General features: G+C 45.5%; 98 protein-coding genes and 9 tRNA genes (2 of these 107 cut by a window edge). 65 read left to right on the forward strand and 42 right to left on the reverse strand.

All coding sequences use genetic code 11. From position 1 onward, the window contains the following. A protein-coding gene (locus tag L5L98_RS08565; RefSeq protein WP_263140058.1) for a TonB-dependent siderophore receptor crosses the window boundary here: on the forward strand, nucleotides 1-2,110 show its 3' portion. Its footprint begins 62 nt before the window's first position; only the last 2,110 of its 2,172 coding nucleotides appear in the window; its start codon lies off the left edge, out of view; the stop codon is at nucleotides 2,108-2,110. Further along, nucleotides 2,100-3,356, forward strand: coding sequence for a DUF1624 domain-containing protein (locus L5L98_RS08570; protein WP_263140060.1), 1,257 nt, complete (start codon nucleotides 2,100-2,102; stop codon nucleotides 3,354-3,356). Before L5L98_RS08565 ends, L5L98_RS08570 begins: the two co-directional genes overlap by 11 nt. Nucleotides 3,357-3,450: 94 nt before the next feature. Here L5L98_RS08570 and dpsA read toward each other — a convergent pair whose 3' ends face one another. Then, on the reverse strand, nucleotides 3,451-3,918 hold the full coding sequence (gene dpsA / locus L5L98_RS08575; protein ID WP_028761488.1) for a DNA starvation/stationary phase protection protein DpsA: 468 nt from the start codon (nucleotides 3,916-3,918) through the stop codon (nucleotides 3,451-3,453). Between the two features lie 243 nt (nucleotides 3,919-4,161). Between dpsA and L5L98_RS08580 the strand changes: the two genes are divergently transcribed. Then, nucleotides 4,162-4,527, forward strand: a complete 366-nt coding sequence (locus L5L98_RS08580) for a hypothetical protein (RefSeq protein WP_028761487.1) — start codon at nucleotides 4,162-4,164, stop codon at nucleotides 4,525-4,527. 47 nt (nucleotides 4,528-4,574) lie between these two features. Continuing rightward, nucleotides 4,575-5,162 carry a ribosomal protein S18-alanine N-acetyltransferase gene (rimI, locus tag L5L98_RS08585; protein WP_411569208.1) on the forward strand — a complete coding sequence of 196 codons (588 nt, stop codon included), beginning with the start codon at nucleotides 4,575-4,577 and terminating at the stop codon, nucleotides 5,160-5,162. Nucleotides 5,163-5,363: 201 nt separating this feature from the next. On the opposite strand, the gene lipA is transcribed toward rimI, so the two are convergent. The 14 genes from lipA to leuS form a co-directional block, all read right to left on the reverse strand. Beyond that, the gene (gene lipA, locus L5L98_RS08590) at nucleotides 5,364-6,329 is read right to left on the reverse strand and encodes a lipoyl synthase (RefSeq protein WP_028761485.1); all 966 of its coding nucleotides are present in this window, start codon (nucleotides 6,327-6,329) and stop codon (nucleotides 5,364-5,366) included. Then, complete coding sequence (lipB, locus tag L5L98_RS08595) at nucleotides 6,326-6,979, reverse strand: lipoyl(octanoyl) transferase LipB (protein WP_263140066.1); 654 nt, start codon at nucleotides 6,977-6,979, stop codon at nucleotides 6,326-6,328. The genes lipA and lipB overlap by 4 nt, the downstream gene beginning before the upstream one ends. Before the next feature lie 93 nt (nucleotides 6,980-7,072). Further along, entirely contained in the window at nucleotides 7,073-7,339 is a 267-nt protein-coding gene (gene ybeD / locus L5L98_RS08600) for a DUF493 family protein YbeD (RefSeq protein ID WP_006082758.1), read from the reverse strand. Between the two features lie 121 nt (nucleotides 7,340-7,460). Beyond that, nucleotides 7,461-8,636, reverse strand: coding sequence for a serine hydrolase (locus L5L98_RS08605; RefSeq protein WP_028761483.1), 1,176 nt, complete (start codon nucleotides 8,634-8,636; stop codon nucleotides 7,461-7,463). A gap of 141 nt (nucleotides 8,637-8,777) precedes the next feature. Next, the gene (locus L5L98_RS08610) at nucleotides 8,778-9,623 is read right to left on the reverse strand and encodes a septal ring lytic transglycosylase RlpA family protein (RefSeq protein WP_263140069.1); all 846 of its coding nucleotides are present in this window, start codon (nucleotides 9,621-9,623) and stop codon (nucleotides 8,778-8,780) included. Continuing rightward, nucleotides 9,607-10,683, reverse strand: coding sequence for a lytic murein transglycosylase B (gene mltB, locus L5L98_RS08615; protein WP_263140070.1), 1,077 nt, complete (start codon nucleotides 10,681-10,683; stop codon nucleotides 9,607-9,609). Before mltB ends, L5L98_RS08610 begins: the two co-directional genes overlap by 17 nt. A 16-nt stretch (nucleotides 10,684-10,699) precedes the next feature. Beyond that, a complete protein-coding gene (gene rodA / locus L5L98_RS08620; RefSeq protein WP_028761480.1) occupies nucleotides 10,700-11,806 on the reverse strand; it encodes a rod shape-determining protein RodA in 1,107 nt (368 codons plus the stop codon). Beyond that, on the reverse strand, nucleotides 11,803-13,659 hold the full coding sequence (mrdA, locus tag L5L98_RS08625) for a penicillin-binding protein 2 (RefSeq protein ID WP_168822786.1): 1,857 nt from the start codon (nucleotides 13,657-13,659) through the stop codon (nucleotides 11,803-11,805). Before mrdA ends, rodA begins: the two co-directional genes overlap by 4 nt. 61 nt (nucleotides 13,660-13,720) lie before the next feature. Beyond that, the gene (rlmH, locus tag L5L98_RS08630) at nucleotides 13,721-14,191 is read right to left on the reverse strand and encodes a 23S rRNA (pseudouridine(1915)-N(3))-methyltransferase RlmH (RefSeq protein WP_006082752.1); all 471 of its coding nucleotides are present in this window, start codon (nucleotides 14,189-14,191) and stop codon (nucleotides 13,721-13,723) included. Beyond that, nucleotides 14,191-14,520 carry a ribosome silencing factor gene (rsfS, locus tag L5L98_RS08635; protein ID WP_006082751.1) on the reverse strand — a complete coding sequence of 110 codons (330 nt, stop codon included), beginning with the start codon at nucleotides 14,518-14,520 and terminating at the stop codon, nucleotides 14,191-14,193. The genes rlmH and rsfS overlap by 1 nt, the downstream gene beginning before the upstream one ends. 107 nt (nucleotides 14,521-14,627) lie before the next feature. Further along, nucleotides 14,628-15,278 carry a nicotinate-nucleotide adenylyltransferase gene (nadD, locus tag L5L98_RS08640; RefSeq protein WP_263140075.1) on the reverse strand — a complete coding sequence of 217 codons (651 nt, stop codon included), beginning with the start codon at nucleotides 15,276-15,278 and terminating at the stop codon, nucleotides 14,628-14,630. A gap of 24 nt (nucleotides 15,279-15,302) precedes the next feature. Beyond that, complete coding sequence (gene holA / locus L5L98_RS08645; protein WP_212599337.1) at nucleotides 15,303-16,334, reverse strand: DNA polymerase III subunit delta; 1,032 nt, start codon at nucleotides 16,332-16,334, stop codon at nucleotides 15,303-15,305. 17 nt (nucleotides 16,335-16,351) lie between these two features. Continuing rightward, a complete protein-coding gene (gene lptE / locus L5L98_RS08650) occupies nucleotides 16,352-16,846 on the reverse strand; it encodes an LPS assembly lipoprotein LptE (protein WP_028761476.1) in 495 nt (164 codons plus the stop codon). A gap of 100 nt (nucleotides 16,847-16,946) precedes the next feature. Beyond that, nucleotides 16,947-19,526 (reverse strand): leucine--tRNA ligase, encoded by a 2,580-nt coding sequence (gene leuS / locus L5L98_RS08655; RefSeq protein ID WP_263140080.1) that lies wholly within the window; start codon nucleotides 19,524-19,526, stop codon nucleotides 16,947-16,949. Nucleotides 19,527-19,647: 121 nt separating this feature from the next. On the opposite strand from leuS, the gene L5L98_RS08660 reads away from it, so the two are divergent. Then, nucleotides 19,648-20,148, forward strand: coding sequence for a zinc ribbon-containing protein (locus L5L98_RS08660; protein WP_028761474.1), 501 nt, complete (start codon nucleotides 19,648-19,650; stop codon nucleotides 20,146-20,148). Between the two features lie 101 nt (nucleotides 20,149-20,249). Here L5L98_RS08660 and L5L98_RS08665 read toward each other — a convergent pair whose 3' ends face one another. The 7 genes from L5L98_RS08665 to miaB all read right to left on the reverse strand — a co-directional run bounded on the left by L5L98_RS08665 (nucleotide 20,250) and on the right by miaB (nucleotide 27,242). Next, nucleotides 20,250-20,909, reverse strand: coding sequence for a class I SAM-dependent methyltransferase (locus tag L5L98_RS08665; protein WP_173243240.1), 660 nt, complete (start codon nucleotides 20,907-20,909; stop codon nucleotides 20,250-20,252). A 188-nt stretch (nucleotides 20,910-21,097) separates the two neighbouring features. After that, nucleotides 21,098-21,601 carry a Tfp pilus assembly protein FimT/FimU gene (locus tag L5L98_RS08670; RefSeq protein WP_263140085.1) on the reverse strand — a complete coding sequence of 168 codons (504 nt, stop codon included), beginning with the start codon at nucleotides 21,599-21,601 and terminating at the stop codon, nucleotides 21,098-21,100. A 10-nt stretch (nucleotides 21,602-21,611) separates the two neighbouring features. Then, complete coding sequence (gene lnt, locus L5L98_RS08675) at nucleotides 21,612-23,186, reverse strand: apolipoprotein N-acyltransferase (protein ID WP_263140088.1); 1,575 nt, start codon at nucleotides 23,184-23,186, stop codon at nucleotides 21,612-21,614. A gap of 6 nt (nucleotides 23,187-23,192) precedes the next feature. After that, nucleotides 23,193-24,068: a CNNM family magnesium/cobalt transport protein CorC gene (corC, locus tag L5L98_RS08680; protein ID WP_006082742.1), complete on the reverse strand. Its 876-nt coding sequence runs from the start codon at nucleotides 24,066-24,068 to the stop codon at nucleotides 23,193-23,195. A 40-nt stretch (nucleotides 24,069-24,108) separates the two neighbouring features. Then, nucleotides 24,109-24,570, reverse strand: coding sequence for an rRNA maturation RNase YbeY (gene ybeY / locus L5L98_RS08685; protein WP_105251690.1), 462 nt, complete (start codon nucleotides 24,568-24,570; stop codon nucleotides 24,109-24,111). After that, entirely contained in the window at nucleotides 24,560-25,609 is a 1,050-nt protein-coding gene (locus L5L98_RS08690; protein WP_028761469.1) for a PhoH family protein, read from the reverse strand. The genes ybeY and L5L98_RS08690 overlap by 11 nt, the downstream gene beginning before the upstream one ends. Before the next feature lie 208 nt (nucleotides 25,610-25,817). Beyond that, nucleotides 25,818-27,242: a tRNA (N6-isopentenyl adenosine(37)-C2)-methylthiotransferase MiaB gene (gene miaB / locus L5L98_RS08695; RefSeq protein ID WP_006082739.1), complete on the reverse strand. Its 1,425-nt coding sequence runs from the start codon at nucleotides 27,240-27,242 to the stop codon at nucleotides 25,818-25,820. Nucleotides 27,243-27,619: 377 nt separating this feature from the next. Between miaB and L5L98_RS08700 the strand changes: the two genes are divergently transcribed. The 10 genes from L5L98_RS08700 to L5L98_RS08745 all read left to right on the forward strand — a co-directional run bounded on the left by L5L98_RS08700 (nucleotide 27,620) and on the right by L5L98_RS08745 (nucleotide 31,896). Further along, a complete protein-coding gene (locus L5L98_RS08700) occupies nucleotides 27,620-28,867 on the forward strand; it encodes an FAD-dependent monooxygenase (protein WP_263140092.1) in 1,248 nt (415 codons plus the stop codon). A 165-nt stretch (nucleotides 28,868-29,032) separates the two neighbouring features. Continuing rightward, a complete protein-coding gene (pth, locus tag L5L98_RS08705; RefSeq protein WP_028761467.1) occupies nucleotides 29,033-29,620 on the forward strand; it encodes an aminoacyl-tRNA hydrolase in 588 nt (195 codons plus the stop codon). A 132-nt stretch (nucleotides 29,621-29,752) separates the two neighbouring features. After that, on the forward strand, nucleotides 29,753-30,844 hold the full coding sequence (ychF, locus tag L5L98_RS08710) for a redox-regulated ATPase YchF (RefSeq protein WP_028761466.1): 1,092 nt from the start codon (nucleotides 29,753-29,755) through the stop codon (nucleotides 30,842-30,844). A gap of 208 nt (nucleotides 30,845-31,052) precedes the next feature. Further along, nucleotides 31,053-31,129, forward strand: a tRNA-Met gene (locus L5L98_RS08715). Between the two features lie 94 nt (nucleotides 31,130-31,223). After that, nucleotides 31,224-31,308, forward strand: a tRNA-Leu gene (locus L5L98_RS08720). A gap of 60 nt (nucleotides 31,309-31,368) precedes the next feature. After that, nucleotides 31,369-31,443: transfer RNA gene (locus tag L5L98_RS08725), tRNA-Gln, on the forward strand. Nucleotides 31,444-31,467: 24 nt separating this feature from the next. Beyond that, nucleotides 31,468-31,542, forward strand: a tRNA-Gln gene (locus tag L5L98_RS08730). A gap of 2 nt (nucleotides 31,543-31,544) precedes the next feature. Further along, nucleotides 31,545-31,621: transfer RNA gene (locus tag L5L98_RS08735), tRNA-Met, on the forward strand. Between the two features lie 75 nt (nucleotides 31,622-31,696). Next, nucleotides 31,697-31,781, forward strand: a tRNA-Leu gene (locus L5L98_RS08740). 40 nt (nucleotides 31,782-31,821) lie between these two features. Further along, nucleotides 31,822-31,896: transfer RNA gene (locus L5L98_RS08745), tRNA-Gln, on the forward strand. Between the two features lie 206 nt (nucleotides 31,897-32,102). Here the strand turns inward: L5L98_RS08745 and L5L98_RS08750 are convergent. Continuing rightward, a complete protein-coding gene (locus L5L98_RS08750) occupies nucleotides 32,103-32,819 on the reverse strand; it encodes a hypothetical protein (protein WP_263140299.1) in 717 nt (238 codons plus the stop codon). Between the two features lie 470 nt (nucleotides 32,820-33,289). On the opposite strand from L5L98_RS08750, the gene L5L98_RS08755 reads away from it, so the two are divergent. From L5L98_RS08755 to secF, 7 genes are all read left to right on the forward strand, one after another. Then, on the forward strand, nucleotides 33,290-33,886 hold the full coding sequence (locus tag L5L98_RS08755; protein ID WP_212599331.1) for a PepSY-associated TM helix domain-containing protein: 597 nt from the start codon (nucleotides 33,290-33,292) through the stop codon (nucleotides 33,884-33,886). A gap of 16 nt (nucleotides 33,887-33,902) precedes the next feature. After that, on the forward strand, nucleotides 33,903-34,415 hold the full coding sequence (locus L5L98_RS08760; protein WP_263140095.1) for a DUF2271 domain-containing protein: 513 nt from the start codon (nucleotides 33,903-33,905) through the stop codon (nucleotides 34,413-34,415). 55 nt (nucleotides 34,416-34,470) lie between these two features. Beyond that, nucleotides 34,471-35,289 (forward strand): DUF4198 domain-containing protein, encoded by an 819-nt coding sequence (locus L5L98_RS08765; protein WP_263140096.1) that lies wholly within the window; start codon nucleotides 34,471-34,473, stop codon nucleotides 35,287-35,289. 298 nt (nucleotides 35,290-35,587) lie between these two features. Further along, entirely contained in the window at nucleotides 35,588-36,064 is a 477-nt protein-coding gene (gene greA / locus L5L98_RS08770; protein WP_028761461.1) for a transcription elongation factor GreA, read from the forward strand. Between the two features lie 386 nt (nucleotides 36,065-36,450). Beyond that, nucleotides 36,451-37,044: a hypothetical protein gene (locus L5L98_RS08775; protein ID WP_263140302.1), complete on the forward strand. Its 594-nt coding sequence runs from the start codon at nucleotides 36,451-36,453 to the stop codon at nucleotides 37,042-37,044. Between the two features lie 226 nt (nucleotides 37,045-37,270). Further along, nucleotides 37,271-39,085 carry a protein translocase subunit SecD gene (gene secD / locus L5L98_RS08780; RefSeq protein ID WP_105251696.1) on the forward strand — a complete coding sequence of 605 codons (1,815 nt, stop codon included), beginning with the start codon at nucleotides 37,271-37,273 and terminating at the stop codon, nucleotides 39,083-39,085. A 2-nt stretch (nucleotides 39,086-39,087) separates the two neighbouring features. Further along, complete coding sequence (gene secF / locus L5L98_RS08785) at nucleotides 39,088-39,990, forward strand: protein translocase subunit SecF (protein WP_263140100.1); 903 nt, start codon at nucleotides 39,088-39,090, stop codon at nucleotides 39,988-39,990. 89 nt (nucleotides 39,991-40,079) lie between these two features. Here the strand turns inward: secF and yhbY are convergent, their stop codons facing one another. Then, complete coding sequence (gene yhbY, locus L5L98_RS08790) at nucleotides 40,080-40,379, reverse strand: ribosome assembly RNA-binding protein YhbY (protein WP_006082725.1); 300 nt, start codon at nucleotides 40,377-40,379, stop codon at nucleotides 40,080-40,082. Between the two features lie 90 nt (nucleotides 40,380-40,469). On the opposite strand from yhbY, the gene rlmE reads away from it, so the two are divergent. The 14 genes from rlmE to rpsO all read left to right on the forward strand — a co-directional run bounded on the left by rlmE (nucleotide 40,470) and on the right by rpsO (nucleotide 53,859). Next, nucleotides 40,470-41,099, forward strand: coding sequence for a 23S rRNA (uridine(2552)-2'-O)-methyltransferase RlmE (gene rlmE / locus L5L98_RS08795; RefSeq protein WP_006082724.1), 630 nt, complete (start codon nucleotides 40,470-40,472; stop codon nucleotides 41,097-41,099). Between the two features lie 29 nt (nucleotides 41,100-41,128). Further along, a complete protein-coding gene (ftsH, locus tag L5L98_RS08800; RefSeq protein WP_168822810.1) occupies nucleotides 41,129-43,099 on the forward strand; it encodes an ATP-dependent zinc metalloprotease FtsH in 1,971 nt (656 codons plus the stop codon). Between the two features lie 212 nt (nucleotides 43,100-43,311). Then, nucleotides 43,312-44,145: a dihydropteroate synthase gene (gene folP, locus L5L98_RS08805; protein ID WP_028761455.1), complete on the forward strand. Its 834-nt coding sequence runs from the start codon at nucleotides 43,312-43,314 to the stop codon at nucleotides 44,143-44,145. Nucleotides 44,146-44,225: 80 nt separating this feature from the next. Continuing rightward, complete coding sequence (glmM, locus tag L5L98_RS08810) at nucleotides 44,226-45,563, forward strand: phosphoglucosamine mutase (protein ID WP_263140103.1); 1,338 nt, start codon at nucleotides 44,226-44,228, stop codon at nucleotides 45,561-45,563. A gap of 194 nt (nucleotides 45,564-45,757) precedes the next feature. Beyond that, nucleotides 45,758-46,540, forward strand: coding sequence for a triose-phosphate isomerase (gene tpiA, locus L5L98_RS08815; protein WP_006082720.1), 783 nt, complete (start codon nucleotides 45,758-45,760; stop codon nucleotides 46,538-46,540). Nucleotide 46,541: 1 nt separating this feature from the next. After that, nucleotides 46,542-46,877 (forward strand): preprotein translocase subunit SecG, encoded by a 336-nt coding sequence (secG, locus tag L5L98_RS08820; protein ID WP_028761453.1) that lies wholly within the window; start codon nucleotides 46,542-46,544, stop codon nucleotides 46,875-46,877. A gap of 11 nt (nucleotides 46,878-46,888) precedes the next feature. Then, nucleotides 46,889-46,975, forward strand: a tRNA-Leu gene (locus L5L98_RS08825). A gap of 82 nt (nucleotides 46,976-47,057) precedes the next feature. Next, a tRNA-Met gene (locus L5L98_RS08830) sits at nucleotides 47,058-47,134 on the forward strand. A 173-nt stretch (nucleotides 47,135-47,307) separates the two neighbouring features. Further along, nucleotides 47,308-47,763 carry a ribosome maturation factor RimP gene (gene rimP / locus L5L98_RS08835; RefSeq protein ID WP_006082718.1) on the forward strand — a complete coding sequence of 152 codons (456 nt, stop codon included), beginning with the start codon at nucleotides 47,308-47,310 and terminating at the stop codon, nucleotides 47,761-47,763. A gap of 29 nt (nucleotides 47,764-47,792) precedes the next feature. Then, on the forward strand, nucleotides 47,793-49,292 hold the full coding sequence (gene nusA / locus L5L98_RS08840; RefSeq protein WP_028761452.1) for a transcription termination factor NusA: 1,500 nt from the start codon (nucleotides 47,793-47,795) through the stop codon (nucleotides 49,290-49,292). Nucleotides 49,293-49,317: 25 nt separating this feature from the next. Then, nucleotides 49,318-51,960 carry a translation initiation factor IF-2 gene (infB, locus tag L5L98_RS08845; RefSeq protein ID WP_105251699.1) on the forward strand — a complete coding sequence of 881 codons (2,643 nt, stop codon included), beginning with the start codon at nucleotides 49,318-49,320 and terminating at the stop codon, nucleotides 51,958-51,960. Nucleotides 51,961-52,017: 57 nt separating this feature from the next. After that, nucleotides 52,018-52,476: a 30S ribosome-binding factor RbfA gene (gene rbfA / locus L5L98_RS08850; protein ID WP_105251700.1), complete on the forward strand. Its 459-nt coding sequence runs from the start codon at nucleotides 52,018-52,020 to the stop codon at nucleotides 52,474-52,476. Continuing rightward, nucleotides 52,476-53,441: a tRNA pseudouridine(55) synthase TruB gene (gene truB, locus L5L98_RS08855; protein WP_263140107.1), complete on the forward strand. Its 966-nt coding sequence runs from the start codon at nucleotides 52,476-52,478 to the stop codon at nucleotides 53,439-53,441. The genes rbfA and truB overlap by 1 nt, the downstream gene beginning before the upstream one ends. A gap of 148 nt (nucleotides 53,442-53,589) precedes the next feature. Next, a complete protein-coding gene (rpsO, locus tag L5L98_RS08860) occupies nucleotides 53,590-53,859 on the forward strand; it encodes a 30S ribosomal protein S15 (protein WP_028761447.1) in 270 nt (89 codons plus the stop codon). Nucleotides 53,860-54,047: 188 nt separating this feature from the next. On the opposite strand, the gene L5L98_RS08865 is transcribed toward rpsO, so the two are convergent. Continuing rightward, complete coding sequence (locus L5L98_RS08865) at nucleotides 54,048-56,102, reverse strand: putative bifunctional diguanylate cyclase/phosphodiesterase (RefSeq protein ID WP_105251701.1); 2,055 nt, start codon at nucleotides 56,100-56,102, stop codon at nucleotides 54,048-54,050. A gap of 195 nt (nucleotides 56,103-56,297) precedes the next feature. On the opposite strand from L5L98_RS08865, the gene pnp reads away from it, so the two are divergent. From pnp to deoD, 11 genes are all read left to right on the forward strand, one after another. Further along, nucleotides 56,298-58,397: a polyribonucleotide nucleotidyltransferase gene (pnp, locus tag L5L98_RS08870; protein WP_105251702.1), complete on the forward strand. Its 2,100-nt coding sequence runs from the start codon at nucleotides 56,298-56,300 to the stop codon at nucleotides 58,395-58,397. A 193-nt stretch (nucleotides 58,398-58,590) separates the two neighbouring features. Next, the gene (gene nlpI / locus L5L98_RS08875; RefSeq protein WP_263140114.1) at nucleotides 58,591-59,493 is read left to right on the forward strand and encodes a lipoprotein NlpI; all 903 of its coding nucleotides are present in this window, start codon (nucleotides 58,591-58,593) and stop codon (nucleotides 59,491-59,493) included. Between the two features lie 99 nt (nucleotides 59,494-59,592). After that, nucleotides 59,593-61,173: a peptide chain release factor 3 gene (prfC, locus tag L5L98_RS08880; RefSeq protein WP_105251704.1), complete on the forward strand. Its 1,581-nt coding sequence runs from the start codon at nucleotides 59,593-59,595 to the stop codon at nucleotides 61,171-61,173. A gap of 91 nt (nucleotides 61,174-61,264) precedes the next feature. Beyond that, nucleotides 61,265-61,468 (forward strand): hypothetical protein, encoded by a 204-nt coding sequence (locus tag L5L98_RS08885; RefSeq protein WP_263140117.1) that lies wholly within the window; start codon nucleotides 61,265-61,267, stop codon nucleotides 61,466-61,468. Between the two features lie 10 nt (nucleotides 61,469-61,478). Continuing rightward, nucleotides 61,479-62,243, forward strand: a complete 765-nt coding sequence (locus tag L5L98_RS08890; RefSeq protein WP_113939305.1) for a TatD family hydrolase — start codon at nucleotides 61,479-61,481, stop codon at nucleotides 62,241-62,243. Between the two features lie 176 nt (nucleotides 62,244-62,419). After that, nucleotides 62,420-63,715, forward strand: coding sequence for a NupC/NupG family nucleoside CNT transporter (locus tag L5L98_RS08895; protein ID WP_263140119.1), 1,296 nt, complete (start codon nucleotides 62,420-62,422; stop codon nucleotides 63,713-63,715). A gap of 347 nt (nucleotides 63,716-64,062) precedes the next feature. After that, the gene (locus L5L98_RS08900; RefSeq protein ID WP_263140120.1) at nucleotides 64,063-64,932 is read left to right on the forward strand and encodes an outer membrane protein OmpK; all 870 of its coding nucleotides are present in this window, start codon (nucleotides 64,063-64,065) and stop codon (nucleotides 64,930-64,932) included. 424 nt (nucleotides 64,933-65,356) lie between these two features. Continuing rightward, on the forward strand, nucleotides 65,357-66,127 hold the full coding sequence (gene deoC, locus L5L98_RS08905) for a deoxyribose-phosphate aldolase (RefSeq protein ID WP_219234627.1): 771 nt from the start codon (nucleotides 65,357-65,359) through the stop codon (nucleotides 66,125-66,127). 184 nt (nucleotides 66,128-66,311) lie between these two features. Continuing rightward, entirely contained in the window at nucleotides 66,312-67,643 is a 1,332-nt protein-coding gene (gene deoA, locus L5L98_RS08910) for a thymidine phosphorylase (RefSeq protein WP_263140122.1), read from the forward strand. 9 nt (nucleotides 67,644-67,652) lie between these two features. After that, nucleotides 67,653-68,867 (forward strand): phosphopentomutase, encoded by a 1,215-nt coding sequence (locus tag L5L98_RS08915; RefSeq protein WP_105251710.1) that lies wholly within the window; start codon nucleotides 67,653-67,655, stop codon nucleotides 68,865-68,867. A 91-nt stretch (nucleotides 68,868-68,958) separates the two neighbouring features. Continuing rightward, nucleotides 68,959-69,669: a purine-nucleoside phosphorylase gene (gene deoD / locus L5L98_RS08920; protein ID WP_006086929.1), complete on the forward strand. Its 711-nt coding sequence runs from the start codon at nucleotides 68,959-68,961 to the stop codon at nucleotides 69,667-69,669. Between the two features lie 189 nt (nucleotides 69,670-69,858). On the opposite strand, the gene L5L98_RS08925 is transcribed toward deoD, so the two are convergent. Continuing rightward, complete coding sequence (locus L5L98_RS08925) at nucleotides 69,859-70,893, reverse strand: YtjB family periplasmic protein (protein ID WP_263140127.1); 1,035 nt, start codon at nucleotides 70,891-70,893, stop codon at nucleotides 69,859-69,861. A gap of 79 nt (nucleotides 70,894-70,972) precedes the next feature. Between L5L98_RS08925 and serB the strand changes: the two genes are divergently transcribed. Next, nucleotides 70,973-71,953, forward strand: a complete 981-nt coding sequence (gene serB, locus L5L98_RS08930; protein WP_173497509.1) for a phosphoserine phosphatase SerB — start codon at nucleotides 70,973-70,975, stop codon at nucleotides 71,951-71,953. A gap of 115 nt (nucleotides 71,954-72,068) precedes the next feature. Further along, nucleotides 72,069-73,055, forward strand: a complete 987-nt coding sequence (locus L5L98_RS08935) for an alpha/beta fold hydrolase (protein ID WP_263140129.1) — start codon at nucleotides 72,069-72,071, stop codon at nucleotides 73,053-73,055. Here L5L98_RS08935 and L5L98_RS08940 read toward each other — a convergent pair. After that, nucleotides 73,052-75,433, reverse strand: coding sequence for a PilZ domain-containing protein (locus L5L98_RS08940; protein ID WP_263140130.1), 2,382 nt, complete (start codon nucleotides 75,431-75,433; stop codon nucleotides 73,052-73,054). The genes L5L98_RS08935 and L5L98_RS08940 overlap by 4 nt on opposite strands. 100 nt (nucleotides 75,434-75,533) lie before the next feature. On the opposite strand from L5L98_RS08940, the gene radA reads away from it, so the two are divergent. Continuing rightward, nucleotides 75,534-76,898, forward strand: coding sequence for a DNA repair protein RadA (gene radA, locus L5L98_RS08945; RefSeq protein WP_006082696.1), 1,365 nt, complete (start codon nucleotides 75,534-75,536; stop codon nucleotides 76,896-76,898). Nucleotides 76,899-76,978: 80 nt separating this feature from the next. Here the strand turns inward: radA and L5L98_RS08950 are convergent, their stop codons facing one another. After that, complete coding sequence (locus L5L98_RS08950; protein WP_263140133.1) at nucleotides 76,979-77,350, reverse strand: PilZ domain-containing protein; 372 nt, start codon at nucleotides 77,348-77,350, stop codon at nucleotides 76,979-76,981. A gap of 692 nt (nucleotides 77,351-78,042) precedes the next feature. Here L5L98_RS08950 and L5L98_RS08955 point away from each other — a divergent pair. After that, entirely contained in the window at nucleotides 78,043-79,395 is a 1,353-nt protein-coding gene (locus L5L98_RS08955; RefSeq protein WP_105251716.1) for an NCS2 family permease, read from the forward strand. 62 nt (nucleotides 79,396-79,457) lie between these two features. Here the strand turns inward: L5L98_RS08955 and L5L98_RS08960 are convergent, their stop codons facing one another. The 3 genes from L5L98_RS08960 to L5L98_RS08970 all read right to left on the reverse strand — a co-directional run bounded on the left by L5L98_RS08960 (nucleotide 79,458) and on the right by L5L98_RS08970 (nucleotide 82,978). Continuing rightward, nucleotides 79,458-79,889, reverse strand: a complete 432-nt coding sequence (locus L5L98_RS08960; protein ID WP_263140136.1) for a CBS domain-containing protein — start codon at nucleotides 79,887-79,889, stop codon at nucleotides 79,458-79,460. Between the two features lie 115 nt (nucleotides 79,890-80,004). Continuing rightward, nucleotides 80,005-81,891, reverse strand: a complete 1,887-nt coding sequence (locus tag L5L98_RS08965) for a lysophospholipid acyltransferase family protein (protein WP_263140138.1) — start codon at nucleotides 81,889-81,891, stop codon at nucleotides 80,005-80,007. Beyond that, nucleotides 81,881-82,978 carry a UDP-2,3-diacylglucosamine diphosphatase gene (locus L5L98_RS08970; protein ID WP_219251213.1) on the reverse strand — a complete coding sequence of 366 codons (1,098 nt, stop codon included), beginning with the start codon at nucleotides 82,976-82,978 and terminating at the stop codon, nucleotides 81,881-81,883. The genes L5L98_RS08965 and L5L98_RS08970 overlap by 11 nt, the downstream gene beginning before the upstream one ends. A gap of 776 nt (nucleotides 82,979-83,754) precedes the next feature. On the opposite strand from L5L98_RS08970, the gene L5L98_RS08975 reads away from it, so the two are divergent. Then, entirely contained in the window at nucleotides 83,755-84,837 is a 1,083-nt protein-coding gene (locus L5L98_RS08975) for a hypothetical protein (protein ID WP_226058377.1), read from the forward strand. A gap of 524 nt (nucleotides 84,838-85,361) precedes the next feature. On the opposite strand, the gene L5L98_RS08980 is transcribed toward L5L98_RS08975, so the two are convergent. Then, the gene (locus L5L98_RS08980; RefSeq protein ID WP_131523258.1) at nucleotides 85,362-86,720 is read right to left on the reverse strand and encodes a YjiH family protein; all 1,359 of its coding nucleotides are present in this window, start codon (nucleotides 86,718-86,720) and stop codon (nucleotides 85,362-85,364) included. A 706-nt stretch (nucleotides 86,721-87,426) separates the two neighbouring features. Here L5L98_RS08980 and L5L98_RS08985 point away from each other — a divergent pair. Further along, nucleotides 87,427-88,140, forward strand: coding sequence for a hypothetical protein (locus tag L5L98_RS08985; RefSeq protein WP_028761881.1), 714 nt, complete (start codon nucleotides 87,427-87,429; stop codon nucleotides 88,138-88,140). Between the two features lie 36 nt (nucleotides 88,141-88,176). Here L5L98_RS08985 and L5L98_RS08990 read toward each other — a convergent pair whose 3' ends face one another. Beyond that, nucleotides 88,177-89,064 carry a U32 family peptidase gene (locus L5L98_RS08990; protein ID WP_259523928.1) on the reverse strand — a complete coding sequence of 296 codons (888 nt, stop codon included), beginning with the start codon at nucleotides 89,062-89,064 and terminating at the stop codon, nucleotides 88,177-88,179. A gap of 37 nt (nucleotides 89,065-89,101) precedes the next feature. Next, a complete protein-coding gene (locus L5L98_RS08995; RefSeq protein ID WP_113939322.1) occupies nucleotides 89,102-90,112 on the reverse strand; it encodes a peptidase U32 family protein in 1,011 nt (336 codons plus the stop codon). 138 nt (nucleotides 90,113-90,250) lie between these two features. On the opposite strand from L5L98_RS08995, the gene L5L98_RS09000 reads away from it, so the two are divergent. After that, on the forward strand, nucleotides 90,251-90,784 hold the full coding sequence (locus L5L98_RS09000) for an SCP2 domain-containing protein (protein ID WP_219234640.1): 534 nt from the start codon (nucleotides 90,251-90,253) through the stop codon (nucleotides 90,782-90,784). Nucleotides 90,785-90,893: 109 nt separating this feature from the next. On the opposite strand, the gene L5L98_RS09005 is transcribed toward L5L98_RS09000, so the two are convergent. From L5L98_RS09005 to yegQ, 3 genes are all read right to left on the reverse strand, one after another. Beyond that, nucleotides 90,894-92,783, reverse strand: coding sequence for a S8 family peptidase (locus L5L98_RS09005; protein ID WP_263140148.1), 1,890 nt, complete (start codon nucleotides 92,781-92,783; stop codon nucleotides 90,894-90,896). Nucleotides 92,784-93,304: 521 nt separating this feature from the next. Further along, nucleotides 93,305-93,556 carry a YfhL family 4Fe-4S dicluster ferredoxin gene (locus L5L98_RS09010; RefSeq protein WP_006082676.1) on the reverse strand — a complete coding sequence of 84 codons (252 nt, stop codon included), beginning with the start codon at nucleotides 93,554-93,556 and terminating at the stop codon, nucleotides 93,305-93,307. Nucleotides 93,557-93,560: 4 nt separating this feature from the next. Further along, entirely contained in the window at nucleotides 93,561-94,928 is a 1,368-nt protein-coding gene (yegQ, locus tag L5L98_RS09015; RefSeq protein ID WP_263140153.1) for a tRNA 5-hydroxyuridine modification protein YegQ, read from the reverse strand. Between the two features lie 328 nt (nucleotides 94,929-95,256). Between yegQ and L5L98_RS09020 the strand changes: the two genes are divergently transcribed. Both L5L98_RS09020 and L5L98_RS09025 read left to right on the forward strand, forming a co-directional pair. After that, nucleotides 95,257-96,099: an HDOD domain-containing protein gene (locus L5L98_RS09020; protein ID WP_028761421.1), complete on the forward strand. Its 843-nt coding sequence runs from the start codon at nucleotides 95,257-95,259 to the stop codon at nucleotides 96,097-96,099. A 90-nt stretch (nucleotides 96,100-96,189) separates the two neighbouring features. Beyond that, nucleotides 96,190-97,683: a putative bifunctional diguanylate cyclase/phosphodiesterase gene (locus tag L5L98_RS09025; protein WP_263140303.1), complete on the forward strand. Its 1,494-nt coding sequence runs from the start codon at nucleotides 96,190-96,192 to the stop codon at nucleotides 97,681-97,683. Between the two features lie 208 nt (nucleotides 97,684-97,891). Here L5L98_RS09025 and L5L98_RS09030 read toward each other — a convergent pair whose 3' ends face one another. Continuing rightward, entirely contained in the window at nucleotides 97,892-98,323 is a 432-nt protein-coding gene (locus tag L5L98_RS09030; RefSeq protein WP_105251729.1) for a thioesterase family protein, read from the reverse strand. Nucleotides 98,324-98,674: 351 nt separating this feature from the next. Here L5L98_RS09030 and L5L98_RS09035 point away from each other — a divergent pair, with 351 nt between their 5' ends. Then, a complete protein-coding gene (locus tag L5L98_RS09035; protein WP_105251730.1) occupies nucleotides 98,675-99,655 on the forward strand; it encodes a chemotaxis protein in 981 nt (326 codons plus the stop codon). Between the two features lie 152 nt (nucleotides 99,656-99,807). Here L5L98_RS09035 and L5L98_RS09040 read toward each other — a convergent pair whose 3' ends face one another. Continuing rightward, nucleotides 99,808-101,064: an adenylosuccinate synthase gene (locus tag L5L98_RS09040; protein ID WP_263140156.1), complete on the reverse strand. Its 1,257-nt coding sequence runs from the start codon at nucleotides 101,062-101,064 to the stop codon at nucleotides 99,808-99,810. A 140-nt stretch (nucleotides 101,065-101,204) separates the two neighbouring features. On the opposite strand from L5L98_RS09040, the gene L5L98_RS09045 reads away from it, so the two are divergent. Continuing rightward, nucleotides 101,205-102,095: a LysR family transcriptional regulator gene (locus tag L5L98_RS09045; protein WP_028761417.1), complete on the forward strand. Its 891-nt coding sequence runs from the start codon at nucleotides 101,205-101,207 to the stop codon at nucleotides 102,093-102,095. 28 nt (nucleotides 102,096-102,123) lie between these two features. On the opposite strand, the gene L5L98_RS09050 is transcribed toward L5L98_RS09045, so the two are convergent. Beyond that, nucleotides 102,124-102,948, reverse strand: coding sequence for a substrate-binding periplasmic protein (locus tag L5L98_RS09050; protein ID WP_263140160.1), 825 nt, complete (start codon nucleotides 102,946-102,948; stop codon nucleotides 102,124-102,126). A gap of 593 nt (nucleotides 102,949-103,541) precedes the next feature. Further along, complete coding sequence (locus L5L98_RS09055; RefSeq protein WP_263140161.1) at nucleotides 103,542-103,976, reverse strand: PACE efflux transporter; 435 nt, start codon at nucleotides 103,974-103,976, stop codon at nucleotides 103,542-103,544. A gap of 90 nt (nucleotides 103,977-104,066) precedes the next feature. On the opposite strand from L5L98_RS09055, the gene L5L98_RS09060 reads away from it, so the two are divergent. Beyond that, complete coding sequence (locus L5L98_RS09060; protein WP_263140162.1) at nucleotides 104,067-104,954, forward strand: LysR family transcriptional regulator; 888 nt, start codon at nucleotides 104,067-104,069, stop codon at nucleotides 104,952-104,954. 99 nt (nucleotides 104,955-105,053) lie between these two features. On the opposite strand, the gene L5L98_RS09065 is transcribed toward L5L98_RS09060, so the two are convergent. After that, the gene (locus tag L5L98_RS09065) at nucleotides 105,054-105,671 is read right to left on the reverse strand and encodes a TetR/AcrR family transcriptional regulator (RefSeq protein ID WP_198572928.1); all 618 of its coding nucleotides are present in this window, start codon (nucleotides 105,669-105,671) and stop codon (nucleotides 105,054-105,056) included. Between the two features lie 418 nt (nucleotides 105,672-106,089). Here L5L98_RS09065 and L5L98_RS09070 point away from each other — a divergent pair, with 418 nt between their 5' ends. The 6 genes from L5L98_RS09070 to L5L98_RS09095 form a co-directional block, all read left to right on the forward strand. Next, entirely contained in the window at nucleotides 106,090-107,328 is a 1,239-nt protein-coding gene (locus L5L98_RS09070; RefSeq protein WP_263140165.1) for an efflux RND transporter periplasmic adaptor subunit, read from the forward strand. A gap of 13 nt (nucleotides 107,329-107,341) precedes the next feature. Continuing rightward, nucleotides 107,342-110,500 carry an efflux RND transporter permease subunit gene (locus tag L5L98_RS09075; protein WP_263140166.1) on the forward strand — a complete coding sequence of 1,053 codons (3,159 nt, stop codon included), beginning with the start codon at nucleotides 107,342-107,344 and terminating at the stop codon, nucleotides 110,498-110,500. 443 nt (nucleotides 110,501-110,943) lie between these two features. Next, nucleotides 110,944-111,621, forward strand: a complete 678-nt coding sequence (locus L5L98_RS09080) for a methylamine utilization protein (RefSeq protein WP_263140168.1) — start codon at nucleotides 110,944-110,946, stop codon at nucleotides 111,619-111,621. Further along, the gene (locus L5L98_RS09085) at nucleotides 111,611-113,917 is read left to right on the forward strand and encodes a GGDEF domain-containing phosphodiesterase (protein WP_173497527.1); all 2,307 of its coding nucleotides are present in this window, start codon (nucleotides 111,611-111,613) and stop codon (nucleotides 113,915-113,917) included. Before L5L98_RS09080 ends, L5L98_RS09085 begins: the two co-directional genes overlap by 11 nt. 76 nt (nucleotides 113,918-113,993) lie before the next feature. Next, complete coding sequence (locus tag L5L98_RS09090) at nucleotides 113,994-114,875, forward strand: DUF3034 family protein (protein ID WP_263140172.1); 882 nt, start codon at nucleotides 113,994-113,996, stop codon at nucleotides 114,873-114,875. Then, a protein-coding gene (locus L5L98_RS09095; RefSeq protein ID WP_263140175.1) for a group I truncated hemoglobin crosses the window boundary here: on the forward strand, nucleotides 114,872-115,343 show its 5' portion. 5 nt of this gene lie beyond the right edge of the window; only the first 472 of its 477 coding nucleotides appear in the window; the start codon lies at nucleotides 114,872-114,874; the stop codon falls past the right edge of the window. The genes L5L98_RS09090 and L5L98_RS09095 overlap by 4 nt, the downstream gene beginning before the upstream one ends.

Genomic DNA, 115,343 nt, shown 5'->3' on the forward strand with positions numbered 1-115,343 from the left:
TCCTATTTCAATGTTGTTGGCCGCAGAAAGCAGTCAATCGAGTTCACAAGCTATTGATACTGTGAGTGACGCAGTGCTTGACACTGACATTGAACGTTTAAGTATCCACTATCGCCAAGCCTATCGTGGCAATGTGTCCTCAACTGAACTTCCCCAAGCGATCAGTGTGTTAGACGAGCAATTGATAAAAGATGCGGGGCTGACGCGGTTTCAAGATGTACTGGACTATTCCGCGAGTGTGGCGCGGCAAAACAATGGCGGCGGTTTATGGGATAGTTTTTCCCTACGCGGCTTTCCGGGCAACGAAAACATGCCATCGGGGTATTTAATCAATGGCTTTAATGGTGGCCGAGGTTTTAGTGGTCATAGAGATTTATCAAACGTTGCCTATGTCGAGATTTTAAAAGGCCCAGGTTCGGCACTTTATGGCCGCTCGGAGCCCGGTGGTACGGTCAATATAGTGACGAAGAAACCTCAGTATGAAACCAGTGGCTACTTAAAGGCGTCGGCAGGAAGTTTCGATCAATATCGGTTAGAAGGTGATGTGACCTCAGGTTTAACCGATAACTTGGCATTTCGGATTAATGGCGCTTGGCAGGAACACGATAGTTTTCGTGATTATGTGTTTAGCGATAAAAAAATCGTTACGCCGTCTGTGCGTTGGCAGATTTCCGAAAAAGCTTCCTTGCTGTATGAAATGGAATACCTCAAGCAGGAACAGCTATTCGATCGCGGCATTATTGTGCTCAATAACGATATTAATACCGTACCCCGCTCGCGTTATTTAGGTGAGCCTAATGATGGCGCAACTAAGGTGAATGCCACAGGACATCAGCTGACCTATGACTATGAATTAAATGATGATTGGTCATTAACTGCTGGCTATAACTACCGAGACTCTAGCTTGAAGGGGTATTCGTCTGATGCCGAGTTAGCAAAGGGGCGGCAATCGCTATTTGATGATGGTCGCACGCTGACTAGGCAGCACAGATATCGTGACTACGCCTCTGAGGATAATTCGCTGCGTCTAGAGTTAAGTGGTCATGTGGATACGGGTTTTATTCGTCATAATTTGCTGCTTGGTGCCGATGCCTATCACTACAATTTGAAGACGGGACTGTATCGTTATCGGGGCAAAAAAGGTGAATACGCCATCGATATCTATACCCCTCAATACGGTGGGCCTCAGCCAGAGGTGAGTTTGTTGTATGAGAATAACGAGACTCAAAAGGCGTGGGGGACCTATCTGCAAGATCAAATGGATTTAACAGAAAAGTGGAAGTTGCACCTTGGGCTAAGGTTCGATAGTTATCAGCAAGATATCAGTGAAGTCGCGAAAGATACTCTGTCAGAGCAAACCGATAGTCGAGTCAGCCCCAAGGTGGGTCTGGTGTATTTATGGTCCGATGCCTTAAGTTTCTATAGCTCTTATTCTGAAGGCTTTTTACCGCTTTCTGGAACTGACTTTGCGGGTAAGCCCTTCGAAGCGGAAGAGAGTCAGTCGGTTGAACTGGGGATGAAGTTTAATGGTACTTGGTTAAACGATCTTCCTATAAACGGTAGTTTAGCCGTGTTCGATGCTCAAAAGAGCAATATCTTGACCTCAGATCCTATCAATGTTGGTTTTTCTGCCACCTTAGGTAAAGCTAAAAGTAGCGGGGTTGAACTCGATTTAGCCGCCGAACTGACGGAGGATTTACAAGCAAAATTATCCTATGCCTATCTTAATACCCGTACCGCCAATGACAGTTTGAATCCTGATTGGGGCGTGCTCATTCCTGCAGGCAGTCCACTGGTGAATGTGCCCAAGCATACCGCGAGTGTGATTCTGAAACAGGATTTGAATCGGCTTTCTATTGATGGTCATCTAGGGCTTAGCTGGCGTTATGTGGATTCGCGCCTCGGCGATTCTGCCGATCCTAGTTTTCAATTGCCTTCTTATCAGTTACTTGGGTTGTTTATGAGCACCCACTTAAGCGACAACTTAAGCCTTGGAGTGAATCTGGATAACTTACTGGGTGAACATTACATCGCGAGTAGCTATTCCGCTCTTTGGGCCGTGCCGGGTGAGCCACGTAGCATTAAAGTGAGTGTCAGCTATGAATTCTAATATCAGTGCTAACCCAGCGTTATCTTCAGGTTTTGCTGAGCAAGAACTGGGTCGTTCTATTGGCCGCACCCGGATTAATAGTATCGATATGATGCGCGGCGCCGTGATGCTTATCATGTTACTCGACCATGTGCGGGAGCGGTTTTTCTTTCACATGCAGGTGAGCGATCCTATGGATTTGAGTTCGACCTCTTGGGGGCTTTTTGTGAGTCGCTTTGCCGCCCATTTTTGTGCGCCGGTCTTTGTGTTCTTAACCGGGGTTTCTGCATGGCTTTATGCCAATCGTAGCCATGGCGAGCCACGTTCAGCACGTATGTTTTTGATTAAACGCGGGCTGTTTTTAATCGCGCTGGAAATTTTTGTGATTAACTTCTCTAACCTCTCTTGGATGGTCAGCTATTACACCCTTTGGTTACAGGTGATTTGGGTGATTGGTCTGAGTATGTTAGCGCTCGCTGCGCTGATAAACCTGCCTAGACCTTGGATGGCCCTTTTAGGATTTGCGATTGTTTTTGGCCATAATCTGTTGACACCAATTGGTTTTCAGCCCAGTGAGTGGGCTTACGGTCTGTGGACCATATTGCACGACCGCGGTTATCTCGTCAGCGAAGGTGCGCTTAGGGTTAAGGTGAGTTATCCCGTGCTGCCTTGGATTGGGGTGATTTTACTGGGTTATGCTGTAGGGCCACTTTTTAGTAATAAGCCGAACGGAAGCCATCTTAATGCATCGGCTCGCCAGCAAAAGCTGTTGTTTTTAGGGATCAGCTGTTGGGTACTTTTTGCGGTGCTACGTGGGTTTAACCTTTATGGCGAAACCTTGCCTTGGCAGTCGGGGGCACATTTGGGTGAAACCTTGATGTCGGTATTTAATTTAACGAAATACCCGCCATCATTAAGCTTTTTACTGGTGACCTTAGGCGGCATGTTCTTTTGCTTAGTGGCCTTTGAGCGGTATTTTGCATCAAGTGGGAAAGTGGGTGGGAGATTAGCGCGAGTGGGCCATGGGTTGTCTGTGTTTGGCTCAGTCCCTATGTTCTTCTATATCTTACATTTGTACGTGCTGTTACTGCTTTATACTTTAGCGAAATTCATCTTTGGCGCAAACCATGGTGAGTACTTTGGCGTGAGCAATATAGGATGGGTTTGGTTCATTGCGGGCGTGTTAGCCATCGCGTTGTATTATCCCGTTAAGCGATTTAGCGAGTATAAAAAACACAGCACTCAGGCTTGGATTAAGTACCTCTAATCTATTTTGCGTGATCAAGCTTTAAAGGCAAAAAGTCGCCAAGTGTTTACTTGGCGACTTTTTGTTTTGGTTAGAGCAATCATCTATTTAGCGATTATTCTGCGAGTAAGCTGCGTAGCATCCAGGCATTTTTCTCATGCAGTTGGATGCGCTGGGTGAGCAAGTCCGCAGTCGCTTCATCATTCGCTTGATTCACCAGCGGATACAAGGCTCTGGCATTGCGGATCACCAGTTCCTGATCGCTTAATAGTTCGCGGATCATGGTTTCGGCTTGAGTGACACCTTGATCTTCTTTTATCTCGGTCAGCGCGGCATAGGCTGAATATGAGCCGAGTGCTCTGGCACCTAATGCACGTACACGCTCTGCGATAAGGTCGACCGCAAGGGCAAGTTCGGTATACTGCTGTTCAAATAGCAAGTGTAAGCTAGTGAACATTGGGCCAGTAACGTTCCAGTGAAAGCTATGGGTCTTAAGGTAAAGACTGTAGCTGTCGGCCAATAGTTGGTTTAGCCCTGCGGCGATTTCTTCTCTGTGAGCTTGATTGATACCTATGTTAATCATGGCGTTTTCCTTCTATTGTCTTACTGAGTGTGTTTAGTCTAATCTTCTGATATTAAATGTAAAATGAGTAAATTAGATTCTGTAAATCTATAAATTCGATTGAACTTTCGAGTGTTAAATCTCGTAATCGATAAAGCCTGATATCATCTCCTTTCGCCGTGCTGCAGTAACAATGCCATGGCAGAACTGCTATCCTAGCGGCATATTGTGAGTCGATACTTTAATTGAATAAAACTGACCCTAATGAATAAATCAGCCTATTTAACCGCCATGAATGTGACAACTTGGCGAGTGCGCGACACTAAGGTGAAACCTTATTTAGTGATTTGGGATGAAAATGGTGAGTTACCAGAAGCAGAGCCGCTTATTGACGCTGTGCTAACGCTTATCGACATAAAACGGGACGAATGTGATTTTGACTGTGAGCCCCATACGGGTAAACAGATCGTTTGGGATCTGCGGCGTCACAAAGTCAGGCCACGTACCGCATGGTTAGTGTCTGAGCCGTTGGCTGATTTATTGGTGGGTTGGCAGGCTAAAAGCGCGCTCTGGCAGCAGATTTACCAATGGCGCGACCAAGTTAGCGGCCAAGCTCCAAGCAAGTCTTAAGCTTTACTCGTAAATACATTAATAACCAATACTTTGGAATACCGGCGTTGAACATCCCACCAGTAGATAGTCTATTCACAACACCATTCGCAGCACAATTGACAGCAGGTTTGCCTGTTGAGCTTGTGGCTCTCACGCTTGAAGATGTTCCCCAAATGGCGCAGCTTGAATCCTTGGCCCATAGCCATCCCATGAGCGAGGGGAATCTTGCCGATTGTTTTGGTCACTTGTACCGTGTCCTAGGTTTAAAGCTGAGTGCTCACTTAGAGGTAGATGCAAATACTGAGGCAAATATTGACGTCGCTTCGGATTCAGATACTTATCACATCGAAGGACTCTTAGGGTTTGCGATAGTGCAGCAAATTATCGATGAAGTGACTTTATTGGATATTTGCCTATTACCGAGTCAGCAGGGCAAAGGTTACGGTAAGTTATTACTCAAGGCTGTGATGGCATCGGCCAAAGTATCGGGCGCTGTGGTGCTTATGTTAGAAGTGCGAGAGTCTAATCTTGCCGCCCGTGCTTTATATCAACAGGCTGGCTTTATTGAATCGGGACGACGTAAAGGTTACTACCCGATAGAGGGCGGTAAAGAAGATGCTATCTTGATGGATTTAGCGATAACCCAAGAATAAGCTGAGCATTCATGTCGTAAAACGACAGCTATACGAATCACTCTTCATAAACAACAGTCATAAACAACTGTCATAAAAACAGGCAATAAAAAACAGCGCCTAAGCGCTGTTTTTCTATTTTAATAACCCTGAACTCTATATCACTAAAACTCAGCATCATCTGAAGTTTGCATCAAGGTTATCTGCATCTAAGCAAGAAGGTTATTTCACTTCTTTACCTTGGGCTTGCAGGTCCGCATGGTAGCTTGAGCGCACTAATGGGCCACAGGCTGCATGGGTAAAACCTAACTCATCGGCTAAGGCTTTAAGCTCATCAAACTCGGCTGGTGGCACATAACGTTCAACCGGCAAATGGAACTTAGATGGCTGTAGGTATTGGCCTAAGGTCAGCATTTCAACCTTATGTTCTCGCAGATCACGCAGCACTTGAGCGATCTCTTCGTTGGTTTCACCCAGTCCCATCATCAGGCCTGATTTAGTGGGCACATTTGGATGACGTTCTTTAAAGCGTTTTAGCAGATCGAGCGACCATTGGTAATTCGCACCTGGGCGCGCTTTACGATAATGCATGGGCGCCGTTTCTAAGTTGTGGTTAAACACATCAGGCGGCTCAGTCGATAAAATATCTAAGGCAGCATCGATACGACCACGGAAATCAGGCACTAAGGTTTCGATCTTGATGTCAGGATTTAGTTTGCGAATTTCGCGGATACAATCGGCAAAATGCTGGGCGCCACCATCACGTAAATCGTCACGATCTACAGAGGTAATCACCACATATTTTAGCTTCATATCGCGGATAGTTTGCGCCAATTTAACTGGCTCTTCAGCATCAGGCTTAAGCGGACGACCATGGGCCACGTCGCAGAATGGGCAACGACGAGTACAAATCGCACCCAAAATCATAAAGGTTGCTGTACCGTGGTTGAAGCATTCCGCGAGGTTAGGGCAAGAGGCTTCTTCACAGACCGAGTGCAGGCCATTTTTACGCAGCGCTTGCTTGATGTCTAAAATGCGTTGATTCGATGCCGGCAGTTTAACCCGTAACCAATCGGGTTTACGCAACATAGTGTCGCGCTCTGATGGGACGATTTTGACCGGAATACGAGACACTTTATCGGCATCTCTTAGTTTTACTCCGGGTTGTAAACGTTCAGGCCTATTCATGACGCTGCTAATCCTTGATGATGAACTAGGTGTTGATAGCCCAGTAATTGGCTAAAAGTAATAGTAAGTTGCTCGCCCGCTTCAATCACGGTTTGTGGTCCGCCAAGTGCTTTGCATTGTACCATTTCAAGACCGGCATAACCGCAAGGGTTGATGCGGCGAAATGGTGCTAAATCCATATCGACATTAAGGGCTAATCCATGGAATGAACAGCCTTTACGGATGCGTAATCCGAGGGAGGCAATTTTACGTTCATCCACATATACGCCCGGCGCATCGGCCTTGGCATAAGCGTTAATGTCGTACTTGGCGAGCATATCGACAATGCTTTGCTCTATATGAGTAACGAGTTGACGCACGCCGACTTTACTACGTTTTATGTCGAGAAGAGGATATACCACTAGTTGTCCAGGGCCGTGGTAAGTGACTTGGCCACCACGGTCCACTTGGATCACAGGAATATCGCCAGCATTCAAAATATGCTCGCTTTTACCAGCTTGGCCTTGGGTAAACACGGGTGGGTGTTCTACTATCCACAGCTCATCTGGGCTCTCATTATTACGCGTGTCAGTGTAGTGCTGCATAGCATGCCACACTGATTCGTAATCTTGTTTTCCAAGATGCCGAATGTGCAAAGTCGTGTCTTGCAAGGGCAACCTCTCCCCTTAGAATTGAGTGGCGCTATTATACGCCTCTTGACCATAAATGTAAGACAGATCACATTTCATGGCCTTGAGGAATATTTATAGTACGCGGCGTACGCCTTCGATAGCGGCAAGTTCAGTGTACAAAATTTCGATATGGTCTTTGCTGGTCACTGTCACGCGGATAGTAATGGAGTGGTAGCTACCTTTGCTCGACGTTTTTGTCGAAGGTGAATAATCACCCGGTGCATGTTTTTGTACCACAGCCACGACTTTGTCAGTTAGCGTTTCGTGGGCTTCACCGACGACCTTAAAAGGAAATGCGCAAGGGAAATCCATCAGTTCATCAAATTTAGTGTCTAACATACTCAGTACTCTTAGCGGCCATATTGGGATATATATGGTGGCGATTATACCCGATTCAAGGGCGATGCACTCCCCAAAAAAATAAAGCCACCCTAAGGTGGCTTTATTTATGGGACTTAGCTTAGCTAAACCATCCAGAAAACATCTGCTTAAAGTAATCGACTAATTTACTAAACCAGCTACCTTCGTTGACTTCTTGCAACGTCACCAGTGGGAATTGGGCAATGTCTTTACCATCAAGTTGGAAGAATAGACGGCCTACAGTTTCACCTTTTTTCAACGGTGCATCTAATGGTTTAGTCAACTCGAAGTTTGCTTTCAAGTCTTTACCGCGGCCACGGCTGATTGTAATAGGTGTATCAGTTGCGACGCCTAAATCAACAGTGCTCTTGTCACCGTACCATATTTGTTGGGTTGTGAAGCTATCACCCGCTTTGTAAGGCGTGACAGTTTCAAAGAAACGGAAGCCATAGGTCAGTAACTTTTTACTTTCAGCTTTACGGGCTGATTCACTTTGAGTACCCAGAACCACAGAAATCAAACGCATGCCGTCTTTGGTTGCAGATGCGACTAAGTTGTAACCTGCACCAGAGGTGTGGCCTGTCTTGATACCGTCTACGCTCATGCTGTTATCCCACAACAAACCATTACGGTTATATTGTTTGATACCGTTGAAGGTATAAAATTTTTCGCTATAGATGCGGTATTCTTCAGGAACGTCGCGGATTAAGGCTGCACCTAACAATGCCATATCATAGGCGGTTGTTTTGTGGTTTTCTGAGTCTAATCCATGGGAGTTTTCGAAGTAGCTATCACGCATACCCAGCTGTTTTGTCCATGAGTTCATCATGTCAACGAAGGCGCCTTCGGTGCCAGCGATATGCTCTGCCATAGCCACACACGCATCGTTACCCGATTGGATGATGATACCGCGGTTTAAATCCCCGACTTTAACGGTAGTACCGACTTCAATGAACATCTTCGAGGAGTCAGAGAAGTTTTTAGACCAGGCATTTTTACTGATAGTCACATCATCATCGACCGAGACATTGCCCGCTTTGATTTCTTGACCTATAACATAGCTGGTCATCATTTTAGTTAGGCTGGCTGGGTTAAGGCTTTCATAAGCGTTACTCTCAGCGATAATCTGGCCCGAATTATAATCCATCAAGACGAAAGCCTTGGCGGCCACTGCTGGTGCATCAGGTGTAATAATAGGCTGCGCAGCATAAACGGGGAGAGACACACTGGAAATTAGCAGCAATGTTTTAATGGGACTTTTTACAAAATTCATCATTAACTTGGCACGTCTTTTGGTTGTATTAAATGGAAAGGATTCGAGAAGATCTCCAACAGTGTACCACTTTCTGACTGTGGGTTTTAGTGAAGGTTCCTTCATCTCTATTTTTAAATCAATTCTGGTCCGAGCAAACAGTCATTACTCATGGACGATATAGCCCTCAGGAAAGCCATTTTGCTGGACGTTATTGAGCATTTTGTCTGCTAATTCAGGTTGGCCTATGGGGCCGAGCTGTAGTCTAAACATATTGTTTGCGGCTTGTACACGGGTCTTTACCTGATATTTTCGCTCCAGATTTTTCGCCATGGTATTGAGTTTGGCTTTATCTTTCGATGCGACTAACTGAATGTAATGATTACCTGTATCTTGCGCGCTGGCAATAGCCGAATTAGTGGCCGCGACACTGCCGACATACACCACATCGAGTTTGATCCGCGCGGTTCCTTTGCCGAGCATGCCGAGTTTATAGGCGGCGGCGTAGGAGACGTCGAGAATACGGTCTGAGTGGAATGGCCCGCGATCGTTGATACGAATGATCACTTGCTTATTGTTATCTAAGTTAGTGATCCGAGCATAACTTGGCAGTGGCAGCGTTTTATGAGCACCTGACATGGAATACATGTCATAGGGTTCGCCATTGGATGTCTCATAGCCATGAAATTTTTCACCGTACCATGAGGCACGGCCCGTTTCACTAAAACCTTGGCCTGTGTTCATCACAGTGTAAGACTCGCCGTAAACCGTATAGGGCTTGTTACCGCGGCGACTATAGGGCTCGTACTTAGGCGTGGCATTTGGCACATGGTCCACATTGGGTGGATTGAGTGGCAACTTGTCATTCTTTAGCGAATAGCGCCCCTTGTTGGGGTCCATATTTTTTTTGTTTGTGCTGGAGCTAGCTTGGTTTGGGCTCGAAGAACACGCAACAAGTGTGAAGCACGCAACCAAAGCTACAAGCTGTAAAAGATTATTTCTTAGCGGCATGCTGTTCCTTTAATTGTTGGCTAAATTGATAAACGGCCATTGAATACAAAGGACTGCGATTATAGCGAGTGATTACATAAAAATTGTTTAAGCCAAGCCAATAATCATCGTGATCGGCTTGTTCCAGTTTAATAAGTAAGGCTTTTTGCGAGACATCCAAGTCCCTCGCATCAGCCAAGGACAAGGTTGGCGTTAGAATATTGGCGACTTTATAATTGAGCTTTTCGCCTGCCCATACTTTCGCTTTTGGCGCTGTTTGGCTGCTATTGACCAGCGGCAAAGCAACGGGTGCATTGGCTTGCCAACCGTGTTCATGGAAATAATTGGCGACACTGCCAATCGCATCCTCTGGGCTTTGCAATAAATCGCGGTTACCACTGTTATCGAAATCGACGGCGTAATGGCGGTAACTTGAGGGAATAAACTGTCCATAACCCATGGCACCCGCATAGGAGCCTTTGAGGGTATTGATATCTAAGTGTTCTTCTTTGACTAATTTCATCAACTCACCAAATTCCTTGCGGAAAAAGGTGGCGCGAGGCGGATAGTGAAAACCTAAGGTATAGAGGGAATCAATTACAGGGTAATTACCTGTGAACTGGCCGTAGAAGGTTTCAATCCCAATAATGGCGACAATAATCTGTGGGTCGACTTGGTACTTAGCCGCGGCTTTAGCAATGGTTTTCTCGTGTTTTTTCCAAAAAGCGAGCCCAGCATCAAGACGTTTTTCTGTTAAAAAAATCGGGTAATACACATGCCAAGGTTTTGCTTCCCATGGACGGGTCATCGCATCGATAACCCCTTGGTTGTATTTTGCTTTGTCGAGAAAAGCGAGCACTTCTGTCCGAGTAAAACCTTGTTTTACTTGAGCTTGGATAAACTCTTCTTTGAGTTCAGCGGGAGTGGCGGGTACTAATACTTTATCCACTGCGGGAGCCACTGGCGTGCTTGAAGCGGGTGCCTGCGCGGGTGTCGGTTCATTTGTCGTGGTGCATGCGACTAAGCATGAACTTAAGCACAGTAAACCGAGTGGAGCCAAATAAGCTCGGAGAGTAGGCATAAAAAAGTCCCTAAAATTATCTATCTACGAAACGTCTATGGGTATGAATGCTCATAAGAATGCCAAACCCTGTCATCAATGTCAGCATGGAGGTTCCACCATAACTGACAAGGGGCAGTGGTACACCTACCACGGGCAGGATACCTGAAACCATGCCAATATTCACAAAAACATAAACGAAAAACGTCAGCGTGATACTGCCAGCCAGTAGACGAGCGAAACTGGTTTGTGCGCGAGAGGCGATGACTAACCCACGGCCTATGATGTAAAGGTACATAATTAACAGTAAGATACTGCCAATTAAACCAAATTCTTCACCGATCACCGCAAAGATAAAATCGGTATGGCGCTCGGGAATAAACTCAAGCTGTGATTGAGTGCCTTCGAGCCAACCTTTGCCCCAAAGTCCACCTGAGCCGATGGCGATTTTCGACTGGATAATGTGATAACCCGCGCCGAGGGGATCTTGCTCTGGATCGAGCAAGGTTAATACCCGCGTTCTTTGGTAATCGTGCATCAAGAAATACCAAAGGATAGGCAGGAAGGCGAGTACTGCCGCGATAAAGCTGCCAACAATGATCCAGCTCATGCCCGATAAAAACAGCACAAAAATCCCCGATGCGGCCACCAAAATTGAGGTGCCTAAGTCGGGTTGTTTAGCGATCAATAGGGTTGGTACGAGTAAAATCACTCCTGCGCCAGCGAGGTAACGTTTCTTGGGGGGAAGAGGGAACTTACTGATATACCAAGCCATTGTGATGGGGAAGGCGAGTTTAATAAGCTCAGATGGTTGGAACTCCATAAAGCCTAAGTTCAACCAGCGCTGCGCGCCTTTATTGATTTCACCGAAAAAGTGTACCCCAAGCAGCAAGACAACCCCCGCAAGATAAATGGGTAATGCCCAACGTTTAAGCGCTTCAGGATTGATTTGTGCCATGGTAAACATGATGCCTAGCGACAACACCATACGGAATAGTTGTCGTTCCATCATCTCTAAATCTGCACCGCTGGCAGAATAGATGACAAACAGGCCAAAGCCCATCACAGCTAATAGTCCTAGCAATAATGGTAAGTCTATGTGCAAGCGTTGCCAGATGTTTTGATATTGGCTATGGGTACTCATGGTATGGGTTTCCAAGTATCTCTAAGCATATATTCATCGAGCATAGCTCGAGCGACTGGGCCAGCATTTGCGCCGCCCCAGCCTGCGTTTTCCATCACGACGGCGAGGACTATTTTAGGATCCTCGAAGGGCGCATAGGCCACAACTAAGGCATTATCGCGGAAATGTTCGGCAATTTTACTGGCATCGTATTTAGTATTTTCCGCCACGCCGATGACCTGTGCAGTACCGGTTTTCATTGCGGCAGTGTAGGTGGCATCGGTAAAGCGTGACTTATTTGCGGTTTGGCGCATAGCTTCGTTGATGATGTTCCAGTTACGGGGATTTTTAAGTTCAATTGGCGGTAACTCATTAATCGGAGAGTCAATTTTGGCAGTATTGTCTTTAATGGATCTCAGCAGATGTGGCGGGAGACGGCGGCCTTTGTTGGCCATAATCCCAACGGCATTAGCGAGTTGTAATGGCGTTGCCGTCCAATAACCTTGGCCAATACCGACGGAAATGGTGTCGCCTATATACCAAGCTTGATTGTACTTTAAGCGTTTCCATTCCTTGGATGGCATGTTGCCAGCCGATTCTTCAAAGATATCAATCCCTGTATTTTGGCCAAAGCCAAATTGCTCCATAAAGCGGGCGATATGATCGACACCGACCTTATAGGCTAACTCATAGAAAAAGGTATCGCAGGATTCTACAATCGCGCTATAAACGTTGACCCAGCCATGCCCCCAGCGTTTCCAGTCGCGGTATTTACGTTCAACACCAGGTATTTGCCAAAAACCGGGATCCCACACTCGGGTACTCTCGCTAATGGCTTTCTCATCAAGGCCTAACAGTGCGAGGTGAGGTTTGATGGTAGACGCAGGTGCATATTGACCTTGAGTCGCACGGTTGATCAAAGGGCGGGATTTATCATTGAGTAACGCACTGTAATCTTTACTATTAATGCCTTGTACAAACTGGTTTGGATCATAGCTTGGGCTCGATACCATAGCTAATACTCCACCGTCACGGGGATCTATGGCAACAATAGAACCACGCAGACCTGTGAGTAGTTCCACCGCTTTTTGTTGCAGTTTGAGATCTAAGGTGAGGTAAATATCTTGCCCCGGCTCTGGCGGCACTATTTTTAAGGTGCGAATGGCGCGGCCGCGGTTGTTCACTTCTTCTTCTAAGTGTCCAGGTTTGCCATGCAGCAAAGATTCATAAAATTTTTCAATGCCTTGCTTACCAATGTCTTTGGTTGCCGCATAGTTTTTCCACAGATCGCTGCGTTCAAGTTGGGCGCGATCTCGGGTGTTAATTTTGCCTACATAGCCCAGCACATGGGTGATTTGCGCGCCGTAGGGATAGTTACGTTTAAGACCCGCTTCGACCGAAATACCCGGAAATCTGTGTTGGTTAACACTGAAAATGGCCACTTGTTCTTCGGTGAGCTGGTTTTTGAGTGTTAGCGGTTTGAAACGGCGATGAAATTTCAGGGCGTCAGTAAAGGTTTCGCGCTCGTCATCGCTGATCTCAATTAACTTGCCGAGTTCATCTAAGGTCTCTGACATGTTACTGATTTTTTCGGGCACGAGATCGAGGGAATAAAAGGGTAAATTTTCAGCTAAAAGTATACCGTTGCGATCGTAAATGAGACCACGACTAGGGGCAATTGGAACAACACGGATGCGATTATCATTTGAGCGAGTTGCATAATCTTTATAGGATTCAACCTGTAAATGATAAAGGTTGGTGACTAATACGCTAAATAGAGCGAAAACGCAAAAAAAAGTGAAAAGCGCCCTGCGCTTAAAAAGAGACGCCTCGGCGGCGTGATCATGCATTGTTATCCGCTTTTTTGGCGACACTTATGCTATCTCCGGCTGATCCCATGACGGGTGGTTGACACTCGTTAACATCAAGATCCCGCTATTCTCTATGGTAGGGGTGATTCGTGTTCACGCTCCACGCGCGGTACAAACTTTCGGCAACCACCACCCGTACGAGTGGGTGAGGTAAGGTTAATGCCGAAAGACACCAACTTTGGTTTGCCGCTTCTTTGCAAGCTGGCGCTAATCCTTCAGGTCCACCAATCAGTAAACTGACGTCGCGACCATCGAGTTGCCATTTAGTCAGCGCGGTTGCTAGCTCGGGGGTCGTCCAGTTTTTGCCGGGGAGATCTAAGCTAACAATATGATTGCCTTTGGGAATGGCCGCCAACATTTGTTCGCCTTCTTTTTGAAGTATCCGGACAATGTCGGCATTTTTCCCCCGCTTTCCAGCGGGTATTTCGATAAGCTCCAGCGCCATATCACGGGGAAAACGGCGCTGGTATTCTTCGAAACCACGGGTAACCCAATCGGGCATCCGTGTTCCTACTGCGATGAGCTGTAACTTCATCAGTCTTGCTTTTCTGACCAGAGCTTTTCAAGCTGGTAGAAATCACGGGTTTGATCTTGCATAACGTGCAGGATCACATCGCCCATGTCCACAAGAACCCATTCGCTGCTTTCGCGGCCTTCAACACCTAAAGGTGGAATACCGGCTTTTTTCGCTTCAACCACAAGGTTTTCGGCGATAGCTTTAACGTGAGTCTTTGATGTACCTGAACATATGACCATGTAGTCAGTGATGTTAGATTGCTTGCTGACATCCAGAACAACAACGTCTCTGGCTTTCAAGTCGTCGATCTTGTCGACAACAAACTGTTTTAATTCCGCGCTCTGCACGCTGGCGTACCTCATTAATTTTAAATAGCGCGGTAGTATACCAGTGTTGCTGCTGGGAATACATTGTCATTGGCAGTTGAGTTGGCGATATCTGCTTACGGTTCGAGCTAAGGTAAGTAAAGTCGTTGATTTTTTATGTAATCTAGCGTGACTGGCATGAGTAAATCGGCGGGCATTTCGCCTTTTGCCAGTTGTTCACGAATGAGCGTCGAGGAAATATCCTGTGGTGTAATCGCCACAGGGAAAATCTGCCCACAGTTTTTATGGAGACTGCTAGTACGACCTTCCACTGTCCCTTGGGGCACTTGACTGCGGGCCGTCAATATCTGCTGCATAGGATGCTTTGCATCGAGCTGCCAACCCGGGCGCTGACAGACAACGAGATGGGCAAAGTCGAATAGGCGTTGCCACTCATGCCAGCTTTTTAATTGAATGAAAGAGTCCATCCCCATGATAAAAAACAGCTCATCTTCAGGATGTAAGCTTTTCAGTTGCTCAAGCGTGACAACTGTGTACGAAGGAGTGTCGCGTTTAGCTTCGATGTCGCACAGTGCAAATCCGTCGAGTTGCTGACAGACATCGGCTACCATTTTGAGGCGCTGTGTTGTGGTTAAGTTCGGCTGCTGTTTATGGGGCGGAATATGGTTCGGCATCAGCAGGATTTTATCCAAGGCTAATGCTTGTTTCACTTCAATCGCGGGACGGATATGACCATAGTGTATCGGGTCAAAGGTGCCGCCTAAAATACCAATACGCATATCAACTCTTTGGTTAATCAATGATTAGTCTATGGCTATATGTGCTAGGTGCCGATGGGCTCTAGGATCAAATAACAGACACAGGTGGCTCAGACCAGTCCAATCCTCTTTCCCCTGTTGCTTTAAGTTGAGCTCAAGTTTCGAGGCGAGGGCGAGCATATGTTCGAGTTGTTCAAGGCTGAGTCGTTGCAGTGCCGCTTGATACAGTGGCTTACGTTTATCCCAAATTCGATGTTTACCCCAGAGTGCACTGAGCGCAACGCCTTGGGCTTGCTCGCATTTCAAATTGAATAACAAACCGAGTTCTTTAAACAAGGCCCACAGCAGGATAGGTAAGGCAGTGCCTTCGCCATTGAGCTGGGCTAGCATGTGCTGCGCGCTATCCTGTTTATTATTCAATAATGCATCCGTGAGTTGGAATACGGTGAAGCGCGACTGATCTTCAAAATAGTGGCCCAGTTCGTCAGCACTGACGGGTTTTGTTGGGCTCAGGAGTTGCAGCAACTGCATGGCTTGATCGGCAGCCAGTAAATTCCCTTCATACAAAGAATGCAGCATAGCACGGGCATCATGCTGCAGATTGAGCTTAAAGTGCTTGATGCGGCCATCGAGCCAGCGCATAAACTGCTCGCCCTCTGGCGTGGCGCAGGGCAGATACATGCCATGGGCATCTAAGGTCTTAAACCATTTACTGTTGGTTTGCTCTGTGGCGAGCTTTGGCCCTTCGATAATCAACAGCATATCGGGATTGGGCGTCTGCAATAGGGCTTGCAGTGTGCTAGAGCCTTCGGCACCGGGCTTAGCTTGGGGAAGGGTTAGCTCAATCAAGCGTTTACTGGAAAACAGACTCATGGCCTGCCATTCCTGAGTCAGATCGTTCCAATTAAAGCCCGTCTCTTGAATGAGTTGGACTTTTTCATCGAATCCCTGACGCTTGGCGAATTGGCGGATCTGATCTTTGGTGGTTTCAATCAACCAAGGATCATCCCCAAAAATCAGATAACAAGGAAATAACTGGTTAAGGTGGCGGGAGAGTTGGTCTGGATAGACTCTCATTTAATGATAGCCCCACATTAATTCACCTCAGTACTGGCCATTGCTTGCAGAATACGATCGGCAGCTTGGATGCGCATTTCCTTCGTCAGCAATTCCATTTCACGGCTCTTTGCCAATGCGGTACGTGGATCGTCTAAGTAGTCGCGGCGAATTTCAACCTTGAAAGGCTGTGCTTCTTTGCCCGGCAATGCCACAGCAAATTCGACTAAATAAATCAGCTCATACTCGGCGACGTTACCTGTTGGGTACAAAGATAATGTCGATCGCTCAAGGGAGTCGGTGATTAGCCTTAATACTGGAACGTCATCGGCGGCGTCGACAACTTGGATATTGTTCAAGCGCAGGCGTTCACGCACCAGACGAGTGAGTTCACTGTATTCATCCACGCTGCTCAAACTTAAATGATTGAGGGCATCAGGGATCTGATAACTGCGTTGAAGCTTAAAACCGCAACCAGCGCTGGTCATAATGACTAGTGCCATGATTGCGAAGCATATGCGTTTAATTAGCATAGATTTCGCGGTTTCCTATTCGTGGTATACCCTGCTGACTTGAAGTTGCAGCTATGCTGCAACTTCATTGGCTTTGAGTATAGCGAGTTATTAGCAGCCGTTAATTGGCCACTATGCTGAGCAGTTTGCCCGGCACATAGATCACTTTACGTACTGTTAGGCCGTCTAGGTATTTGATCACGTGTTCATCACTCATGCCTAAGGCTTCTACTGATTCTTTATCAGCGTCGGCGGCTACTGTGATTTTTGCGCGAACTTTACCGTTGACTTGCACAACGATGAGCTTGCTGTCTTCAACTAGCGCAGCTTCATCAACGATTGGCCATTGGCTGTCTTCGATGTTGCTTGCATTACCTAACTCGTTCCACAGGTTAAAGCTCACATGAGGAATGATAGGGTACAGCAAACGCACGATGGCGGATAAGGCTTCGCCGATAATGGCGTTGTCTTGGCCTGTCGTTTGTGGCGCCTTTTGCAGATGGTTCATCAGTTCCATCACGGCGGCAACCGCAGTGTTGAACATCTGACGGCGGCCGATATCGTCGGTCACTTTCGCGATCGTCTTGTGGACTTCACGGCGCAGCGCTTTTTGATCGGCAGTTAACTTGCTGACATCTAAGGCTTCGCTGTTATCTTGGTTCACATGCTCGTTTGCAAGCTTCCACAGACGTCTAATGAAGCGGTGTGCGCCTTCAACGCCAGACTCTTGCCATTCCAGAGTTAATTCTGGTGGTGAGGCGAACATCATAAATAGGCGAACCGTATCTGCGCCGTATTTTTCGACCATGACTTGAGGATCGATACCATTGTTTTTCGACTTAGACATCTTGCACATGCCGGTATAAACCAGCTCGTTGCCGTCTTTGTCGATAGCCTTAGTAATACGGCCCTTGTCGTCTTTTTCTGTAGTCGCTACATCTAAAGGCGAAACCCAAACACGGGCGCCTTTTTCGTTGATATAGTAGAAAGCATCGGCCAACACCATACCTTGGGTCAGCAGTTGTTTGGCTGGTTCGTTAGAGTTAACCAGACCTGCATCACGCAGCAACTTATGGAAGAAGCGGAAATATAACAAATGCATACAGGCGTGTTCGATACCGCCAATGTATTGATCCACAGGTAGCCAGTAGTTGGCTTTAGCAGGATCTAACATTTCGTCCGCATGCGGGCTGCAGTAACGGGCGTAATACCAAGAGGATTCCATAAAGGTATCGAAGGTATCGGTTTCGCGCAGCGCATCTTGACCGTTGACTTGGGTTTTCGCCCATTCTTTATCGGCCTTGATTGGGCTTTGAATACCGTCCATCACGACATCTTCTGGCAGTAATACTGGCAGTTGATCTGCTGGCGTTGGGATCACAGTGCCGTCGGCTAAGGTCACCATAGGAATAGGTGCGCCCCAGTAACGCTGACGTGAAACACCCCAATCGCGCAGACGATAGTTGACTTGGCGCTTGCCTTTACCTTCGGTGACTAACTTGTTAGCGATGGCATTAAAGCCCGCTTCAAAGTCTAAACCGTCGAACTCACCCGAGTTAAACAGTACGCCTTTTTCGGTATAAGCGGCTTCGCTAATGTCCACTTCGCCATCAACAGGCTTGATCACAGCCTCAATTGCTAGACCGTATTTTTTTGCAAATTCAAAGTCACGTTGGTCGTGCCCAGGAACTGACATTACGGCACCTGTGCCATAGTTCATCAACACAAAGTTAGCAGCCCAAATCGGGACTTGCTTACCAGTGATAGGATGAATGGCGAAAAGCCCTGTGGCCACTCCGCGTTTTTCCATGGTCGCGAGTTCAGCTTCAGATGTTGTGCTGTTTTTGCACTCATCGATAAAGGCGGCAAGCTCAGGATTGGTTTGCGCGGCGATTTCAGCTAATGGATGACCTGCGGCAATCGCCACATAGGTCACGCCCATTAAGGTATCTGGACGCGTGGTATAGATATCGAAGCTTTTATCGTGACCTGCGACGCCGAAGGTCATTTCTACACCTTCGCTGCGACCAATCCAGTTGCGCTGCATGGTCTTAACCTGTTCAGGCCAGCCATCTAAGGTATCGATATCGTTTAATAATTCTTCTGCATAGGCAGTGATCTTAATAAACCACTGTGGAATTTCTTTTTGTTCCACAGGGGTATCACAGCGCCAGCAGCAACCGTCTTGAACTTGCTCGTTCGCCAGTACGGTTTCATCGTTTGGACACCAGTTGACTGAAGCTGTCTTTTTGTAGACTAGGCCTTTCTCGTACAACTTAGTGAAGAACCATTGTTCCCAGCGATAATATTCAGGGGTACAAGTGGCGATTTCACGGCTCCAATCGTAACCAAAACCCAGCAATTTCAGCTGGTTCTTCATGTATTCTATGTTTTCATAGGTCCATGGTGCAGGCGCAGTCTTGTTGTTAATTGCGGCATTTTCTGCGGGTAGGCCAAATGAGTCCCAACCAATAGGCTGGAGCACGTTTTTGCCTTGAAGACGTTGAAAGCGTGCAACTACGTCACCTATGGTATAGTTGCGTACGTGTCCCATGTGGAGTCTGCCAGAAGGGTACGGAAACATCGAAAGGCAATAAAACTTTTCTTTGTTTGCGTCTTCAGTGACTTCGAAGGTTTTGTTGTCATGCCAGTGCTTTTGCACTAAGGCTTCAATTTCTGAGGGATTATATTGCTCTTGCATCACTCTATTTCCGGCAGTGCCGCCTATTATTGGATCTAACGCCATATCAGCGCGAGTAAGATCTGCATAGAATAAACTAGAAGCGATGCATTAAAAAGGTTCGTATGAAGGAGTATTGGTTATGAATGATAGAAGTAACGCGTTACTAGGACTGTATCAAGCCTTAATTACCGAAGTGAAATCTCAATTTGCAGAAGATAACACTATGACTGTAAAGAATTTATTCAATTCTGTCACTCAAGGTAAGGAGTATTTACGTCTTAAAGAACAGGCAGGGGAAGATGAACTCGCTTTAGTCGAACAATTCTTAAAGCGTGATATTACGAGTTTTCTCCGTGAGCAGAACGCGGATAGTTTGAGTCATAGCCCAACCGTGATTACTTTAGAGAATACGCTTTGGCATTGGCTCAGTGAAATCACCGACCGCAGCCAAGTCGAATGGCATGAGTTAACGCAAGATTTTAAGCACCAAGGCTACTACAAGAGTGGTGATATTGTGAATCAGGGCATCATGGTGTGCACTAACTGTGGCAATGAAATGAGTATTGAATTTCCAAGTCCCATCCCAGATTGTCCAGAGTGTGATCATGAAGAATTTACCCGCGAGCCGCTAACGCCTTAATCAAGGTGGTGATGTTATGCAGCTAAAACGACGCCTCAGCGTCGTTTTTTTTTGAGTTCTATTAGACCTAAATTGCTCATATTTGCATTAATTAGGCTGTATCAACTGTTGGTACGAGAGTAGTTGAGGATTTGACCGCCAAAGGGCGCCAATAAGAATTCAGTGTGAATGGGTTTATGTTGTGAGTGTTCGTAACCTAAAGTCACCATACGTTTACTGAATTTTGCATGATTACCACGGCCTGGATCGACTAAGACTACATCACAAATTGGTTTAGCATGCTGCTCAATAAATTGTGATAAGAGATCGGCATGTTCTTGTTCGTACAAGAGATCGCTGCCAATAATGAGGTCAAATAAACCTAAATTAGTTTGTGCATCTGCCCATCCTGTTCGAACAAACGGAATCGCACGACCATGATTTAAATCGACATTTTGCTTAAGGAAATTTTCCGACTCGGGGTGATAGTCGGTTGCTGTGATGTCGGCATGTCTGTGGTTTAGCACTAGACTTGCCAGCCCTATACCGCAGCCAACTTCAAGAATGCGTTTATTATCAATTTGATAATCGGCCATATGATGGGATAGCACTTGGCTAGATGGCCAAACTATGCCAAATAATGGCCAAGTTGCGGAGGAAATACCGAGCTTTTCAGCTTCGCCATCGATGTCTTCAAATTCTTGGTTATTTCTTAGGGTTCTGACATGAATGTCGAGATCCCCAAATTCGTGGGTTTGGTAGCGCACGCGAAGCTGTGCCATAGAGTTGCCTTGACTGTGTACCTTGGTTAAGGAACGAGGTAATGGTACCAATCATATTGGCTATGCAGACACAGTCACTGTGATTGGTATAAGGCCACGTCTAATCGTTCACCTTAACGTGGAACGCGCAATCAGCCTAATGTATTCGCAGACAATTGCGGGATAACACAGGTTAACTGAGTGTCAGCCTAACAACCTTGGGTGTTGATATCATATTGCGGCGCAGTGTTGGCATCGCTGGCTTGGGTGTAGCGGAAATAGCATTGGTCATCATTCACTAAGGAATTGTTGTTAAGATCGTAACCTATATAAGTGATATCAATGCCTTCATATTGAATGATAAGTTTATCATCTGAGGTGATCCATTTTTCCACATCAGTATTATCGAGGTAACCCCATTTTAAGCGTGTATCTGGAGTGCCATCACCATTGAGGTCGATATCAATAATATCATCGCGCCCAGCTACCGCTTGGCTCAGTAGGCTAGGCATTTGGGTTTTTGAGTAAGCTAGCATATTGGCTGTTTTAACGCTGGCCTGTACTTGGTTTAAGGTTTGTACCCGTGCTTCTTTACTTAAACCGACAAATCTAGGCGCGGCGATCACAGCCAAGATCCCAAGCACAATAATCACAACGACAAGTTCAATTAAGGTAAAACCTGCCACATCTTGTTTATTGACTTGGTAATGCATGGCCTAAATCCTATTGCGCTTTAAAACGTCGGGCAAGACCAAGCAGAACGATTAAACCACAGAGTATCAGTAGGGGCATTTGGCCTAATTTTGCAAACCAAGTTTGCCCTGTGACTAATGGAATGGTTGCACTTAGCACACCTATTTCAAATTGTGGCAATGACGCTGTGATATTGCCATTCTCATCGACTATGGCTGTCACGCCATTGTTGGTTGCACGTAATAGAGGCCGACCCAATTCAACCGCGCGCATTTGAGCGATCTCCATATGCTGTAATGGCCCATTTGAGCTACCAAACCATGCATCGTTAGAGACAGTTAATAGTATATCTGTCCCTTGATTAACGTTGTCGCGCAACTGTTCGGGAAAGGCTATTTCATAACAAATTGCTGGCGCGATTTTATGGCCTAGTGCGCTGAGATTAGGCTGTTTATATTCGCCTCGTGTAAAGGACGACATGGGCAAATTAAAGAAAGGTGCTATCGGGCGCAGCAGCGCTTCAAAGGGGACAAACTCGCCAATTGGCAACAGATGGTGTTTCTTAAATTGATTGCTACCATCGCCCTCATAGTCTGGGCCTGCTTGTTGTTTCTGATTATGATTACCAAGCACAATCAATGAATTATAGAACTCATTGTTTTGATGGCTAATAATGCCTGTGATAATTGAGGTATGGTTTAGATTGGCGACTTTATTGGCGTTATCTAAAAAGTCCTGCACCATAGATTCTGGCGCTGGAATTGCTGCTTCTGGCCAAATAATGATATCGGCATCCAGATGTTCGCGGGATAAATCCATGTATTTTAACAGCGTCGGCCACAGGGCATCGGGTTCCCACTTCATGCTTTGGGGAATATTGCCTTGTACCAGTGCCACTTTAACATTTTCACCCGTAGGATGAATCTCCCAAAGTTTAGGCGCAGCCCAAACGGCCAGGATACTGAGCGTCACTAAAAGCAGTAAACTCTTATAACGCTTAGTAAAACAAAGCGCTAATGCACCAGCGAGCATGGCCAATACAAAACTTATTCCCAGTGTGCCTATGATACTGGCAAGGGGTTTTAACGGCCCTTGAGTTTGCGAGTAACCCGCCCATAACCAAGGGAAGCCTGTCATTACCCAGCCACGAGCCCATTCGGTCAAGGTCCATAACGCGGGGAATAGGGCGAGATTACGCCAAAGACCAAATCGAGTTTTACCATCATGGCTCAGCGTTTTAGTTAACCAAACCAGCGCTAAACCAGTTAGAGCGGGATACAAGGCTAAATACAAGGCTAACAAGGCCATTAACCCAACGGAGGCAATGAGCGGCATACCACCAAAGGTATCCATGCTCACGTGAACCCAGCTGATCCCTACGGCAAAACAGCCAAATCCAAAGCTTAACCAATAGTAAAAGCTTGCCTTAGCGCTCAGCGTTCGGCTGTGCCAGAGGGCAATCGCCATGGCAAACGGATAGATTATCCAAATGGAATAGGGCGCAAATGAAAGCGCCGTACTGGCGCCAAGGGCAAATGCCAGTACGAGTCTCAAAGCACTAGGTTGGGACTGTTGTTGGGCAAAAGCCCGGATTTTTTTTAGCACGAGTGATTATTCTACGTCTTCGCCAGTATTAGGATCGGGGAGTTTAACTCTGAGTTGGATTAAACGCCTAGTATCAGCATTGATGACTTTAAATTCTATGCCTTCAATGATGATGCTCTCGTTACGTTCTGGCAGGTGGCCAAAGGCGTGTGAGACTAAGCCACCGACGGTATCAAACTCTTCATCGCTGAATTCAGTGTTGAATTCTTCGTTGAAATCTTCGATTGGCGTCAAAGCTTTAACCATATAAACCGTGTTACCGACTTTGCGGATCTCGGTTTCTTCAGTGCTATCGTGGTCGAATTCGTCTTCAATCTCGCCGACAATTTCTTCAAGAATATCTTCGATAGTCACAAGACCCGATACACCGCCGTACTCGTCAACCACAATCGCCATATGGTAGCGTTGAGAGCGGAATTCTTTTAGCAGAACATCGACGCGTTTGCTTTCGGGCACAACCACGGCGGGACGGATCACGCGATCCAGTGAGAAGGGCTCATCACTGTTGGAGAAACCGTAAGGGATCAAATCTTTGGCAAGCAATATGCCTTCGATATGGTCTTTATCTTCGTTAACGACGGGGAAGCGCGAGTGACCTGAACCAATCACAGTCGCAAGTAACTCTTCGACCGAGTTGTCTATCTGGAGGGCGACAATTTGAGCTCTTGGGATCATGATATCCCGAACACGCATATCAGAAACGTCTAATACACCTTTTATCATCTCGCGGGTGTCTTGGGTGATCAAATCGCGCTGCTCGGCACCATCAATCACATCGACTAGATCTTCGCGATTTTGAGGTTCGCCCTGAAATAGCTGACTTACTCTATCAAACCAACCTTTCTTGTGGGCGTTCGTACTAGGGGGGATATCGTCACTCATAGTTTTCTCATTAGCTTTTGATAGGGATTATCTTAGCTAATTATTGTTCCTTATATGGGTCAGTAAAACCTAAGCTTTCAATGAGTTGAGTCTCTAATGACTCCATCTCTTCGGCTTCTTCATCATCGATGTGATCATACCCTAGCAGATGCAAGCAACCATGTACAACCATGTGTGCCCAGTGCGCTTCTAGTGGTTTTTGTTGTTCACGGGCTTCATTTTCAACGACTGCCGCGCAAATGACAAGATCTCCGAGTAAAGGAAGTTCAATTTCTGGCGGTGCTTCAAAGGGAAATGACAGTACATTGGTCGGTTTGTCTTTACCGCGATAGGTATTGTTGAGCATTTGGCTCTCGCGGCTATCGACGATACGTATGGTTAATTCAGCTTCATCCATGCTATTGCCAATTGCGGTAGTGACCCAAAGGGCGAATTGTTCGTCCGTTGGTAGCCACTCACTGGTGCTGGCATGTTGAATATCTAAGGCTAACTCAAGACTCATGTGTTGCGGCTTCCTGCTGTTGCTTTTGGTACTGGCTTTCTTTTTTGGCTTTTAAGGTTTGCTCTTTTAACTCGAAGGCTTCATAGGCTTCAACGATACGGGCAACCACTGGGTGGCGCACTACATCTTGGGAGACAAAAAAGTTAAAGCTGATTTCTTCGACTTGGCTTAACACTTCAATCGCGTGACGTAGCCCTGACTTTTGATGTTTAGGTAAGTCGGTTTGAGTGATGTCGCCGGTGATCACCGCACGGGAATTGAAACCGATACGGGTAAGGAACATCTTCATCTGCTCGATTGTGGTGTTTTGGCTTTCATCGAGAATAATAAAGGCATCGTTCAGGGTACGACCGCGCATATAGGCAAGCGGCGCCACTTCAATCACATTTTTCTCGATGAGGCGTTCCACTTTTTCAAAGCCAAGCATTTCGAACAGGGCATCGTAGAGCGGACGCAAATAGGGGTCTACCTTTTGACTTAAGTCACCGGGTAAGAAACCGAGTTTTTCACCCGCTTCCACCGCAGGGCGAGTCAGCAGAATGCGGCGCACTTCTTGGCGCTCTAACGCATCTACTGCCGCTGCTACGGCAAGGTAGGTTTTGCCCGTTCCTGCAGGACCAATACCGAAGGTAATATCGTGACGCGTAATATTGGCCACATACAAGCTTTGATTCGGATTGCGTGGCTTAATGACACCGCGGCGGGTTTTGATATTAATACCGCTGTCGTCGTTAGCGTCTGCTTGCTCTAGGGCAATGGCCGCTTGAATAGCGATATGGACTTGCTCAGGCTCAAGATCGGGCGTGCTGCCTTTAACCGTTTGGGTCTCGATGTAGAGTTCTTTTAGTAAGTTGTTGGCGCTTAAACAATTGCGTGGCAGTCCGGTGATCTGGAAATGATTGTTCTTACGGACGATTTCAACGCCAACGCGACGTTCTATCTGCTTGATATTGTCATCGAATGGACCGCACAGTGAAGCCAAACGGCGTGTTTCTGCGGGTTCGAGATACAGATTCATGGTAGTTAATTTACTGGACAAATAGCACTCCCAATAGCGAATAAGAAAGCAAGGTACGAGGTTGGTTAACCATCGCAAGATAATTTTAGTTTACGAGCCATAGCCGATAATTGCTAACGGAAAATAACAATTGCCTCGGTAGACTTAAACAAAAGTGCGTGAAAGCAAAAGGGCGACTAAGTCGCCCTTCTTTATATAGGTACTGTTTAAGCTTAAGCCGATTTAACGCTTATGGCTTAAATTGAGTCACACCCAGTTCATCATCTTGCTTGCGCTTGGCCAGAATTTCAGCCGGGCGCAGGCTACGACGTAGATCCATTTCATCTTCGCCGCGGATAAAGACACCGCGCAGTGAGTTAGTGTAAACGTCGACGATTTCGACATCCACGAAAGTACCAATGTGTTTTGGCTGACCTTCGAAGTTCACGACTCGGTTGTTCTCAGTACGGCCGCGCAGTTCCATAGGATTTTTCACCGATGGTCCTTCAACCAGAATACGTTGCACTGTGCCCATCATGTGGCGGCTGTAGCGCATGGCTTGCTGGGTGATGCGGTCTTGCAGAATCGCCAGACGTTGTTTTTTCTCTTCCATATCGACGTTATCGGGTAAATCTGCCGCTGGCGTGCCCGGACGTGCGCTATAGATAAAGCTGAAGCTGTGGTCGAAACCTATGTCTTCAATCAACTTCATGGTATCGGCAAAGTCTTCTTTGGTTTCGCCAGGGAAGCCAATGATAAAGTCCGAGCTGATTTGAATGCCTTCACGGGCTTTACGCAGGCGGCGGATGATTGACTTATATTCAATCGCCATATGGCCGCGTTTCATCGCTGTGAGAATACGGTCAGAACCCGATTGCACTGGTAAGTGCAAGAAGCTTACAAGCTCAGGGGTATCTTCGTAAACGTCGATGATATCTTGTGTAAATTCAATCGGGTGACTGGTCGTGAAGCGGATACGGTCGATACCGTCGATGGCTGCCACGAAGCGCAGTAATTCCGCAAAAGTACAAATTGCGCCATCGTGAGTTGCGCCGCGATAGGCATTCACGTTTTGGCCGAGCAAGTTTACTTCGCGCACACCTTGCTCCGCCAATTGGGCGATTTCAAGGATAATATCGTCCGATGGACGGCTGACTTCTTCGCCGCGAGTATAAGGTACAACACAGAACGAGCAGTATTTGCTGCAACCTTCCATGATAGACACAAACGCGGTTGGGCCTTCGGCGCGTGGCTCTGGCAGACGGTCGAATTTTTCGATTTCAGGGAAGCTGATATCGATAACCGCTTTATCACCACGGCGCACTTGCTCGATCATCTCGGGCAGACGGTGCAAGGTTTGTGGTCCGAAAATAATGTCGACACATTGGGCTCTGTCTTTAATGGCTTTGCCTTCTTGTGAGGCAACGCAGCCGCCCACGCCAATAATCAAATTAGGATTTTTATCTTTAAGCGTCTTCCAGCGTCCTAGCTGATGGAACACTTTTTCTTGCGCTTTTTCGCGGATAGAACAAGTGTTGAGCAGGAGAATATCTGCCTCAGACGCTTCTTCAGTCAAGGTATAACCTTGGTATTCGCCTAACAGATCAGCCATCTTGGATGAGTCATACTCATTCATTTGACAGCCCCAAGTCTTGATATGGAGTTTCTTACTCATCAGTTGTGTCGCCCTAAGATGACCAATAAAAATAGCGCGACATTTTACCTGCTGTTACGGCTGCTGACCAGCTTTGTCCACACTTTTAGCTGTTGGCTTTTGCCAAGGGCGATACCCTCACAAATGCTAGGTTTTTATTGTTCGGCTGCATTTGGGCAAGATTAATATTGTTAACATGCTGAGCTTTCGTTATTTCCAGCAAACTATTCGGGCTTGAATGCCTATGTCTTCACGGATTTCGAATCGAAATGCGCTCAACATTTCCGTGGTATCTTGATATAAGGCATAATCGAGCGGGTTTGTGAAAAGTCGCTTGAGCAGAAATACAGAAGGGCTTAAAGGTGCTAACTAAGGTCGTAACTAAGGTGGTAAGTAGGATGAGCCAGATTGAAGATACACATGCACAGATGATATCCGACACCACAGATTCTAACGTTACTCATGCTGAAGGCACTGAGTTCGATGTCATTCTTGTCGGCGGCGGCATGGTTGGTGCGGCGACGGCAATTGGATTAGCCCAACAGGGTTTGCAAGTGGCGGTGATTGAATCTTTTGCGCCAGAGGCTTATCAAGCCGAACAGCCATTAGATGTGCGAGTCTCGGCCATCAGTGTGGCTTCTGAAACGCTGCTTGAACGTCTTGGCGCCTTGGACTCATTGCTCAAGATGCGTAATGTGCCTTATTTGGGCTTAGAAACTTGGGAGCTCGATGGCTGCATCACCCAATTCCACAGTTCGCAAATTGGTGCCAGCCATTTAGGTCATATAGTCGAAAACCGTTTAATCCAACTTGCCCTGTGGCAACAGATGGCACAATTAGCTGGCATCACCTTATATTGTCCCGATAAAGTGGTGGCATTTGCCCGCGATAGCGACGGTGTGAGCGTGCACTTACAGTCAAATAGTAAACTGACCGCTAAGTTGTTGGTTGGCGCCGATGGTGCTCACTCGCAGGTACGTCAATGGGCGGGAATTGGCATTTCGGGTTGGGATTACGCTCAATCGGCCATGTTGATTAATATCAACACCGCACAGGGGCAACAGGATGTGACTTGGCAGCAGTTTACGCCCAAAGGACCGCGTTCATTATTACCTTTACCAGGCAATAACGCTTCGCTGGTGTGGTACGACGATGCCAATCGAATTAAGCAGTTAATGCAGCTTAATAATAAACAGCTTGCAGATCAGATAAGAGTGCATTTTCCAGCGCGTTTGGACGCTGATTTTACCGTTGAGAATAAAGGCAGTTTTGGCCTCACTCGTCGCCATGCCCAGCGCTACTATAGTCATAATGTGGTGATTTTAGGTGATGCCGCTCACACCATTAATCCCCTCGCAGGCCAAGGGGTGAATCTTGGGTTTAAGGATGTCGAAGCGTTTTTAGCGGTTATCAAGGATGCATTAGCCCAAGATAATATCTGGTGGTCGAATGAAGTGCTTGCCCAATATCAGCGCAAACGTTATCGCGATAACCAACTGATGATGACGGCAATGGATTTGTTTTACGCCGGTTTTAGCAACGATATTCTGCCGCTAAAGCTGCTGCGTAATGGCGCGTTAAAGTTGGCAAACATCAATTCCCCGCTCAAAAAGACTGTCCTTAAATATGCTATGGGGCTTAATTAACGCTTTGTTGTTCTGTGTTCTGACCTTGTGTTCTGCTCCTGTGCGATGACGTGGCATTTGTTGACTTGGGGTTTGAGTGCTAAAATGCCGCGTTTTTAGCTGGTATGGTCAGTTCAGTCGGCACTTTGCGCGGCTGTCATCGACGAAATAACGATATTGAGTGTCATGAGCGAAATAAAATTAATAGTTGGTCTGGCTAATCCAGGTGCTGAATATGCACACACTCGCCATAATGCGGGGGCTTGGTACGTACTTGAGTTAGCGAGAATTTGCGGCGTGACTTTAGTGGCCGATAGTAAGTATTTTGGTTTGACCGCCAGAGCCGTATTGCACGGTAAAGATGTCCGCTTATTGATCCCGACGACTTATATGAATTTAAGCGGTAAAGCGGTTGGCGCTTTGGCGAATTTTTTTCGTATCACGCCGGAAGAGATTCTGGTCGCTCACGATGAACTCGATCTGCCGCCCGGTGTGGCTAAGTTTAAGCTCGGTGGCGGTCATGGCGGCCACAATGGTCTGAAAGATATTATTGCTAAACTGGCTAACGATAAAAACTTCTACCGTTTACGCTTAGGTATCGGTCATCCCGGTGATAAAAATCAAGTGAGTGGTTACGTACTGGGAAAAGCGCCTGCTAAAGAGCAAGAACTTATCGAGGCGGCGATAGATGAAGCCGTGCGTTCTACCGAAATTTTGTTTAAACAAGACATGGTGAAAGCCATGAACAGATTACACTCCTTTAAAGCGGAGTAGGTTTTGCCTTTGGCGAGACTTAAGTGATTCAAGTGATTTAATTATTCAGTAATGTGCTGCCATAGGGCAGGACGACTAAACCTCGCTGATGAGTGTGACTTGTCAGCCAATAATCGAGAGAAAGGTAAGCATATGGGTTTTAAATGCGGCATTGTTGGTCTTCCTAACGTAGGTAAATCAACGCTTTTTAATGCGTTAACTAAGGCTGGCATCGAAGCGGCTAACTTCCCGTTTTGTACCATTGAACCTAACACTGGTGTTGTACCTGTGCCGGATCCACGTCTGGATGCGTTAGCTGCGATTGTGAATCCACAACGTGTGTTACCTACCACCATGGAATTCGTGGATATTGCGGGTCTTGTGGCTGGCGCATCTAAAGGCGAAGGCTTAGGTAACAAGTTCCTCGCTAACATCCGTGAAACCGATGCTATTGGTCATGTAGTACGTTGTTTTGATGATGACAACATTGTTCACGTTGCTAACAAGGTTGACCCTGCTGGCGATATCGAAGTCATCAACACTGAATTAGCCTTAGCTGACTTAGACAGTTTAGAGCGTGCGGTTCAGCGTCAGCAGAAACGTGCTAAAGGTGGTGATAAAGACGCTAAGTTTGAAGTGGAAGTATTAGAAAAAATGCGCCCCATTTTAGACGAAGCTAAAATGTTGCGTTCTATGGATTTATCGAAAGAAGAGCTGGAAGCGGTGGCTTACTTGAACTTCTTAACCTTAAAACCGACCATGTATATTGCTAACGTTGCGGAAGATGGTTTTGAAAATAACCCGCACTTAGATGCCGTTCGCGCCATTGCTGCCACTGAAAACGCTATCGTTGTTGCCGTATGTGCGGCGATTGAATCTGAACTGGCCGAGATGGAAATCGAGGAGCGCGATGAGTTTATGGCGGATCTGGGTATCGAAGAACCAGGTTTAGATCGTGTGATCCGCGCAGGTTATGAATTACTGAATCTGCAAACCTATTTCACCGCAGGCGTGAAAGAAGTGCGTGCTTGGACTGTGCCAGTGGGTGCGAGTGCTCCGCAAGCGGCAGGCGTTATCCATACCGATTTTGAACGCGGTTTTATCCGTGCCCAGGTGATGGCATTTGACGACTTTATTGCCCACAAAGGTGAAGCTGGCGCGAAAGAAGCCGGTAAGTTACGCGTGGAAGGTAAAACCTATATTGTTAAAGATGGCGATGTGATGCATTTCCTGTTTAACGTATAACAAAGCTTATTCACGCTGTAAGTCTCGATAAATTAAGCTAAGTATGAGCAACAAGGTGTTATTTAGCACATCTGTTGCTCAGTTTGGTGAAGTAATAGCCGAACAGCTTAACCTAAGGGAAATAGCGAAAAAAAGCTGTTGACCTAGATACCTCGAATAAGCATAATACGCCCCGTTCCTCGCTGAGAGGGGCGCGTAATATCGATGTGGCAATGTAGCTCAGCTGGTTAGAGCACAGCACTCATAATGCTGGGGTCGCAGGTTCAAGTCCCGCCATTGCTACCATTTTATTTAAGATAAATTTCTTATATAAAATGAATCACGATTTTACTCTAGCATTGATTGCTAGCATCTCTTCACGATGTAAACATGAAGCTGTGCGGGAATGGTGAAATTGGTAGACACGCCAGATTTAGGTTCTGGTGCCGCAAGGTGTGAGAGTTCAAGTCTCTCTTCCCGTACCATTTTTTAGATATATGAATTTAGAAACATCGGCGATAGCGGATGTTTGAAACAGAGTTAGTTGGGGTATCGCCAAGTGGTAAGGCACCGGGTTTTGATCTCGGCATTCCAAGGTTCGAATCCTTGTACCCCAGCCATTTTTTCTCAGTTTCCAAGTTGATTGGGGTATCGCCAAGTGGTAAGGCACCGGGTTTTGATCTCGGCATTCCAAGGTTCGAATCCTTGTACCCCAGCCATTGGCAATGTAGCTCAGCTGGTTAGAGCACAGCACTCATAATGCTGGGGTCGCAGGTTCAAGTCCCGCCATTGCTACCATATTTAACTCTGTTAAAGTGATTTTTCAGAGAAAAATCCAAAACTGTTGAATAGACAATTTTGGTACATTTTGATGCGGGAATGGTGAAATTGGTAGACACGCCAGATTTAGGTTCTGGTGCCGCGAGGTGTGAGAGTTCAAGTCTCTCTTCCCGTACCATCAAAATGCAATCTTCGATAGAAGATTAAACACAGTTTATTGGGGTATCGCCAAGTGGTAAGGCACCGGGTTTTGATCTCGGCATCCCAAGGTTCGAATCCTTGTACCCCAGCCAAAAAGTTAAAAAGCCTGTCTTCTGACAGGCTTTTTGCTTTCTGACTTTTAACTCTTTTCAGCTTAGCGTTATTTTGCTTTCAGTTTCCCTTCAATTAGCCCGTCCAGCCTTTCCCTTGTCTCTATAATTCCCGTTGGTTGTGGCAATTCAGCTATTTTCAAAGTTAATCCACAGTGCCTTTTGAGCTGACACTGTGGTGATCCGTTTTATTGCTTTTTGACTTCAGGAGCAACGGGTGGCGATTTTATTTCTGCTGGAGCCGCTGGAACGGCGACTTTTGCAGCCGCTTCAGTGATATTGATTGGCATTTCAGCATTCTTAATGACGGCATTCTCTGTGACCGCACTATCAATAACGGCACCTTGGGCCGCTTTAACATCACCTGTTGCAACGGCTTTGACTGCATCAGGTATTGCTAACTTTTGCTGTACTTGATTTGCGCCCGCTTCTAAGGCTTTTTGTTGTAACTTCTGTGGATCAGTATAGTCGGCTAATTCCTTCGGCCAGCTTGGGACCCGTTTTTCTGCCTGATTACTGAATTGCTCAGAAATCACTAAGGGCGCGCCGCCTTTCATCAGCATGACTGCCATTTGGTTGGTGTCTGAGTTCCAAACAAGACCCGCTTTTTCGGCCATTTCGGGGACAGGGGTGTAAGTTGACACTAAGTAGATGAGTGGACCTTCCTGTTGGATCTTGTCGGCCGTTTTGAGCAGGGACAGGGTGGTATCGTAATTTTTACCCAGCAATTCCTGCATACGGTTCTTGATGAGCGGTTGTTCGAATAATCCGACATCGTTCGGGTCTAAACCGACAAGGGGTTTAAGCAAGGCCCACATGAGCTGGCCTTGAGGTGACATTAATAATAGTGGTGCAACGCAGGCGTTGAGCATTAATGCGAGCCACACAATATGCAGGCAGCGCATTTTTTTGAGCAGAGATGTACTCAAGATGATATTTCCTTGGAAGTACCAGCAAGTCGCCGGCGGCGGATTGTAGCTGATTGGCATAAGGTAAACGAGAGGGTGGCAAAGTAAATTTTAAGGAAAAAAGTTAGCCCAAATGTTGAATTTTATCCTTATGAATTTTATAGGTATTTACAGGTGATACAATAGATTATTTGCTGCTAATTTAATCGAAGGTAATGGTTTTTGAGTGCTAAAAACAGATTTACCCCTAAGTGCTTTATTTTTAGCACTTATTTTTCTTCTTACTTTTTAACTTCTTTTTCAGTATTGAATATGTAAAGTTTGTAAACTTTGTTCTGTTTGATAATAGATCTCATTTAATCTCGGCGCATTAAATTAGTTTAATGCAGCTCATTTCTCTCTTTAGCTGCATAGGGAAAGCAGACTCTGGAGGTATTTCTCTTTGGTTTGTTTTTGAGAGTGCATCATTGAAATTAAGAGTCAGTAAGTCATCTTTGTCCTTTGCCCGCATTATTCATGTTTATGTGTCTATGGCTTTATTGTTGCTGATGCTGTTTTTTGCGGTGACAGGTATAACGTTAAATCATCCTAATTGGTTTTCTCAAGCTGATCAGGAACCTAAGCGGGAACAAGTGCCAATCCCAGCCTATTTGTTACCCGTTAATGCCCAAGACTCACAATGGCGTCTGGCTGCGGGTCATTGGTTGAAAAGTGAATGGGCTATGGATATGGCGAGTGCCGATATCGATGAAGATGAAATTAGTTTAGTCAGCAAAGGACCTGGTACTTATCGGAGTCTGACTTTGGACTTACTCGACGGGCAAGCCTATGTCGAAACCTTAGATTACGGTGTCGTTGCCGTAGTGAATGATTTGCATAAGGGCCGTAACACAGGCACAGCTTGGGCTTGGATACTCGATCTCAGCGCTGTGCTTATCATTTTATTTTCGCTCACTGGGGCTTATTTGTTGCTGCCTCAAACCAAGCGCCTCAAAAAGTCATTGTTATACATGGTACTCGTCAGCAGTAGTTGCGGGCTTGTGTATGTTTATTTTGTTCCATAAGGAGTGTAGGCCGAGTATGCGTCATCTTATTCGCACCATTGCGGTGAGTGCTTTGTTTGTCAGTTCGGTGGCGTTTGCGACGCCTAAAATGACAGTCGATTTAACCTTGCCTGAAATTACCGAAGGGCAATATCACAGACCTTATGTGGCTGTATGGGTTGAGGATGCCAAGGGGCAAACGGTTAAAACCTTAAGCCTTTGGGTATGGGATGAAGGCCATAAATGGTTGAAAGATATCCGTCGTTGGTGGCGTAAAGCCGGACGTGAAGATATGAGCTTTGTTGACGGAATAGCATCTGCGACACGTCCCGCGGGTCATTACAAAATCGATTGGGATTTAAGAGATGAGGCGGGAAAAGTGCTTGAACCAGCCACTTACACTGTATTTATTGAAGTGGTGCGTGAACACGGTGGTCGCGATCTTGTACGACAAAATATCGATTTAGCTGCGGGAGATTTCTCTGTGCAGTTGCCCGCCACGACAGAAACTGGCGTTATCGACATACGCTTAAGCGGCATGGCTCGTTGAGTCAATCCATTAAATATTTAGCCCGTCTATTAATCGTTAAACTTAAGGAAAAGGCATGAAATTACGTCTTATTGCATTACTTGGCACACTTTGTATTAGCCCATTGGCAAGTAGCCACGACAGATGGATTTTACCTAGCCACTTCAACGTTTCGGCTGAAAGTGAAGAAATTGTGTGGATTACCTCAGATGTGTCTGCCAGCAATCAAGTGTTTATGATGGATAAACCTTTTAGTGCCAGTGATGTGCGTGTGCTACAGCCAAATGGAAAACCAACGTCTCCAAGCTCAAGTTACACGGGCGGACGTAAGTCGGTGTTTGATGTACAACTGATGCAAGATGGCACTTATAAGTTTGAAAAAGAAGTTTCACCTCGTTATTTTTCTCAATATAAAGTTAAAGGAAAAGAAGGGGTTGTACGCAGCCGTATGGATAAAAAAGCCACAACTGCTGCTATGCCAAAGGGAGCCTATGAACTTGAAAGTTCTTTAAATGTGTCGCGGGTTGAAACCTATGTCACACGTAATAAGCCAACTGAGGAAGTGTTAAAGCCTAAGGGGGAATATTTAGAACTAGTGCCTGTGACTCATCCTGCAGATATTGTTGAGAACGAAGCTGCTACCCTGCAATTTGTTTTCGATGGTAAGCCCGTTGAAGGCGTTAAAGTCGCCATTATGAAAGACGGTAGCTTATATCGAAACAAACCAGAGGAAATCGAATTTACCTCAGATAAAGACGGTAAAATTTCAATGATCTTACCTTCAGCAGGACGTTATCTCTTACATGCGGCAATTGAGCGCCCTAATGCAGATAAATCCCTTGCTGATAAAACGGTTAGTGAAATCTTTTTGACTTTTGAGGCTGGGCTTGAATAAATGAGTTAACCTCTATTTGAGGTTTTTGCTTTGAGTCTTAATGCCCACGGTCTAAATGGCGGGTGGGCATTTTTGTCCCCATTTCGAGCTAAAACTTGTGCGAAATTTCCTTAGGTATACAGATTTGAATTTGATTACTGGTAACTCTGCTTAAGGTTGGGTAAGCTGCGTCAATGCATTGTTCTTGGTGCATCAAAAGCGCATAACGATTAGAATAGCGCAATTCCACCCTCATTTGACTGTGTTGACCTTAGCGTTGGCACGGGTTGCTTTTGTTTTAAAGGAGACGAAAGAAGTTATGACTAAGGTTCCTATGACAGTTGTCGGTGCAGAGCAGCTGCGTAAAGAGTTAGATATTCTCAAGTTTGACCGTCGCCCTAAAATCACTGAAGCAATTGCTTCAGCGAGAGAGTTAGGTGACTTGAAAGAAAACGCGGAATACCATGCGGCTCGTGAGGAACAAGGTATTTGTGAAGCACGTATCCGTGATATTGAGGGTAAGTTATCTAACGCGCAAATTATCGACGTCACTAAGATGGTGAATAACGGTCGTATCATTTTTGGCGCCACTGTGACTATTTTAAATCTCGATACCGATGTTGAAGTGACTTATCGCATAGTCGGCGATGACGAAGCGAATATTAAAGAAAACCTGATTTCAGTGAATTCACCAATAGCCCGCGGTTTAGTCGGCAAAAATGAAGGTGATGAAGTGTCTATTACTACGCCAGGTGGTATGACAGATTACGAAATCATCTCAGTACAGTATTTATAATCTGCTTATAATACTTTGCTTGTAGTGTTGTGAGCGTGACTCATGCGATATCGCTAAAACCGTCCTAGGGCGGTTTTTTGTTATCCGCGAATTAAGTTTGTTTACGGCTTGAGTTTAGGGCTTTAGCCAAGGATATCGATCGCGCTTCAGCGTTGAATTCGGGGTAAGATGGACAAAGTTTAATTTGTCTCTTTATAGGTTTTTACCTAAGCTGCCATCCTAAGCAAAATCAACATTGGCGAAATGTGTATGTTGTGTTTTTGCGCGAGTTTCACTTTATGGACCCACAGTTAAGCATCAAAAGCGAACAGTGAATTGGTTCATCCTTAGTTTGATAACGTTTTATAAGAGGGCACGCTTTGGTCAAACATTGGCGTACAGGATTGATGTTAGTTTGCGTGGCGATCATGTTGATTGCGCACTCGGCTAGCTATGCGCCAAAACCCTCAGTACAGCGCAGTGATGCAACTCGCCATTATGCTCAGATGCATACTGTGAGTCTTGATAGCTCGACTCCCCATACAAAGCGAAGCGCTGAGCCTCAAAGCTTACCCGATGCCGATGTTATCGCCCAAGACAATGCACAGCTCAATGCCCAATTTAATACACAGTCTGATGCGCAAACTGTTGAAAGCTGCGGCTCACCGAATAGTCATGATACCGATCTAGTCAATTCAGAATTAGAATCACAGCCAGCACCTTGTCCGAGTTCTGGCTATGTGAGTCATTCAGATGACTTAGATTTTGCCCCGATAAATTCGCCGCGATTTATCAGTCTTGCCCAGCACGATGTGCGTGAGGTCAAGCCAGTATATGTACTCGCTGTAGACTTTACTGCCGAACCGACATCCAATGTCGTTGAACCCACTGATCTTGATATCACATCAGATTGGACGCTTTCTGCTGTTTCTTCCCCCGCCCGAATTTCGGGTTGGAAAGTCTCAAATCTTCAATATCGATTTAGCCAACAAGCCGCTTAGCTCGCCTATTTAGGCATGACGTTGATAGGAGCCTACTCTTATCGATTTTTCATGCTGTTGCCTTTTTGTACTCACCGAAACTTTTTATAGCTGCTTAAGTAAGCAGTGATGATTTGAGCCTTACGAGCTTAGCCGCTGGTACTCAATTACGTGTTTCGGACTGATATCAATATGTTTGCTTAGCGATTTGATTCAAATGCTGAGCGTTAAATAGCGAGTTAATCCCATGGAAAGAAAACCCAATCAACGGCTGCTAAATCACTATTCAGCTTGGAAATACTTAGTGCTTATCGTCACTATTATCGTGATGCTATTCAGTGCCTTGCCGACATTTTACGGTGAGGATGCGGCGGTGCAGGTGGGCGCGAAGGCGGGTTTAACGCTCACACCTATTGCCCTTCGAGATAAGCTGCAAGCTGAAGGCGTGACGGTCAAACGTATCGACCAAAAAAATGGTGAAACCTTAATTGTCCTCGATGCGGATAACCAACAAACCTTAGTCAAAACTTTAGTCTCTTCTATGGTCGCAGAGCCAAAAGAATTGACTTTATCCCTTGCCAGTGCGGCGCCAAGTTGGTTACAAAACTTAGGCTTTCAGCCGATTAAACTCGGGCTCGACTTGCGCGGTGGCGTACAGTTCTTACTCGATGTTGATATTGATCCTGTTTATCAAACTCAGGCCGAGACGCTTGTTGATTCGCTACGTCAATTCATCCGTGAGCAGAAAATTCGTGGTGCCAGCGTGCATTTGGACCAAAGTCATCAGTTAAACATGACGTTGCCCGATAATGATGCCCGTGCTGCCGTGCGTCAAATGATGAAAGAGTCCTATCCTAATTGGCAGCTATCCAATGCAGATGGCGCGGGTTTACTGATTAAGTTGAGCCAAGAAGAGCAAACGAAACTGCGTAATTTGACAGTGCAGCAAAACTTACAAGTGATGCGCAGCCGTATTGAAGAACTCGGTATCACTGAAGCTTTAGTGCAGCGTCAAGGGGAGCATCGAATTCGGATTGAATTGCCTGGAGTCCAAGATCCTGCCGCTGCCAAGAATGTTATCGGTGCTACGGCGAGTTTGGCCTTTTTCGAGGTTAAAGAGTCTGGCTCCGTTAATGCTATGGTACTCAATGACAAGTCTGGTAAGCCTATTTATGTGAGCCGCACACCAGTGCTGGGTGGCGATCATATTGTCGATGCGAGGGCGAGTTTAGGCGAGATGGGCATGGCGGAGGTGAACATTAACCTTGACCGTGTGGGCGGGCAGAAAATGTCTGAGTTTTCCCGTACCAATATCGGCAAACCTATGGCGACGTCTTACAGTGAATACAGCCGTGATGAGCAAGGTAAGGCAAAGCAAACACAAGAGATTATCAGTGTTGCGACTATTCAATCCCAACTTGGAGATCGTTTTCGCATTACGGGTGCAGGCTCCTATCAAGAAGCACAACAATTAGCCCTGTTACTGCGAGCGGGCTCTATGACGGCGCCAGTGACTATTGTTGAAGAGCGCACTATTGGCCCGACGCTGGGTGCTGAAAACATTGAAAACGGTTTTGCGGCCCTTGGTTTAGGGATGGGGATTACCTTGCTGTTTATGGCGCTTTGGTATCGCCGTCTCGGCTGGGTGGCGAATATAGCGCTGATCTCCAATATGGTGATCCTGTTTGGTTTACTGGCGCTTATCCCTGGCGCTGTGTTGACCTTACCTGGGATTGCGGGTTTGGTGTTAACAGTCGGTATGGCGGTTGATACCAACGTACTGATTTTCGAGCGAATAAAAGACAAGTTAAAGGAAGGTCGCAGTTTTGCGCTGGCAATTGATACGGGGTTTGATAGCGCGTTTTCTACTATTTTCGACGCCAACTTCACCACTATGATTACTGCTGTGGTGCTTTACTCCATAGGTAATGGTCCAATCCAAGGTTTTGCCTTGACCTTAGGTCTAGGTCTATTGACCAGCATGTTTACCGGTATCTTTGCTTCAAGGGCCTTGATCAACTTAGTTTATGGACGTGATGCTAGCCGTCATGTGAAGGTATAATCATGAAAAATATTAATCTAACTAAATGGCGTTATGTTTCGAGTGCTATCTCAATTTTGTTGATGCTAGTGTCATTAACCATCATCGGCGTGAAAGGTTTTAACTGGGGCTTAGATTTTACTGGCGGTGTCGTCACCGAAGTGCAGATCGATAGAAAAATTACCAGCAGTGAATTGCAACCTTTACTTAATGTCGCTTATCAGCAAGAGGTGAGTGTAGTCTCCGCCAGTGAGCCGGGACGTTGGGTGTTGCGCTATTCCGATATAAAGAATGCCGATACAGAGCAAGGTAATATCGATATTCAGCAGGTATTAGCGCCGCTTAACTCTGAAGTGCAAGTGCTTAACAGCAGTGTTGTCGGGCCGCAGATTGGTCAAGAATTGGCAGAGCAGGGCGGTTTGGCGCTGTTAGTCGCTATGCTGGCGATATTAGGTTATTTAAGTTATCGCTTCGAATGGCGACTCGCATCGGGTGCCCTATTCGCTTTAGTGCATGACGTAGTGTTCGTGCTGGCATTTTTCGCCTTGACTCAGATGGAGTTTAATTTAACGATACTTGCGGCTGTGCTGGCGATTTTAGGTTATTCCTTAAACGATTCGATCATTATCGCTGACCGTATTCGTGAATTATTGATTGCTAAGCCAAAGCTTGCTATTCAAGACATTAACAACCAAGCAATTGTGGCGACGTTTTCTCGCACTATGGTGACCTCAGGAACAACCTTAATGACGGTCGGTGCGCTGTGGATCATGGGCGGTGGGCCCCTGGAAGGATTTTCGATTGCAATGTTTATCGGTATATTAACTGGCACATTCTCTTCGATTTCGGTTGGTACCTCATTGCCTGAGTTATTAGGCTTAACGCCTGAGCATTATAAGGAACAAGTGATTTCTGAAACACCTTAGGGCTATGCTAATCGCTTAAATTAACAGCGAAAACAAAAAGGCCACTCGATTGAATGGCCTTTTTGTTAACACGATAAAATCAAGAAAAATTACTTTGCCTTTGGCAAAGCAATTTTCATTTCTGGTGATTGACGATAAATCACCAGAATATGACCAATAAGTTGCACTTTTGCGGATTGAGTTTCACGTACTATGGCATCAACGATGGCATTTTTTAGCTCTCTGTCGGCAGAGGCTACTTTCACTTTAATCAGTTCATGATAAGCGAGTGCGCTTTCAATTTCAGCGAGTACACCTTCAGTCAATCCATTGGCACCAAGCAGCACCACTGGCTTTAGCGGATGCGCTAGACCTTTTAAATGCTGTTTTTGTTTGGTTGTTAAGTTCATTTCTACCAACTTTTGCTGAGTTACTGTTGAAAAACGGCTATTCTACCCTTATATAGCCTTTGTGTAACTCTCAATTGTTGCGGATTTTAAATGTCAGGTATAAAACGTACGGCCAGTTCTAATCGCTGGATGCTAGAACACTTTGATGATCACTATGTCAAACTAGCCCAAAAAATGGGCTTGCGATCTCGCGCTGCGTTTAAGCTTGAGGAGATCCAGCAAAAGGATCAACTAATTCGCCCAGGCATGACTGTGGTTGATCTCGGTGCCGCTCCGGGAGGTTGGTCTCAAGTGGCAGTTAAATTAGCGGGAGATAGAGGTAAAGTCATCGCCTGTGACATTTTGCCTATGGATCCCATCGTCGGCGTCGATTTTTTGCAAGGGGATTTTCGTGAAGATAAAGTCCTTCAAGCATTACTTACTCGCGTCGGTGATGCTAAAGTTGACGTTGTGTTGTCTGATATGGCACCCAACATGAGTGGTTCAGATAGTGTTGATCAACCCCGTGCCATGTATTTAGTGGAATTGGCGTTAGATATGTGCCATCAAGTATTGGCTCCTAATGGCTGTTTTGCGGTAAAAGTCTTTCAGGGGGAGGGCTTTGACGAATACATGAAAGCGGTAAAAGCAGTGTTTAAAGTCGTTAAAACACGTAAACCAGACTCTTCACGGGCTCGTTCCCGCGAAGTCTATCTTGTGGCGACAGGGTACAAGTTGTAGTAACCTAGCGTTAATAATCGCAAGACTTAATGAGGTCTAGTAATTTGAGTGACATGGCAAAAAATCTAATACTCTGGGTTGTCATCGCCGTTGTGCTGATGTCAGTGTTTCAGGGTTACTCCCCCTCTTCTTCGTCATCGCAGAAGATGGATTATTCTACCTTCTTAGATAATGTCCGTGATGGACAGGTCGCAACTGTTGAAGTTAAGAGCGACCAACGTACTATTGAAGGTGCTAAACGAACTGGTGAAAAATTCACTACTATCATGCCGTTATATGACCAAGATTTAATTAATGATCTTGATCGTAAAGGCATCACTATGAAGGGCCAAGAAGCCGAAGAGTCAGGGTTCCTTACCCAAATCTTCATCTCTTGGTTCCCGATGTTATTGCTTATCGGGGTATGGATTTTCTTCATGCGCCAGATGCAAGGCGGCGGTGGCAAAGGCGCTATGTCCTTTGGTAAGAGCAAAGCCAAGCTGATGAGCGAAGATCAGATTAAAACTACTTTTGCCGATGTTGCTGGTTGTGATGAAGCAAAAGAAGAAGTGAAAGAGCTGGTTGATTACCTGCGTGACCCAACTAAATTCCAAAAATTGGGCGGCCGAATTCCAACGGGCGTACTGATGGTGGGTCCTCCAGGTACAGGTAAAACCTTGCTGGCGAAAGCCATTGCGGGTGAATCTAAAGTACCTTTCTTCACTATTTCAGGTTCTGATTTCGTGGAAATGTTTGTTGGTGTCGGTGCATCCCGTGTGCGTGACATGTTTGAACAAGCGAAAAAGTCGGCACCTTGTATTATCTTCATCGATGAAATCGATGCGGTCGGTCGTCAACGCGGCGCGGGTTTAGGTGGTGGTCATGATGAACGTGAGCAAACACTGAACCAAATGCTGGTTGAGATGGATGGCTTCGAAGGTAATGAAGGCGTTATTGTTATCGCGGCAACTAACCGTCCAGACGTACTCGATTCTGCGTTACTTCGTCCGGGTCGTTTTGACCGTCAAGTGGTCGTTGGTTTACCAGACGTTCGTGGTCGTGAGCAGATTTTGAAAGTGCATATGCGTAAAGTGCCGCTTTCTGAAGATGTGAAGGCGAGTGTGATTGCTCGTGGTACGCCAGGTTTCTCGGGTGCTGATTTAGCTAACTTAGTGAACGAAGCTGCCTTGTTTGCGGCTCGCGGAAATCGCCGAGTTGTAGGCATGGAAGAATTTGAGCGTGCAAAAGATAAAATCATGATGGGTGCTGAGCGCCGCTCTATGGTGATGTCTGAAGCAGAAAAAGAAATGACTGCTTACCATGAAGCGGGCCATGCGATTGTGGGTTGTTTAGTGCCAGAGCACGATCCTGTGCACAAGGTGACTATCATTCCTCGCGGCCGTGCGCTGGGTGTCACTTTCTTCTTACCCGAAGCTGACTCAGTGAGCCAGAGCCGTCGTAAGTTAGAAAGCCAAATTTCGGTCGCCTACGGTGGTCGTTTAGCTGAAGAGCTTATTTACGGTACTGAGAAAGTGTCGACTGGCGCATCACAGGACATCAAATACGCGACATCTATTGCGCGTAACATGGTGACTCAGTGGGGCTTCTCGGATAAGTTAGGTCCATTGCTGTATGCAGAAGAAGATGGTGAAGTCTTCTTAGGTCGCAGCATGGGTAAAGCTAAAGCGATGTCCGATGAAACTGCAACCATTATCGATGCTGAAGTAAAAGTCTTTATCGACAAAAACTACGCGAGAGCGAGACAGATATTGACGGATAACCTCGATATTCTGCACTCAATGAAAGAAGCCTTAATGAAGTATGAAACCATTGATTCACTTCAAATTGACGATTTAATGAAACGCCGTGAAGTGCGTCAGCCTGCTGATTGGCAAGTGGATGACAATGGTTCTAACGATAAAGGCAATGGTCATGGTGAACCAGCAGCGAAAGCTGAAGACAGTGTGACTGCACCTGCTGAGCCAGAACTGAAAGATCCTGATGAATCTCCAGCTAAGTAATGTGTTGTGAAACCAAAGAAAACCCCGTAAAGGGGTTTTCTTGTTTTACCTTGTTAGCAATTTGACTGCGCTGTCATTGATACTCTCTGCCACCATTGATATTTATCTTCTGACAGTTAGTCATTTCGGATAGAAAATGAAGGCTTGAAATTAATGACGCAAGTTATGCCAGTGAGTAAAATCGTAAGTGTTCGTATTACAGGAGTAAATGCGTGTTTGAACTGATTGCTGGCACTAAACGCCTCGCGTTATCTTCACCCATTGTGATGGGGATTCTTAATGTCACTCCCGATTCTTTTTCCGACGGTGGTCAATATTCTTCCTATGAGCTTGCCTGTCAGCATGCAGATGACATGGTGGCTCAAGGCGCGGGAATGATAGACATTGGCGGTGAGTCGACAAGACCTGGCGCTGCCGAGGTGAGCTTAGCCGATGAACTTGCGCGGGTGATCCCGTTAGTGAAATATGTTGCGGCGCACCATGATGTGTGGATTTCGGTTGATACCAGTAAGCCTGAAGTCATGCGTCAAGCTGTTGCTGCGGGCGCGCATTTGATTAACGATGTGCGCGCCCTGATGGAACCCGGTGCGCTTGAAGCTGCTGCAGAGTTGCAAGTCCCCATATGCTTAATGCATATGCAAGGTGAACCCAAAAGCATGCAATTTGCACCGACTTACCATAATGTTATTGAAGAAGTTTCTGCCTTTTTAACTGAGCGGATTGAAGCTTGCTTGCGAGCAGGGATCCCCCGTGAATTATTAATACTCGATCCGGGATTTGGTTTTGGTAAAAGCTTAGAGCATAACTATGAATTACTGGCGAAGCTCGACTGTTTTGCCCAGTTTGATTTACCGATATTGATAGGATTGTCTCGTAAGAGCATGATAGGAAACCTCTTAGCAAAACCGACCTCAGAACGTCTTGCTGGGAGCCTTGCTGGCGCTATGATAGCGGCCCAAAAGGGCGCTCATATCATTCGTGTGCATGATGTTACTGAAACTGTGGATATGCTCAAGGTGTTACAAGCGACACAAGCGTATTTTTAAGCATCGTTATGCTCTCGTTAAGCATTTAATTAATATTATGATCCCAAATCATTGGGACACATTTGAGTTTGTGGAGCGATATGAAAGAACGTAAATTTTTTGGAACTGACGGTATTCGGGGAAAGGTCGGTTCAGGTCAAATGACGCCTGAGCTTGCGCTTAAGTTAGGTTGGGCGGCGGGGCGCGTGTTATCCCGCAGTGGTACCAAAAAGGTGATTATAGGGAAAGATACCCGTATTTCGGGCTATATGTTTGAGTCAGCATTAGAAGCTGGCCTTTCTGCTGCAGGCCTTAATGTGATGTTAATGGGACCTATGCCAACGCCAGCAGTAGCCTATTTGACGCGCACGTTTCGCGCCGAAGCTGGGGTGGTGATCAGCGCGTCACACAATCCGTATTATGATAACGGTATTAAGTTTTTCTCCACCGACGGCAGTAAGTTAGACGATAACCTAGAGCTAGAAATTGAAGCAGAGCTTGAGAAGCCCCTCGTTTGTGTTGAGTCACATCTATTGGGGAAGGTATCGCGTATTGAAGATGCCCGTGGCCGTTATATTGAGTATTGCAAAGGTAATTTTCCTGCAGAACACACGTTAACTGGGCTAAAAATTGTGGTTGATTGTGCCCATGGCGCAACTTATCACATAGCGCCAGCTGTGTTTCGTGAGTTAGGTGCCGAGGTGATTGCTATAGGTGATAAACCCAACGGGATGAACATCAATGATAAAGTGGGCGCGACGTCCATGGGTAAAATTTGTGAAACCGTTCTAGCCGAAAGTGCCGATTTAGGTATTGCACTCGACGGTGACGGTGACCGTATTATGATGGTCAACAGCAAAGGCGAAGTGATCGACGGCGATCAAATTTTATATATTCTGGCCTGTGATGCGAAATCCCGTGGCGTATTACGCGGTGGTGTAGTTGGTACGTTAATGTCAAACCTTGGGCTTGATCTCGCCTTGCAAGCATTAGACATCCCCTTTGCGCGTTCGAAAGTGGGCGACCGTTATGTGATGGAACTACTTAAAGAACTCGATTGGCGCATTGGCGGTGAAAATTCAGGGCATATCCTCAATCTTGATCACGGCACAACTGGTGATGGCATAGTTGCGGGGATTTTAGTGTTAGCGGCTATGCGTCGTCAGGATGCCACGCTAGAAGAACTGACTTCTGCGATGGAAATGTTGCCGCAGGTGTTAGTCAATGTGCGCTTTGAAGGCGAACATGACCCTCTTAAGTCAGATAAAGTTAAAGCGGCGCAGGCACAGGTTGAATCTCAACTGGGCGTGCGTGGCCGAGTATTATTACGTAAGTCAGGCACTGAACCTTTGATCCGTGTCATGGTTGAAGGTGACGATCATAGGGCAGTATTGGCGCACGCAAATTTGATTGCGGATGCGGTAAAATCGGCAAGCTAATATTTGCTAATTTTGTAATGAGTGCGGCTGATACCAATTTAAAATTAAGGTGTTAGCTGCACAAATGAACAGAAAACAGCTTTGGCGTGTAAAAAATAAGCATTCCAACCTGATATCTGAAAAAATTCGAATTTAGCTATTGTAACTTAATAAGTGGTTCGCTATTATTCACGCCGCTTTCAGAGGAGACAGTGATGGCACTCAGACGTCCTATGGTAGCTGGCAATTGGAAGATGAACGGCAGTGCGGCATTAGCCCAAGAGTTGTTCAAAAAATTTGCCTCTAAGCTCCAAAATGATTCAGCTGAAGTGGTTTTATGCCCGCCTTCTATCTATCTAGAGAGCGTTAGGCAACTGCTAGAAGCAAACAAGGAAGCGTTAGACGGTTCACTTGTTAGGATGGGCGCACAAAACCTAAGTCAACATGACTTTGGCGCTTATACCGGAGAAGTTTCAGGTCAGATGCTCAAAGATTCAGGATGTCGATATGTAATTATCGGGCATTCAGAACGTCGCCGTATGTACGGAGAGACGAGTAATATCGTAGCGGAGAAATTCGCCGCTGCACAAAAGCATGGCTTAACTCCAATTTTATGTGTGGGTGAGTCAGGTCCAGCACGTGAAGCAAGACGCACCTTTGAGGTGATTGCTGAAGAGTTGGATATAGTGATCCAGAAAAATGGCACTATGGCTTTTGATAACGCTATTATCGCCTACGAGCCGCTTTGGGCTGTAGGAACAGGTAAAAGTGCTACACCAGAGCAGGCACAAGAAGTTCATGCGTTTATTCGCAAACGCCTCTCTGAAGTGTCTCCGTTTATCGGAGAAAATATCAGGATTCTCTACGGTGGTAGTGTGACACCGAGTAATGCTGCAGATTTATTTGCCCAACCTGATGTTGATGGTGGACTGATTGGCGGTGCTAGCTTAAACTCTAGCGAGTTTTTAAGTCTGTGTACCATAGCGATGAGCGCATAATATGTATGAAGTTCTAGTAGTTATTTACTTGTTGGTTGCATTAGGTCTAATCGGCTTAGTATTAATTCAGCAAGGTAAGGGAGCTGACATGGGGGCCTCTTTTGGCGCCGGTGCATCAGGTACTCTTTTTGGTTCAAGCGGTTCAGGTAACTTCCTGACACGTAGTACGGCGATTCTTGCCATTGCGTTTTTCACTTTAAGTCTGCTTATTGGTAACTTAAGTGCAAACCACGCAAAAAATGAAGATTCATGGAAAGATTTAGGTTCAGACACTGAACAGGTTACCCAACCTGTTGAGCAAGGAACCCAAAAGTCAGAAACGAAAATTCCTGACTAGTAAAAGGTGTCGCCGAGGTGGCGAAATTGGTAGACGCGCAGCCTTGAGGTGGCTGTGACCTAACGGTCGTGCGGGTTCAAGTCCCGCTCTCGGCACCAAATATAACTAAGATAGACGAGATAAGTTCTCTCTTAGTTATTGCAAGAAATGACGATAGTCAATATACTTGCACACAGTTGACGCGGGGTGGAGCAGCATGGTAGCTCGTCGGGCTCATAACCCGAAGGTCGTCGGTTCAAATCCGGCCCCCGCAACCAGCTCCTAGTAACGAATAGTGTTTGAATTCGTTATGGTTTACAGGTTCTTGAAATTAATGACCTCGTGATTACGGGGTTTTTTGTTATCTGGGACTTTTAAATTTGTCGCATGCTTCGTATGTGGCGTTGTACTAGGGCTATTAAGCCCTTTTTTGTTTTTTCGGGGGTCAATCTTGGCAACGTTAGAATTCAGACTGGCAGAAATGCTCAAAGTACCTGTGGAAGCATTAGGCTTTCAGCTGTGGGGCATTGAATATGTTCAAGCGGGTAAGCATTCCACACTGCGAGTGTTCATTGATGGTGAGAATGGTATCAATATTGAAGATTGTGCCAATGCAAGTCGCCAAGTCAGTGCTGTACTCGATGTTGAAGATCCTATTTCTACAGAATATACCCTAGAGGTTTCTTCGCCAGGCGTAGATAGACCCTTATTTACTGCTGAGCAGTACGCGGGCTATGTAGGCGAGGATGTAAAGCTTCAATTGACTATGCCGGTTGACGGCAGTCGTAATTTAAAAGGCGCCATCACTGCGGTCGACGGGCAAATGCTCTCGCTGAAAGTGAATGGTAAAGAGTTAGTTGTCGCATTGGATAATATCCGCAAAGGCAACTTAATCGCTAAGTTTTGATGGTTTCAAGGTGAACGAGGCAAGACGAGATGAATAAAGAGATTCTGCTAGTCGCTGAGGCGGTTTCAAATGAAAAGGCCGTTCCACGCGAGAAAATTTTTGAAGCGCTAGAGATTGCTCTGGCCACAGCAACCAAGAAAAAGTACGAAGGTGATATTGACGTTCGTGTTGCTATCGACCGTAAAACCGGTGGTTATGATACTTTCCGTCGTTGGATGGTAGTTGATGATCACGGTGAAGCGTTAGAAAACCCTTATCGTGAAATCACGTTAGAAGCGGCACGTTACGAAAATCCGGACATCCAACCTGGCGAGTTTATCGAAGACGATATCGAGTCAGTGGTGTTTGACCGTATTACCACTCAAACCGCTAAGCAAGTGATCGTACAGAAAGTACGTGAAGCTGAACGTGCGCAAGTGGTTGAGCAGTTCCAAGATCAGGAAGGTGAGTTAATCACTGGTGTGGTCAAAAAAGCGACTCGCGAGAGCGTAGTGGTTGACTTAGGTAATAACGCTGACGGCGTATTGTTCCGTGAAGACTTAATTTCACGCGAATCTTTCCGCCCTGGTGACCGTGTGCGTGCATTATTGTACTCAGTACGTCCAGAAGCTCGTGGTGCACAATTATTCTTAAGCCGTACTAAACCTGAAATGCTGATCGAGCTTTTCCGTGTTGAAGTGCCTGAAATCGCTGACGAACTGATTGAAATCATGGGAGCTGCTCGTGATCCAGGCGCTCGCGCTAAGATCGCCGTTAAGTCGAATGATCGCCGTATCGATCCTATCGGTGCGTGTGTGGGTATGCGCGGAGCGCGTGTACAAGCCGTTTCGAATGAACTGGGTGGCGAACGTGTTGATATCGTGTTGTGGGATGATAATCCAGCACAATACGTGATCAATGCCATGGCGCCAGCCGATGTTGCCTCTATCATAGTCGACGAAGATAACCATTCTATGGATATCGCTGTTGAAGCCGATAGTTTGGCACAAGCCATTGGACGTAATGGCCAGAACGTACGTTTAGCAACACAACTGACTGGTTGGGTTCTGAACGTTATGACAGTGGAAGATATGAATAAGAAACATCAGGCAGAAAGTGCCAAGGTGGTTGATTTATTTGTTAACTCACTGGATGTCGATGAAGATTTTGCACAAGTACTGGCAGATGAGGGCTTTACGTCGCTCGAAGAAGTTGCCTATGTGCCTGTGTCTGAACTATTGGCGATTGACGGTTTTGACGAAGATCTCGTCGAAGCTTTACGTGAACGTGCAAAAGCGGCGATCTCAACTCGAGCTCTCGCTACTGAAGAAGCACTGGATGGTGTGGAGCCAAGTGAAGAGTTGCTAGCACTTGAAGGTGTTGAAAGACACTTAGCCTATGTTTTCGCTAGCAAAGGTATTGTGACTCTAGAAGACTTGGCTGAACAAGGCATTGATGATTTGATCGAAATTGAAGAATTGACAGAAGAAAAAGCAGGTGAGCTCATCATGGCAGCCCGCAATATCTGTTGGTTTGGCGAAGAAGCATAAGTCGATCAACAGGGGGATTTAACTGATGGCAGATACTACCGTAGAGAAATTGGCCACGGAAGTGGGTAAAAGTGTTGAACGTCTGATTGAGCAATTCTCTCAGGCTGGAATTAAGAAAGGCCAAGCTGATAAAGTGACTGAAGCTGAAAAGCAGCAGTTACTGGATTATCTGAAAAAGCAGCACGGTGGCGAAAATGCGCCAACGAAAATGACGCTGCAGCGTAAAACCGTATCGACCCTAAGTGTGGCCGGTAATGGTGGTCAATCTAAAGATGTTAAAGTTGAAGTTCGTAAAACACGAACTTTCGTTAAGCGTGATGCTAATGAGGCTACTCTGAAGGCTGAAGAAGAAGCGAAAGCCGAAGCAGAAGCTTTGGCAAAAGCAAAGGCCGAAGCAGAAGCTGCTGCGGCAGCAAAAGTGAAAGCTGAAGCAGATGCTAAGGCAAAAGTGGAAGCAGAAGCCAAGGCGAAAGCTAAAGCAGCAGCCGAAGTGAAAGTGGTTAAAGATATGTCACCAGAAGCAGAAGCGGCTCGTCTAGAAGCTGAACGTTTGAAAGCGGCGCAAGAAGCGGCAACTAAACGTAAGCAAGACGAAGAAGCGGCTAAAGCGGCAGAAACAGCTCGCTTACTCGCTGAAGAACATTCTAAACGCTGGGCCGAAGAAGAGCGCCAACGTTTAGAAGCTGAGAAAAACGGTGATCATCACATCACGACATCTAAAGTAGCTCGTGCTGCTGAAGATACCTCTGATCTGGATGAAGAAAAACGCGGACGTCGTGCTCGTAACAAGAGCAACGCGAAAAAACGTGGCGGCAAAGATGCCCGTGACGGCCGTGAAAAACACATGCGTAACCGCAGTACTGCACCTGAGTCTATGGCGCATGGCTTCAATAAGCCTGTGGCAGCAGTGAGCCGTGATGTGCGTATCGGTGAAACTGTTACTGTTTCTGAACTTGCGCATTTAATGGCAGTGAAAGCGACTGAAATCATCAAACAGATGATGAAAATGGGTTCTATGGTCACGATCAACCAAGTGTTAGATCAAGAGACTGCCCAGCTAGTTGCTGAAGAAATGGGTCACAAAGTTGTGCTTATCCGTGAAAACGAGCTTGAGCACCAAGTGCTACAAGACCGTGATGATGAAGATGGCATTAAGCTAGAATCTCGTGCACCAGTTGTGACTATCATGGGGCACGTTGACCACGGTAAGACTTCGTTACTCGACTACATTCGCCGCGCTAAAGTGGCTGCTGGCGAAGCCGGTGGCATTACTCAGCATATCGGTGCATACCATGTTGAAACTGAAAATGGCATGATCACTTTCCTTGATACTCCTGGTCACGCCGCGTTTACCGCAATGCGTGCCCGTGGTGCTAAGGCAACGGATATTGTTGTGCTAGTTGTTGCTGCCGATGACGGTGTAATGCCGCAAACAATCGAAGCTATTCAACATGCTAAAGCCGGTAACGTGCCATTAATCGTGGCTGTGAACAAGATGGATAAACCGGAAGCGGATATCGATCGCGTTAAGAGCGAATTGTCACAACACGGTGTTATGTCTGAAGATTGGGGTGGAGACAACATGTTTGCCTTCGTTTCAGCTAAGACAGGTGAAGGCGTTGATGAACTGTTAGAAGGTATCTTACTGCAAGCTGAAGTTCTCGAACTGAAAGCGGTACGTGATGGTATGGCTGCCGGTGTGGTCATTGAATCACAATTGGACAAAGGTCGCGGCCCTGTGGCTACGATTCTGGTTCAAGAAGGTACGCTGCGCCAAGGTGATATCGTTCTGTGTGGTCTTGAGTACGGTAAAATTCGTGCAATGAAAGACGAAAACGGTCGTTCAATCACTGAAGCGGGTCCATCTATTCCTGTTGAAATTCTAGGTCTGTCAGGCGTTCCGTCTGCAGGTGATGAAGCAACAGTTGTACGTGACGAACGTAAAGCTCGTGAAGTTGCCCTGTATCGTCAAGGTAAGTTCCGTGATGTGAAACTGGCACGTCAGCAAAAATCTAAGCTAGAAAACATGTTTGCGAACATGACAGACGGCGAAGTGAAAGAACTGAACATCGTTCTTAAAGCAGACGTACAAGGTTCACTCGAAGCGATTACTGATTCGTTAACAGGTTTGTCTACCGACGAAGTGAAAGTGAACATCATCGCTCGCGGTGTGGGTGCACTGACTGAAACGGATGCAACCTTAGCGGCTGCCTCTAACGCTATCATGGTTGGCTTTAACGTACGTGCCGATGCACAAGCCCGTAAGACTATCGAAAGTGAAAGTGTTGATTTACGTTACTACAGCGTTATCTATAATTTGATTGATGAAGTGCGTGCAGCGATGACAGGTATGCTGTCTCCTGTGTTCAAACAACAAATTATCGGTCTGGCTGAAGTTCGTGATGTGTTCAAGTCACCTAAGCTGGGTGCAATTGCTGGCTGTATGGTGACCGAAGGTACCATCAAGCGTAGCGCGCCAATTCGCGTACTACGTGATAACGTTGTTATCTACGAAGGTGAACTCGAATCGCTACGTCGCTTTAAAGACGACGTTGCTGAAGTTCGCAATGGTATGGAATGTGGTATTGGCGTTAAGAACTACAACGATGTTCGCGTAGGCGACCAAATCGAAGTATTCGAAACCGTCGAGATTGCTCGTACTCTGTAACGATAATAAGGGCGGCTTTAGCCGCCCTTATCAATTTAAGCTATGGTAAGAAATATTATGGCAAAAGAATTCAGTCGTACTCGTCGAATCGCTCAGCAGCTTCAGCAAGAACTTGCTCAAGTGCTACAGCGCGACATGAAAGATCCTCGTATTGGCTTTGTGACTGTGAATGACGTCGACGTCTCTCGCGATCTCAGCTATGCCAAAGTGTTTGTGACTTTTTTTGAAGAAGACAAAGCTGTCGTTCAAGAAAAGCTAAACGCTTTGATCAGCGCAGCTCCTTATATCCGCACTTTAGTGGCGGGTCGTATGAAGCTGCGTGTCATGCCTGAACTGCGTTTTATCTACGATAGCTCGCTGGTTGAAGGTATGCGCATGTCTAACTTAGTTAGCCAAGTGATCAACCAAGACAAAGCGAAGCAACAGCAATTTGGCAGCGAAGACGCATCGGTTGAAGATGAAGTCTTAGGTGATGATATTGCTGATGACGCAGATGAAACGGAAGGTAAAGATTAATGGCTCGTCGTCCAAAAGGTCGTTTTATCGATGGGATAGTGCTGCTGGATAAATCCACTGGCATGAGTTCAAACTTTGCATTGCAAAGGGTAAAGCGCTTTTTTAATGCGAATAAAGCTGGGCATACGGGCGCACTCGATCCGTTAGCGACAGGTATGTTACCTGTATGCTTAGGCGAAGGGACTAAGTTTTCTCAGCATCTATTGGATGCCGATAAACGCTATTTAGTCACTGCAAAGCTTGGCGAACGGACAGATACCAGTGATTCCGATGGTGAAGTGGTGCAAACCCGCGCCATTGATTTTACCGAGGCGCAGCTATTAACTGCGCTTGATTTCTTCCGTGGTGAAACTCAGCAAGTGCCTTCTATGTATTCCGCGCTGAAATATCAGGGTCAGCCCCTGTATAAATATGCCCGTGAAGGTATAGAAGTGCCGCGTGAATCTCGCCCTATTACGGTATTTGAGCTAAATTTCATCGGTCTTGAAGGCGATGAGCTGACCTTAGACATTCATTGCTCTAAGGGCACTTATATTCGCACTATCATAGACGATCTCGGTGAGATGCTCGGTTGTGGCGCCCATGTGATTATGCTGCGCCGCACCCAAGTTGCACAGTATCCCTATGCCAGAATGGTCACTTTAGAACAACTTGAAACGCTAGTTGCTCAAGCACATGAACAACAGATAGATCCGAGCGTATTACTCGACCCTCTGTTATTGCCTATGGACACGGCCGTGGCCGATTTTCCAGAGGTGAATGTGCCGGATGCGATAGCTCCTTACTTAATGCAAGGTCAAGCGGTTCGAGTACCAGTTAATGCAGAATTGAAAACCGATGAGTTGGTACGTATCACTTTAGGTGACATTCGCCGATTTGTGGGGATTGGCACAATGAACGAAGATGGCTTATTAGCGCCGAAACGACTCATTGTTATCCATGACGAACCTGCAGAAACGCATTAGCCCGTTATCCATCGACAAATGATTAAATTAGTTGATGCATTAGTCCCCGCCTTTTATTGCGCTAGGGTGGGTTTATGGGTAAAATAGCGCGCCCTCTGGCTGAGTTAGTGATCGGCTAGAGATTCATATTATTTATTTGGAGATATACATGTCACTAAGTCCTGAAGCAAAAGCAAAAATTTTGGCTGATTTTGGCCGTTGTGAAAACGACACTGGTTCAACTGAAGTTCAAGTTGCTTTGTTAACTGCGCAAATCAACCATTTGCAAGATCACTTCAAAGAGCACATTCATGATCACCACTCACGTCGTGGTCTGTTACGTATGGTTAGCTCACGTCGTAAGTTAACTGCTTACCTGAAACGTACTGATTTAGCACGTTACACTGCTCTGATCCAAAAGTTAGGTCTACGTCGTTAATTTCGCGTCGACTAACGTGAAAAAGGAGGCTTAGCCTCCTTTTTTATTGCCTAAAATTCAACAGAATATTGATTGTGTAAACGAGAGATATAAAGAAGTTACAGTCAAAATCAGTCTAACGTTTAGGTCCGTTATGCTTAGCTTAATGTGATTAAGCATCGAATTGATTAAGTGCCAATGTAAGTATCCTAAGCCCCACGTAAACCATCAAGACTGCTTATTGTTGCTGTTTGTGTTGCTATATACAGCGCTTCAAATTCTGCTTGGGGCAGAGGTTGACTAAAATAGAAACCTTGGCCGACTTGGCACTGATTTTCTTTCAACCAATCCAATTGCTGTTCGTTTTCAATGCCTTCGGCCACAATGGTCAAATTAAGCTGCTTTCCCAACATTAAAATGGTCGATGCAATTGCACTATCCCCTGGTAGATCGGAAACGAAACAACGATCGATTTTCATGGTAGTGATAGGCAAATGGCGCAGGTAAGAGAGTGAAGAATACCCTGTGCCAAAGTCATCGACTGCAATGCCAAATCCGGCTGATTTCAATTGTTCAAGCTTAGCGATAGCGAGTTCAATGTCGTTCATCAACGAGGTTTCAGTGATTTCAATTTCCAGCAACTCAGGTTGGATTTGATAGCGTAATGCCATCTGTTTGATATCGGGAACTAAACTGGCATCGGCAAATTGCTGTGAGGCAACATTAATCGCAATTGGGATGGCATAGTTATATTTTTTCTGCCATTCCCTAAGGACTTTACAGCTTTGCTCTATCACCCAACGACCTATAGGAATGATGATACCTGTCTCTTCCGCGACGGGAATAAAGGAAATGGGGCTGATGAGTCGTCCGTCTTTTTGCCAACGGATCAAGGCTTCACAGGCGATGACTTTGCCCGTTTGCAGATCAAGTTTCGGTTGGAAATACAGTAAAAATTCATTGTTTTTTAACGCATCATGTAAAGATGCTTCAGTGCGTAAACGAACTGCTGCTCGCTCAGTCATCTGTTGTTTGAAGAAGGCCCATTGATTCGAGCCTGCAGCTTTCGCGCTGTACATGGCAATGTCAGCGTGACGGATCAAATCTTCAGCGCTGTTACCGTCTTCGGGATAAATAGAAATCCCAATTGATGCCGCAGGATGAATTGCATGTTCATTTAATTGAATCGGGACATTGAGCTGGATCAGTAGCTTATCTACAAAATCTGCTGCTTGGTCTGGGGTGTGAACTGTATCGGCCAGAATAACAAATTCATCTCCACCTAAGCGGGAAACTGTACCTTTATCACCAACGAATCGTTCGAGAATGCGGGCGATACGAGCGAGGAATTGATCTCCTAATGCGTGGCCAAGGGAATCGTTGATATTCTTAAAACGGTCTAAGTCGATAAACATCAATGCAAAGCTGCGTTTGTGTACTCGCGAGCGTTGGATAGTGACTGCGATGGTTTCAAGCAATAATGTGCGGTTCGGTAAGCCAGTTAGCGGATCTCGGGTCGCCATTTTGCGCAGTTTGGATTGCGTTTGGCTAAATTGGATAAGAATTTGGTTGAATTTCGAGGTCACTAGGCCGAGTTCATCATCCTTATGCGCGTTGGACATAGGTAAGAGATTTTCGTCCGGTGAGTCGGGTTCGATCTTATCGATGGCCTCACTGATGCGTGCGATAGGCTGAGTCAGGAAGCGATGGAATACCACGGACAGCACTAAGGTGAGTAAGAGTGCACGAGCGAGAGTAGCAAAAAAACTAAATCTTAACTGCGAGAAGAGGGTGTTTGTGAGTTCTTGGGTATCGTAGAAAACTGTTAATGTACCAATGAGTTGCTGTTGTTGGGTACCTTCAAAATAAAAAGGCCTATACAAAGGGCGAGAAATTTCTTTGAGATCATCAAATAATTTATTACTTAAACTGATAAAAGTCTGTGAGTTATTCTGCTTATTATTACTGACAGAAACAAACATTGAGCCATCGTCCAGCTCAATCACCGCCGAGCCAACATGTTCGACTTTGATGGCACCCTCTAAAGTTTGACGGGCTAAATTATCATCTAATGCCCATACGGCATTTGCTGCAGGTTGTTCAACTGAATCAAGGAGTTCTTGCTGAGTGGTCGTGAGTTGTTGTTTGGTTGATACGACGACTAAAGCGATTTCAACAATAAAAATGGCAATGGCAAAAAATAGGGCAGTAAATACGACTAGGTTAGTTTGTTTCCACGTCAGTGACTTAAAACGGCCTGTCATCGGGCGCATCCTTCATGATAATTATTCACCATCGGCGAGATTTTCCGTATCAATATAAACCGCAACTCTTTGTTGATTTAACCACTTTAGTGAAAAGTTACGTATTTGTCATCATTATCTGCTCTTTATCTATTGATCCGAATTGCAGTATACTTACGCGCGTAATTCAAGGTCATTAATTAAGGAATGGGTCACGTGAATCCTATTGTAAAGAGTTTTGAGTATGGTCAACATACAGTCACCCTGGAAACAGGTGTTATAGCGCGTCAAGCTGATGCAGCCGTTTTAGCGAGTATGGGTGACACGACAGTGTTAGTCACTGTTGTCGGTAAAAAAGATGCAGATGCAGGCCGTGACTTTTTCCCTCTGACTGTTAACTATCAAGAAAAAACCTACGCAGCGGGTAAAATTCCTGGTGGTTTCTTTAAGCGTGAAGGCCGTCCTTCAGAAGATGAGACATTAATCGCTCGTCTGATCGACCGTCCAATTCGCCCTCTTTTCCCTAATGGTTTCAAAAACGAAGTTCAAGTTATCATTACCGTAGTATCTGTCGATCCACAAATCGAGCCAGATATCATCTCCATGATCGGTACTTCTGCGGCACTGGCTATTTCTGGTATTCCATTCAGCGGTCCTTTAGGTGCTGCACGTGTGGGTTACATTGATGGCGAATACGTGTTGAACCCAAGTGTTGCACAACTTGCAACCAGCCAACTGAACTTAGTGGTTGCTGGTACTGCTGGTGCAGTATTAATGGTGGAATCAGAAGCCCAAGCATTACCAGAAGAAGTGATGTTAGGTTCTGTAGTTTACGGTCACGATCAACAACAAGTGGTTATCAAGGCGATTGCTGAATTTAAAGCAGAAGCCGGTAAACCAACTTGGGATTGGACTGCACCAACGCAAGATGCCGATTTAGTTGCCCAAATCAAAGAGCTTGCTGAAGCTGGTTTAGGCGATGCGTATAAAATCCAAGTTAAACAAGATCGTTATGCTCAAGTTTCTGTTGTTAAAGCAGCAGCAAAAGAAGCCTTGTTAGCGAGCAATCCAAGCGTTGATTTACGTGAAGTTGACAACTTACTGGGTAGCTTAGAGAAGAAAGTGGTTCGTGGTCGCATCATCCGTGGCGAGCCACGTATCGATGGTCGTGAACCAGACATGATCCGTGCATTAAGCGTGTTAGCGGGCGTATTGCCACGTACTCACGGTAGCGCGTTGTTCACTCGCGGCGAAACTCAAGCGTTAGTGACTTGTACTTTAGGTACTGAACGTGATGCACAGAAGATCGACAGCATCATGGGCGAGCGCACTAACCGTTTCATGTTGCACTATAACTTCCCTCCATACTCTGTTGGTGAAACAGGCATGGTGGGTTCACCTAAGCGCCGCGAAATCGGTCATGGTAAGTTAGCATGGCGCGGTATCAATGCTGTTATGCCTTCAGCTGCTGAATTCCCATACAGCGTACGCGTTGTATCTGAAATCACTGAATCTAACGGTTCAAGCTCTATGGCGTCAGTATGTGGTACTTCTCTCGCGTTGATGGATGCCGGTGTACCTATCAAAACTTCTGTAGCGGGTATCGCTATGGGTCTAGTAAAAGAAGGCGATGATTTCGTTGTTCTTTCTGACATCTTAGGTGATGAAGATCATTTAGGTGACATGGACTTTAAAGTTGCTGGTACGCGTGATGGTATTACTGCACTGCAGATGGATATCAAGATCGAAGGTATCACTAAAGAAATCATGGATATCGCACTGCAACAAGCCTATGGTGCACGTGTACATATTCTAAACGTGATGGATCAAGCGATTGGTTCACACCGTGATGATATTTCTGATCACGCTCCACGTATCACTGTTATCAAGATCAACCCAGAAAAAATCCGTGATGTTATCGGTAAAGGTGGCGCAGTTATCCGTGCTCTGACCGAAGAAACGGGCACTACGATTGAACTAGAAGATGATGGTACTGTGAAGATCGCTTCTTCAAACGGCGAAGCAACTAAAGAAGCTATCCGTCGTATCGAAGAAATCACTTCAGAAGTTGAAGTGGGTCGTATCTACAATGGTAAGGTTATCCGTATCGTTGATTTCGGCGCATTCGTGAACATTCTGCCGGGCAAAGACGGTTTAGTACACATTTCACAAATCAGTGATGAACGTGTTGCTAACGTGTCTGATCACCTTGAGCTGAACCAAGAAGTTGCCGTTAAGGTGATGGAAGTGGATCGTCAAGGCCGCGTACGTCTGTCAATTAAAGAAGCACAAACGAAAGAAGCTGCTGCTGAATAATGAGTCTTTGACTTATTTATAGGCATACACTTTTTAAGTGATTGCATCAAAAGGAGATCAAATGATCTCCTTTTTTGTTTTGGCATTAAGAAAGTCACTATTAATCTTAATTCCCTAATAGCGGTCCTGTGGTGGGATTGCTATCATGAAGATTCTTCTGCGTATGTTGGGAATCTAAAAAAGGTAGAAATGGATGAGTCTTAAAATTAGAACCGCTGTCGTTGCTGTGCTGGCGAGTGCCAGTATGTTGTTAGCCGGATGCGCAACCACCCAGTCTCCTTTAGATAACCATAATGATGTTGAAGGTAAATTGGTTGTCGCGCCGGTTATGCCTGATTATAAAGTCGAAGTGACACTGGCAAAACTCAACGAGATTTTGGCTACGGTCGAACTGACGAATGAACAGAGAGCTAGATTTCATTACGATCGTGGTGTGATTTACGACAGTGTAGGCTTAAGAATGCTCGCACGGATTGATTTTATGCAAGCGTTAAAACTTCAGCCTGATCTTGCTGATGCCTATAATTTCCTTGGAATTTATTACACCCAAGAAGGTGAATACGACAGCGCCTATGAAGCCTTCGATGGCGTATTAGAGTTAGCACCTAATTATGATTATGCCTATTTGAATCGCGGTATTGCTTTGTACTATGGCGACCGCATTGATTTAGCGACTAAAGATATGCAGGCGTTTTATGCAGGCGATAATAAAGACGGTTATCGGGCATTATGGCTGTATTTGATTGATTTGAAAGCTGACTCCGTTGAAGCGAAAAAACAGTTAGCGCAGCATCGTCAGAATTTAGAAAATGATGCTTGGGCGACTGTTATCGTCGATTATTATTTAGGTAAAAAAAGCCGTGATGAGGTGTTTTCAGCCGCTAAAGTAGGCTTAACATATCCGAAAGAATATGCTGAACGTTTATGTGAAGCTTATTTTTACCTTGCAAAAATGGCGATAGAAACTAAGCAATATCAAGATGCTGCAAACTATTTTCGCTTAGCATTGGCAACCAATATCTATGATTTTGTCGAACATAGATATGCGCGTATTGAACTCGCCAAAGTCAAAGGTTTGCTCGAAGCCACAAAATAACCTCTCTCAGCCCGAGTTCATCTCGGGCTTTGCCTAGCCAAGCTCGAACTGAGGCGCTATAATTTGCGCCTTTTTAGCGATACAAGTGCATAGGTTAACATGTCAGGCAATAAAGTAGAGGTCGATAAACGTCGCACCTTCGCGATCATATCGCACCCCGACGCGGGTAAAACAACCATTACCGAAAAAGTGCTGTTATTCGGAAACGCTTTGCAGAAAGCGGGTACGGTTAAAGGCAAAAAATCGGGTCAGCATGCTAAGTCTGACTGGATGGAAATGGAGAAAGACCGTGGTATTTCTATTACTACGTCTGTCATGCAATTTCCCTATGGTGGCGCCCTTGTTAACCTACTCGATACGCCTGGTCACGAAGACTTCTCTGAAGATACTTATCGTACTCTGACGGCCGTTGATTCCTGTCTAATGGTTATCGACTCTGCTAAGGGTGTTGAAGACCGTACGATCAAGTTGATGGAAGTGACACGTCTGCGTGATACGCCGATTGTGACCTTTATGAACAAACTCGACCGCGATATCCGTGATCCTATTGATCTGATGGATGAAGTCGAAAGCGTGCTGAATATTGCCTGTGCACCTATTACTTGGCCTATTGGCAGCGGTAAAGAGTTCAAAGGTATTTACCACATACTGCGTGATGAAGTGGTCTTGTATCAAGGAGGTATGGGACACACGATCCAAGAGCGTCGTGTAATTAAAGGCATTAATAATCCTGATCTTGAGAAAGCGATTGGCAGTTATGCCGCTGATTTGCGCAATGAGATGGAATTAGTGCGCGGCGCGTCGCATGAATTTGACCATGCAGCTTTCTTGAAAGGCGAGTTGACGCCAGTGTTCTTCGGTACTGCGCTAGGTAACTTTGGTGTGGACCATATTCTTGACGGCATCGTCGAGTGGGCACCTAAGCCATTACCGCGCGAAAGCGATACACGCGTTATCATGCCTGATGAAGAAAAATTCACCGGTTTCGTGTTCAAGATCCAAGCAAACATGGATCCAAAACACCGTGACCGTGTCGCCTTTATGCGTGTGTGTTCTGGCCGTTACGAGCAAGGCATGAAAATGCACCATGTGCGTATTGGTAAAGATGTTAACGTTAGCGATGCATTGACCTTTATGGCAGGCGATCGTGAGCGTGCTGAAGAAGCTTACCCAGGCGATATCATCGGTTTACATAACCATGGCACTATCCGTATTGGCGATACGTTTACCCAAGGTGAAAAATTCCGTTTCACTGGCGTACCTAACTTCGCCCCTGAAATGTTCCGCCGTATTCGTTTGCGCGATCCGCTTAAACAGAAGCAACTCTTAAAAGGCTTAGTACAGTTATCTGAAGAAGGTGCTGTACAAGTATTCCGCCCAATTGATACTAACGATTTGATTGTTGGCGCTGTGGGTGTACTGCAGTTTGAAGTGGTTGTTGGTCGTCTGAAGAGTGAATATAACGTTGAAGCTATTTACGAAGGTATTAGCGTGTCGACAGCTCGCTGGGTTTATTGTAAGGATGAGCGTAAGCTTGAAGAGTTCCGCCGTAAGTGTAGCCAAAACTTGGCTCTCGATGGTGGCGATAACTTAACCTATATTGCACCAACTATGGTTAACCTTAATCTTTCGATGGAAAGATATCCTGATATTGAGTTTGCGAAAACCCGCGAACACTAATAGGGTTCGGTTTAGAATAGTGGTTGAAATGGCGGTGAATTCACCGCCATTTTTGTATCTAACGAAAACTAAAAATCGGTTCTGGATGTGAATGATGGCGAATTGGATCACAAAAACATGGCAGGCTTATATTCATTGGTGCGACCGAATGGGGCTGACACCTGAAAATCGTCGCTGTTGCATGCCACGCCTTGAAGATCCTCCATTAGCGGTAAAATGCGTCAAAGCTTTGGTGGTTGACGAAACCGTATCACCACCTGAACCTCATTCAATTGGTAAATCGGCCGCAGAGTGAGGCATTTACTGTGATTGATACCCACGCCCATTTGGATTTTGCTGAGTTTGATGTTGACCGCGACGATGTGGTGTTGCGAATGCACAGTGTTGGCGTAGATAATCTGATTATTCCCGGTGTGTCGCCGCAGCACTGGCACAAACAGCTCGCCGTTGCCGAACAATACCAAACTTATTTTGCCCTTGGTATTCATCCTTGGTTTTGTCCAGAGGATGTTGATGCTGGGATCTTAGCATTAACATCTCAAGTTTCGGCGTTACTAGAATGTCCTCGCTTTGTTGCTATTGGTGAATGTGGCTTAGATAAGCTCTATTCCTCAACGTGGCCTCAGCAGCTCGCATTTTTTGAGGCACAATTAGCTTTAGCTAAGTCCGTTAATCTGCCAGTTATTATTCATAGCGTAAAAGCACATTCAGAGGTTTTAGAGTGTTTGAAAAAGTATCAATTGCCTAGAGGCGGTGTGATACATGCTTTTTCTGGCAGTACTGAAATTGCACTGGAATATATCAAATTAGGTTTTAAGCTGGGAATTGGTGGTTTGATTATGAACCCTAATGCTAAAAAATTGCTCAAAACTGTCAGCGAATTACCACTTCAGCACTTCATACTTGAGACTGACTCTCCTGCAATGACACCGATAAATGTTACTGAAAAACGTAACCAGCCCGCTAACCTTGTTCTTTTTATAGACAAAATTGCCAATTTGCAAAAAAAATCAAGTGTTCTAATATCAGAACACTTGGTGTCGAATGTAATGCAACTGTTTGACCTTTAGCTGTTTTTAAATAAACAGGTGTAGGTCGCACTAGCATTCTGCACTAAGCGATTGAAATTAAACTCCAAAAATATGATCAAAACGACGATTTTCGACTTTGCCTCGGGTATAATCTGACTCGGAAATAGGTTGATTAACAACATAATTAAAAAGTGTTAACAATAGGGTGATGGTTAATGGATATATTAATGAGTTTAGTAGGGGTGGTCACCCTACTTGCGATAGGTTTCCTCCTATCGAATAACAAAAAAGCAATTAATTTACGTACAGTGGGCGGCGCGTTAGCTATCCAAGCTGCCTTCGGTGGTTTTGTACTGTATATTCCTGTTGGTAAAGACATTCTGAAAGGGATGTCTGATGCGGTTTCTAGCGTTATTGGTTACGCACAAAACGGTATCGGTTTCCTGTTTGGTGATTTAGCTAACTTCAAACTTGGCTTTATCTTCGCAGTTAACGTGTTACCCGTTATTGTGTTCTTCTCTTCTCTGATTGCGGTTCTATATTACTTAGGCGTTATGCAGTGGATCATCCGTATCATCGGTGGTGGTTTACAAAAAGCATTGGGCACAAGCCGTACTGAATCTATGTCAGCAACTGCTAACATCTTCGTTGGTCAGACTGAAGCCCCATTAGTGGTTCGCCCATTCATTCCAACTATGACGCAGTCTGAACTGTTTGCGATCATGGTGGGTGGTTTGGCATCAATCGCGGGTTCAGTATTGGCTGGTTACGCGCAGATGGGTGTACCTATCGAATACTTAGTTGCCGCTTCATTCATGGCAGCACCAGGTGGTCTATTAATGGCTAAACTGATGCACCCTGAAACTGAAGCTGCTAAAAATGACATGAGCGATTTACCAGAAGATCCTGACAAACCAGCTAACGTGTTAGACGCCGCTGCTGCAGGTGCTTCATCTGGTATGCATTTAGCCTTAAACGTAGGCGCTATGTTGTTAGCCTTCGTTGGTTTGATCGCTATGGTCAACGGCATTATTGGTGGTGTGGGTGGTTGGTTTGGTGTTGAAGGTTTAACACTTGAACTGATCCTTGGCTATGTGTTTATGCCATTAGCATTCCTTATCGGTGTGCCTTGGAATGAAGCATTAGTAGCAGGTTCTTTCATCGGTCAAAAGATCATTGTTAACGAATTCGTTGCTTACTTAAACTTTGCTCCATATATCTCTGATGCTGCCACTACTTGTACAGCGGTTGCTGCTGAAGTTGTTAAAGGCCTGCCGTTATGCGTTGCTGAAACTCAAGCTGTGATGACTCATAGAACACAAGCGATTATTTCGTTTGCTCTGTGTGGTTTCGCTAACTTGTCTTCAATCGCGATTTTGCTTGGTGGTTTAGGTGCTATGGCTCCTAACCGTCGTCATGATTTAGCTACAATGGGTATTCGTGCGGTTATCGCCGGCTCTTTAGCTAACTTAATGAGCGCAACACTTGCTGGTTTGTTCTTAGCTATCTAAGTAACAACAGCAGGGGGAAACCCCACTAACTGGGTCCTGACCATGCAGGGCAGGGCCTAAGTTAATTCAACCATTTTCCAGTAGTGATTCCTGTAGTGAATAGTTTCTCCAATTGAAAGACACAGAATGCAACTGAAGTGTAGCTGTCATTCTGTCTTAAATGTCGTGAGCCTACGGTTACGTTAATTAATCGTAATGCAGAAGTCGCGACTTTGTTCACAATTAAGAATTTTGTGTTTGTGATTTTACGCTAGATTATTGAGATTTTTTTTAATCTAGGTAGAATGCGAACGCCACAAAAAGAACGCTACCCTCGATGGTAGCAAACAAGATAAATGGGGTTGATGATGAAAAACGTTAAAACTTTAGCTTTAGCCGCTACTGCAGTAGCAGCAATCTCTGGCAATGCATTTGCTGCTGATCGTACTGACCTTCACGGTTCTGATTACAAGTGGATGCAGTTCAACGCTATGTACTCTATCGGTGAAAAGCCAGAGAACCCAGCGGCTGGCGATCAACACAACTACTTAGAAATGGAATTCGGCGGTCGTTCTGGCGTATTCGATCTATACGGTTATGTTGACGTATTCAACTTGGCAAACGAAACATCAAGCAATGGTGACAAGAATCCAGGTACAGGTAAAAGTAAGCTGTTTATGAAGTTTGCTCCACGTGTATCTATCGATGCGCTGACTGGTAAAGACTTGTCTTTTGGACCAATCCAAGAAGTTTACTTCTCTACTCTGTTCAACTGGGATGGATTAGTTAACGATGGTGATGGTTCTGGCGTTAACTCTACATTTTGGGGTGTCGGTGCTGATGTAAACGTGCCTTGGTTAGGCAAAACAGGCATGAACCTGTACGGTTACTATGACATGAACGCTAAAGAGTGGAATGGATATCAGTTCTCTGCTAACTGGTTCAAACCTTTCTACTTCTTCGATAACAAAAGCTTCCTGTCATTCCAAGGTTACATCGATTATCAATTTGGTGCTGACGAAGCATATTGGCCTGCTGTTGAGAATGGTCCTTTAGTTAAGGGCAAATCAACTAACGGCGGTAACGTATTCTTCGGTCTATACTGGCATTCAGATCGTTATGCTCTGGGTTATGGCTTGAAAGGCTTCAAAGATGTTTACTTGCTAACTGATGATGGTGCTACTGGCCTAGAATCAACTGGTTGGTCACACTACCTGTCAGCTACTTACAAGTTCTAATTTCTTGTAATACTAGTTGCTTGTTGGAGCCGCATTATGCGGCTCCATCTTTAGTTTTACCATGAGTCTTTATCTAAGCCTATTAGGCTAACAAGTGGGTTTATATAAAGGTTTGTGTTTTTCTCGCGCTAAAATGGATTTTTCGCGGAAAAGTAGGAGCAAGATTTTATTCGTATCCTCTCTTCCGGTCTTCAAGGATTCAAGTCGTGGTCACTTATAAGTTATTTTAAGTGTCAGGATGCCTATTGTTCTTTATGACTTAGGCAAGATTGAATACCTACAACAAGGTAGTTTGTACAAGCAAATTACTCGGCACCGCCTGAAGGCCCGGCCATATAAAAATAATCAAAATAATGCCACCTCTCAAGCGTTGCTTTTATGCGACTGATTTCTATTCATTTAATTTTTATTTTGGAGAGCTATTATGACTGATTTAAAAAAAGCAGCACAACGCGCCATTGAGTTAATGGACTTAACGACTTTGAATGATGACGACACAGATCAAAAAGTGATCGACCTGTGCCACAAAGCGAAAACGGCTGCGGGCAATACTGCCGCTATCTGCATTTATCCACGTTTCATCCCGATTGCACGCAAGACGTTAGATGAGATCGGTGCTGAAGATATCCAAATCGCCACTGTGACTAACTTCCCCCATGGCAATGATGACATTGCCATTGCTGTGCTAGAAACTCGCGCCGCTGTTGCTTATGGTGCCGACGAAGTTGACGTGGTATTCCCATACCGCGCACTGATGGAAGGCAATGAAACAATTGGTTTTGAATTAGTTAAAGCCTGTAAAGAAGCCTGTGGTGAAGTCTTGTTAAAAGTCATCATCGAATCTGGCGTGTTAGCTGATCCTGCACTTATCCGCCGTGCATCAGAGCTTTCAATCGATGCAGGTGCTGACTTTATTAAAACCTCTACTGGTAAAGTGCCTGTAAACGCCACACTTGAAGCCGCTGAAATCATGTTAACTGTGATTAGCGAGAAGAATACACAAGTAGGCTTCAAGCCTGCCGGTGGTGTGCGTGATGCTGCACAAGCGGCTGAATTCCTTGGTGTTGCTGAGCGTATTTTAGGTGCTGAATGGGTTTCACCACGTACCTTTAGATTTGGTGCTTCAAGTTTACTAAACAGCTTGTTACACACACTAGAATTAGCTGATGCGCCTAAGCCGACTCAAGGCTATTAATTGCAAACTATCGCTGATTAATACTATCAGTGTATAGCGAGCCTAATTAAGTGTGACCTAAATCTATTTGGCAAACTCAAAACTTCGATAGTATGAACTTGTAATATTGCTACAGTTTTGATGTTTCATTGCAAAGATAAGCACTAGCGACAGGGTTGTTAGTGTCTATCTTGGAGGCAGTATCATGTTTCTAGCTCAAGAGATTATTCGTAAAAAACGTAATGGTTTAGCGCTAAGTTCTGCAGAAATACAGTTTTTTGTTCAAGGTATCACTACTAACGCAGTGTCCGAAGGTCAGATTGCCGCATTAGGCATGGCTGTGTACTTTAATGACATGAATATGGATGAAAGAATCGCTTTAACGACAGCGATGCGTGATTCTGGCACTGTACTTAATTGGCAATCATTGGGACTCAATGGCCCTGTTATCGACAAACACAGCACTGGCGGTGTGGGCGATGTGATTAGCCTTATGCTTGGCCCTATGGCTGCGGCTTGTGGTGGTTATGTGCCTATGATTTCTGGGCGTGGCCTAGGTCATACGGGCGGCACGCTCGATAAGTTTGATGCCATTCCGGGTTATCAAACTGAGCCATCAAGTGAATTGTTCCGTAAAGTGGTTAAAGAAGTCGGTGTGGCGATTATTGGCCAAACAGGCGATCTCGTTCCTGCCGACAAACGTTTCTATTCTATCCGCGATAATACCGCCACCGTTGAATCCATTTCCCTCATCACAGCGTCGATTCTGTCTAAGAAATTAGCCTGTAATTTAGATGCACTAGCGATGGATGTGAAAGTCGGTAGTGGTGCTTTCATGCCAACCTATGAAGCATCGGAAGAATTAGCTCGCAGTATTGCAGCTGTTGCTAATGGTGCGGGCACTAAAACGACAGCTTTGCTTACCGATATGAATCAAGTGCTTGCATCTTGCGCCGGTAACGCGGTTGAAGTGAAAGAAGCCATCGACTTTTTAACGGGGGCTTACCGTAATCCGCGTTTATATGAAGTCACTATAGGTCTTTGCGCTGAGATGTTGCTTCTGGGCGGTCTTGCAAGCAATGAAGCCGACGCTCGCGCTAAACTGAATCGTGTGCTCGATAATGGTCGCGCTGCAGAACTCTTTGGCAAGATGGTGTCGGGTCTTGGTGGTCCAGTTGATTTTGTTGAAAACTACAATAAATACCTACCGCAATCACAAATTATTCGCCCAGTTTTTGCCGATATGCAAGGTTATGCCTATAGCATGGATACCCGTGAGTTAGGTTTAGCGGTTGTGACCTTAGGTGGCGGCCGCCGTAAGCCCGGTGATGCACTAGACTATAGTGTTGGCTTAACTCAAGTGTGTGCTTTAGGCGATAAAGTAGATTCATCGACTCCGATTGCCGTTATCCATGCACAGTCTGAAGCTGCCTTCGCGGAAGCTGAACTCGCGGTGAAAAAAGCGATTCACATTGGTGAAACCTCTCCAGAAAAAACACCTGAGATCTATGCCTATATTCGTGCATCGGACCTTTAAGGAAGAATTATGAAACGTACCATTATTATGATGTTGGACTCCTTTGGAGTCGGTGCTTCTGCTGATGCAGCAAGCTTTGGTGATGTTGGTTCCGATACCTTTGGTCATATTGCTAAAGCATGTGCCGAAGGCAAAGCCGATATTGGCCGTGAAGGCCCGCTGAAATTACCTAACTTAGCGCGCTTAGGTTTAGGCCATGCGGCGATGGAAAGTACTGGCGCCTTTGCCCCCGGTTTTGGCGATAATGTTGAGCTGATTGGTGCTTATGGTCATGCACAAGAGTTAAGTTCGGGTAAAGATACGCCGAGCGGTCACTGGGAGATGGCGGGCGTGCCCGTACTATTCGAGTGGGGTTATTTCAGCGAGCATCAAAATTCTTTCCCTAAAGAACTGACGGATAAGATCTTAGCCCGTGCAGGTCTGGATGGATTCTTAGGTAATTGCCATGCCTCAGGTACAACCATTTTAGAAGAGTTAGGCGAAGAGCACATGCGCTCTGGCAAGCCTATTTTCTACACCTCTGCTGATTCAGTATTCCAAATCGCTTGTCATGAAGAAACCTTCGGTTTAGACAATCTCTATCGTCTTTGCGAAATAACCCGTGAAGAGTTAGAGCCTTACAACATAGGTCGCGTCATTGCCCGTCCATTTGATGGTACTGGTCCAAGTGATTTTGCCCGTACTGGCAATCGTAAGGATTATTCGCTCGCGCCACCTGCAAAAACTGTACTCGATAAGCTGAAAGAGGCTGGCGGTGAAGTAGTGAGTGTGGGCAAGATTGCCGACATTTATGCTTACTGTGGTATCACTAAAAAAGTGAAGGCGAACGGCTTAGAAGCACTTTTCGATGCGACCTTAGCCGAAGTGAAATCTGCGGGTGATAACACTATAGTGTTTACTAACTTCGTTGATTTCGACTCTCACTACGGTCATCGCCGTGATGTTGCTGGTTACGCCAAAGGGCTGGAATATTTTGATGCCCGTTTGCCTGAAATGCTCGCATTATTAGGTGAAGACGATCTGCTGATTTTAACGGCGGATCACGGTTGCGATCCAACATGGCAAGGCACGGATCATACCCGTGAATATGTGCCAGTATTAGCTTTTGGCGCTGGATTGAAAGCCGGATCGCTGGGTCGTCGTAACAGCTTTGCCGATATCGGCCAATCTATTGCGAGCCACTTTAAGCTTGAACCTATGGCCTATGGCGAATCGTTCCTTTAGGCAAATTAGCATTTATTTCGATTTGGCGGCTGACATTTGCCGTCAGTAAACAAAGACTTAAGTCTTAATAAAATAAACAGGGGTTATTTCGATGGCAACACCACACATTAATGCTGTAGAGGGCGCATTCGCTGAGACAATGCTGTTTCCAGGCGATCCATTACGTGCAAAATATATTGCTGAAACATTCTTAGAAAATGTTGAGCAAGTGACTGATGTTCGAAACATGCTAGGTTTTACTGGTACTTACAAAGGTAAGCGTATTTCAGTAATGGGTTCTGGCATGGGTATTCCTTCATGCTCTATCTATGCAACTGAATTAATTCGTGATTACGGCGTTAAGAACCTGATCCGTGTGGGTACTTGTGGTGCGATCAGCACTGACGTTAAAGTACGTGACGTGATCATCGGTATGGGTGCATGTACTGACTCAGCGGTTAACCGTTTACGTTTTAAAGGCCAAGATTTTGCCGCTATCGCTAACTATGAGCTGATGAATGCGGTTATCGAATCTGCGAAAGTTCGTGGCACTAAAGTTCGCGTAGGTAACATTTTCTCTGCGGACCTGTTCTACACTCCTGATCCACAAATGTTTGACGTGATGGAGAAAATGGGCGTGTTAGGTGTTGAAATGGAAGCGGCGGGTTTGTACGGTGTTGCCCATGAGTTTGGTGCGCGTGCCCTGTGCGTTGTGACTGTATCTGACCACATCCGCACCGGTGAAAAGACTTCTGCAGAAGAACGTCAAACCACATTCAATGATATGATCATCATGACATTAGAAGCGGCGATTACACTGTAACTGTTACGCTGTAAGAGTGTGCTACTGAAAAGGGTTCGCAATGCGAACCCTTTTTTATGTCAATTTTTAGCGGCTGTTCTATTCGACTTTGTTATTAATGGTTTGGTTATTAGAAATTGCTTGTTTATGGCTTATCTAGAGCTTAGCTATCAATAGATTAGTGATTTACCTTATCTATCGAAATAGATATTAACCTGTTGAATCTGTGTCGAGATCGCTTGGCTCATTGAGCGTTTTTGGCGTAGAGGTTTCGGCCGCAGCGGCTGTTGTTTTAGTCGCGTGTTTTACTCGGCGGACACTTTTCACTTTAGGTTTAACCTTAACAGGTGCCGCTTGTTCCGCATTGTTTGTCGCGTTTTCAACTGTTGTATTATCCTGTAATTCCAATGATTTTTCTGACGTTTTTTCGGCCTTAGTTCGCACGCTGGTCTGAGTGAGCTTATCGGTATTTGCCTCTGTCACTGCTTTTGGTGCCTTAGTGGGCTTAGTCGCTTTCTCTTGTGGGTTATCAGTGGTAGCCACCGGTTTATCTTCGGTTGGCTCTTGCGCCAAACCATCATTAACACTTTCTGATGGCTCTTCAGTTGAGGATCGTTTCTCAGGTTTTTTCGGCGCTTGACGCAACTTAACCCGAAAGCGACGGCGGTCGAAGTCGGCACGTTTGAAAGACAAAGAGCGTGAAAGCAACATACCAATCAAGCCTGCAACCAGCAGCATGATTTGTTGTTGCTCCATGTTTAAATTATGGGCTTCTTTGATTTCATTGAAAAATAACTTGGTATCAAGCCTGACTTCGACATAACCTAGATTTTTCCCTTCTTGGATCACGGGCTCTACATAGGGAGGATATTTGCTTAGCAGCAAATTCATTTCTTCCGAGTCAGGATCAACTACATCCTTAGTGATGCTTTGAGCGAAGGATAGCCGCATGCCTTGGTCACTGAAGATTGCGGCGGACATCACCTTAGGATCTTCCACTAAAGCGCTGGCGAGCCATTGCAACTGCTCATCATTTTGCAGTTGTAGCGCGGGCGCGGCACCATAAGCGGTTTGCTGTACCAGTAATCTGGCCATCTTTTGAGTTTGGGACTTTAGAAGCAGCTGACCTTGTAGTAGGCTTGTTTGCCACAATTGCACTAAGCCGAATATTAAGGCGAAGGCGGCGGCAATTTGGATCAGTCTACTGATTTTATGGCTTTTCTTTAGCCCTTTAAGATATAACACTTTGACCCTTAAAATGTAGAGCGCTTGCCTAATCATAATTGATTCTGAGTGAGCCCGATAGTTGGAGAATTTAAGTCCGATGGAAAGCTTGAACCAAGATGCGCTTTTTTTGTGGTTAGTCTCTGACCATTCCCCAAGGTTTGAACGCCAAGGGCAAGTGTTTGAACGTTATCAAGAGTCAGCAAACCCCGCTGGTGTTTCACGTGTGCGAATTATTTATCAAGATGCCGCGGTAGAGGCGACAATATCGGCCTGGATAGCGCAATTGCCTCAGTCTAACGTTATCGGTATCGCCCATATCGAACGCCAAGTTGGTTTACATTGTATCGAGTTGGCACTGGTAAATTTGCCTTCTCAGGCGCAGTTAGCGGCATTCCCGCAGTCTTTAGCTGAATTGCATGTCATCAATTTTGATTTGCCTTGCTTGAATCATCCCGGTTTATTAGTGATGGACATGGATTCAACGGCGATTCAGATTGAATGTATTGATGAATTAGCGGCTATGGCGGGCGTTGGCGAGCGCGTGGCGGCGATTACTGAACGTGCTATGCAAGGTGAGCTAGATTTTGAGCAGAGTTTGCGTCAGCGTGTGGCGCAGCTTAAGGGCGCTGATGCCAGTATTATCACGACCTTGTGCGACAACTTGCCTTTGATGCCTGGGCTTGAGCTTATGCTTTTAGAGCTTAAATCCCATGGCTGGCGTTTAGTGGTTGCATCTGGCGGCTTTACGCCTTTTGTTGGCCATTTAAGGCAGCTTTTAAACTTAGATGCGGCCTTTGCTAATGAGTTAGTGATCACTGACGGTAAACTTGCGGGTGAAGTAACAGGTAAAGTTGTGGATGCGCAGTTTAAGGCGGATGTGGTTGAGCGTTGCAGTGAGCAGTGGCAAATTCCAAAAGGCCAAAGAGTCGCGATCGGCGATGGCGCGAATGATATTCCTATGGTGATGGCAGCGGATTTTGGTATCGCTTTCCATGCCAAACCTAAGCTGGCAGCGGCGGCGGATGCCAATATTCGTCACCTCGACCTGCGAGTTCTACCTTACCTGCTACAAATCTAGATTATTCATTTATTTAAATATAAGTCTGGATAGAGACTGAGTTAGAGTAAGGACTCTTGTCTTTTATTGATGAGCTGGTAGTTTAGGGATATTGATAAACTACCAGTGACTTATTTTGACTCAGCTCGCCCAAGGCTCAATTTCGACCATTTCACAGTCTTCAATCTATCTGCCGTACCGCGATGGTCAACTGCATCTACGCCAGTTATTACCGGCTGCGCCTGATTTTTCTAAGACGCCTATCCTCATGCTCCATGGCGCTATGTCTAACGGTCGGGTGTTTTATAGCCAGAGTGGCCGTGGTCTTGGTTGTTATTTAGCGAAGGCGGGATTTGTGGTGTATGTGCTGGATACTGCAGGAAGAGGGCTCAGCTTGCCTAAAATCGATCGTGATTTTACCTTAGGGCAGGGGGAAGTGATCCGCGAGCAGTTACCTTTAGTGCAGCAGGCTATTCTCGATTTACATCAAAAAGTCTGCCAAGAGCAGACGACTCATAAAGCCGTGGCGCCTTCGCAGGTGCATTGGTGTGCCCATTCATGGGGCGGCGTGTTGATGGCGAGTAGTTTGGCCCGATATCCTGATTTGCAGCAAAGCGTTCGTTCACTGCTTACTTTCGGTAGCAAACGGACAATTCGGGTTAAGTCCTTCAAAAAGTGGTTAATGGTTGATGTTTTTTGGAATCGTTTAGCGCCAGGTTTAGCGATGGGCCAAGGTTACCTCGCCGCCGATAAGCTGCGCATTGGTATGGACAATGAGAGCCGTACCTCATTAGTTCAAAGTATCGATTGGGTGCGGGGCGATTGGATCGATCACGATGATGGGTTTGATTATGCGAAAGCGGCAAAGCGCGCTCATTGGCCACCAGCTTGGTTTATCTCAGGGCAAAACGATACTGTGTTGGGGCATCCAGAAGATGTGGCGGATATGGTCGTAGAGTGTGGCTTTAAACGGGTTAAATCGACGCTTCTCGCTAAGGAGAATGGCTTTAAGCATGACTATGGCCATGCAGATATGCTGACGCATTTAGATGCCACCAGTGATCATTTTCCTAAGATAAGGGATTGGTATTTAAGTTTTGATCTGGCGGTATTGAACAATTAAGACTGCTTTTTATGAAGTACTGGGTATCTTAATTCGACTTCTTGGGTAATATCTAACAGTTCGCCGACACCAATCACACGCCATAACTGTTCTTCTAACTGTTTAGCTTTATGGTTTGCATGAATATTAATGTATTCCAATTCACGGCGTAGGTAGTTCATGTCAGGCTTCTCTGTCGCGCCGCGATAAATCCGTAGGGCGAGGAATCTGCCTAATGCTTTGCTCTGATTGATAAAGGTTATCTGTGCTTCGACACCACCGATTTCAGTTGCAAGAGTGCACTTTAAAAAGATTTTTCCGCGAGATTGACGAATTAACTGAATAAACACTTCAATAAAATCCATGTCCTGTTGAGGTTTCATTTGACGGATAGGTTCGAGAATATCTCGCTTAAAAAAACCGTCTTTTAGCAGCGGCGCTAAATTATATTGCAGAGTATCTGAGGTGCCCGCGGCAAAAATATCGCTGATCTCATCCTGTTGTGTACCAACGCCTAAACAAGCGACTTGGGCAGATTTTGTCGTTTTTTCAACAAAATAGGGCACAGAATGTAAATCATGCATCAAAATATTTTTTAAACCATCTGCAAGTTCTTTGATTTCACTATTGTTTTCGGTGAGTTGCTCTAATTTTTCTTTGTTATGGGCGATAAGTTTATTTAAAAATTCGACCCCAACATGGGGCGTATGACCCATAACGGCGGTTAAATGTAAGGTTACACCATTCTTGCGGGTACGCACTAAGCGGTAGGGGAGGTTATCTAGCTGTGTTTTGCCTGCAATGGTTTGGAGCTTTGGGAAGCTTAACAGTAGTGGTTTATTTGATGAAAAATCTGCAGGATTATCCAAGGTTAATTGCATGCCTCGGCTAGAAATATCTAAAGTAATGCCCGTGGCTTTGTGCTTGTCTTGAGTCACATTGACTAAGGTTTTAAAGGCGAAACGCGCTTCTTGGCGTCGCTCGCTAAACTGCATGGAAACTAACTTAATTTGATTGGTGGTCAGTCTTTGTTGACCAAAGGTTTTTAGGGCGTTGGCATTACTATCGTCTTGCCAAGCTTTGTAATGGCCTCTGGTATCTTCGTTGCTGATTTCGATGAGCTGAAGCAAATGGCTAAATTGTGATAATTGTTGTTCGACCAATGGGCTAAATTTTGCTTCATCTCCGGGGAGGGTCGCACGTCGATAACCCTTATCATGATAAATTTTATCTTGGGTGACTTTGAAGATCCGCCAGCTGGGCTTGGTCGATGCAAAGCCTAAAAATAAAGGCATCATGCCCTTAGCTTTAAGCTCTGCTAAGGTGGCAGAGTAAAAATATAAGCAACCTTGGGCATTATAGGTAAAGCTAAAAAATAGCCCATGGTCGGGATTTTCAGGATGATTAAGTAGCTCAGATAAACGGCTTGGTGTCAGCATAGCTGGTAACTGGCTCACATCATTTTCATCTTGAAAATAATGCACTATCTGCTGGTTATCTCGGCTGAGTAGCATGTGGCTCAAACCTTGCGTTTGAGTATTGAAATATAAAGGTAAGTGCGGTAAATGGGGTAAATAATGACGCTCAAATCCAAGCCCTGTTGCTGTGACTATCACATCATTCACATCTACTTTGTAACGCAGTTTGTAGCCGCGGATTAAATTGCCAAGCATTTCACTTAAGGCTTCGCTGCCCCCAATACGCTTGAGTCTTAACCAAATATATTCGCCATTGGTTTGGCTATCGACAACCTCATAGTCAACACCGAGCTGGAGATCGGGATAGTAAAACTCCTCACTGAGTTCCAGTAACTTTATTTTTAGGGGATGGTCGAGATCGAAGGGATGGTTGGCTGCAAGACGAATACGGGCACCACCTACGGATAAATCTGCAGTTATCCCTTGTACTTCACCACGACCGGTTTGCGATGCTGCGATGCGAATACTGTAATTCATCCGCTCTTCTGTGCGGTTGAAATAACTGCCTAATACCACGCCGGGCACCATAAAAGGCTCTGACTCAGCGGCCTCTACCTGCGTGACACCTTGGCGCAACTTTAACCGACGTTGTTGGTGAGCATTGAGCACATACTCGTATACTCCCAAGGTATATTGATTGCGAAACAGTGACATGGCCTCATGCATACTGTTTTTGGCGGGTTCATCTAAAAAATGTCGCTGTTGACCTAACATCACTTCAACACAAGGAAGCTCAGATTTATCCCTGAGATCGATAATTCGTGTGCATGGTGAAGCCAAACGACTGAGTTCCATTTTCACTAGAAAACGGGTCGAATTGGTTTCATCTATCGTCAGCTGCTGGAAAATCTCTTGGAAGTTAGGTTCCATGAGCAATGGCTTGAGCTGTTCGATGAGTGCACTATGGTTATCTAGACTCATGTAGGGTTCTTTTTAATGCTTATTTTGTATTGGGCTGTTAGTCTTATGTCGGCAGTATTCGTAGTTACTTAAATTGATTTTATACAGATTTTAATGAGTTATGGCAAAGAATAAAACGGCGTACGTATGTAATGAGTGTGGACAAGACTTTCCTCGTTGGCAAGGGCAGTGTAGCGCTTGTCAAGAATGGAATACGATCACTGAGGTGAGGCTCGGTGCAGCTTCGCCTGGGCGCAGCACTAAGTTTGTCGGTTATGCCGGAGCAAGCAGCAATGAAGTGAAGACATTAGATCAAATCGATCTTAATGCCTTACCGCGGATCTTGAGTCATTTTGGCGAATTAGATCGAGTACTCGGTGGTGGGATTGTACCAGGTTCTGCCATTTTGATTGGCGGACATCCAGGCGCAGGTAAGAGTACGCTTTTATTGCAAACTCTGTGTCATTTGGCCGAGCAAATGCCTGCACTGTATGTCACGGGTGAAGAATCGTTGCAGCAGGTAGCGATGCGCGCCCATCGCCTTGGTTTACCAACCAATAAATTGCGGATGTTGTCTGAAACCAGCGTCGAGCAAATTTGCGAAGTTGCCCTTAAAGAATTGCCTAAAGTCATCGTCGTTGACTCGATTCAAGTGATGCACATGAGTGATGTGGCATCGAGCCCTGGCAGTGTGTCGCAGGTGCGTGAATCCGCTTCTTACTTAACCCGTTTTGCGAAAGAAAATGGCATTGCCGTGATTATGGTCGGCCATGTGACCAAAGATGGCAGTTTGGCTGGGCCTAAGGTATTGGAACATTGTATCGACTGCTCTGTGATGTTCGAAGGGGATAGCGATAGTCGTTACCGCACCTTGCGCTCCCATAAAAATCGTTTTGGCGCGATCAATGAATTAGGCGTATTTGCCATGACAGAGCGCGGCTTAAAGGAAGTCGCCAATCCTTCGGCAATCTTCCTTTCTCGTGGTGAAGAAGAATCATCTGGCTCGCTTGTCATGGTGGTTTGGGAAGGCACACGGCCCTTGTTGGTGGAGCTGCAAGTGCTGGTGGATAACTCAGCCATGTCTAACCCGCGCCGCGTGGCTGTGGGTATGGATGCAAACCGTTTGGCCATGTTGCTTGCTGTAATGCACCGCCATGGTGGTTTGCAGATGTCGGATCAGGACGTGTTTGTTAACGTGGTGGGCGGCGTGAAAGTGACTGAAACCAGTGCCGACTTAACGTTACTCTTGGCAATGGTATCGAGTTTTCGCGGTGATATTTTGCCTAGCGATTTAGTTGCCTTTGGTGAGGTCGGGCTGTCCGGCGAAATTCGTCCTGTGCCTAATGGGCAAGAGCGATTAATCGAAGCCGCTAAGCATGGTTTTAAGCGAGCAATAGTGCCCAAGGCCAATGTGCCGAAAAAGCCTCCAGCTGGGATGGAAGTGGTGGGTGTTTCTAAGTTATCCGAAGCGCTAGAAGCGATTTAGCATCAAATGCTCGCGAGTGAGTTAACACCTGCAAGCAAAACAGCGCCATTAGGCGCTGTTTGTGTCTGTGAGCGAGTGTCTTAATCTGTGATATTGTGTTTTTCGATAAACAACATGAGTTCACGATTCAGCAAAGAAGAATCACCTAGGTTCAGTTCCACCATACGTTTTAGGTGGCTGATACTATCAACATCGATAAAGTTACACTTCAAACCTAATTGGGCATTTTTTTGATGGACCAACTCAGTTTCCATACGGATCTCAATGTCAGATTCTGGTAAGGCAAAACTGAGGGTAATAGCATCACCCGAATTAATAAAATTTTGCGGTTCTTCAACCAAGGCGCCATTTAGACTCAAATCGAGAATGGTCGTCTCCCACTGTGCACCACCTTGTTGTAGATGTGCGCTCGTGGCAAATAGAATCCGCGAAAACTTACGCCTTTCGTCCATACCCAATCCTTTTTCTTTCATAGTCAGCTAAGTGTAGTCCCATCAGTGCCTCTAAGCATAAGTCATATTGATGTGACTGTAAAAGCAGAGTAATTTTTTGTTCAATAAAGCTACCAAGATCGCATATTCACGCAGGCGGTGTGAATGACGAGGTGTTCGTTACATAAAGCGTAAGTGTGGCTCCTTGTACAACAACCCCTGTAACATTAATACACCAAGTATCAATACACAGTATCAAGGTTTGGTTGACTTACCATATTCTAATATTGGGAGATGAAGGAGGGGGGAAGTTAGCGTACGTTTACGCGGCACTGGCAGACTCTTATCGTGATTAATGTGATATTAAGTAGCAGTTATTACATAGGTTTAGGCGTTTTTTTAAACAACAGATTTCAGTTTTTGCCGCTAATTTTTTATCGAAGTGTAGGCGATGTCTTAGCTATCTTTGGGAGATTCCAGTATCATCCGCGGCCAACAACGGCTGCGTCTACATGGTTAATGGCTTTTTAATCATCGCGAGGCATCACTGCTTGCAGATCATGGATTTTTCCCACAGTAGGAAAATGATGTGGATCTCTCACCCAAGTCTGATGGATTTGGGGCTCTAATCTGCCGCAGCCAGCGTCGCCAATTGCGTTTTAGTGTAATTGGTACCGACCCCATTTTAAGAGATCACAAGGTATAACAATATTATGTCTGAGCAATTGAGTTCAACAGCCGTATCCTCTGGTTCGTTTCTAGACCGTTATTTTTCTATTCAACAACGTGGTAGCACAGTTCGCCAAGAAGTGATTGCGGGATTCACAACCTTCCTCGCTATGGTCTACTCAGTGATTGTGGTGCCAAACATGTTAGGCCAAGCGGGGTTTGATCCCGGCGCTGTGTTTATTGCAACCTGTTTAATTGCTTCATTTGGTTCTTTGCTCATGGGTTTATGGGCTAACTTACCTATGGCGATTGGCTGCGCGATTTCGCTCACGGCCTTTACTGCGTTTAGCTTAGTCCTAGGTCAGGGAATGTCGATTCCAGTCACCTTAGGCGCGATTTTCCTAATGGGCGTGACGTTCACGCTTGTGAGTGTGACAGGTATTCGCCAGTGGGTACTGGCGAATTTACCAAAGGGCATAGCCCACGGTACAGGCATAGGTATCGGCTTGTTTTTACTTTTGATTGCGACTAATAGTGTGCAGTTGATTGTGGCCAATAGCGCAGGCTTACCGGTGAAGTTAGGCGACATTAACAGTTTACCTGTTATCGCTACCGTTATAGGTTTAGCGGCGACAATTGGTTTAGAGCGCCGCGGTGTACCAGGCGGTATTTTGTTGGTGATTATCGCGCTATCGGTATTTGGTTTAGTGTTCGATCCGAGCGTTAAATACCAAGGTTTGTTCGCCTTGCCTGATTTTACCTCAGAGCACTCACTGATTGGTCAGCTCGATATTATGGGTGCCTTTAATCCTGTGGTCTTGCCTATCGTATTAGCGTTAGTGATGACGGCGATTTTTGATGCGACCGGCACTATTCGTGCTGTGGCTGGGCAAGCGAATTTACTCGATAAAGACGACAATATTGTCGGCGGTGGTAAAGCCTTAACCTCAGACTCAGTCAGCAGTATGGTGGCAGGTTTAGTCGGCGGTGCACCAGCGGCTGTGTATATCGAGTCGGCGGCGGGGACTGCAGCGGGCGGTAAGACAGGTTTAACGGCTACCATAGTTGGCGTACTGTTTTTATTGATGATGTTTTTAGCGCCATTAAGCTATTTAGTGCCTGCCTATGCGACAGCGCCTGCTTTGATGTATGTGGGTTTGTTGATGCTGAGTAATGTGGCGAAACTCGACTTTGACGATAAAGTTGATGCCATGTCGGGCTTAACCTGCGCTGTGTTTATCATCTTAAGCTGTAATATCGTTACCGGTATTATGCTGGGTTTTGTGACACTGGTGGTAGGCCGTATTTGCAGTGGCGAATGGCGTAAACTGAAGTTAGGCGTGCTTGCCATCACCTTAGGTTTAGTGGTGTTTTATATGGGTGGTTGGGCGATTTAAGTTAGGTAAACTGAGTGATTTAAACTGAGTTATTGAGAACAGAAGCGAGTGCAGTCTTAGGATTAGCACTCGCTTTGATTTTGTGCCCTGTACTCACAATAGGCCCGCAGTAAGTCTTTCCAAGTAACAATCCCAACCAATTTACCGTCCTCTAACACGGGTAAGCAGCCGATATCGTTATCTAATAACATGCGGGTGGCCGTGTCTAAATTGATGTGGGGTGCGACGGTAACCGGATTACGCGTCATCACTTGATGTACACGTTTTTGTAGGGTTTCTAAGTCTCTTGCGGTTTCGGCGCTACTGCCCAAGTTCGGGCTAATCGCGCGCAATAGATCCCGCTCCGATAACACGCCTTCAAGTTGATACTCATCGACGACCAACAAGTGATGAAAGCTCGCTTGGTCGAAGATTTCCTTCGCCACAGTTAATCGATCGTCCATTTCAACCGTGACGACTCGGGTACTCATAATATCGGCGATAATGATCGGCATGATGATCCCCTGTTATGCTTGCGCATCCTAAGATGCGCTCTGTTAATGCGCTGCATTACAGTTACTTATAACAGAGTGGTGCAAGTTTAGCCAACACCCATTACAAAGTTTTAACTCAAAGATCTTGGACCTCTGGCTCATCATCCGCTGTGATTGGCATCCGCTCCGATTCGGGCAAGTGTGCGCCTATGTAGCGTTGATACTTTTTACCCTTCAGTTTGTGGGTGTCCACCAGCACTAAGCCATCGATACAATCGCCAAAGTCGGCGTCGATACCAAAGGCGAGAAACTTAACCCCATCGGCTTTACACAGTTCACCATATTGTTTGTAGAGCGTAGGTACGGCCGCCCCCATACTCGCGAGCACTTGTTTGAGTTGCTTAAAGTTACTCTGATAATCCTCGGAGAAATACAAGTCATCTAACTTAGCTTTTTGGGATTTAGATAAGCCAAAGGGTGACATGGAAACTGCCATCTGCTGCGCAGGTGCAAATTCCCGCGCATAGAAGTGCACTAGCATTTCCCTAGCACTTCCAGGCAGTTGATTACTGATGGACACTGGGCCAAATAGATAACGATATTCAGGATGCTTGGCAAGATAAGCTCCAATGCCAAACCACAGATAATCTAAACTGCGTTTACCCCAATATTTAGGCTGCACAAAACTGCGACCGAGTTCTAACCCTTGCTTCACAAAGGGCATAAAGCTGTCGGCGTATTGGAATAGGGATTGGCTGTAGAGTGCGTGGTCGCCATATTTTGCTAAGACTTGCTCACCACTGGCAAAACGATAGGCGCCGATAATTTCAAACTGCTCTTTATCCCACAACACTAAGTGTTGGTAGTAGGAATCGTATTTATCGATATCGCGGCGCTTGCCCGAACCTTCGCCTACGGCGCGAAAGGCGATTTCCCTCAGGCGGCCGATTTCCCGCATGATGGGATTACTGTCGTGGTGTTGGTACAGATAAATCAACTTGTTATCTTGCGTTTCCCCTAGAAGTTCACATTGTTGCAGTGCCGCTTGCAGTTCACGGCGCGATTCGGGGTGGGCGATAGCGCTCTGGGTGATAAACAGTGGATCTTTATCTTTGCCGATACGATACAAGTGATTTTTAAGCAGTTTTATCTTTGTCTTGAGTGGAAAGTCCATTGAGCGTACGGCTTCATTGGGAATGAGCTCGCCAATGCGGATCGGCATATTACGTTTAGCCTGCTTGAACATTTCCTTCACTAGCAGCAGTGTCGCAAGTGGCTTGTAAATCATAGATGCGCCGTAGAAAGTGGCAGAGTTTTTGGCATCTAAAAATATTGGCAGTAGGGGCGCATTGCAGGAAATCGCCATCTTTAAAAAGCCTGAGTGCCATTGGGTATCACGCACGCCGTTAGGGCGCAGACGCGAGACTTCGCCCGACGGAAAAATCAGCACTGCGCCTTCGTTACGCAGGTGCTGGTGGATTTTTTCTAAATGTTGTTTCGGTGTGCCACCAGTCATATTGCGCACCGGCAGTAGGATTGAGTGCAGCGGTTCCAGCGCCATCAAGAGTTCATTCGCGACGACTTTAATATCAGGGCGAACTTCACTGATGAGTTTGATGAGCGCTAATGCATCGAGTGAACCTATAGGATGGTTCGCGAATATGACCACTCGGCCTTCACAGGGAATATTTTCTATTTCGTTGGCGGGCACGGTAAAACTAAAGTCAAAACTCGCCAGCATTTGTTCGACAAAGTCTACGCCCTGTAAATAGGTATATTGATTGGCGATATCGTTGCACTGTTTTTCATTGAGTAGGTAACGCAGCATGGCCTTGGCAGGTTTAGCGAGCCAAGGTTTGTCATTGATCGCTGGTAGATTTTGTTCAACCACATTATCAACGGTAAAAATCATGTTATTCGCCTTAAACGGCACTGCATGCTTTTTGTGGCTAAGGTTGCTGTTTAGCATTTTTTCATTGTATTTCATAGCGTTACGTAATTGATTCATAGTGTTAGGCAACATCCCTTGGGCGAGTTTCGCCGGTATTTATGTTTGGCATTTGCTGCGCTGCCGTTTTTTGTTGCTTGTCTTTGTGCGTCTCTGGTGGCTGTTGTACCAGCGCTATACTGTTGAGAATATCGAGCTTGAGCGTTTGCTCGTTCCAGCGGCAAAGTTGTAATTCGCCGCTTAAGGTTTCTGTGATTAAACTGCAGTTTTCGACCCAGTCACCGTCGTTGGCGTAGATGATCTGCCTCTTTTCAGGGGGACTGAGTGGTGAGTAATATTGGGCTGCTCTGGGGTGAGTCGAGAGTTCGGGCTGATGGATATGACCGCAGATCACACCGTCAACATCAAAGTGCTGGGCATAGTTGAGTACCGCTTGACGGTAATGTCCAATAGCGGCTTGAGCCTTACCCACTTTGGACTTGATATAACTTGCCAGTGACCAATAGGGGTAACCTAAGCGTTCCCGCAAGCTATGGAGATTGCGATTGAGGAACAATAATAGGTCATATAAATGGTCGCCCAATATGGCGTAGAAACGGCCGACACACACATCGGCATCAAACTGATCCCCGTGGAGCATCAAGAGTTTATGACCGCCAATTCCGTGGTGAATATGTTGGCGGGCAATTTTAATATTCCACAGGCTTAGCTCGGCGTAGGGTTTAATCAGTTCGTCGTGGTTGCCCGGCAGATAAATCACTAGGGTGCCGTTTTGTGCCAGTTCAATGAATTTTTGCAGCACCTTATTGTGGCTATCTGGCCAGTGCAGCTTACGTTTCAACGCCCATAAATCGACTATGTCACCGACCAGATACAAGTGCTGACAACGCACGGTTTCAAGCAAGCTGAGCAGGTAGTCAGCCTTGCAATCCTTACAGCCTAAATGGATATCCGATAGCCAGAGGGCGTTAACTGTGATGCTTGCTGTATGGGCTGAAGTTAATGCGGATGGGGTAATAGCGGCACAATTGAATTGATTTGAGGATGTTGGTGCTAATGTTGGCGTTTGTGTTGAGCGATTAAAGATGGGAGGAGAAAGGCTGGGGTCATTTATCTCTTCCCGCGTAGACCTCTCAAGTTTCCTGAAATTAAATCCTGTCATCTCGTATTCACCCTATTAGGCTGTTAACGAATATGAGCTTAGTGGGGGGCTTTGACCGAATGATGAAGTTTAGATGACATGCAGATGACAAAAGGTTGATTAGCCTAGACTGAACCTGTCAAGATTCACATCAGGATGCAATTAGAACCGATAGGTTGATTTAACTTACTTCTGCCCCAAAGCAAGATAACTTTGTTGTCAGTTTGCAGCATGAATTGTTATTGTTTCCTCTGTGACACGCCGCCCTTGCATTTAACAAGAAGCGTCCCTGAGGGCTCGACGACGGCATCCATGCCGCCAACGGTCACAGTTGCAACAATGCCAATCTTAACTAACACTTCTGCTGTTCGTTTAGCTAAAAAGCTATTGCCCCAAAATGAGTTAACAAGTTGCCTGTGGTGCAGTCAAAATCAGACTTTCTAACCTAGAAATTTTCATCCTTATAACTCAAATGTTGCAATTCCTACCGATGCCTAAAGGCTGGATAGGCATACAGTCATATTTAAAAAAATGACGATTTTTATCCTAATTTCTTGCATGTTTTCACATTTATGTATAAATAAATATCTTTAAAATCATTCACCTATAAAATTCATGGATTAGATAATTGGTTTGAAAAACGCATATGTGCGTTTTTCCAGATGGTGAATTTGATAGAAAACTGATAAGTTCTTTACATACATATAGTTAACCATGCGCGTTTTCACAGTCCCAACGAGATAAACACGCATGCGAACTAATAAAAAGTTAGAATTATATGGAAGATGGAGTTTAAATTGCCGGGATTAAAACTAAGATTTATTAAGCCGTGTAGAGAAACAGATAGCTCACCAAAATTAACAGTGAGCAGGGTCATTGAGAACAAAAAAAGAAAAACCGAAACATCACTTCTTCTTGATCTTAACATCCTTATAAGGATGGAGGATGTTATCTTAAAAGGGGGGAATCCTGTAGATTTAGGTTTGATGGAACTGGTTAACTTCTTAAATCAGTGTCCTCCAGAAAGTGTTTGCCTAACTCCTGGCCTAGCTTTAAGTGAAGTTCATCCCAAATTTAAAAAACAGTGCTTTGAGCTGTTCGAGGTGTTTCTATCAATATTTTGTCCTCAAATGGTAGATCACCCAACTGCTACTAGAGACTCAGAAATTGAACAAGAAGAACCAAGAAAGCTGAAATTTGATGAATTGCCAATCGGTGAGCAATATTTGCATTCAATTTCCTATTATTCCCTAATTCAAATTCATATTATAGATAGTAAGTATGGCAACCGAACAGGTCTTGAAAAATTCAATATTTATATGGATTCGGTATGCAACGATATTGATATGTTAAGTGCAGTAGAGGCAGAAATAGCTAAATATTGTTTTAGCACAAAAAAAGAGCATTACAGTCAGGAATTAAAGGATAGAATCCAAGACATAAAAGATAACTTCTTAGATCGTCATACTAACCCTAAAAAACACCTCATTAATGTTTTTAATGGAGTTCAAGACTTAAAGTATGGAAAGTCAGCTTTAATATTTTCGGAGGAATTGTTTGATGGAAAAAACCAAGAAACTTGGGTTGTTACATTGGACTCTAAGCTCTATTGGTTAAGTGAATCCATTCATCATTATCCAGTTAATGGCGAACCTCATAGTAAGTACTGCTGTATTGTACGAACTCCAGAGCAGGAGAACTGTGAATACTGGAAAAGCGTAGATGATGCCTTGTATGAAAGGCTGGATTTAAGAAAAAATGAAGGAAAGGCAGATGTCCCCTTAAGTGAAAAAGATATGGAAAATTTACATTCTATACTTCTAAACAAAGGGTTTACAGATTTTGACGAAGAGTTTAATTCTAACAAGCGCGTCAATTAGGACGCTCGCAAGCTCGCGCCTATTAAGCGGGCGTTAACCCATAGAATTTTTAATCCGAAAATGACGAGTTAGAGTTAAGGCTTTAACTCGAAAATGTCCCAAAGCGTGCTGCGTAACGCTTTTAAATCTACAGATTACGCGAATGCTCGAAAGGTGCGCCATGGTGATTAGCGAGACGACCGTCCGCCCCATGGACGGGGCGGTCGAGCATCCAAGGACGGACTGGCTGCGAGTCGACGAGCGAATGCCATGGCAAGCCTGTGCGAGTGGATACCCGTAAACGCTAAACTTCTAACAACTGAAGTTACTGCTCCCCAAACACTACTTTCCAACATATTTCTGTCCAAAAGTGAGTTGTGTGGTGTCGAGTGGAGATTGTACGATTAAGTCACGCTATATAATCAAAACGGTCAGTTTGTGTATGAGTTAGTGCAAAAAGGGGAGTCAGTTAATCTGACTCCCCTTTTTTAGAACGTTTGTTGGACTTACATTAAAACCTACGTTAGGCCCAAACTAGCGTAATGTTAGAACAATAAATGGGCTACACCTGCGATAACAGGTAGTGTCACTAAGGTGCGTAGAATAAACACCACGAAAAGCTCAACGAAGTTGACGGGAATTTTACTGCCGATAAGCAGTGCACCGACTTCACTCATATAGATCAACTGAGTCACAGATAAGGCTGCAATTACAAAGCGGGTCATATCTGATTCAATTGAGCTGGCAAGGATTGACGGAATAAACATATCCGCAAAACCGACCACGATTGTTTTAGAGGCTTCAGTGGCTTCTGGAATATGCAGTAATTCGAGTAATGGAATAAACGGCATACCAAGATAGTTAAAGATGGGCGTGTGCTCGGCAATAATCAGTGCCAGCGTACCAATGGCCATTACCACAGGGATAATGCCAAATACCATATCGACAACGTTTTTAATGCCTTCATTTAAGACCGCTTTTATGCCACCGGCACTGGCGGCTTTTTCTAAGGCTTTATCAAAGCCCCAAGATAAGGCGCCATGTCCAGCAGGGATCAGCTCATCATCTGGCATGCGTGGTGTGTCATCTATGTAGTTGTCTTTCTTCCACGATAATGGTGGCAACTTAGGCACAATCACAGCGGCGGCAAAACCCGCGAGGCACACAGTCAAATAAAAGGGCACAAACATATGCTCTAACTTAACTTGTGAGATCACCACTAAGCTGAAGGTAATCGATACCGCCGAGAAGGTTGTACCAATAACTGCGGCTTCTCTCTGGGTATAAAAACGGGCTTCGTATTGTTTGCTGGTCAGCAAAATACCGACACTGCCATCACCTAACCATGAGGCCATACAATCGATAGCGCTACGACCCGGTAGATTGAACACGGGACGCATGACTTTCGTTAAGAGTGTGCCAAAGAGCTCGAGTAGGCCGAAGTTCAGCAGCAGCGGCAGTAACATACCTGCAAAGATAAATACCGAGAACAACACAGGTAATAAGTCGTTTAAGACTAATGCGCCAGTGCTCGAGGAGTTGATGATCTCTGGACCTAAACCTAAGTAAGTCAGTACGATAAACACTGCACCTAAGATCCGAGTCGTCAACCACATAGGGCTGACATTCAATAAACCATTAAGGAAGTGATTTTGGCTAACAAATGTGGGCTTAAACACTTTTGACAGTAAAGAGGCCAGCGCCGTAGTCACAACAATAATAGTCACTATGAGGGTTAGCACACCGCTCAATGCGCCTTGCAGTGCTTTAGATATGATAGCGATAGGAATTGTGATCGCATCGTTGTAGCTGATAGGGGTCATAAATAACAACAGACCAATCAGCGAAGGGACGATAAAGGTGAGTATCGTCTTAATGTTTCGGTTTTTATTTTCAGTAGCCAATGTTGTACACCTTAAAGTACGAGTCGTACATGGTAAATTTGAATAAATAGCCGCACGTAACAAGCTGTCGACGCTAATTAAGGTGCATTTAAATTCAACTCAAAAACGAGAATGGGGAAGATTACTCGCTTAGCTTCTCTATGTAAAACGATTCGCTAGTTAGTTTGATATAAGCAGCAAAACAGCATAGTTATTTTACTTCAGTTGTCGATAAATTAAGAGTGGTTATATTGGCGTGCATTGCTGTAAAGGCATTATTAAACATAGCCTTACAATCATTTGCCTTAGGTGGGTTAACGACTGGTTAATTACTTGTTTGCTGATGTGTGTGAAACTCTCTAGATGTTATTTTTGCACAAAAAAACATCAGTAACTTTAGCGCTACCGCCATGTTGGCTGGTTTTCTGTTCGATTTGAAAGTGCAATAGAGATAACTCTGGCTATATAGCATTGGCGAGAACCTGTTGTGCATATCGCGGTAATGTTAAGGAGCCTTGGGCACTAGGACACATTTTTATGCGATAAGCCTTTAAATCGACTTATCTCTAAAAGTGACCTTCTCCATTATCTTGATGCTTTTGTGATTGACTAAAAAGTCGCAAATAACGATGAAAGTAAAAATATTATTCATAAAGCGGATACCCGCCGCTTTAAATCTTCTCATTTCCATGTAAGTTAGTATTACTCCCATCCAGCTCTAGTATTCATGATCGCAAAAGTACAGAAGGTTACGATTAAAGGCGGCTCAACACTGGCCATTAAGTTTGGTTTTTTGGGGATCTTTGGGCTTTTAATTGGCATTGTTATTACTGTTTTGGGGTTCGATGATTCTGAATTCCATCGCTTCAATTTTTTGAATCACACCCTAAGTGAATTAGGGACTTATGGTCATTCGTCTTTCGCTGTCATTCTCAACGGTGGGTTGTTTTTTGGCAGTTTAAGCCTCGTTTTCTATTGTTTGTCTTCTTTGCAGCAGGTGACTTCTTGCTGGGGATACCCTTTCTTTATCAGTTTGGCTCTCACTTTTCTGGCTTTAGCGAGCGTGGGATTATTTCCGGTGAACGTGTATCACTTGCATGTTCTTGGGCTGAAATGGTTTTTCTATCTGGGGAGTTTGAGTGCGATTTTCTACTTAGCCTTGGTCTGTTTCGGCAAGTCTAACTTTGGCCGTTGGACTGGGTTGTTGGCGTTAATAGTCTTATGTAGCATGTTGACGTTTCTGTATGCACCACAGCTCAATTTAGGTTTGACCGAAGGCGATAGACCGTTTTATCAGGAGATGGTATTGCAACTGCCGCGTCCTACTTTGTGGTGGCCAGCCCTACTAGAATGGATTGGACTGGGAAGTTTATTGTGTTGGACAAGTGTGCTGCTTTTTAGCCAGTTAAGCTTCAGCCAAGATCCCAAAATCATTGGCTGAGTTATCTTTGAATTTAGACTTATCTTCAGCTCTAGGCTATGGATTCACATGCACAGCAAGGCCCGCTTCACCAAACCAATAACCGTTGCACTGGGTTATATCAAGGTTGCTATTCATTGAGAAATCCTGAGTATTTTTAGTCGCTTGAATCGTATCAACCAAAGCATTGGCTTTAGTGATGCAGTCAAGACTACTGGGTGATACTCGAAACACATCGACCCCCATCTGTGTCATTGCCGCTATTTCACTGCGTAAATCTAAACAGCTAGCGGATTGGGTTTGAATTCCATTGAGTCTGAGTAAAGGCTGCTGCTCTTGGGTTTGCGCGAGTAGTCCTTTACTGTATTCACGGCACACCGTTTCGCAATGATCTTTCGTGAGCTGTTTGTGTCTAGCGGTAAAGCAGCGCGCTGAATGGGCGAGTGGTAAATAGCCGTGGCCGAGCACTTCCACCTCAAATGATGGCTGCTCTTGAATCACTTGTTGTAACCAAGCCTTAGATAGCTCCACTGGCATGACAAATCTTTGCATTCCAAACCGCTGCAAGATGTCTAAACTAGCACGATTGTAGTTATTGATACTCGCGCCGCAGACAAAGGGTAACTTACGCTCTTTAGCAAGATACACTGCCGCCATATCGTTTGCTTCGACGATAAATTCACCGTTATCGACCTGGCGTTTGAGCTCAGTATATTCAGATGGCGCTTCGATTAAGGCCAGCGTTGAAAGCACGACTTCTTTACCCGCCTGCTTGAGCATTTGCGCCAGCTCTAGATAATCGCCCCACTTGAGTTCGCGTCTGCGGCTACAAACCGCCTCACCTAAATACACTAAGGGAATTTGACTGGCGGCGACTTGCTGGTAAAAGTCAGCGACTTGCTGTTTCTGCCAGCAATACAACAGTGGTCCTAGGGAAATCTTCATAAGGTGTCCTTTGTCAATCTTGCTCTCTATTTACCTTTTATTGCCAATCGCGCTCGTAGGCGCCAAGCGTAGTGATCTGACCCTCGGATACTTTCGCTAGGGCTTGTTCCCAATGGGGCTGATTTTGGCTTTGTGAGTACAGCGCTGGATTATTTAGATAGGTGTCTATGGCTTGACGCCATACTCGAGTGACTTGTTCAACATAGGCGGGGCTGCGTTGACGTCCTTCGATTTTCAGCGACACTATGCCAGCCTTGGCTAGCTCTGGAAGTAAGCTTAAGGTATTCAAACTGGTTGGTGATTCGAGTAAATATTGCGGCGAATCTTGATCTGCTGTGATGTAACGGCCTTTGCATACCACTGGATAACCCATTTGTTCGTCGAGGGCCGATTTATCAATTAACACATCGTTGAGCCGGGTTAATCTGTTCTGCCCTTCTTCTTGCCAGCGTACGTGTTTTGCTGGTGAACAAGATCCACCTGTGTTGGGCGATTGGCCCGTTACATAGGATGACAGCTGGCAACGCCCTTCGGCCATAATGCACAGACTACCAAAGGCGAATACTTCCAAATCCACTGGGCTGACTTTAGCAAGATCCCGTACTTGTTTCATGGATAACACCCGTGGCAATACTACTCGGGCGATGTTAAAGGCTTCCTTATAAAAGCTCAGCGCACCCAGATTGGTTGCACTGGCCTGCACCGATAAATGCAGTGGCAGGTTTGGATAGTGCCTATGGGCATAATCGAGTAAAGAAAGATCGGCGACAATTAATGCATCCATACCCAGTTTTGCCGCTAAATCGATAGCCTGATACCAACGATGCTCTTCACCGGGCTTTGGAAAAGTATTTAAGGTCAAAAAGATTTTCTTGCCGTGCTTTTGCGTCAGCTCAGTGGCTTCTTGCAATTTTGCGGGGGTGAAGTTTAATCCTGCAAACGAGCGCGCGTTGGTGTCGTCTTTTAACCCTAGATACACAGCGTCGGCTCCGGCATGTAATGCCGACTTTAGCGAGGCCAGATTTCCTGCTGGACACAACAGCTCCATAGTGATGCTCCCGATAAAATGATAGCCGCTGAGTGTAGGTAAGATTGAATGGCGATGAATTGATTTAAAACAGGTTTAAGATCATAAAATCCCGATAAACTGGGATATATCATGTTTTATTCTTGTAGGGTTCCCACCATGTCCGCTGTTTTTTTCGCAAAATTTGCTCAGCAACTTTTAGAGTTCACCCCAAAAGCCATCGGCTTTCCCCTTGCTAAGATGCCGTTTAGCCTCAAAGCAAAAGCCATCAGCCAATTGCTTGAACTCTTACTTGCCGAGCAAGCTGCTGACGATGAGCTTGGATTTTTGACGGATAAATGGGTCGCGATTCGAGTGGAAGATATAAACTTAGCCTTCGAAGTCAGTTTTAATGGAAAATGGCAAGTCAGAGAGCTCACCGATGCGCAGGTGACCTTCAGTGCCAACTCTGCTGAGCTAGTGTTAGTGGCGGCGGCGAAGGAAGATCCCGACACGCTATTCTTCCAGCGTAAGCTGAGTATTCAAGGTGATACTGAATTAGGACTCGAAGTGAAAAACCTGCTGCTAAGTATCGAATTTGCCAGTATGCCAGCCCCAATTCGTCTTAGTGTTGAAAAGCTTGCCGCTGTGATTGAGCGTCTTCAAATTGAAGCGAAACCGACAATTATTCTCGCCAAATCCCCAAGCTTTTAACGTTATTTAGTGAGACTACACACTGCTAATTCCATAAAGAAGCCCGCTAAGTTATTATCTTAGTGGGCTTATTTTTATTTAAACTTTATTGTATGGTTTGGTCAATGAGTTAGTAGCTTGCACTCAGTTGTAGTCCCGAGTAGCTCGAATAAGCGCGTAACATCACATGGTAAGTTCCCGCTTGAGTCACTGTAATCGAACAGCTTTCATTGTTCCCATTTTTATAGGGACGGCAATCATAGCTGGTGGTCGTTGGGGTAGTGCCTGCTTTGACATACAGGTCTACATCTCCAGTTCCGCCACTGGTGGCAATGTTGAGTTGGCTATTGGCTGGAACCACTATCTTATACAGTTTCTCTGTTGCCGTTGCCCCGCTTAAATTCGTGACAGGTACGCCATTGGTTAAGCAGTTTGCATCGGTGCAGCTTCCGCCGCCATTCAGGTTATAGCTGGCTGTCAGTTGGGCATTGGCGTAATTATTATAGCCTTGCACCATCACATACCACCGACCCGCCGTAGGTGTGGTGAAGTTACAGCTCTCGTTGTTGCCATTTTGATAGGGGCGGCATTGGTAGCTTGTTGTCGTCGGTTTTTGTCCTTGGCTGACATAAATATCCGCATCACCAGAACCACCCGCTAGATTGATCCCTAAACTTGCCGCATTGACTGGGACATCGATGTAGTAATACGTCGCAGAACCTGTGGCGCCACTGATTGCGACACCCACATTATTTTGCAGCGGTGTTTCATCGACGGGGCAATTATTGCCACAGCCACCATCATCGCTTGCAAGTGAAAACAGTAACTTATTCGGTGAGCCTGTTTTCGCGTCTGTAACTTTATTTGACGTGGCGCGCGTCGTGAGTAAGTTTGTCACCTGTGCGGGAGAGAGATTTGGATTTTCATCTAAGTATAATGCGGCAACGCCTGCCACATGTGGGGCAGCCATTGAGGTACCACTTATGGTATTAGTCGCTGAATTCGAGTTATACCAAGCAGACGTAATGCTCGAACCTGGCGCATAGATATCAAGGCAAGTCCCGAAGTTAGAAAAACTCGAGCGGGAATCGTTACTGGTGGTTGAACCAACCGTGATGGCATTTACCGCCCGTGCGGGTGAGTAATTACAAGCGCTACTGTTGTCGTTACCCGCCGCCACTACGAAAGTGACCCCTGCGGCAACTGCGGCATTGACTGCATCATCAGTTGCTTGGGAGGCGCCGCCTCCTAAACTCATGTTTGCGACGGCGGGGCCGGAAGCATTGTTTTTCACCCAGTTTATCCCTGCAATCACGCCAGAGTTACTACCTGAACCTGAACAGTTGAGTACTCTGACGCCCACAAGATTGACGTTTTTAGCCACACCGTAGGTAGCGCCGCCAACAGTTCCTGCCACATGGGTACCATGGCCGTTACAGTCAGTCGCATCGTAATCATTATCCACAAAATCATAGCCACTGCTGGCGCGACCACCAAACTCATTGTGAGAATTAAGCACGCCAGTATCGATCACAAAGGCGGTTACACCAGAGCCGTCGAAATCCGTGTGATAGTTACTATCCAATGGCAAGTTTCGTTGATCGATTCTGTCTATGCCCCAGGTCGGACTCGGTTGATTGGCATTGGCTTCAACCATAGGCGTTACTGACATGATTTGATCTTGTTCTATGTATTTCACATTTGGATCTTTACGCAGTGCTTTAATCTGTTGGGCGCTGGCCTTGATGAGTACACCATTGAGCACATTGCCAAAGTTTTTCATCACAGTGACATCATATTGGTTGACTAAACTCTCGGCTTGTTTAGTCGCGAATTCAGCTATGGTGTTGTTATTACTTAGATTAAGAATGCTTGGGGTATTGAATACAACAATGTAAGTATCTTTGATGGCTTTAGATTGTGGGACACTTACCATACTCGCTTGGTATTCATTAGCGTTAACAGGGAAGTAAGCAAGTCCAGTTGCGACCGCGACTGCAATTAAATGTTTCTTATGCATGTTGAACTCCATTTTCTTTTTATGTCTCCACGGACTTCGAGACATAATTCAATGTAGAAGGTATTTTCAACCTGCCCAGTTCGATGCTTAAGGTATATCTAATTCATGGGGTTGAAATGTAACACTTGATTTACAATTTGACCGTGGATGGCTTTTTACTTAGCTAAAGAGTGAGGTGTACAAATAAGCGTCAAAATAATAACTATTAGTCTATTAAAACAACCGAGTTTGTAAAAGTGGTGATTTATCAAGCGACATTTAGTCCGAATCACAAACTGTGAAGCAGTGATAAATTCCGTCTGCTACTTTTTTGACATTCACCGCTGAAAATAAGTCAGTCTAAAGTAGTGTTTTGACTAATGCTGAAATAAAGGCTTGGATTTAAGCGATTTAAAGGTTTTTCATACCGTTAAATGCATCTTTATTGTGATTTTTTATGCGGCTTGTTTTGCGCAGGTTATGGCAGGTATTAGGGTAGATTTGACCGAGAGGCATTATAGCCACTCGGTCAGGTGACGTGATTAAGCTTTTTGCGTTAACACGGCAAATTTCACTAACAATTCGTCGTTAGATTCGACACGGTTTGGATCTGGGTCGATGCAATCAATGGGGCAGACAGACACGCAAGTCGGTTTGTCGTAGTGACCCACACATTCAGTGCAGCGGTCTGGGTCGATTTCATAGATCTCTTCGCCCATAGTGATAGCCTGATTAGGACATTCAGGTTCACACATGTCGCAATTGATGCAGCTATCGTCGATCAGTAGTGCCATGATCTTAACCTAGTTCATGTGGGTTGCGAGTATCCTGACCTTGGGGCAAATTACGCAGCAAAATTCCGTGACTCAAATCGACTTCTTTCGGCACGGGCAGATATACAGTGTGCCCCGAACCTAAACCGGCTTCAACCGCTTCAGCTTTGCGATTTTCGAGTTGTTCAATCGTCAAACTGATATTGCCTTGCGGCGTCATCAGTTCAACACTGTCGCCAACGGAGAACTTGTTTTTTACTTCAATTTCGGCCAATCCTGCAAGATTACGTTTGCCCGTCAGTTCACCTACAAATTGTTGGGTGTCACTAACTGAGTAGCCATAGTCATAATTTTGGTATTCATCATGGACATGGCGACGTAAGAAGCCTTCGGTATAACCACGGTGGGCTAGGCCTTCTAATTGATTCATTAGGCTGCGGTCGAAATTTTTACCCGATGAAGCATCTTCAATCGCGCGGCGATACAGTTGTGCGGTACGGGCAACGTAATAGAAGGACTTAGTGCGGCCTTCAATTTTGAGCGAGTCTATGCCCATTTTAGTCAGGCGCTCAACGTGCTGAATGGCCCGTAAGTCTTTAGAGTTCATGATATAAGTGCCGTGCTCATCTTCGAAGGCGGGCATGTATTCGCCGGGGCGATTGGCTTCCTGTAGTAGGTAAATTTGATCTGTGGGAGCGCCTGCGCCTAAGGTCGTTGGCGTTTCAATTTGCACCGCATTTGGCATGGCAATGATGTCACCGCTGTCATTTTGCTGCGCTTCGTGTACATCGTATTTCCAGCGACAAGCATTAGTGCAGGTGCCTTGGTTAGGATCGCGTTTATTGATATAACCCGAGAGTAAACAACGGCCTGAATACGCCATACACAGGGCGCCATGCACAAACACTTCAAGCTCGATATCGGGGCAGCGCTGACGAATTTCTTCGATTTCATCTAAAGACAATTCGCGTGACAGGATCACGCGTTTGATGCCTTGGGTTTGCCAAAACTTTACCGAGGCCCAGTTGATGGCATTCGCTTGCACGGATAAATGCACCACTTGATCAGGAAACGCTTCACGCACCATCATGATTAAACCGGGATCGGACATGATCAGTGCGTCAGGCTTCATCGCCACTACGGGTTCCATGTCCTTGATATAGGTTTTTAGCTTGGCATTGTGGGGGGCGATATTGCTCACCACATACAGCTTTTTACCGAGTGCATGGGCTTCTTCAATCCCAGTGGCAAGGTTTTCCATTTTAAAGTCATTGTTACGTACCCTTAGACTATATCTTGGCTGACCGGCATACACTGCATCTGCGCCATAGGCAAAGGCGTAGCGCATGTTCTTTAAGGTTCCAGCTGGAGACAGTAGCTCAGGTTTAAACATAATCACTCTCAAATGGGTTAATAAATGACGCGGTGCGCGGGGGCGGCATTTTACACAATGAAAGTAGGGGTATGCAAATTGCCTTAGTTAACTTTAGCAGTACTTCACATTTTACGAATATAGTGAGTTTGGCTTAGATCAACTGGAGCGGAATATTTCAACTTGAGTGATGATTGAGGTCGATGATCCAGACAGATAAGTAAGGCAAAATTGATAACGCAATCATACAAATTATTAACGTCTGCAGTTTTTTCTACGCATCTAATGACAGCCAACTGATATACTCCAACAATCCAATGTTGATGTTTACAGATTGATGGGAGTTAAGATGTCTACCGAACATCTACTGTTAGTCAGTTTATTAAAAAAACTAAAAGACGATGCCTTAGTACTACCGACCTTGCCTGAAGTGGCGATGCGGGTGCAAGAAGTGGTTGGACGCTCCGATGCGAGCCTTAAACAAGTGGCAGAAGTGATCGGCCAAGATGCCGCGATTTCTGCGCGTATTATTAAGGTCGCCAACAGCGCGCTATATAGCCGAGGCGTGCCAGCTGAAAGTATCAACAGTGCGGTTTCTCGTATTGGTTTAATCCAGATTAAAAGCATTGCCACTTCGGTGGCGATGGAGCAATTATTTATTTCCACCAATGAAATGGTGTGGGAAGTCATGGACGAAGTGTGGCGTACCTCAATCGATGTAACTGCTGCGTCTTGTGCCATGTTGCAGATGTACAATAAGCGCCATTCAACCAGCCGGTTAAATTTTGATACCTTAACCTTAGCTGGACTCGTGCATAACATTGGCGCCTTACCTGTATTAACAGAAGCGGAGGCGCATCCCCATTTATTCACTAGCATTGATCAATTACGCGCGCTCGTACGTAAAATGCAAGGGCCTTTGGGTCGTGCTGTTTTGAAAAGTTGGGATTTCTCTACCGAAGTGATGGAAGTGGTTGAGCGTTGGGCTGATTTACCTTATCTACCCGATCATGTCACCTATCTCGACTTTATCCGTGCAGCGGCCTTTTATACCGGTGAATTGCGAGCGGGCACTGAACTAGAGCAACGTCTCGGTGTGTTTGTTGCCCGTGGATTACCTGTGACGACCGATGATTTAGCCAGTGATGAGTTTATGGAAAAATTCCATTCAATTAGAGAAAGTTACCAATAATCGTTAGGCCTAAATGGAATTCAAATGGCGCTGATATCTTTTATCGTGTCATTTGAGAACAAGCTTACGTGGTATGGCAGAGGCCAAGGTATGTTCGTAATCGGGTTAGTTGTCGCTTCTCTCGCTTTATTGATATTTTCATTGTATATCCTGCAGGCAAAATACAGATCTTTACGGTCGCAGCAAAATTTTTTAGCACAGCTTTGTACCCAGCTAGAGCTGCAAAAGGTTGAACGCCAAGCTTTAGACATTGGCATCGTCCCCCAAGCGTTTGTTCCTCTCTACCATACTTTAAATGAATTATTAAAGGCGTTACCGGCAAGTGTGGGTAAGGATAAGCTAACAGGACTTGTTAATCGTGTCGGCTTGAAACGTACTCTTACTGGCATGATGCCGCTGACTCAAGGGACATTAGTGCTAATTGATATTTATCGATTTCGCTATGTGAATGATCTCTTTGGTTTTGTATTTGGCGATATCCTGCTGAAGCAATTTGCCGAACGCTTAAACAGCTTAAGTTTATCCCCGAGATTAATCGCACGCCTCAATGGTGATGAATTTTGTTTGTATTACGAGCAAGCGTTGACTGAGGAGCAATTAGTCCACTTAAGAGGGCGGTTGCAAGTGCCTTTTAACATTAAGAACACGCCAGTCAGCGTTAAGCTTCAAATCGGTTGTCTGCATTTACAAGAACACCACGCCGACACGAGTCAGATGCTACGTCGAGTCGATTTGGCGCTGAAGAAAGCCCGCCATTCTCGTAGTGCGATTGCTTACTATGCCCAAAATGATGATATTCGTCAGTTAAGGGAACTGAAAATTATCGATAGTTTGCCTAAAGGTTTGCAACGTAATCAAGTATATATGGTGTATCAAGCTAAACAGGATATTGCCACGGGTCGATGTTTTCAGGTTGAAGCCTTGATGCGTTGGGAGCATGACGAACTCGGGATTATTTCTCCTGGAGAATTTATTCCCTTAGCTGAATATGCTGGCATGATTGATTTAGTCAGCCAATGGGCACTCGATCAGGTTTTAGCACAGCAGGCAAAATGGCGCGCGGCGGGGATACAATTGTGTGTTGCAGTTAACCTGTCGACACGGGATCTTGACAGTGAAACCTTACCCCAAGAAATTGCTGCAAGATTAGCCTATTACCAGCTCCCACCCGAATCTTTGATGATCGAAATTACTGAAAGCACTTTAATGGCGGATTTAACTAAGGCGGTTGAGACGTTAGGAAAGATACGTGCCTTAGGAGTTAGACTTGCAATTGATGATTTTGGTACAGGTCATTCTTCTTTAGCTTATTTAAAGCATTTACCCGTCAATGAAGTCAAAATCGATAAAGCCTTTTTAAAGGATCTGGAGCAGGATAAACCGTCGGAATACATCCTCGAAGCCAGTATTAATATCGCCAAAAAACTCGGTTATGAGGTAACTGTTGAAGGAATTGAAACGCTTGAGATTAGAGATAGGTTAGTGGCTATGGGGGTTGATACTATACAAGGTATGTATTACGCGAAGCCCATGAGTGCCGCCGAACTCGAAATGAACTGGGCCCAACTACATAATACAATCTAAACCTTGTGCTCATTAAAGTAAGCGCTCGTTAAATCAAATGCTCGTTAAATCAAATGCTCGTTAAATCAAGAGTATTAAGGCTTGCAGTCGAGCCTTAATACTGTCCAGTTATCGCTATTTGAGTTGTACTTCTTTGAGTGATTTTTGTTGCCTTTGCTGATGTCGAAATAAGCTCAGGAAATCGCGCGCGTACTTGTATGTAAGAGTATTAGCTTTGTTCGCTTGATGTGAAACCAAGACTTAATATGGCGATTAACTCTGCCGGCATAGGCGCTAATTGACGGGCTTGATTCATACACACCATTTCTATTGTTGCCGTGACCGCAGGCTTTTTACCCTGTGGACGCCAAATCTCCTGCTGCCACACAGTGCGATACTTGCTCTCAAAGTAAAATTTAGTCCGAACATCGATAATATCGGCAAATTCCACCCCCTCATGGCACAACATATCGCTACGATACACAGCAAAACCCAGTTGGTTTTGTTGCCATAATGCACTTAAACGCTCAGCACCAATCACATGCTCACGGGCTCGCTCGAAGTATTTCAAAAAGTTGGGGTGATACACCACGCCAGAAAAATCAGTATCTTCATAGTAGATTTGCACTGGGAAAGAAAAGGTCGGGCTAAATTGCGGCATGGGGTACGGCTATTCTAGATAGTTTTATTGCGCAATAGTTTAGCGGCTTATCTCTTAAAACAAAACCTCTAATGCGGAGAGACAAAAGCGCTGTTAAGGGAAATGTGCAGGCTACTTTAGGTCGGCAACGGCGATGCTTAATCTGGACATGATTGACAATGTGACGACTGAAATAGTTATTAGATTCGGTTATGTGACGTTTTTCTGCTTATAGATAAAATGCTTGTTACCCAAAAATATCACGCTAATCAGGCAGTAAAATCACACTATCGTGCCTAATTCATTAATCCCTTCCTATACTGATAACTGCAATCCCTTTCTTACGTTGATTTGCTAGGTTGAGAGCTTTATATGAGCGAAATTAAAAAATCAGAAATATTGACAGAGAGTGGCACAAATGAACTCGAAATTATTGAGTTTCATCTACATAAGACACTTCCCAATGGTGGCCATAAAGTGTGTCATTACGGTATTAATGTCGCCAAAGTGAGAGAAGTCATTAGGGTGCCAGAAACGTCAGATTATCCCAATGCCCAGCGGCACATGGTTGGGGTGTTCTCGCTGCGAGAAAAGTTGATCCCTTTGGTCGATCTTGCCGGTTGGCTCGGAATATCGACACCTGAGGATTTAACCCACAAAGTGGTCATAGTGACTGATTTTAATAAGATGATTAATGGGTTCTTAATCGATAGTGTTCGTAGCATCCATAGAGTGTCGTGGGAGCAAGTTGAATCGCCGAGTCAATTTTTAGAAGCGGGTGAAAATGATTGTGTCGTTGCCGTAGTGCGCCGTGATGGCATGCTCATTATGATATTGGATTTTGAGAAAATTATTGCTGATATTAATCCTGAACTGAGTATGGATAAGTACGATGTCACGCTCGATAGAAGTGTACTGATCAATGATAAAATGCTGGCGAAACGTGAAGCGAAAACGATTTTAATTGTCGATGATTCCGCTTTTATTCGTAAGATGATCGAAAATACCCTTCGCAGCGCAGGTTACAACATTATCACAGCCAAAGATGGTGGTGATGCCCTTGAAATGCTGATGGAATTTGAGAATCTTGCTGACCAAGATAATGCTTCTATTTCTGATTTTGTCAGCGCCATTATTACGGATGTTGAGATGCCTCGCATGGATGGCATGCATTTGGTGAAACGCTTAAGAGAATCCAAGGCGTATCGACAAATGCCAATTGTGATGTTTTCCTCTTTAATGAGTGAAGATAACCGCACAAAGGCGATGGCATTAGGTGCTAACGATACCATTACTAAACCAGAAATTGGTCGTATGGTCGGTATGATAGATAAATACGTATTCGAAGAGTAATGCTATTTCACTTAGCGGCGATATTTGAATATGGGGTATTCGAGTCATTGCTATCAACGTCTTGAGTGATTCTTCAATGACAAACCATATCAAAGTAAAAAGCCATATTCACCGAGGCGAATATGGCTTTTTTGTAGGGTAAACGTTGTTTACTAGCGAATGATCATTTGATCGCGCTCTGGTCCAACAGAAACCATGCTAACGCGTACACCCATTAGGGCTTCAATACGTTCAACATATTGTTGTGCGGCGACAGGCAGGCTTTCGAAGGTGCGACAACCAGTAATATCTTCGCTCCAGCTTGGCATTTGCTCATACACTGGGCTTAACGCAGCAGTTTGTGGCCAAATTGGGTTCTCAGTGTGTTCACCAGCATAGGCAACACAGATTTTCAGATCTTTCATGCCAGAAAGACAATCAATCTTAGTCAGGGCAATTTCGGTTGCTGCTTGTAGCTCAACACCATTACGGGTGGCAACAGCATCAAAATATCCCATGTCACGTGGACGGCCTGTCGTTGCACCAAACTCGTTGGCATTTTCGCGGAAGGCGTCTTGCTCTTCCATTGCGGTCACTAACGTGCCTGTGCCGACTGATGAGCTAAAGGCTTTCGCGACAGCAATTACGCGCTCTGGATGCAGGGCAGGTAAACCGCTGCCGATACCCGCGTAAGCCGCAGTCACGTTTGAAGATGTGGTATAAGGATATTCGCCGTAGACTAAGTCGCGGCCAGCACCTAATTGCGCTTCAAACAGCAAGCTAGCATCTTGTTTTTGTAATGCTTTTAATGGCTCTGTCACGTTACAAATAAATGGACGCCAAGGTGCAGTCACTTCTAATAACCATGCGGTCATTTCGGCGGCGGTTTGATTAAAATCGCAACTTGGATAAAGTGCTTTTAACTGTGGTAATTTCCAGTCGAGCATAAATTGAATGCGCTCTTGCAGCACTTCAGGTTGGTTTAACCAGCCGACTAAAATGCCTTTTTTCATCACGCGATCGCCATAGGCTGGTGCAATCCCTTGACGGGTTGAGCCATAGGCGAGGTCGCCAAGACGTTGTTCTTCTAAGGTATCTTCTAATGCATGTAGAGGTAAGCACAGGGTAGCACGGTCAGAAATGCATAATTTGACTTCAATGCCAGCCGCTTGCACTTCAGCAATTTCTACACTGAGTTTTTCAGGACTGATCACCATGCCAGGGCCTAAAACTGCAACGCAGTTAGGGTTGAAAATGCCACTTGGTAATTGGTGTAATTTAAAGGTGCCATAGTCGTTGACGACGGTATGACCAGCGTTGTTACCACCTTGAAAGCGAATACTGGCAGCGGCATCCGCGGCTAAATAATCTACGATGCGGCCTTTGCCTTCATCACCCCAATTTGCACCCACAACCACGATCGACGGCATAACAACATCTCCTCATTGATTAAGACGCTATGCTAGACCCGTCATTTAAATAAGAGAAATTAATTATGGTTATCATCCCAATAAGAATTTCATATATCATTGGCTATCATCAACTCTAATACTTTGCAAAAGGTGACGTTATGCTCGATATCCATTGGTTAAAGACCTTCGTGACTTTAGCTGAATACAAGCATTTTGGGAAAGCGGCCACAGCGCTGCACATGACGCAGCCCAATGTTAGCTTGCATATTAAGCAGTTAGAGCAAAGCACTCGAGTCAAGTTGATTGACCGTAATCCCTTTCGATTAACGCAAGCGGGATTTCGCCTGTTAGAGAGCAGTCAGAAGACGTTAATGGAGCTGCAAATTTGTCAGGCGGATCTCAATGCGATTAATGACCTTAGTCAAGGCACATTGACCATTGCCGCCAGCGACATTATCTCGCGGTTATTGTTGATCCAGCCGTTTCAGCTTTTTAAGGCGGAGTTTCCGGGAATAGATTTCTCACTGCTCAACACAACCTCATCACAAGCCTCTGAATTGGTGAAAAATGCCGAGGCAGATTTAGGGTTTGTGATTGCGCAGAAGGAAAGTCAGCCACTGCATTTTACTGAGCTACAACAGATTAAATGGTGTGCAATAGGAGATAATTTACAGCAATGGCAGCAGGCAAAACCCTCTGTGGATACGCCCTTAGCCGAGCAACCGACGTTGATTTTATTAGGACACGATACGCGAACCCGCGAATTGTTAGATCCCGCATTACCGTCGCTGAACTTATCGAATTACAGAATAATGGAAGTCGGCAGTGTTGACGCGCAAATCGATTGGGCAGAGGCGGGATTTGGTGTGGCGATCGTACCGGAGTTTTCTGTTTACACTAAGGCGAATCTCACCACTAAAGTCACTCCTCTACCGCAATTCCCTACAACGAGTTTAGGTTATATTGTGCGCCAGAATCAGATCCTGTCGAAGGCTATTAAGCAGCTGTTATATTGGGTGAATCAAGAGATCATTCGCTCGCAGCGGTAATCTATCATTCGCTAGTAGCGATAGTGGATTAGTCAGCGACTAAGAGCAGTTTGTCGTATTGGCCTGTGGCTTTTAGCTGTGATAAGCCAGCGTCGAGTTGGCTTGCTAAGGTTTGTGCTTGCGGATTTCCTTTCGAGAAGGCCAAAAAAATATCGCTGCTGTGGTTAGCAAATGCAGGAATAATCTCATCATCTACCCCCATTTTTTTCAGGTTTTCCTTGGCGACTAAGTCGAACATCAAGGCGGCATCTATGCGACCAATCAATAATAAATTGATGAGCTGTTGTTGGTTGGCGACGGTGACGATATTGAGCTGTTGCTGTTTAACTAATTTGGGAAACTCATCGCCATATTCATAGCTTTTAATCACGCCGATAACGGTGCCTTTAGGTAGCGCCCATTTATTGTCTGCCAGAATAGGTTTTTGTTTCTTTTGATAAAAAGATGCCGTGGCGATAAATAATGGGGTGTTTCCAAAGATGAAGCGTTGCTCAGTACTGTTCTCGCGGGTGACGTTAAACACCCCATCAACTGCACCTTTTTCCGCCATCATTAAGGCGCGGGAGTAGGGTACAACTAAGCTATTCACTTCAATATGCGACTGTTTAAATGCGGCTTGGATTAAACGATGGGAAATACCTTGACCAAACTGATTGGCGAAAGGTGGCCAACTGTCTTCTGCGGCTAAGGTTATGGCTTGAGGTTGCGATTCTGCTGGTATTGCATTGCTTTCTTTAGCGAGTGCCATGTTACAAATAATGGATACGAGCAATAAAACGATGCTAAGTATCAATGCTGACGGCAAATTTAATGCCTGCTGCATCCTGAGCCTCATTCTGTTCCCTGCACGCATTTTGCTTCCATCTCCCCGCTTAATATATGGCTTTTATAGCATAAAGAATTATATCTAGACTAATGATTTGAATATTAATTACTGATAGTTAGTCCTTTTGTGATGTTTATAGGATATTTCAACAACCTCAGTTTACCGTGTGCGGGTTTATTATTTTTATGTACTGTGTTTAAGGGGAATTTTACGCTGGGCAACACATGAACTGGCTTAGCTTTCTTGCTAATACCAATCGTACTAAATATCTGTTCATTCAGCGGGAGTTCAACGCGCTTTAGACAAGGCGAAGGCTTGAAGGCATAGTGGTGCTCTGTCGAAAGCCTTAAACGCAGTATAAAGCGCGTAGAAACCCGCCCTTCGGGAGCCTCACAGGCATCCCACTCCCGTGTTGCATTGACTTAAAAGGGAATAACCATTTCTGCGTCAATGCGCCTTGGATTGAGATGCCTGTGAGGCTCTGAACTGATTAGATATTTAATGTGATTGGTATAAGTAGAAGAAATTGAAATGGATAAGTTTCAATGTTGCCATCAAACGAATCGCTAAATTGTTTAGTGAGGTTCGTTTGATGGTGATGTGTGTTGATCTTAGCTGCGCTATTTGACCTTAGTGGCTTGCATAGTAAACCAAGTCTTATAGGGCTGATACTTGTCATAACACCAATGGAATAGGGTGCTGTAGAAGAAGAAAAAGATCAAAAAAACCGCTTCTAAGCCCATGGCTGCCAACCAACCTATCTGTAGAAACCAGGCGATGGTCGGTATGCTAATGAAAATAAGTCCCCCTTCAAATCCAAAGGTATGCAGTATTCTGGTTTTCAAAGTACGTTGCTCTCGATTTGCCCCAAATACCCAGTCGAATCCTAGGTTGTAGAAGTAGTTCCATACCACGGTATAAAGACTCAAAGCGATACCTACTATGACAAGTTCACTGGTTCCCTTGCCTGATATAAGGGCAGAAACGGGGATAATAATAGCGAGTGCAATCGCTTCAAAGAGTAAGGCGTTAAAGATACGTTCTGTCGTTTTCATGGCTATTTCCCATTCATTTAATGTGACTATGGCCATAATTTTATCTAGTATAGGGATAAGTTATAGTTAGATAGTATCGGTAAAAACGATATGTTTAGTCTCGAACAACTCGAAGCCTTTATGGAAACCGTAGAGTCTGGTTCATTTTCGAATGCTGCAAGGCAACTTAAGAAAGCACAATCCGTGATTAGCCAGCATGTGATGAATCTTGAAATTGACTGTGGGGTTGAGTTATTTGACCGTTCGGGTCGTTATCCGGTATTAACGGCCGAAGGCAGTAAATTACTGCCCTACGCAAGAGCGACGATTCTTCAACATCGTAGGCTCAAACATACCGCCTTATCGCTCTTCAGTAGTCAATCTTCAGAAGTGTGCCTTGCGATGGATGAAGGCATTCCGATACAGAGAATATCTGAAATTATTCGGTTGTTAGAAGGTGATTTTCCTAATATCGAACTCGAGTTTCTCAGTGCCTCAAGCATAGATATTATCGACATGGTGCATTCGGGAAGAGCATCTACAGGATTGATTTTTAGTGAATTATCTATGCCAAGTAGTATAGATTTTGAGAGTATTGGGGTGATTCAATTCGATCTTTATGTGGCGAGTTCGCATCCCTTAGCAAAATCAGTTGCACCGAACATGGACTCATTGCGACTGTATCGACAATTACTCATCCGCTCACGGAATACTAAAACCAGTAGTTTTCAGCAGGCGTTCAGTCCTGATGTTTGGTATGCCGATAACTATTACGTGTTATTGGAGCTCGCATTACAGGGCCATGGTTGGTGTCTGTTACCCGAGCACATGGCGTCCAATTCAGTTTTATCGGGTAACTTAACTCGCGTCCCCATAGAATTTGAGCAGATAGGCTGGTATGCAAACGTCGATGTGATCCAGCATCAAGATAAAAGCAGCCTGCCATTATTGAAACGACTCAGACAACTGTTTAGAGAACTCTTGGTTGGACAGAAATAAATGGTTGGACAGAAATAAAGCAAAGCATAAATAAAACCCCAGTTAAGTGAGTACTATACTGGGGTTTAGTTTTTGTGGATCAGGATTGGTGAATCAGGATTAATTATTACGCGGAAAGTTAGCCAGCACTAGTTCGGCCACTTTGCGCAGTTCATTCGGGCAAATTCCACTGGTCGCTTGTACGGCCATACCTTGCAATACAGTGCCTATATAACGGGCAAGCAGCAAGGGATCGGCGTCAGCGGGCAAATCACCTTCATCTTTGGCGCGTTGCAGTCGTTCGCACAGGGCTATTTCTCCGTCACGGCGACGATTAATCAAAGTATCTTTAATCGCTTGTCCTGCTTCACTACAGGTGAGTGCCCCTTGAACAATCAAACATCCCTGTGGATGGCTTTTATCCACCAAAGAGCTTGCCGCACCTAGTAGCATTGACTCGATAACCTGATAGGCGGTTTTTTGTTCAAGTGCCGGGTAGAAAAACGCACAGGGGCGTTGTTCATATAATTCTATCGCCTTGAGAAATAACTGTTCTTTATTACCGAAAGCGGCATAAAGGCTAGGTTTATTAATGCCCATAGCTTGGGTGAGATCGGTTAACGATGTACCTTCAAAACCTTTGAGCCAGAAGACTTCTAAGGCTTTTGCTAATGCATCGTCAGTGTCAAAAGCTCGTGGGCGACCAACACAGGGCGTCTGGGTGACGGTTGACATCATTAGGCTCCTCAATTCTCAATTGCCCCTAGGATAGACATGGGTTTAGTCCCTGTCCAGCCACACTTGCCACCGATGACGGACTTAGGGGGATATGTCTACTTAGTCATTCAAGGTGTCACCTAAGTTCAGCATGTTATCTGCGTTAGTCAGTGTTTGCTTCAATATTCATCAAAATGCTTTGCAGTTCAAACTCGTAGCCTTTTGCCTCTGGACGCATTGCCTGCCTAGGGTAAGTGCACACTTTTAATTAAATACCGATCGGTACATAAATTTGTTGACAGCATCATTTTACGCTATATATTACCGTCCAGTACAGAATATTTTTTACCAGTCGGTATTTAATTGGTTTGGTTTGTAACACAGCTGCATGTGTGTGGTTCGAACAGTGTGAAATGCCCGCCACTTTGAGGATAGTAATATGATGAGTAACAAACCTTTACGAATAATGATGTTAACGGCTGTGGCTGCTTTCGTCCTTTCAGCTTGTGGTGAGCAAACAGCGCAGCAGGGACCTGCACCGAGTGCACCTAAGGTGGATGTCGCTCAGGTATTGCATGAGCGAGTCACCGAATGGGATGAGTTTACCGGTCGTTTACAGGCGCCAGAAAGTGTCACCCTTATCCCGCGGGTGTCGGGCTATATCGACTCAGTAAATTTTAAAGAAGGCGCCTTAGTGAAAAAAGGCGAAGTGTTATTTCGCATCGATCCAAGCGTGTTTGAAGTGGAAGTGGCCCGGTTAAAAGCAGATCTTGCTAGCGCACTCTCTGCTGAGCAACTGGCCACTAATGATTTTGAACGGGCATATAAGTTATTTGACCAAAAGGCGGTCTCGGCCGAATTACTCGATACCCGTGAGTCGAATAAACGTCAGACTGCAGCCGCAGTCGCTTCGGTGAAAGCAGCACTCATGCGCGCCGAGCTTGATTTAGCTTATACCCAAGTACAAGCGCCGATTGATGGCCGAGTATCCTACGCCAACGTCACTGCGGGTAACTATGTCACCGCAGGGCAGAGTGTGCTGACCAGCTTAGTCTCTACCGCCAGCATGTATGCCTATTTTGATGTGGACGAGCAAACCTACCTTAAATACGTGAAGTTAACTGCGCAGAACAAACGTAACGATCCCCGTGCTGGCGATAATCCTGTTTACATGGCTTTAGCCAATGAGCGCGATTATCACCATATTGGCATGGTCGACTTTGTGGATAATGCGATGGATAAGCAGACGGGTACTATTCGAGTTCGTGCGACTTTTAACAATGAAGACAATAACCTATTGCCAGGCTTGTTTGCGCGTCTTCGTACTGCGGGCAGTGGCGCCTATGAGGGGATCTTGATTGACGATAAAGCGGTTGGCACAGATCTCAATAATAAGTTTGTGCTGGTCGTCGCTCATGATGGCACGGTCGAATATCGCGGTGTGACCTTAGGCGAAAAAGTCCAAGGGCTGCGCATTGTAACCCAAGGCTTGATGGCCGAAGACAAGATCGTCGTCAACGGTATGCAACGCGTTCGTCCTAAGATGCAAATTGAGCCAAACATAGTGGACATGGTCGACAGCGACAAGCTCGAGGCGCTACGCCAAGCCCAGTTAATACTCGATAAAAACCAAGAGCATTTGACTGCGCAAGCGGTTGAAACGGCGAGCCGCGGTTAAGGAATAACACACTATGTTGTCGCAATTTTTCATTAAAAGGCCGATATTTGCAGCCGTGCTGTCATTGCTGTTTCTTATCACTGGGGCGATTGCCGTTTGGCAGTTGCCTATTACCGAATATCCAGAGGTAGTGCCACCAACGGTAGTGGTCACTGCTAATTATCCTGGCGCAAATCCTAAAGTGATTGCCGAAACAGTGGCTTCACCGCTGGAGCAGGAGATCAACGGCGTCGAAGACATGTTGTACATGTCATCGCAGGCGACGTCCGATGGACGTATGACTTTGACCATCACCTTTGCGATTGGCACTGACGTGGATAAGGCGCAAACCCAAGTGCAGAGCCGAGTGGATCGCGCTATGCCCCGTCTGCCGCAGGAAGTACAACGTCTTGGTATTGTTACTGAAAAATCATCGCCAGACTTGACCATGGTGGTGCATTTGTTATCGCCGGATAACCGTTACGACATGTTGTATCTGTCTAACTATGCGGCGCTAAACGTCAAAGACGAGTTAGCACGAATTAATGGTGTCGGCGCGGTACGTTTGTTTGGCGCCGGCGAATACAGTCTGAGAATTTGGCTTGACCCGAATAAAGTCTCGGCGCTGGGTTTATCGCCCGCAGACATTATTGCCGCCGTGCGTGAGCAAAACCAACAGGCAGCAGCGGGCAGTTTAGGCGCGCAGCCCAGTGGCAGTGCTGACTTTCAACTTTTGATTAACGTTAAAGGTCGTTTAACTGAACTGTCTGAATTTGAAGATATCATTATCAAAGTTGGTCAGAATGCTGAGGTGATCCGCCTTAAAGATGTCGCGCGGGTCGAACTCGGGGCAACGAGTTATGCGCTGCGCTCTTTACTCGATAATAAGGATGCGGTCGCTATTCCTGTATTCCAAGCATCGGGCTCTAATGCGATTCAGATTTCCGACGATGTGCGCGCCAAAATGGCTGAGCTGTCTAAAGGATTCCCTGAAGGACTCGAATACGAAATCGTTTACGACCCAACAGTGTTCGTGCGTGGCTCGATTGAAGCTGTGGTAAAAACCTTGCTTGAAGCCGTGTTGCTGGTGGTGTTAGTGGTGGTGCTATTTCTGCAAACTTGGCGCGCATCGATTATTCCGCTGGTGGCCGTGCCTGTGTCTTTGGTCGGTACCTTTGCCTTTATGCATCTGCTCGGTTTCTCGTTAAATGCCTTGTCGCTATTCGGGCTGGTGCTCGCCATCGGGATTGTGGTTGACGATGCCATCGTCGTGGTGGAAAACGTCGAACGTAATATTGCCGCAGGGTTAAGCCCAGTTGCGGCAACGCAAAAGGCGATGAAGGAAGTGACTGGCCCGATTGTGGCAACCACCTTAGTGCTGGCGGCGGTGTTTATTCCAACGGCCTTTATGAGCGGTTTAACTGGGCAGTTCTATAAACAGTTTGCCTTGACTATTACTATCTCGACCTTCATCTCGGCGATTAACTCACTGACCTTAAGTCCGGCATTATCGGCGCTGTTACTCAAGAGCCATGATGCACCTAAGGACGGCTTAACCCGTCTAATGGATAAGTTGTTTGGTGCTTGGTTATTTGTGCCTTTTAATCGCTTATTTAACCGTGCATCCGATGGTTATGGCTGGTTAGTGCGTAAGGTGATCCGTTTTGGCGGCATTATTGGTCTAGTGTATTTAGGCATGGTGGCGTTAACGGGTGTGCAATTTGCCAATACACCAACGGGTTATGTGCCCGGCCAAGATAAACAGTATTTAGTGGCCTTTGCTCAGTTGCCCGATGCGGCATCCCTTGAACGTACGGATAGTGTGATCAAGAAGATGTCTGAGATTGCGCTAAATCACCCCGGAGTAGCGCACTCGATTGCCTTCCCTGGCCTTAGCATCAACGGTTTTACCAATAGTCCTAACTCAGGCGTGGTGTTTGTTGCGCTCGATGATTTTGACTCGCGTACCAGTCCTGAACTGTCGGCGAATGCCATTGCAGGACAATTGAATCAGCAATTTGCTGCTATTCAAGACGCGTTTATTGCCATCTTCCCGCCGCCACCTGTGCAAGGCCTCGGCACTATAGGAGGGTTCCGTCTGCAAATTCAAGACAGAGCCAACCTTGGTTATGAGGCCTTGTATCAGGTGACCCAACAAGTGATGTACAAGGCGTGGGCCGATCCTCAGTTAGCTGGCGTTTTCTCTAGCTATCAAGTGAATGTGCCACAACTTGAACTGGATATCGATCGGACTAAAGCGAAACAGCAGGCAGTGTCGCTCGATCAAATTTTCCAGACATTACAAACCTATATGGGCTCGACCTATGTCAACGACTTCAATCGTTTCGGTCGAACCTATCAGGTGAATATGCAAGCCGACGAGGCGTTCCGTCAAAGTCCGCAGCAGATAAGTCAGCTAAAGGTGCCGAATCTGAATGGTGACATGATCCCGCTAGGTTCGTTCATCAACGTCAGCCAAAGTTCAGGCCCAGACAGAGTGATGCACTATAACGGTTTCACGACCGCTGAAATCAACGGTGGTCCAGCGCTCGGTGTGAGTACCGGCCAAGCGCAGGCGGCGATTGAGAAAATTTTGGCTGAAACGTTACCTAATGGTATGACTTATGAGTGGACCGAGCTGACCTATCAGCAAATTCTCGCGGGCAATACGGGTCTTTTGGTTTTCCCGCTGGTGATCATCTTAGTGTTTATGGTGCTAGCCGCCCAGTACGAGAGCTTAAGCTTGCCATTGGCGATTATCTTAATCATCCCAATGACCTTACTTTCAGCCCTCAGTGGTGTGCTGATTTACGGTGGCGATAATAATATCTTCACCCAAATTGGCCTGATAGTGCTGGTGGGGCTGGCGACTAAAAACGCTATCTTGATTGTCGAGTTTGCAAAGGAGAAACAAGATCACGGTATGGCACCTATGGAGGCGATATTAGAGGCAGCAAGATTACGTTTACGTCCTATCTTGATGACATCTATCGCCTTTATCATGGGAGTGGTGCCTATGGTGTTCTCCACTGGCGCGGGCGCCGAGATGCGCCAAGCCATGGGCGTGGCAGTATTCGCTGGTATGATAGGGGTGACTGTATTTGGTCTTATCCTAACGCCGCTGTTTTACTATGCCTTAGCAAAGAGAGGCAGTAAAAAAGCCGATGAGCATAAAGAGATAACAGTCGGTTAAGCTTGTTTTCTAGTTGAAAAACACATGAAAGGTCTACATTGAGTAGGCCTTTTTTGTTTATTCACGGCGAGAGCGATTAGATTTGACTATCTTTAGCTGGGGTTAATTAACATTAGGTCAATTGATGCTTAGTGATGGTATTCCTCGCTAGGTTAAAACTAAAACCAGAAATGAGGAATATCGTTGGTATTTTCTGGATCATCAATAAGAAACAATGAATAACTATTACCAGGCCATTCTGTTAGCTTATAACTTATTGCCACTTGAGCGCGTCATTATCACAGTATGATTAGAATGGTTACTGTTTTACGACTTTTCTATATAATTTGATGATTATTCAATACATTAGTAATGTACAATGCTAGATGAATCTAGATCGTTTTTTTACGCAGAACTCAGCTAAGGTACTTGTTGGCCTTGCATCACTATGCCCGAGGTAACGGATGATCCTATATCGAGTTTTATATGCGTTAGTACTTTGCGTTTTGATCTATTTCACGCCTCAAGTCATGGCTGCTGAACTCAATATTAATGTAGTAGATCTGCAACAACAGGCCATTGCCGATACTGTTGTGGAGCTGATCCCTGCAGTGATGCCCGATAATGCAATACCTATCGAGTATTATGAAATGTCGCAAAAAAATCGAACTTTTATCCCCTTTGTGCTGGCGGTGCCTAAAGGTGCAAAGGTGGATTTTCCCAACTTAGATCGTACTCGTCACCATGTGTATTCTTTTTCAGAAGCTAAACCTTTCGAACTTAAATTGTATGTGGGTCAGGCCGAAGCGCCGATTCAGTTCGATAAACCCGGTTTGGTCGCGCTTGGCTGTAATATTCACGATTATATGCAAGCATTTATCTATGTGGCAGATAGCCCTATTGTCGCTGTGACGGACGAAAAAGGTGAGCTCCAGTTTAAGGGACTTATCGCCGGTCAATATAAAGTTAAGCGCTGGCATCCATGGCAGAAGGCGGCATCAGAGCCAACGGATTTACTGATCGCTAATGGTCCTAATCAACTCAGTCTGTCCTTAGACATTGAGCGTCAAGCTAAACCGTCGGCTCCGCCGTCGGGATTTGGTCACTACGATTCTGAAGGTAAGCCATTACATGCTAAATAGTTTTCGCGCTCGGCTGATTTTAGTTTTCTTTATTGTGCTGACGTTAGTGCAATTTGCCACAGCATTTTCTGTGTTGACAGCGACCGAAAAAGATAACTTTTTACAGCAACAGAAAAGCCTCGATATTGGCGCGAATGTGTTTCTCGAAGTGTTATCGAATCGCGGTATTCAGCTCAGTCAAAGTTTGTCCGTACTCAGTGCCGATTTTGGTTTTAAGCGCGCGATTGCTACTGGTGAGCAAGAAACCATTGAGTCAGTGTTATCTAATCATGGATCTCGTATTGGTGCCGACGCCGCTGTATTGCTATCACCTAAAGGGGAGCTCTTGACCTCGAGTTTGCCCGGACTCACTCAGGATGATATTCAATCCTTATTTAATATGACCACCAGCAATCATAATGCGTTAGCTATCCTTAATTTTGATCATGCTAGCTATCAGTTTGTGCTGCAGCCGGTGAAGGCGCCGACCTTAATTGCTTGGGTTGGCATGGGTTTTTTATTGGATGAGAAGGTCGCCCAACAAGCTAAAGCTATTACGGGCATCGATGTGAGTTTTGTCAATCAGGCAACGGGCCGCACTGAAATCGCTTCAACCTTATCAGATAATGAAAAGTTAAGCGTAATTGAGCAGGCGAGCTTATTGCCTAGCTTGCTGAAAATGCCTAGTGAAAGTATTCCCGTAGATCATCTGTCTATGGGCATCAAACTTTATGATCACAACGGCAGCCAATTAGCGCTACTACATCAATCAAACCTTAAGTGGCAGCAAAGTTATCAGCAACTACGCAATAATATGCTGCTGATTTTTGCTTTGACCTTAGCACTGGCGATTGCGATTGCGATTTGGTTGTCGGGCAGTTTGACTGAACCCGTGCATCAACTTGTGAATTATGCCCGCAAAATCGGTCAAGGTAAGCAGCCTGCCAATATTCAAGGTGCGCCAGCAGAACTGCGGGTGTTGGCCAAAAGTTTGTCCTTAATGCGCGATGATATTGAAGCGCGGGAAAAGGATTTAGTCTATCAATCCCGCCACGACAGTTTGACGGGATTACTCAATCGTTTTGCGGCAAAACAGCATTTGGCGGATCTTAACGATAAATTATCCGGTGCTATGGTGTTGTTAGATATTAAACATTTCCGCCATATCAACGATATTATTGGTTTTGCCAACGCCGATACTTTATTACTGCTTTTTGCTCGTCGCTTAGAGCAATTAGCACCGACACCGGATTTACTGGCGCGTTTAGACGGTGACTCATTTTTACTTCTGTATAGTCAAGGTATTCGCCCCGAACATTTACTGAAGTCATTGGATATGCTGGAGTCTCCCTTTCCAATCCAAGGCTCAAATATTTCTCTTACCGTGCGTGCGGGATTACTTGAAATCGATGGTAATGGTGCTGATATCGATGTATTGGTGCGCCGCGCCGAAATTGCCCTCAATCAAGCCTGTCTCGAAGAGCAACGCATCGTCAGTTATCGTCAAGGCGCCGATGAGAAATACCAGCGTGAGCTGACGATTATCCGTGATTTGCCTATAGGTTTAGCGCAAAACCAATTGTATTTAGTGTTCCAACCTAAAGTGGATTTACGCCTAAACCAGTGCACTGGCGCCGAAGCATTGATCCGTTGGCAACATCCTACGCTAGGGTTTATTCCGCCCGATGAATTTATCCAACTGGCTGAAAATTCAGGCAACATTGATATTGTTAGCCAGTGGGTATTGAAGCAGGCAATTCAGCAATTAGTGACATGGCAGCGGCGGGGTATAGTGCTAAAACTGGCTATTAACCTGTCGGCCCATGATTTAGTCGATACTCGCTTACCGAATCAAATCGCCATTTTACTGAAAGACAATAATCTGCCAAGCGGTGCACTCTGTATCGAAGTCACTGAAGGCGCCGTGATGAAAGATGCACAGACTGTGGTGAGTGTATTACAGCGATTCCGTGACATGGGCGTGTCTGTTGCCATTGATGATTTTGGCACAGGTCATTCATCATTAGCCTATTTGAAAATTTTACCCGTTAATGAAGTGAAAATTGATCGCAGCTTTATCAAAGACATGCTCACGGATAGCCAAGATGTGATGATAGTCGATACGAGTATTAAATTGATCCATGGCTTAGGTTTTACCGTAGTAGCCGAAGGCGTTGAAGAACAAGAAGGTGTTGAGATATTGCGCAATCTTGATTGCGATATCATTCAAGGTTACGTGTTTTCGAAACCCTTAAAAGCGGCTGAATTTGATCTGTGGTTCGAGGCGTTTAACCATCCAAATACCTCTGATACATAAGCGCGTTTACTCAAGTCAATATGCAAAGACGCTAGACTAACGAGTCATCGTCGAAAGAATTAGAGCGGAGCATCAAGTGAACATTTCCATAAATGCATTGAAGTTGAATTCATTAACTTGGAATTATGTTAAGGCTTTGTTTTGCCTATTTTTACTATTGGGCACTGTTCCTACGTTTGCTGAAGGTAGCCGTGTGGTCGGGACTGGCGGCGGGACGATGATTGAAGGCAGTGCTGGCGGTGGCATAGTGCCATGGGCCGTGATCAACGGTTATGGTAGTAGCGGTGAATGGTCGGCAACGGCGATGGCGACCGGTGTCTATGTCGATGATTTTACGCTGAAAGTGATCGGCGCTTCTTTGAGTTTTGATAATCGATTCGAGCTGAGCGTTGCGCGGCAAACCTTTGATTTAGATACTATGGGCGGCGAGTTAGGCCAAGATATCTTCGGCGTAAAATACAAGCTTGCCGGAGAGCTACTTTATACGGGTATGCCGCAAATTACCTTAGGTGCCCAGTATAAAAGAGTCGATGACTTTGCGATTCCTCAGGCGGTTGGGGCGCGGGATGATTGGGGTTTAGATTTGTATGTTGCTGCCAGCAAAGTATTTTTTGATGCGGTAGCGGGACGAAATGTATTACTCAATGGGACCGTGCGCGCGACCAAGGCGAATCAAACGGGTTTATTGGGTTTTGGTACCCAAGCCAATCATGATTACCAGTTTGTGTTCGAAGCCTCTGCCGCGGTATTGCTGACGGATAATGTGGCACTGGGTATCGAATATCGCCAGAAACCCGATGAGTTAGCTTTTGCCCGTGAGGATGATTGGCAAGATGTGTTTTTAGCGTGGTTTATCAATAAGCATTTTTCCGTGGTGACGGCCTATGCGAATTTGGGCAGCATTGCAGGGTTTGAAGAGCAACGGGGTTGGTACCTGTCGGTGGAGGGGGCGTTATGAGGCGTTTACGGGTGAAGTTATTACCTTTCGTCGCAGTATTTTTTTTCACTGGCTGTGCGGTGCAAACGACCGAAACCTCAGCATCACAAAATCACTTGAGTCGCCAAACCGCAAGCCAGCAAACCTTATACCAAGATTTAGGTGGTAACGCAGGCGTATCGGCGATAGTCGATGGTTTGCTGGCACGTATTGCCACAGATCCACGCATAGTGCATCACTTTCAAGAGACAGATATTGCGTTATTTCGTGAGCGTGCCATTGAACATTTCTGTCTGGTTGCCGATGGCGGCTGCGTGTATCACGGCGAAAGTATGCAGCACAGTCATAGAGGATTGAATATTACTCAAGCGGATTTCGATGCCTTAGTCGGCCATTTGATTGAATCGATGAAAGAGCAACATATTCCGCTATCTACCCGTAATGCCTTTCTAAAACGTCTCGCCCCTATGTATACGGATATTACCTATC

Origin of the sequence: Shewanella sp. SM23, from assembly GCF_025654295.1 — a bacterium.
GTDB classification, from domain to species: Bacteria; Pseudomonadota; Gammaproteobacteria; order Enterobacterales; family Shewanellaceae; genus Shewanella; species Shewanella oncorhynchi.

Coding starts and splice junctions, on each gene's coding strand:
- secG (WP_028761453.1), top strand. CDS start 46,542: ATGTATGAAGTTCTAGTAGTTATTTACTTGTTGGTTGCATTAGGTCTA.
- L5L98_RS09060 (WP_263140162.1), top strand. CDS start 104,067: ATGTTTAGTCTCGAACAACTCGAAGCCTTTATGGAAACCGTAGAGTCT.
- L5L98_RS08610 (WP_263140069.1), bottom strand. CDS start 9,623: ATGCCGCTAAGAAATAATCTTTTACAGCTTGTAGCTTTGGTTGCGTGC.
- deoC (WP_219234627.1), top strand. CDS start 65,357: ATGACTGATTTAAAAAAAGCAGCACAACGCGCCATTGAGTTAATGGAC.
- pth (WP_028761467.1), top strand. CDS start 29,033: ATGAGCGAAATAAAATTAATAGTTGGTCTGGCTAATCCAGGTGCTGAA.
- prfC (WP_105251704.1), top strand. CDS start 59,593: ATGTCAGGCAATAAAGTAGAGGTCGATAAACGTCGCACCTTCGCGATC.
- L5L98_RS08580 (WP_028761487.1), top strand. CDS start 4,162: ATGAATAAATCAGCCTATTTAACCGCCATGAATGTGACAACTTGGCGA.
- L5L98_RS08665 (WP_173243240.1), bottom strand. CDS start 20,909: ATGGCACAGCTTCGCGTGCGCTACCAAACCCACGAATTTGGGGATCTC.
- rlmH (WP_006082752.1), bottom strand. CDS start 14,191: ATGAAGTTACAGCTCATCGCAGTAGGAACACGGATGCCCGATTGGGTT.
- L5L98_RS08605 (WP_028761483.1), bottom strand. CDS start 8,636: ATGATGAATTTTGTAAAAAGTCCCATTAAAACATTGCTGCTAATTTCC.
- L5L98_RS08950 (WP_263140133.1), bottom strand. CDS start 77,350: ATGGACGAAAGGCGTAAGTTTTCGCGGATTCTATTTGCCACGAGCGCA.
- L5L98_RS08965 (WP_263140138.1), bottom strand. CDS start 81,891: ATGTTGCCTAACACTATGAATCAATTACGTAACGCTATGAAATACAAT.
- L5L98_RS09035 (WP_105251730.1), top strand. CDS start 98,675: ATGAGCGAAATTAAAAAATCAGAAATATTGACAGAGAGTGGCACAAAT.
- L5L98_RS08700 (WP_263140092.1), top strand. CDS start 27,620: ATGAGCCAGATTGAAGATACACATGCACAGATGATATCCGACACCACA.
- holA (WP_212599337.1), bottom strand. CDS start 16,334: ATGAGAGTCTATCCAGACCAACTCTCCCGCCACCTTAACCAGTTATTT.
- rodA (WP_028761480.1), bottom strand. CDS start 11,806: ATGAGTACCCATAGCCAATATCAAAACATCTGGCAACGCTTGCACATA.
- L5L98_RS09005 (WP_263140148.1), bottom strand. CDS start 92,783: ATGCATAAGAAACATTTAATTGCAGTCGCGGTCGCAACTGGACTTGCT.
- L5L98_RS08670 (WP_263140085.1), bottom strand. CDS start 21,601: ATGCATTACCAAGTCAATAAACAAGATGTGGCAGGTTTTACCTTAATT.
- deoD (WP_006086929.1), top strand. CDS start 68,959: ATGGCAACACCACACATTAATGCTGTAGAGGGCGCATTCGCTGAGACA.
- deoA (WP_263140122.1), top strand. CDS start 66,312: ATGTTTCTAGCTCAAGAGATTATTCGTAAAAAACGTAATGGTTTAGCG.
- L5L98_RS08885 (WP_263140117.1), top strand. CDS start 61,265: ATGATGGCGAATTGGATCACAAAAACATGGCAGGCTTATATTCATTGG.
- L5L98_RS08865 (WP_105251701.1), bottom strand. CDS start 56,102: ATGACAGGCCGTTTTAAGTCACTGACGTGGAAACAAACTAACCTAGTC.
- L5L98_RS08760 (WP_263140095.1), top strand. CDS start 33,903: ATGCGTCATCTTATTCGCACCATTGCGGTGAGTGCTTTGTTTGTCAGT.
- L5L98_RS09020 (WP_028761421.1), top strand. CDS start 95,257: ATGTCTACCGAACATCTACTGTTAGTCAGTTTATTAAAAAAACTAAAA.
- rbfA (WP_105251700.1), top strand. CDS start 52,018: ATGGCAAAAGAATTCAGTCGTACTCGTCGAATCGCTCAGCAGCTTCAG.
- L5L98_RS08960 (WP_263140136.1), bottom strand. CDS start 79,889: ATGCCGATCATTATCGCCGATATTATGAGTACCCGAGTCGTCACGGTT.
- rlmE (WP_006082724.1), top strand. CDS start 40,470: ATGTCAGGTATAAAACGTACGGCCAGTTCTAATCGCTGGATGCTAGAA.
- rpsO (WP_028761447.1), top strand. CDS start 53,590: ATGTCACTAAGTCCTGAAGCAAAAGCAAAAATTTTGGCTGATTTTGGC.
- L5L98_RS08955 (WP_105251716.1), top strand. CDS start 78,043: ATGTCTGAGCAATTGAGTTCAACAGCCGTATCCTCTGGTTCGTTTCTA.
- greA (WP_028761461.1), top strand. CDS start 35,588: ATGACTAAGGTTCCTATGACAGTTGTCGGTGCAGAGCAGCTGCGTAAA.
- corC (WP_006082742.1), bottom strand. CDS start 24,068: ATGAGTGACGATATCCCCCCTAGTACGAACGCCCACAAGAAAGGTTGG.
- ybeD (WP_006082758.1), bottom strand. CDS start 7,339: ATGTTAGACACTAAATTTGATGAACTGATGGATTTCCCTTGCGCATTT.
- ychF (WP_028761466.1), top strand. CDS start 29,753: ATGGGTTTTAAATGCGGCATTGTTGGTCTTCCTAACGTAGGTAAATCA.
- nlpI (WP_263140114.1), top strand. CDS start 58,591: ATGAGTCTTAAAATTAGAACCGCTGTCGTTGCTGTGCTGGCGAGTGCC.
- serB (WP_173497509.1), top strand. CDS start 70,973: ATGGAAAGCTTGAACCAAGATGCGCTTTTTTTGTGGTTAGTCTCTGAC.
- tpiA (WP_006082720.1), top strand. CDS start 45,758: ATGGCACTCAGACGTCCTATGGTAGCTGGCAATTGGAAGATGAACGGC.
- L5L98_RS08900 (WP_263140120.1), top strand. CDS start 64,063: ATGAAAAACGTTAAAACTTTAGCTTTAGCCGCTACTGCAGTAGCAGCA.
- leuS (WP_263140080.1), bottom strand. CDS start 19,526: ATGCAAGAGCAATATAATCCCTCAGAAATTGAAGCCTTAGTGCAAAAG.
- dpsA (WP_028761488.1), bottom strand. CDS start 3,918: ATGATTAACATAGGTATCAATCAAGCTCACAGAGAAGAAATCGCCGCA.
- L5L98_RS09055 (WP_263140161.1), bottom strand. CDS start 103,976: ATGAAAACGACAGAACGTATCTTTAACGCCTTACTCTTTGAAGCGATT.
- L5L98_RS09010 (WP_006082676.1), bottom strand. CDS start 93,556: ATGGCACTACTGATCGACGATAGCTGCATCAATTGCGACATGTGTGAA.
- L5L98_RS09050 (WP_263140160.1), bottom strand. CDS start 102,948: ATGCGTGCAGGGAACAGAATGAGGCTCAGGATGCAGCAGGCATTAAAT.
- L5L98_RS08570 (WP_263140060.1), top strand. CDS start 2,100: ATGAATTCTAATATCAGTGCTAACCCAGCGTTATCTTCAGGTTTTGCT.
- L5L98_RS08660 (WP_028761474.1), top strand. CDS start 19,648: ATGAATGATAGAAGTAACGCGTTACTAGGACTGTATCAAGCCTTAATT.
- radA (WP_006082696.1), top strand. CDS start 75,534: ATGGCAAAGAATAAAACGGCGTACGTATGTAATGAGTGTGGACAAGAC.
- secF (WP_263140100.1), top strand. CDS start 39,088: ATGAAAAATATTAATCTAACTAAATGGCGTTATGTTTCGAGTGCTATC.
- secD (WP_105251696.1), top strand. CDS start 37,271: ATGGAAAGAAAACCCAATCAACGGCTGCTAAATCACTATTCAGCTTGG.
- L5L98_RS08995 (WP_113939322.1), bottom strand. CDS start 90,112: ATGGAGCTGTTGTGTCCAGCAGGAAATCTGGCCTCGCTAAAGTCGGCA.
- L5L98_RS09000 (WP_219234640.1), top strand. CDS start 90,251: ATGTCCGCTGTTTTTTTCGCAAAATTTGCTCAGCAACTTTTAGAGTTC.
- L5L98_RS08940 (WP_263140130.1), bottom strand. CDS start 75,433: ATGAGTCTAGATAACCATAGTGCACTCATCGAACAGCTCAAGCCATTG.
- L5L98_RS09025 (WP_263140303.1), top strand. CDS start 96,190: ATGTTCGTAATCGGGTTAGTTGTCGCTTCTCTCGCTTTATTGATATTT.
- L5L98_RS09065 (WP_198572928.1), bottom strand. CDS start 105,671: ATGATGTCAACCGTCACCCAGACGCCCTGTGTTGGTCGCCCACGAGCT.
- L5L98_RS08765 (WP_263140096.1), top strand. CDS start 34,471: ATGAAATTACGTCTTATTGCATTACTTGGCACACTTTGTATTAGCCCA.
- L5L98_RS08915 (WP_105251710.1), top strand. CDS start 67,653: ATGAAACGTACCATTATTATGATGTTGGACTCCTTTGGAGTCGGTGCT.
- ftsH (WP_168822810.1), top strand. CDS start 41,129: ATGAGGTCTAGTAATTTGAGTGACATGGCAAAAAATCTAATACTCTGG.
- L5L98_RS09070 (WP_263140165.1), top strand. CDS start 106,090: ATGATGAGTAACAAACCTTTACGAATAATGATGTTAACGGCTGTGGCT.
- lipA (WP_028761485.1), bottom strand. CDS start 6,329: ATGAATAGGCCTGAACGTTTACAACCCGGAGTAAAACTAAGAGATGCC.
- lptE (WP_028761476.1), bottom strand. CDS start 16,846: ATGCTAATTAAACGCATATGCTTCGCAATCATGGCACTAGTCATTATG.
- L5L98_RS08775 (WP_263140302.1), top strand. CDS start 36,451: ATGTTAGTTTGCGTGGCGATCATGTTGATTGCGCACTCGGCTAGCTAT.
- miaB (WP_006082739.1), bottom strand. CDS start 27,242: ATGAGTAAGAAACTCCATATCAAGACTTGGGGCTGTCAAATGAATGAG.
- L5L98_RS09075 (WP_263140166.1), top strand. CDS start 107,342: ATGTTGTCGCAATTTTTCATTAAAAGGCCGATATTTGCAGCCGTGCTG.
- mltB (WP_263140070.1), bottom strand. CDS start 10,683: ATGCCTACTCTCCGAGCTTATTTGGCTCCACTCGGTTTACTGTGCTTA.
- L5L98_RS09040 (WP_263140156.1), bottom strand. CDS start 101,064: ATGCCGTCGATCGTGGTTGTGGGTGCAAATTGGGGTGATGAAGGCAAA.
- L5L98_RS08970 (WP_219251213.1), bottom strand. CDS start 82,978: ATGACAGGATTTAATTTCAGGAAACTTGAGAGGTCTACGCGGGAAGAG.
- infB (WP_105251699.1), top strand. CDS start 49,318: ATGGCAGATACTACCGTAGAGAAATTGGCCACGGAAGTGGGTAAAAGT.
- ybeY (WP_105251690.1), bottom strand. CDS start 24,570: ATGAGTCTTGAGTTAGCCTTAGATATTCAACATGCCAGCACCAGTGAG.
- yegQ (WP_263140153.1), bottom strand. CDS start 94,928: ATGTTTAAACCTGAGCTACTGTCTCCAGCTGGAACCTTAAAGAACATG.
- L5L98_RS08990 (WP_259523928.1), bottom strand. CDS start 89,064: ATGAAGATTTCCCTAGGACCACTGTTGTATTGCTGGCAGAAACAGCAA.
- L5L98_RS09030 (WP_105251729.1), bottom strand. CDS start 98,323: ATGCCGCAATTTAGCCCGACCTTTTCTTTCCCAGTGCAAATCTACTAT.
- L5L98_RS08750 (WP_263140299.1), bottom strand. CDS start 32,819: ATGCGCTGCCTGCATATTGTGTGGCTCGCATTAATGCTCAACGCCTGC.
- L5L98_RS08895 (WP_263140119.1), top strand. CDS start 62,420: ATGGATATATTAATGAGTTTAGTAGGGGTGGTCACCCTACTTGCGATA.
- L5L98_RS09045 (WP_028761417.1), top strand. CDS start 101,205: ATGCTCGATATCCATTGGTTAAAGACCTTCGTGACTTTAGCTGAATAC.
- nusA (WP_028761452.1), top strand. CDS start 47,793: ATGAATAAAGAGATTCTGCTAGTCGCTGAGGCGGTTTCAAATGAAAAG.
- L5L98_RS08985 (WP_028761881.1), top strand. CDS start 87,427: ATGATCGCAAAAGTACAGAAGGTTACGATTAAAGGCGGCTCAACACTG.
- glmM (WP_263140103.1), top strand. CDS start 44,226: ATGAAAGAACGTAAATTTTTTGGAACTGACGGTATTCGGGGAAAGGTC.
- truB (WP_263140107.1), top strand. CDS start 52,476: ATGGCTCGTCGTCCAAAAGGTCGTTTTATCGATGGGATAGTGCTGCTG.
- nadD (WP_263140075.1), bottom strand. CDS start 15,278: ATGCGTATTGGTATTTTAGGCGGCACCTTTGACCCGATACACTATGGT.
- yhbY (WP_006082725.1), bottom strand. CDS start 40,379: ATGAACTTAACAACCAAACAAAAACAGCATTTAAAAGGTCTAGCGCAT.
- L5L98_RS09080 (WP_263140168.1), top strand. CDS start 110,944: ATGATCCTATATCGAGTTTTATATGCGTTAGTACTTTGCGTTTTGATC.
- L5L98_RS09085 (WP_173497527.1), top strand. CDS start 111,611: ATGCTAAATAGTTTTCGCGCTCGGCTGATTTTAGTTTTCTTTATTGTG.